The organism is Actinomyces ihuae, from assembly GCF_001457875.1.
Classification (GTDB): domain Bacteria; phylum Actinomycetota; class Actinomycetes; order Actinomycetales; family Actinomycetaceae; genus Pauljensenia; species Pauljensenia radingae_A.
Genome location: NZ_CZPX01000003.1, coordinates 57,672 through 170,888, shown reverse-complemented (window position 1 = coordinate 170,888; position 113,217 = coordinate 57,672). Strand labels below are relative to the sequence as shown.

The window sequence follows — 113,217 nt, the reverse complement described above, 5'->3', positions numbered from 1 at the left end:
CGAGAACTGCCCGAAGAGAAGAGCCGTCAGCCTTGCGTTCTGCTGCAAAGCGCGCCAACTGCAGGCACGCTGAAATGCCGTCCTTGTCGCGCACATACCCCGGATCGACGCAGTATCCCAAAGCTTCTTCATAGCCGAAGACCAGGTTCGGTACGCGGGAAATCCACTTGAAACCGGTCAGTGTGACACGGTGTGTCACGCCGTGCGTCTGCGCGATGCGCGACAGCAGACGTGAGGACACAATCGAGTTGGCAACGGTCGGGTTGCCCTCGCCGCCACGTGCCTGCGTGACTGCCCGCAGTCCCAGCAGTGCGCCTACCTGATCTCCGGTCAACTGCCTCCAGCCACCCTCGATGGAGGGATCGGGAAGCGCGGCGCTGCAGCGGTCAGCATCTGGATCGTTCGCCAGGATGATGTCGGCATTAACGTCGCGCGCCAGCTGCATCGCCAGGTCCAGTGCCCCCGGCTCTTCAGGATTGGGGAAACGCACGGTCGGGAAATCCGGATCAGGATCCTGCTGCTGGGCAACGACGTGAACATCGGAAAAGCCGCGCCGGCGCAGTGCTTCACTCATCGTTGCTCCGCCCACACCGTGCATGGAGGTCACGACGATGCGTAGCTGCGCATTTTCTGGCCCGCCCGTCACCAGTGAGGTGACTCGATCCAGATAGGCTTCCACGATTGAGTCGTCGAGTTCATGCCAGCCTGACTGGGCGCGCGGAACGTCACGAACAGAGGTGACGGCCTGGATCGCCTCGAAAATTTCCGCATCGAAAGGCGGGACGATCTGAGAGCCCTGACCAGAATCTGTGACCACGCGCCCACCCAGGTAGACCTTGTAGCCGTTATCTTCGGCCGGGTTGTGCGAGGCCGTCACCATCACTGCCGCATCGGCTTCCAGGTGGCGCAATGCGAACGCTGTCAGGGGCGTGGGCATGGCGAGCGGCAGGACGTAGGCAGTGCCGCCGGCTGCGGTAGCAACCCCCGCCGTATCGAGGGCGAACTGGCGCGACCCATATCGGGCATCGCAGCCGATGACGATCGAAAAGTCAGGGCCCGCATGGCGCTTGAGAACCTCCATGAGGCCGGCTGCAGCGCGAATGACGACAGCGCGGTTCATTCTGTTCGGCCCGCCTCCGAGATGGCCGCGCAGCCCGGCTGTTCCGAATTCGAGGAGGCCCTTGAAACGGTCGGCCAGTTCAATGCGCGCATCCTCGCTAGTGGCGGACTGCTCAAGCAGATCCGTCAGCTCGCGTGCGGTCGCCTCGTCAGGATCGTCGTCAATCCACCGGCGAACAGCTTCAACGTCGATATCCATGTGTGTCACTGTCAGTCCTTCCGCTATCACTCAGCATCAGTTGCGATTGCCTGAACGATATCAGCCAAGAGGCGCGCAATTCTGGGAGCGGCCTCCTGACCGGCTGCGATCACCTCGGCATGCGAGAGGGGTTCAGGTGAGATTCCTGCTGCCAGATTCGTCATGAGTGAGATGCCGAGGATCTCCATGCCGGCTTCGCGCGCCGCTATCGCCTCGAGCGTGGTGGACATGCCCACCAGGTCGCCGCCCAGGATCCCTGCCATCTTCACTTCGGCGGGGGTTTCATAGTGTGGGCCGGGGAACTGGACATACACGCCTTCAGGCAAGGTCGGGTCAATCGTGTGAGCGACAGTGCGCAGACGCTGCGAATACAGGTCGGTCAGGTCGACAAATGTAGCGCCCTCCAGCGGGGAAGCGCCGGTGAGATTGATATGGTCGCGGATCAGAACCGCCTGGCCGGGGCTCCACTGTGGGTTCAGCCCTCCACACCCGTTGGTCAGGACGACGGTGCGAGCTCCTGCGGCCGCTGCCGTCCTCATCCCGTGGGCAACCGCTCGCACTCCTTTGCCTTCGTAGTAGTGCGTTCGTGAACCCAGGACGAGGGCGACTGTGTCAGATCCGTGCACCCGAATTGAGCGCATGACGGGAACGTGGCCAGCCACTGCGGGAGCAAAGAAGCCCGGCACTTCTGCTGCAGGGATTTCGCTGATTGTTTCACCGATCAGGTCGGCTGCTCCGCCCCATCCTGATCCCAGCACGAGCGCAATGTCGTGGTGGTCGATGCCGGAGCGGCGCGCAATGGTGTCCGCTGCGTGCCGCGCAAGTTCACCAGGTGTGGGGTCGGCAGAGTCGTCGCAGGTGCCGTGAGTGTGAACGTCAGATCGGGTCATGAGGATAACGCTACAACGAGGACCTATTATTTTTCTGTAAACAATCGGGCAACGTCGCTGACATGCCGATCACACCAAGGAGAGGTTGATGGAAAGTCAGGAAAACCATCCCCACAAACGCACCTATATGCGCGGCCCCGTTATGCTGCGAGGAAACCAGATACCGAAGGAAACCTCGGAAACGCGCTTGCTGCGGCCACAGAAAGACACTGACTGGGTGCATGAAGACCCGTGGCGCGTGCTGAGGATCCAGGCGGAGTTCGTTGAAGGGTTCGGAGCGCTGAGCGAGCTGGGGCCGGCTGTGTCGGTCTTCGGTTCGGCACGCACGCAGGAAGACGATCCGTATTGGGAATACGCGCAGATGATTGGCCGACTGCTGGTCGAATCGGGATATGCCGTCATCACCGGCGGTGGTCCGGGGGCGATGGCGGCGGCGAACAAAGGTGCTTTTGAAGCGGGCGGGGCTTCCGTCGGCCTGGGCATTGAGCTGCCGATGGAGCAGGCAATGAACCAGTGGGTGAACATGGGGATCAACTTCCGCTACTTCTTCGCCCGTAAGACCATGTTCGTGAAGTATTCGTGTGGATTCATCGTCATGCCCGGTGGTTTTGGCACGATGGATGAACTGTTCGAAGCGGTCACGCTGGTGCAGACCGGCAAGGTCCAGGCATTTCCGTTGGTCTTGATCGGGTCAGACTACTGGGGTGGGCTGGTCGAGTGGGTACGTTCCACAATGGTGACTCACGGTGCGATTTCGCCCGGTGACCCGGACCTGTTCACGCTCGTTGACGATCCGCGTGAAGCTGTCGCCATCATTCGTGAACGCACGAAAGAGTGATTTTTCAGCGTAATTTCGCCTGTGCGCATCCCATTTTGCGGCAGTCACGGTAGAATGGATGTGTCCACTGCCAAGCGCAGATTGCGTGTCGGCAGCAGTGAAAACCATACCAAGGAGCGTGAGACATGGCAGCCATGAAACCTCGGACTGGTGACGGTCCCCTCGAGGCCACCAAAGAAGGGCGCGGCATTGTGATGCGTATTCCCAGTGAAGGTGGCGGGCGGCTGGTCATCGAGCTCACGCCTGAGGAGGCGAAAGACCTCTCCGAGGCACTGTCACAGGCTGTGTGACGTGTAGCTGGACCAAGGGGTCTCATCGTGCGGCAGACGCATGGTGAGACCCTTCGTTTATGTCCGGTCAGGCTTTGACAGCAACCAGGACGCCGTCACCGACCGGAAGCAGCGAGGTGACGAAATCCTCCGTTTCACCCATCACGCGAATCACTTCACGCATGACAACGGTTTCCTCGTCACGGCGGGCCGGATCTGCGACTCGGTCATGCCACAATGCGTGTACCACCGCCGCTGTGCCGCCTGGGCGGAGGATGCGCAGCGCATGGTCGAGGTATTCGGGCGTTTCCTTCACGTCAGCGTCAATGACGATCATGTCGTAGGCACCGGCTGCCATGCGGGGCAGTACATCAAGCGCCCTGCCAGAGATCAGGCGTGTGTGGCCGGAACCCCGGCCGGCCGATTCAAATGCGCGGCGGGCATGACGATGGAATTCAGGTTCCACGTCAATTGTGGTGAGCACACCGTTGGTCGGAATCCCCTCAAGCATCCACAGGCCTGACACACCTGCACCCGTGCCGATTTCCAGGACAGCTTTCGCTCCGGTGCACGAGGCAAGCATCCGCAGCGTTGCGCCGACACCTGTTGAAATAGGCTCAGCTCCCAGCTCGATGGCAACGTCGCGCGCGCGCCGAATGGTCTCAGATTCGCTGACGTATTCTTCTGAAAAAACCCAGGTTTGCGCTTTATCTGATGTCACGACGTCCTCCCACACCCACATGAATCATTCACGTTGTCCTCAAGCCTACCTTGATTGAACGGCGGCTGGTGATTTCACGTGCCGCGCTATCCGAGGCGCCCTCCCTGTGCAGGTGTCACGTTCAGGTGCATTCCGGCCAGTCCGCGCTTGCGCTGTCCCAGCAGCGCGCCCACCGTTTTCAAGACGGTTGCTGCGTCACCTTCGCCACTCAGGACGATGGGGGAGCCGGAGTCGCCGCCCTCGCGCAAGTGAATGTCGAGCGGAATCTGGGCCAGGAGCGGCACGTCGTATCCGAGTTGTGCACTCAGGCGTGCCGATACGGATTCGCCGCCGCCGGTGCCGAACACTTCGAGGCGCGACCCGTCCGGCTGGACCAGGTAGGACATGTTCTCGATGACGCCGAGGACGTGCTGCTGGGTCTGCGCTGCGATGGAGCCGGCACGTTCCGCAACCTCTGCCGCCGCAACCTGCGGAGTGGTGACGACCAGGATTTCAGAGGTTGGCAGCAGTTGTGCGATGGAGATTGCCACATCACCGGTGCCGGGAGGCATATCGATGAGCAGAACGTCCAGGTCACCCCAGAATACGTCCGCGAGGAACTGCTGGAGTGCGCGGTGTAGCATCGGTCCGCGCCACACGACAGCCTGGCCGTCCGGAACAAACATGCCGATTGAGACAACCTTGACGCCGCCGGCACCGATCGGCGGAATGATCATGCCGTCCAGAACCTGCGGCTCATGAACCACGCCCATCATGCGCGGAATGGAGAAGCCATAAATGTCAGCGTCGAGGACGCCAACTTTCAGGCCGGCGGACGCCATTGCTCCGGCCAGGTTCGCCGTCATGGACGACTTGCCAACCCCGCCCTTGCCGGATGTGACCGCAATGATGCGGGTGAGTGAATCGGGCTTGTTGAAGAGGATCTCGCGTTCGGCCTTCCCGCCGTTGAGCTTTTCACGTAAAGCTTTCTTTTGCTCGTCATTCATGACGCCCATCGTGACCTCGACGGTTTCGATACCGTCAACGGCACCCACCGCAGCCTTGATGTCGCGCGTGATCGTCTCGTGGAGGGGACAGCCCGCAGTGGTCAGCAGGACACCGATATGAGCGGTGGTCCCGTCGATACGGACCTCGTCAATCATGTTGAGGTCGGTGACCGGGCGGTGCAGTTCCGGATCCATCACCGTTTCAAGAGCGGAGTGGACAGCGTGTTCAATGGACGTTTCAGACATGTAATCCATCGTACTTGGCCGACACAAACTCGCCAGGTGGGTCACGCCACACGGGGACGGATAATGCTAGGCGTCCTTCTGCCCAGCCAGTTCGGCGCGGACCTGTTGGGTCACTTCCTGGCGGACTTCGTCCTCCAGTTCGGCGCGGATCCGGGCGCGTAGGGACGCCTCGTCGGTTCCGTTGCCTTCCTGGAGTTCGTCGAGCATGTCACGAAGTTCGGAGCGTACGAAGTCGCGGGTGGCCATATCCTGCAGGCTCAAACGCAAACCGGCGATCTCGCGCGTGAGGTATTCCGTGTCCGTCAGGTTGCGTTCGGCGCGCTGCCGGTCCTGCTCGGCCTGTACGCGGTCACGATCGTCCTGACGGTTCTGCGCCAGCAGGATCAGAGGTGCCGAGTACGATGCCTGCAGTGACAGCATCAGCGTCAGTGCGGTGAAACCAAGTTCTGCCTTGTCGAATTGGAGCCTGTCGGGCGCCAGAGTGTTCCAGCCGATCCACAGGGCGACGAACACCGTCAGATAGACGATGAACTGCGGGGTGCCGGAAAAACGCGCGAGGCGTTCGGCTGCGCGCCCCATTCCTTCCGATTCGAGGTTGATGCGCGGGAGCCTGCGGCGGCGGTCAGCGGGTGTGTCCAAACGGTCAGCCATCGATGCTCCTTGCCATCAACTTGTCGGTCACGTCATCATCAAAGTCACGCCAGTCGGTCGGCAGCAACGCGTCCAGGACGTCATCAACGGAGACAGCGCCCAGAAGAACGTCGTCCTCGTCGGTGACGGGCACCAGAGACAGGTTGTACGTTGCCATCAGACGAGTGACTGTCGCGATGTGAACGGTGGGGGAGACGGCCTCAATGTCATCATCGAGGATCGTTCCCAGCAGTGTTTGGGGTGGTTCACGCAGCGCGCGCTGGATGTGCACAACCCCCAGGAACGAGCCGGTCGGTGTTTCCTGGGGTGGGCGCGTGACACACACGATGGATGCCAGCGATGCGGGCAGGTCAGTGCGCCGCACAGCGGCCAGCATCTGCGCCACGGTTGCGTCAGGGCCGAGGATGACGGGCTCGGTGGTCATCAGCGAGCCGGCCGTTGATTCGGCATAGGTCAGCAGCCTTCGCACGTCCTGTGCTTCTTCGGGACCCATCCGAGCCAGCAGGGATTGCGCAATCGGATCAGGCAGCTCAGAGATCAGGTCGGCCGCGTCGTCAGGCTGCATTTCGTCGAGGATGTCGGCGGCGCGTCCAGTCTCCAATGCGGACACGATTTGCACGCGGTCATCATCACCGAGTTCTTCGAGCACGTCGGCCAGTCGGTGTTCAGGCAGTTCCTGAGCGACCGCGAGCTGGCGGTCAGCGGGCAGGTCATGCAGGAAGTCCGCCAGGTCAGCTGCCTTCATGTCCTCGGTGTATTGGATGAGTGCGGTGGCGGTCTGGTCGGAGTCGGCAATGAAGAGTCCGGTGGTTTGTGGAATATCGACGGTCAGGGTTTCGCCTCCGCGGCGGAATCCCAACGTGTTGAGGCGCTGACGCTGGACGTGCAGTTTGGTGAGCACCCAGTCACGAGGGCGACGCTGCTCCATCGCCACGTCGAGGATTTTAGCTTCGCCGCTGCCATCGTTCATTGTGATGATGCGATCGAAGAGCTGGGAAATGACGAGTGCTTCAGCTGGCCGCTGATTGAAGCGGCGCAGATTCAGCAGGCCCGTGATGATAACAGCTCCGGATTCGATGGAGGTGACGCGAGTGAAAGGCAGGAAGATCCTGCGACGCGGTCCGACCTCGATGACGAAGCCGATGACGTTCGCCGGGGTCTTGAGTCGCATGGCCACGACGACGTCATGGATGGTGCCAACTTTTTCACCCAACGGGTCAAAAACGCCTGTGCCGGCAAGCTTGGCGACGAAGATGCGGCGACGTCCGGGCGTCACGGTGGTTGGAGCAGCAGTATTCACACAATCAGTCTAGGCTGAATTCATACGCGTCAGGTGATGTGAGGTTTCACGAGGCGCAGGAAAACTTTATGGTGTGATGTGAAAGAGGATTAAAAATGGCACGCCGCCACGGTTCGGCGCTCCTTGCGCCAACAATGCCATCCGGTACAGAGGTTGGCTCATACAAGACCTATATGGAAGCGTCAGATGCGGTTGACTATCTGAGTGATCAGGGATTCGATGTTCAGTTCATCACGATTGTCGGCACGGACCTGCACATGGTGGAGCGTGTGACCGGCAAGCTGACGACCGGGAAGGTCGCTGCGTCGGGCGCTGCGTCGGGCGCATTGTGGGGCGCGTTCATTGGACTGCTGATGTCCTTTTCACTCCAAAGCAACATGTTGCCGTTCATGCTGCTGTCGCTGGGTGGTGGCGCACTGATCGGTGTCATCATGTCGGTGCTGTTCTACGCGCTGACAGGGTCGCGTCGAGATTTCACGTCGCATTCACAGACCGTAGCCTCACGCTACGCGGTGCTGGCAGCGGCGCAGATTGAAGAGGCCTACAAGTTGCTGCAAAATACGCGTGGCAACCTGATCCAGCCGATCCGTCAGCGCAGGCAGCGCCCGGAACCGACTGGTCCGACTGAGTACGGCTCACGTGCTGATGAACAGCCACGTTTCGGTGTACGCCTGGAAGAAGGACAGCGCGAGCAAGACCAGGAACAGGCGGACGAGGCTCCACGGAATGAATCGGTCGACCCGTGGGCGGCGCCCAGCAAAGAAGGCGGGGACACCGCTCAGCAGTAGCCCCCGCCTTCGTGCGAACGGTCAGCGGTTACTTGCCGCTGGCCTGCACCTCGGCAATCCACGCTTCGACATCGTCGATGGTGCGGGGAATGTCCTCGGAAATGCGGGTCACTGAACCATCAGCGTTGACCTGCACGTCATCTTCAATACGCACGCCGATTCCGCGCAGCTCCTCGGGAACAGCGAGGTCGTCGGCACGGAAGTACAGTCCCGGCTCAATGGTGAAGGTCATACCTGGCTCCAGCAGCGCATCCTGATACAGCTCGCGACGAGCCTGCGCGCAGTCATGCACGTCGAGACCCAGGTGGTGAGACGTGCCGTGCGGCATCCACCGGCGGTGCTGCTGGCCTTCACTGGACAGTGACTCCTTCGCGCTGACCGGCAGAATGCCCCACTGCTCGAGGCGATCCGCCAGTACCTCCATCGCCGCGTCATGAATATCGCGGAAACGGGTGTTCGGTTGCCCTGCACGCTTCAAGGCTGCTTCACACGCATCGAGCACAGCCTGGTAGACCTTCTTCTGCGGTTCGGTGAAGATGCCGTTGACAGGCAGTGTCCGGGTGATGTCGGCGGTGTAGAGGGAGTCGACTTCGATGCCGGCGTCGACCAGAACCAGGTCGCCCTCGCGAACGGGACCGTCATTGTCAATCCAGTGCAGAGTGTTTGCGTGATTACCGGAAGCGGCGATTGTTTCATAGCCCAGGCCGTTGCCCTCCTCGCGGGCGACAGCACCGAATGCACCTTCAATGACGCGCTCCCCACGGCGGTGTCCGACGGCGCGAGGCAGGCTGCGGATAATGTCATCAAAACCCTGTTTGGTGACCTCAACCGCGTGGCGCAGTTCCGACAGCTCGTATTCATCCTTCTTGAGGCGGATCTCAGACAGATGCTCCTGGAGCTTCTCATCATCGGGCAGTGCGTCCCCGCCGACGGGTAGCCCCGCCTGCTGGCGCACCTCGTTAACCATTGCTTCCACGTTCGCGTCAACGCCGGGCACGATGCGCAGCTGAACCTGGCCGGCATCTTTAGCCAGCGCGTCGCGCAGCGTGTCGATATGCGCGCACCTGAGGCCGGTCATTGCTTCCATCTCAGCGATCGACGGGCGTGCTCCCACCCAGAATTCGCCGTAGCGTGAATCAGCGTAGAACTCCTCTGAGGATCGTGAGGCGCGCGGCTTGAAGTACAGGACAGCTTCATGGGTAGCGCCCGACGCGTCACCCTCGTCAATGGGGTCGAGGACGAGGACGGTGTCAGGCTCTTTTTCCCCACCCAGGCCGGACAGGTGCGCGAACGCTGAATGTGCACGGAAACGGTAGTCGCAGTCATTGGAACGTACCTTGTAGGTGCCGGCTGGAATAACCAGGCGCTGTCCGGCAAAGGGTGCCCCGGCAAGTTGGTGCCGGGCTGCCAGGTAGTCCGCTGCTCCGCCTTGTTCGGGCAGGTCACTGGGACGAGGACCCCAGTTCGAGCCGATGAAAGCGCGGAACGCCTCTGAGGTGGGACGGCGCGAGCGCGTATTGCCGCGGTCAGCCATCGTTTGATCAGTTGATTGTTCAGTTTCGGTTTCGTTCTCACTCATGCTTCTATGTTCTCACTTTCAGCGATCAATGCTGCGCTGAGCCCTCCAGTTTTCCTTAGCGCGCGTGTGCCGATACGGTACATACATGATCCGCATTGACCCGCATACTCACTCGGCCTGCTCGGATGGGACGGACACTCCCGCTCAACTCATGATGGCTGCATCCCGCGTGGGCCTGGACGTGGTGGGGCTGACTGATCACGACACGACCGCCGGGTGGGAGGACGCGGCGGCGATGGTGGAGCGCACCGGGGTGGCGCTCATGCGTGGCATTGAAATGTCCACAGCGTCGAACGGGATCAGTGCTCACGTGCTGGCGTACATGCCTGACCCCTCGTTCCCTGAGCTGGTTGAGACGATGCGGCGCTCGCGGGAATCGCGCGAGGAACGGGCACGCAAGATTGTGCAGAACCTGTCGGCAGACTTTCCGATCACGTGGGACGCTGTCGTTGCGCAGACGCGGGGCGAGAACGTGCCGGTGGGGCGCCCTCACATTGCTGACGCATTGGTCGAGGCAGGTGTGTTCCCTGATCGCGGGGCTGCATTTGACGGAGCCCTGCATCCCTCGTTGAAGTACTACGTGCACTACTGGGCTCCTGACCCGGTTGATACCGTTCGTCTGATTCGTCGCGCGGGCGGTGTCCCCGTTCTGGCACATCCGAGGGCGAGGGCGAGGCAGCGAATCCTGAGCGAAGACGTCATTGCTGACATGGCAGAAGCCGGTTTATTCGGTCTGGAACGTGACCACCGCGACCACGACGCTGCTGCTCGTGAGGAAGTGGAGCGCATCGCGGATCGGCTGGGACTGCATGTGACAGGATCGTCGGACTATCACGGCCACGGAAAGCCGAACCAGCTTGGAGAAAATCTGACATCAGAGTATGTTTATCGGGCAGTGGAAGAACAAGCCAGCCTGGAGGTCGTACGCCCGTGAACGTCGCTGAGATCCTCAATATCGGTTTGCTCGCCACGACGTTTACGAAGCTGTTTGTCATCATGGACCCGATTGGGACGGTCCCGGTGTTTTTGTCGCTCACGGGGCGCTATTCGGTGGCCGACAAGAGGCGCGCCGCAGTGCAGGCCACGGTCACCTCGCTGGGTGTGATCCTGCTGTTCGCTGCGATCGGACAGTACATTTTGCAGTTCCTGGAGATTTCCACTGAATCGCTGCAACTGTCGGGCGGTTTCCTGTTGTTCCTGGTGGCGATGGAGTTGCTGACGGAAAAAGACCAAGACGAACCTGACACCGGGGATCACAATGTCAACGTCGCGCTGGTTCCGCTGGGCACGCCCCTCCTGGCCGGTCCGGGCGCAATCGTTGCCGTCATGGTGGCGGTGACGAATTCCGGTAAGACGATCTCCGGGTGGGTGGCAGTTGCCCTGGCTGTCGTGCTGATGCACGTGGTGATTTGGCTGACGATGCGTTTTTCCGTTGAGCTGGCCAAATTCCTGGGCCAGGGTGGCATCATGATCCTGACGAAGATCGCCGGTTTGCTGCTGGCGGCGATTGCCACACAGATGGTGATGACAGCGATCTTCACTTTTGTGCGTCATGCGGGGTTGTAGCAACGCTCTGTTTGAGCACCGATCAGTCGTCATCTTCGTCCTCGTCGTCTTCAGCGCAAACTGATTGCAGCATCTCGTCGGTGCCGTAGTAATACTGCAACTGCTGGGAGAGCATCTGCATGACTGGCTGATCGGGGTGGTCGTGCTGCCACTGGCGGGCGTACGTACACAGTAGTTTCAATACCGGCTGAGGCGAGTCATCCTCCAAGCTCCACTTGTCCCGTTCAATGCGCTCAACTGCCAGACGGATTGCCTCGCAAGGACGCGGCTGGTCCTTGCTTAGAGCCAGCATCATCCACCGCTCGTTGACGCCCCAGCGATTCGCATAGTCCCACGCCCGTTCCCTGTCACCTTCAGCCAGCGCAAGGTCAATGGGTATGTCTGCGTCCGTCCAGGGCTGCTGCGCAATCCACTCGATGACTTGTTGGAGGACACGGGAGCGCTTATGCGCTTGTTCGCCGCATGTAAGCAAAAGATTCTGGAACCCGACACTTGGCGTCGAGGTGAAAGCGGTTCGTGCGATGGCAAGTGCGGTGCGTATGCGTTTGGCTGCCAGGCAGCACAGCACCGCCTCGCGAAGGGGAATGAGGAACGGCGAGTAACCTTGGGTCGCGTCGGTGCTGATGGCGTGTGCCTGATGGGCGCGCGCCACGACGTCAGCGGCCAGATCCGGCCGGTCGATGGCCTGTAGATCGTTAAAGAACATGCTGTAAGCGAAGCGATCGCCCTGCGTCGCGCACATGCGCAGCAGGGGAATGTCATCCTGGCACAGTGCCAAGTCGCGTAAGAGAGAGTTCTCGGCGCTTTCGACCTGGATTTTCTCATGTCTGCATTCGATCAGGTAGTCGCGATAGGCAGCCGTCGCTTCCTCGCCCAGGATAGGGATGATGTCTCTAGCTGAGGCTTCCCGCCATTCGTAATTCTCGACGAAATAGTGGGCTGTTTTACGGCCGGCTTCCTTTTCGAGCATCGTGGCCATCCATATCCAGACCAGCATCACTTCGAAAATCGTCTGCAGGTGATCGGCCCATTCACGAGCGTCGTCGTGTGGATCGTCGAAGACCAGTCGTTTGAAATCGGCAAGTGCGTTGTGGCAGATCTGTTCCAGCCCGTCGGTTAATCCAACGGTGATCAGCATCTTCATCTGCAGACCGAGTGACACTATCTCGTGTCTGTTTGCAGCGAGGTCGACCCAGGAGGGTTTCCCGTAGCAGAGAAAGATCCGGCTATACGTCTGCTGTACGAGCGCCGCAGACTGCTCGGGGGACCCAAAATTGAAACTCCACGCTGTGGCGAAGAGCTGGCCGACAGGAGGAAGTGCGGCCGCCATTTTGGAGTAATGCTGGAGGAGTTGCTGGTCGACTGATTGGATAAGCTTTTCGGCCAGCTCTGACGTGTCAAGGAGTTCTCGAGGCAGTGAAGGCGTTCCAGAATCTACTGGTTGGCCGTGTTCGAGTAGAACCAGAGCAAGCGCGCATTGATGTTTGCAGAAGTGTCCGGCCTTGCCATGCGGGCAGCTGCACGCCCCATCCAGGGGTCCGTCATCTTCCCACAGCAGATCAACGTCGTACAGTGAGGTGCCTCGTACAGAGGCGTTGGCCCCGTGCTCTTCTATATGTACATCCATCACGAAAGGCATATAGGGGCGTGCACGGTCGAAAACCTTATCGCCTGCGCGGGCCCGAATATCCTCAACGCTGAAGGGGAACTCATCCATAACCGAAGTATGACAGCACCCGTGTGCATCTGGAGCCTGTCGGATTTCAGAGATCGACTATTGCCACCCCCATCCAAACTGTGTTACTGTATTAATACAGTGATACAGATGGAGGGAGGGAGACATGCAAATGAGCGGAGATTCTCGGCCAATCTGGATCCAACTGGTCGAAGAGTTTACGCAGCGTATTGTTTCCGGCCAGTGGAAGCCCGGAGAAAAAGTACCGAGCGTCAGAGAACTGGCCGCAGAATTCACCGTCAATCCGAACACCGTCCAACGAGCACTCACCCGTGCTGACGAGGACGGCCTGACACAATCGAATCGCACTGCCGGACGCTTTGTGACAGACGACCAGGACGTGATCAAGCAGCATCGCGACTACCTTGCACACCAGATAACAGCTGAATTCATCGCACAGATGAAAGCACTTGGATGTGACAAGAACACGATCACTGAGCTGATCAATTCCCAGTGGAATACGTATGGACCTGACACAGTCGCCCTCGGCAATGAACAGAAACACGCAAAGGATCCTCATGACAACGCACGCAATTGAGGTTGCGCACCTGACGAAAAAATACGGACAATGGCCGGCGCTCAACGATATATCTTTCGCCATTGAGCCCGGGCAGATCGTTGGCCTGATGGGGGACAACGGGTCTGGGAAAACGACACTTCTGAAAATCCTGGCAGGAATACTGTCCGGTTACGAGGGGAACGTCGCCATCCACGGCCATGCGCCCGGCCCGCAGTCCAAAGCCATCACCTCCTACCTGCCGGACGAATCGGCGCTGCCAACCAGCCTGACAGCCGATGAGGCGATCAGCATGTACGCCGACTTCTTCGACGACTTCGACCGCGCTCAGGCTTCTGAGATGATCGATTTCTTCGAACTGCCACACAACAAACGCTTCCGAGAGATGTCAAAAGGTATGCGCGAAAAGGCGCAAGTGGCACTCACCATGTCCAGACGGGCAAAAGTCCACCTGCTCGATGAGCCGATATCAGGGGTTGACCCGGCGGCGCGCGACATTATTATGCGCGGCGTGCTCACAGGTTTTGACCCCGACGCCCTCATGATCCTGTCCACACACCTGATCCGCGACATCGAGCCGATCATTGACTACGCAATCTTCATGCGCCAGGGGAAGATCCTGCTGGCGGGACACGTTGATGATCTGCGAGAAGAACACGGCACGGACCTCGACACTCTGTTTAGAAAGGTGTATGCACGATGATCTGGACAATTATCCGCTATGACGCGAAAGCAACGTGGCGCCAGCTGTGCGTCATGCCTGTCGTGGCAGCATTGCTGCTGGGCACAGCAATCGGCGCAGATGCGCTGAAAATTCCAGTGTTGAAGCAAACTTCCCTGGTACTCGCAGTGGTGGCAATCGGCGGGCTGCTTGCAGTGCAGGCGCTGATATGCATCCTCAACTACTGGACATCAATGTATGGGCGACAGGGCTCATTCACGCAGACCATTCCGGTGCGCACATCAACACTTTTGAGTGGAAAACTCCTGTACGCACTTATCGTCGGCGTGCTGTCACTGATCGTGACCGCCGTGTTCACGCTGCTTGCCGTCCTGTATTACGTCGGCGCCGAACCTGCGCGCTACGTCATTGACCAGATTCTTCAGCAGGCGTGGACCAATGCGGTCATACTGGTAATCGCAAGCGTGCTCCTCCAGTTAGTCTGCTCACTGGTGATCGTATGGTCGGTGATCACAATCAGTTCTGACGAAAAGCTCTGGTCGCTCAGATGGGGCGCACCGGTCCTCGGCCTGTTCTGCACATACGTTGTTTATGAAGTCGGAGCCGCGCTGTTCATGCTGTTCATTCCGATCGGAGTGCGTATGGAAGATCCCGGGGCAGGTGACATCGTCATGGAAGGAATGTGGCCCAGCTTCGTCAAACTGGTGCAGTATGACGTAGCATCGCCTGAGGTGTTGGGGCTTGGATACGTCCTGTGGGCGGTTGTTCTGGCAGTGGTGCTGCTTGTCCTCGCGCGGCGTCACGCGGATCGGCGCACATCCGTTCGGTAGTGGATTGCCAGGCAGCCCGCCTCCCTCGTCTGCTTGTCGAGGGAGGCGGGCCTGTGAGAAAGTATGAAGGTCAGTGTAGCGTGGATGTGGAGGTACCAATGTCGGACCCGGTGCGACCTGTTGGTGGCCAGGTGGAGCCGAATCGTCGGCCAGGGACGGTGTGGGCGCTGCTCATCCTCACGTTGATCTATTGCATCTTCAGCACTGTCAGAGCTATCAAGGACGCCCTCACAGCGTGGCCGCAGATGACAGACAATGGTGAGGATCTCACGATGGTTGCAGTGGTTATCGACCTTGTCATTATCGGCCTGAGTGTCCTGCTGCTGCTCGGTGCACTCCTCGTCACCATGCGAATGGCCCGGATCCTGATGCTGGTTGCAGGGATCATGACGATCGGATGGGAGCTGCTGTCCGTTTTCAGCTACGCCGTTTTGCTGCAGGAGTATCACCTTGGTCGATGGGCGATCAAACTGGGCCAGCTTGGAATCGTGATTGTCATCGTAGTGCTGACGCTGGTTCCACCCACGGCGCGCTGGTTTGCAGCCAGGTTCCCGCAGCGCAGGATATAGGCGTTCGAGGGTGGATGCGCGCCCTCGCCATGCCTGAGAAAGGGATGGTCCAGCCAGTCCCGCTAAGACAACTCTGACACAGATGCCCAAGGCCGATTCGTCAGCCTTGGGCATCTGTATGCGTGAAACTTCAGGTGGTGCCGACTTACTCAGCAGCCTCGGAACCACTGGAACGGCGGCGTACACGGCGGCGAGTGCCCTGAGTGCCCTCACCCTTGGCAGATCCAGAGTCGCTCTTGCGGCGACGCACACGCGTACGTTGACGACGCGGTGTCTCCTCAGATCCACCGTCCTGCGACGCTGCGCCCTTACGGCGGCCAGAGGAGCGACGCCCACCACCTCGACGCCCGGATCCTCGACCCGAACCACGCCCTGATCCGCGTCTCGGACCGTGATGCCCGCGACCGGTTTCTCCCAAATCCTCCACCTTTTCGGCTTGCAGACCCGCGCGCGTGCGCTGTGAACGCGGCAAACGGTCGGTGACATCGGTCGGGATATCCAAATCCGTGTACAAGTGATCCGACGTGTGGTACGTCTCAAGGGGGTCTGGCACGCCCAGCCCCAACGCTTTCGAGATCAGTGACCAGCGCGGCACATCATCCCAGTCCACGAACGTGACAGCGGTGCCGGATGCGCCTGCACGGCCGGTGCGTCCAATGCGATGCAGGTAGATTTTCTCGTCTTCAGGGCACTGGTAGTTGACCACATGTGTCACGTCGTCAACGTCGATGCCGCGTGCCGCCACGTCGGTGGCCACCAGCACGTCGATCTTGCCGTTACGGAATGCCCGCATTGCCCGCTCGCGCGCACCCTGACCCAGGTCACCGTGCAGCGAACCAACAGCAAAACCGCGATGCGTCAGATCCTCGCCCAGGCGCGCTGCCGTCCTCTTGGTGCGGCAGAAAATAATGGTGCGGCCTCGCCCTCGTGCCTGCAGAATACGGCTGATGACTTCCACCTTGTTCATCGCGTGCACGCGGTAAATGACCTGCTTGACTGTGCGCACCGTGGCGCCCTGATCCTCCGGATCCTGCGCACGGATGTGGGTCGGCTGGGACATGAAGCGGCGAGCCAGCGCCACTACCGGGCCAGGCATCGTCGCTGAGAACAGCATCGTGTGGCGCGTAGCCGGAACGCGTGCCAGCAAAGTTTCCACATCGGGCAAAAAGCCCAGATCCAGCATCTCGTCGGCTTCGTCAAGGACCACTGTCTTCACGCCGTTGAGCTTGAGCACGCGCCGCTTGAGCAGGTCGATCAGACGACCGGGAGTTCCCACAACGACGTCAGTGCCGCGTTCCAGCGAATCGATCTGCGGCTCGAACGCTACGCCACCATAAATCTCCGTGATGCGCACACCCAGTTTCGATCCGGCGACGCGCAGATCACCCGCCACCTGCTTGGACAGCTCGCGCGTGGGGAGCACAACCAGTGCCTGCGGGCAGTCAGGATTAAGCAGATCCGCATACGCCGGGCTCGCGGGCGCCACCAGCTCCTGAAGCAGTGGGATCCCAAAACCCAGCGTCTTGCCGGTACCGGTTTTCGCCTGGCCGATGATGTCATGCCCGTCCAGCGCCACCGGCAAGGTGAGTGCCTGAATCGGGAACGGGTGGGTAATGGAACGCTCCTCCAACGCCTGCACGATCGGCTCGCACACGCCGAAATCTGCGAATGAGCGTTCATCGAGGTGCGACGTGGAGCCGTCCTCGTCAGTGATGTCCGGGACTGCTTCGCCGGCGTGAGCGTCGAATGTTCCGTCGGCAATGTCACCCAGGCGCACCACCCCGGCTGAGTAGGTCACTGACGAGGGTGACTCGTCCTGAGGCTGCGCTTCGTTATCTGTCAAGGAATCAGTCACGATCCTGCTATCTCCATCTTCGGGACGTTGCCCGAGGTCAGGTGTGAATGCGATGCACTCACACACGAGGGGAAGCCGATCGCGCATTATCACTGGGCACATACACGCCTCATGTCGGGCGCCGTTGAATGTGCACGGACGCGGCAAAGATTTCACCAAGGTGAAAGCTCCGCGGTTCAGTCGGTATCTGACGGTGTCGTGTTGAGTCAAAGCGACCGGTCAACCGTATGTTCGTCTCCATGATATCCGTGTCGGCCGTATGAATGTGCAGGCGGTGAGGGTTATCACGTCCCACGGCTGTGATCGCGCTAGGCTGGAGCCATGCAACGTGTCTACGAAACTCCTTCACACGCCACCAGTGAAGCGCTCGGTTTTTTCGCGTACGGCGCGCTGGCGGCCATGACCCGTCTGGCCAAGGACGGTGACCAGGCGCCCACCATCGACGCCCATATCGCTCACATGGAAATGGCGGATCGCGCGTTCCAGTTCTTCACACAGATGGGAGTCTGGGCGCGTCACCGCGGGCTGGATCTGGCCGAGCTTGCCGACGAGTATTCAGGCATGTTTGACGACATTGACATGCGCACCCGGCCCAGTCAGTGGTGGGAACGCTCCGTCAAAACATACGTCACGCTGGGTATCCTGAGTGATCTGATGCGCGAAGTCGCCGTGTGCCACAAGCTGTTTGATGACGTGTCGGAGTCGTGGGATCTGGGTCAGGGCGCGTGGGTGGAAGAACACCTCGCGCCGCTGACTGCGCAGGACGGGCAGCTGGCCGCACGGTTGTCCTTGTGGGCCAGGCGCGTGGCGGGCGAGGTGCTCGGTCTGGCTCGTGCCACGCTGTTCACGCATCCGAATCTGGCGAAAGACGGCGACACGGCTGATGCCATTTCCGCCGAGGTCACCCGGCGTCACGGTGAGCGCATGGAGCGCATTAACCTCAAGCCCTGAGGTGGTTCATCTCTAGCTGACGGCGAAGCCCACTCGGCGAGGCTGTTCTGAGGCGATCGACACGTATGCCAGGGATGCTGCCGGTACGATGATGCGCTGTCCCCGACGGTCAGACAGGTCGAGGGCGGTCGAGTCTGCGGCTGTCTGCTTGACGAGGGCGACCAGGTCTTCCTCGTCCATGTCCACGTCAAGTTGAAGTTCGCGGGCAGCGCCTTGCACTCCGATTGCTATTTTCATGTGAAACTCCCTTTCGAGCCGGCCATATCCTGGTTCTCACCCTAGCAACGCTGCACCTCACGTACCGGATCGAACGCAAATGCACGTGCAGGATGTCACTATTAGGACATGGACATCACCACGACTCCGATTATCGCGCGTGAACAGCCAGTTCACGTTGCTGTTCCTCAGCTGGATCAGTATCAACGCGCAGTATGCGATGCGGTTGCCGCCGGGCAGCATGCTGTGGTGCGCTCCATGCCTGGATCGGGGCGGACGACGTGCGCACTGGCTGTTGTCCAACAGGCTGTGAACAGGTCAGACAACGTGATGATGCTCGTGCCGGATCGCAACCGGGCGGACTGGCTTCAACCCCGTGTGGAAGCGCTCGCACCGCACACTGTTCGCCCCGTGCGAACGCCGGCCGGCTGCGCCTATCAGGTTGTCTCCACGTGGCGCACCGTGCGCGCGGATCCACTCGGTCCCGTTCAACTGGTCACCGGAGCGGCAGAAGATCAACTCATAGCGGACCTGATGACGCGTCCCGGCATTAACTGGCCGGAATTCCTGCCTGAACAGATGCGTGACATGGCGGCCTTCCGCATGGAAGTACGCAACCTTTTCGCTCGCGCCGGTGAAGCAGGTATCAGCGGTGAGGAACTGGAACGAATTGGACGTGAGCGCGGTGCAGACGAGTGGGTGGCGTGCGGGCAGCTTCTGCAGGTGTACGAGGGGGGCCCCGACTTCGCTGTGGAAACGCGCGGCACAATGCTGGCTGACATGTCGCGCATACAGCGTGTGGCGGCTCAGGTGATCGATGGGTGGGATCGTGATGCCGCGCGCGTGGGGGTGAGCGCAGATGCGCCCATACCTGATGTGATCGTGGTGGATGATCTGCAGGACTGCACTCCCTCAACCGTCGAACTGCTCAGCGCGTGTGCGCGCAGTGGCACCAGGATCGTGGCATTTGCCGCTCCCGATGTTGCCGTGGCGTCCTACCGTGGAGGCGAACCCCACCTGGATGCGCGCCTGTCGCGCCGCCTGGGCGTTCCCCTGATGCAGCTGGGTGCCAACCGCCGCGGCACACCCGTACTGCGTCACATGGTCTACGACGCAGTTGAACGAATCGGCGTGCAGGCCTCGGCTGCGCACCGATTGGCAGAAGCTCAGGCATTGGGCGTGTCGGATGGGCAGGCAGACGATACGCCGGCGACAGGTGATGTGCATCTGCACGTCGTCGCAACCGATGCTCAGATGGGGGCGCAGTGCGCGCGGGCCGTGCGCCATGCTTTTCTGCATGAGGGGATGGACTGGACGGACCAGGTCATCATCGCGCGCTCCAGCAGCATCGTTGAACAGGTCAGGCGTCAGCTGATGCAAGGCTCAGTCCCCGTTGCTGGTGGTCAGCGCGCCTTCACATTCTCCGCAGAGCCAGCAACCCGGATTCTGCTTGAGCTGATCTGTGCCGATCCGGAAGATCCGGAGGATTTGCTCACGCACCTGATCGACTCGCCCTACATCCAGGTCGATCCTCTTGACGTGTCGCGAGTTCTGCGAGCGCTGAACCGGCAGTGCCGGGACGAAGGTGCAGGCAGTGCAGATGATGGCGACGACACTGATGCCCGCGTCCAGGAGGTGAGCATCGCTGATCTCATCGCTTCGCCGCAGATCCTCAACACGCTCAGTGATGACGACGACGCAGCGCAGGAGGCCGTGTCGCGCATCAGGGGTGAACTGCTCACAGCTCACCTGATGTGGAAAGCGGCCCAAGATGCCGCACAACTGACACCCGGCGTGGCACTGTGGCGCCTGTGGAACAGCAGCAGCGAACTGGGTGAGGAGCACTCAGTGGCGACCCGATGGCGCAATGGCGCCATTGCTGGAGGCACGGATGCCGCATGGTACGACGATCAGCTCGACGCGGTCCTGGCACTGTTCAAAGTTGCCGATGTCTACGAGCAGCGTGAGCCAGGCGCACGGGCAGGAGCTTTCGCGCAGCAGCTGCTCGGTGATGACGTACCAACCGATACGATCGCGCAGGCAGGGATTCGTCCTCGGGGAATCGAAGTACTGACACCGGCAGCCGCGATGGGGCGCGAATGGAAGCTCGTGCACATCGTGGGCGTGCAGGACGGTCAGTGGCCCAACATGACGGTGCGTGACCGAGTGCTGCGTTCCGACCTGATCGGGCAGGCTGACCCTGATCCCTCCACGCGGTTGGCGCGCCACCAGATCATGGAAGATGAACGCCGTCTGTTCGCCGCCGCTTTGTCCAGAGCTACGCGACGCGTGCAGGTTTATGCCGTGCTGAATGAGGACGAAGCTCCCTCGTCGTTCGTGGACCTGATTGCGCGATACAGTCACGCACCGCGCACCGAAGATGGAGACTGGATCGTTGAACGCGTACCTGCGCCCCTGAACATGGCTGGTCACGTCGCGCACCTGCGCCATCTTGCAGCTCAGGGTGGAAAAGAAAGCGAACAGGCCATTGAACTGCTTGCGGTGCTGGCACGCAGCGGTGTCAGCTATGCGAACCCGCGCTACTGGATGGGGACAGGCGGGGTGACGACCTCTGAGGTTACCGGCTCGAAAACGGTGCGCCTGTCACCCTCGAAAATCCAGGACATCCGCGATTGCCCGCTCAAATGGTTCTTCACGTCGATCGGCGCTGACCAGGCGCCGGGTGCCGCCCAGGAATTGGGCTCCCTCATCCATGCCATTGCTCAGCGTCACCCGCATGGACCACTCGATGTCATGATGAGCGAGTTGCGCGCCGCATATGACCTGCTGGACTTCGATGCGAACACACTGGCAGGACGCCAGCAGATCGCGCAGGCTGAACACATCATCGAGAACCTTGCCGCATATATGGAGGGAGTGCCCGGTCCGGTAGAGGTCGAACAATCCATTCACGCCACTATCGGTGATGTCATCGTGAGCGGGCGCATTGACCGGATTGAGCATGTGGACGGGAAGATACGCGTGGCGGACCTGAAAACAGGCAAGAGTGCCGTATCAAAGACCGCGGCTCAGGAACATCCTCAGCTCGCGTCCTACCAGGTGGCGCTGACAGTCGCAGGATATGAAATGACTGGAGCCCGCCTGGTGTACCTCGGAAAGAAAAACGTCGCGACGCGCGAACAGTCAGCAATGGACTCCGAACAGTTCACTCAATGGTGCGACCAGATGAAGCAGTGGGGACAGATGGCGCGCGGCCCACACTATCCGGCAACACCGTCAGAAGATGCATGCCGTTTTTGCCGTTTCGCTCAGAGTTGCCCTGCCAAAGATGGAGGACGGAGGACACTGCCATGACAACGCAGACGCTGACCCATCCTGAGATGACAGCCCGACGAATCGCGGAACTGACGGGCCTGCCGGTTCCCACCGCCGAACAACAACGCGTCATTGAAGCTGACATGGAGCCGCTCCTCGTTGTTGCCGGCGCTGGGTCAGGCAAGACCGAGACCATGTCGATGCGAGTGCTGCACATGGTCGCCGCGCGAGGACTATCCCCCGACCAGATCCTCGGATTGACCTTCTCACGCAAAGCAGCCGCTGAACTCGGTCAGCGGCTTCGAGCGCGCCTGAGCACACTGAGCCAGCACTGCGACGGCATCATCACCACTGAGGATCCGGTATGTATGACATACCACTCCTTCGCACAGCAAATCGTCCACGACCACGGGATGCGTCTGGGTATCGACCCGAACCAGCGTCTGATCGGACAGGCAGGCGCAGTCCAGATGATGACCGACATCGTTGAGATGTGGCCACACGATCTGGGAAGCGACAAGAGCGTATCCAGCCTTGTGGACAGCGCACTGGGTCTTGCCGGCCAAATCGCTGAACACGCAATGAGCATTGATGAGATGCGCGTATTCCTCGACGAATTCGGAACGGCGCTGCGGGAAATTGGCAAGCCGACCGGCGTACTCAAGAGCATGGTGGACACCAACGACCTGCGGCTGCGCCTCCTTGACCTGATCGACGCCTTCTCTGAACGCAAACGCAGTGAACGAGTCGTCGACTTTTCCGACCTGCTGATCTTGGCCAACCGGCTCGCCCACAGCGCGCCCGCTGTGCGCGACCAATTGAGAGCCGACTATCACGCCGTGTTTCTGGACGAATTTCAGGACACCTCCGTCATCCAGATGAAGTTTCTGGCGGCACTGTTCCACGATCACCCAGTGACAGCGGTAGGGGATCCCAACCAGTCCATCTACTCGTGGCGTGGTGCCTCAGCCGGATCGCTGAAATCATTCCTGGACCGCTTCTGTTCGGATACGCCTCACGTCGAGCAAACACAGTACCTCTCGACAGCGTTCCGAAACGACCGCATGATTCTCGATGTCGCCAACCACGTGTCCAGGCCGCTGCGTGAGGATTCCGACATACCGCAGCTCAAAACGCTCGAACAAACACTGACTGCTGACTTGGAGCGCGCGCGACGCGAAGCGGCTCCCGTTGCTGAACAGCAGCGCCTCGAACAGGCGGTTCAGGCTGCGCGCGAGCGCGCCCATGACGGAGTTGTGGACGTCGCCTTCGAGACCAGCACCCAAGACCAGGCCGAAACAGCGGCCCGCTTCCTCGTGAAGCACCGCCAGCGCCGAGGCTCCAGATGGTCAAGCGCGGCGGTGCTGTGCAGGCGAACCTCCGATTTTATTGCAGTGGAAAAAACACTTCGAGCACATGACATTCCTACCCAGGTAATTGGTTTAGGAGGACTGCTTCAACAACCTGCGGTCGCAGATGTGCGGGCAGCATTGCGATTGAGTGTTGACGTGAGCGATTCGCCTGCAGCACTGCGGCTGGTGACGAACCTCGACCTGGGAGCCTCGGATCTGCAGGTGCTCGGCAAGTGGGCCAGGGCACGAAATACGCGTACGCCGGGAGACCATCCCCTGACCTACCTTCTCGACGCTCTCGATACGCCTCCGCCCGTGCACTGGCGCGGCGATGATGCTTCTCCTGCGATCTCTGCAGCAGCAGTGGCGCGCGTCGAGGTCCTGTCCAGCAAACTGCGTGCCATCCGTGAATGGTCCGGGCATCCGGTGACAGATCAGGTGGAACGTGCCATCTCGATACTGGGAGTGGCAACCGATGCTATTGCCGACCCCATGCCCAACGACGGACGCGAAGCGCTGGATACGTTCGTGGATGTGGCCCGAAACTTTGAGAAAGATGCCCCTGATCCGTCGATGCGCGCATTCCTTGCGTGGCTGGATGTGGCCGAACAGGAAGAACGTGGCCTTGCCGGGCCGCACACCGACCCGGATCCCGATGCGGTGCAGATTCTCACCATCCACGGGGCGAAAGGTCTGGAATGGGACAGTGTGGTTGTCTACGGACTGGGGGATGGGATTTTCCCTTCTCACCGCTCGAACTCAGTGACGTGGCGCGATGACCCGCCCGGAGCGAGCGGATGGTTGGAGCGAAGCAGCGAGATTCCCTACCCGTTGCGAGGCGATGCCGACTACCTACCGGCCTTGACGATCGGTGAAGGGGAGGGGCGAACACCTCAGTCAGCGTTCAACAACTGGATTTCGCAGACCTATCGGCCTGAAATGGGCTGCCAGACGGAGCGCGAAGAGCGCCGTCTCGCATACGTCGCATTGACCAGGGCACGCCATCACATGCTGCTGACCGGTGCATGGGTGGCATCGTCAGCGAAATTGCACTTTCCCTCGCGCTATCTGATGGAACCACTTGAAGCTGGGCTGACGGCTGCTGACCCTGAACGTGCGATCGCGCCTCAACCTGAACCTGAAGAAGTCGCACAGCTCCTGGCCGCGCAAGACTCACCGCTCTTTCCGGCACCTCCTGACGTATCGCGCCAACGCATGACGCAGGTGGCTCACGCAGTGCAGGATGCGATGACACGGCATAGCGGTGAGGCGACCGATGGTGACACGCATCTGGCGCGCACCCCGCACCCGCTGGCCGCCGATACGCGCGTCCTTCTCGACGAGCATCTGCTGCGCAAACACGACGATGCGCTTGTTGTGCCACTGAGCCGCATTCCGGCAACCTCGGTGACACGACTGCTGAGCAGTCCAGATGAGTATGCGCGCGACTTGCGTCGGCCCATACCGCGCGAACCCAGCGACGCCGCGACCCTGGGGACACTGTTCCACTCATGGGTCGAACGCCAGCTGCGCATGGTCTCAGGTGAACTGTGGGATGAGCACATTCCCGGCGAAGAGACGCTTAGCTCGGCGCAACACAGGCGCTTTGACGCAATGAAAGGCATTTTCAACACCCTCCCCATTGTCAATACAGGAAAGCCGATCGCGGTAGAAGAACCCTTTTCGGTGCGGATCGGCTCCTTGAGTATTCCCGGCCGCTTCGACGCTGTGTTCGAAGATGCCGACGGCCGGACAGTGATCATCGACTGGAAAACAGGTCGCGCCCCGACGCGCAATCCAAGCGGAGCGCTCACCGCGCAGGCGCATCTGACTCAGTTGCGCCTCTACACCGCCGCATGGGCGCAGCGAAGCGGAACAGACCCGGACGACATTCATGCCCGCATCGTCTACCTGGGTGGTAATCCTTCCGTTCCAGCAGATCAGCGCATGTATTCCAGGGAAGCTCTGGACGCAATCGTGCGCGAATATGACTCACCGATCAACGACCTGGAAACCGCGTTGCAGGCAGTGTTCACGCAGTCGCCAGCATAGAGCGCGCCTGCGCGTCGCTTCAGGAAAACTGTGGGGGAGTGCGAGTCGGATCACCATCGGCATGCCGGTCAATGACGGACTCCACCTCGTCCATCGACACCGGCTCCGTCACGTTCTCAGGCGAAGCAGTCCAGGTTGGCGCGACGGGCTCTGCGGCAGGCTCAGGTTCATCCGCGGGGGCATTCTCATCCTTGGGTTCAGGCGCGAGCTCATGCTCCGTCAGCAGGTCATCGCCCACGTCGAGCGACACATCCGTCAACATCTGCGACGCGTCGCGAACGATCTCCTTGTCCTCGGCATGAAGCCCGTGAGACAGCCAGCGCACGATTGCCAATTCAGACAGCAACTGAGCGCGCGTCACCAGGTGCAAGTCCGTCGCCATCCTCGTCATCGAATACGACGACTGGAACGTTTCAAGGAAACCATCAGACGCCTGAGACAAAATCCACGCCACGTCGATCGCCGGATCACCCACGTGCGCAGAGGAAAAACCACTGATGGACAGCACGATCCCATCTGCGACCTTCACCGACTGCACATGCAGATCGCCGTGAACAGGGCACGGGCGGAAACGCCACAAAGCGTCATCATCTAAGGCAGCTCGCCAGCGGCGCACAAGATTCGCAGGAACCGTCACAGCTGCCAATACTTCCTGGAGGACAGCACGGTGGCGGTCACGGCACTCAGAGGCCGAATACTGCGGAACATTCACATCCGAATACGTTGAGACAGGCAGGTTATGCAAGCTGGCGATTGATCGGGCCAGCGAGGCCGGCAAAATACCCGACTGATCGAAGTCCTCATCACCCATGAAACGGCCCGCAAGATCCTGATGCACCATCACCGACACGCCCTCGCGGGTGCGGGCAATACCAGCAGGACGCGGCACATCAAAACCGACCTCACCCGTATCGTGAGCAGACGCCAGACGGGCAAGGACCGCCCACTGTGCCCTCAAATCCACACCGCCCACATCTTCATGCGGACACACCACGGTCCAGCGGTTCCCCTGATCATCGACAATGCCGGTCATGGAGACAACCTCGTCACTGAATTGAGGCTCACGTAAAGCCGCAACAGAAAGGCCGGGTACCGCCGCGGTCGCCAACGCAGCCAATTCAAGAGGTGTTCGTGGTGTACTCACCCTCTTACGGTACATGGCCTGTCCACACTTCGAGCCGCTTCATTAATGGTGTTTCACGCCCCGTTTGGGAAAAACTGCAGGTCACTGGCGCACCGAACGCTCACCGGTACCCAAACCCCCACCCGAAGTTATCCACAGTTCAGTAGAAAGGGTTCCCATCAGGATGCTACTTTGCTACGTTCGGTGACAGTAATCACAAGGACAGCCCACTGCAACGCGAAAGGAACGGCACGATGGCGAGCACGCCCGATACAGCCACACAGCTGCGCAGCGCACTCGCATCCCGCGGCATCGACCCTTTCGCGCACACCCAACGCGCCCGGCAGCTGGCCGAGGAAACCGTCACGCAGATGCTCGGGCCGCTCACCCCCGACGAAATCCACGAGCACACAGAAAACCTGCTGGCCGAGGTTATCGGCTTTGGCCCCCTCCAGCGGTATCTGGACGATCCAGAGGTTGAAGAAGTGTGGATCAACGACCCCTCGCGCATCTTCATCGCGCGAAACGGCCAACCCGAGCTGACCACATTGATCCTGTCCGACCAGCAGGTGCGAGACCTCGTGGAACGAATGCTGCACCATTCGGGCCGGCGCCTTGACCTGTCAGCACCCTTCGTGGATGCAATGCTGGCCGGCGGGGAACGCCTGCACGTCGTGATCCCTCCCGTGACCGGCCAGCACTGGTCAGTCAACATTCGCAAACACATTCAACGTGCCCGCTCGCTGCGCGACCTCGTCAATGTGGCCATGCTGCCCGAGTATGTTGCTGAATTCCTTTCCGCCGCCGTGGACAGTGGCTTATCCATCGTCGTGTCGGGCGCCACCCAGGCAGGAAAGACAACACTCCTGCGCGCACTATGCGGAGAAATCCCGGGCGCGCGCCGCGTCATCAGTTGTGAAGAAGTTTTCGAACTCGCATTGCCGGCTCGCGACTGCATTGCGATGCAGACACGCCCCAGCTCGATGGAAGGCACAGGCGAAATCACGCTGCGTGACCTGGTGCGTGAATCACTGCGAATGCGCCCCGAAACGCTCATCGTCGGAGAGGTGCGCGGTCCAGAAGCGCTCGACCTGCTGCTCGCACTCAACGCGGGTGTTCCAGGAATGGCGACCGTGCATGCCAACTCGGCCCGCGAAGCACTGTCGAAACTGTCCATGCTCCCCTTGCTCGCCGGCGAAAACGTCACCCCTCAGTTCGTTGTCCCCACGCTTGCGCACAGCGTTGACATCGTGTGCCACGTTGAACGCAACCACGACGGCACACGCGTTGTGTCCGAGGTGCTCGCCGTGCCCGGACGAGTCGAGGAGATGCGCATCGAATCAGCAGATCTGTGGTGCTATGACGGTGCCACGTGGGTGCGAGGCCGAGGCGCACTTGACGCGCATGAACGCTTCGCTCTGGCCCACCATGATCTGAGTGCCCTGCTGACGGGTGGGCCGTCATGAGCGCCACATTGATCGGAATCGTCCTGGGGATCGGTGTGGACTGCATCCTCCTGGCCTTCGTCGGCACACCTCAATTGCCGAGGTGGTCACCGAACTGGTGGCAGGCGTGGAACGACATCCTGATCAGGTCCGGAATTTCCTCCCTGACCCGCAGCACGCACGTCCTGGTCACGCTGGCGATCATGAGTGGTGTCTTCCTGGGCGTGCTGGCCTACACACGCACATGGACCGTGGCCATCGTGGTCGCACTGATGATCGCACCCGTTCCCACCATGGTGATCGTGGGTCGCGCTGCGCGCGTGACCAGGCAGACTCGAGCGGCGTGGCCCGATGTGGTGGATCAACTGGTGGCAGGTATCCGATCGGGTGCTTCCCTGCCCGAACTGCTCATCGACTGCGGTGAGCGCGGACCGCGAATCTTGCGTCCCTATTTCCTCACGTTCAGTACGGAGTACCGCGCTGACGGCAGATTCGACCATGCGCTGACGGGACTGAAAAACCGGCTCGCCGATCCGGTGGCAGACCGCATTATCGAAGCGTTACGCCTGGCACGCGATGTCGGCGGATCAGACCTGGCGGTCCTGCTGCGAGACCTGGGAGTCATGCTGCGTGAAGATGCACGCATCCGCGGAGAACTCGAAGCGCGCCAGTCATGGACAGTTAACGCAGCCAGGCTGGGAGTGGCAGCCCCGTGGATCGTGCTGGTGTTGATCTCCGCACAGGCCCAGGCCGCCAGCGCGTTTTCCACTCCACAAGGCGTGGTGATCCTCAGTGTGGGGGCACTGGTCTCGGTCGTCGCGTACTTCGTGATGAAGCAGATCGGCAAACTGGAAACGGAACGGCGGACCCTGCGATGAATGGGATGACGTGGGCGGCTGTCGCGATAGGGATGACTCTGGGTATTGGAATATGGCAGCTGGCGATTGCCATCCGTGCCCGCAACAATCTGCTCGCCGTGCGCGTGTGGAGCCAGCGCTCGGACACCACGTGGCCTTCCGATATGCCGGGCAGTCGGGTACGTTCACTGGCGGCGCAGTGGCTCGCACGCGTAATGGACGCAATTGGCTCCACATCCACCAGCGTTGTTCGCCGCCTGGAACTGCTCGGCTCGGGCAGGGAGCTCGCCACTTTTCGCCTGCACCAGTTCATTGCGGCAACCTGCTTGATGCTCCTGGCCGCAGTTGCGATCATCCCGCTGATTCACCGCACCCCCGCAGGAATCATGTCACTCATATGTGCTCTGGCGGTGGGTGCATTGACGGGGGCCGCACTGTGGGACCAGCTCCTGAGTGTGCAGGCCAGGCGTCGACAGCGTCAACTGGACAGTAGTGTCCCTGACGCCTCTGAGCTGCTCGCACTGGCAATCGGTGCCGGTGAATCGGTGCCGGCAGCCTTGTCGCGTGTGGCGGGAATCTCCCAGTCGCACTTGGCCCGCGAACTGAACCACACGGTCACTCAGATACGGATGGGCCGTGCCACCACGCGGGCACTGACCGACCTTGCCGCCCGCAATGATTCACCCAACTTGTCACGACTGTGTCAGACCCTTGTTACCGCCATCGAACGCGGAGCGCCACTGGCTCAGACCCTGCACGACCAGGCGCGCGACATTCGCGAAGTAACTCGGCAACGACTCATGGAACAAGGTGGCAGGAAAGAGATCGCCATGCTGTTCCCGATCGTCTTCCTGATCCTGCCCATCACTGTCCTGTTCGCACTGTACCCCGGGCTGCTTGCCCTCCAGATCGGACCGTGACATGCATATCCCAATACCACACCACCACCGCACCGACAGAAAAGAGAGAAACCCGATGCACACCTTCTTCCTATGGATCGCAACACTGACAGACAGGTTCATCCACCTGCCGACACAGCCTGACGAGGGAGACCGCGGCGACGTACCCGGATGGGTCCTCATCACGCTCATGACCGTCGCCCTCGTCATCGGAATATGGGCGATCGCCGGTCCGCAACTGCAAAACATGCTGGAACAGGCATTGTCTTCCGTCAACTTCGGGTAAGGCCACCATGACAACGCAGGAGCGGACGCATTGGAGCGAAGAAGGCTCAGAGGTGGTTGCACACGCCATGATGCAGGCACTGGTCGTCATCGTCTTCCTGATCCTCCTGCAAACCGCGTTCGCCCTGCACACCCGTAACCTGGCGATCTCTGCCGCCAGTGAGGGAGCACGCCGAGGAGCCCTGGTCGGCGCGGTCGACGCAGATGCCATCCAGCGAACCGGCGACCTGCTCGATGATTCTTTGGGGCAGGGACGCCCCCGTGACATTTCGACATCCCACCACCAGTGGCAGGGGCAGGACGCCCTCGTCGTGACAGTACGTACAACGATGCCTGTGTTCCTCACGTGGGGCCCACCCAACTGGCTCACCGTGCACGGACGCTCACTGGTGGAAGACGGTGAGCCGACCGCCCAGGCAGAAGGAACCGAACCGTGAGGGACACCAGGGCCGCGCGAGACATACGTGAAGACGGGAACGCCATCGTCGAATTCATCATGATGATGGTCGTGCTGGTCATCCCCGCGCTGTACATCGTTGTCACCCTTGCATCAGTGCAGGCGGCGGCGTTCGCAAGTGAATCATCCTCCCGTGAAGCCGCACGGCTTCTGTCGGCGGATCCGCAGCGCACTGAATTTGCATCACAGCAGGCGCACATCATCTTCGCAGATTTTGGGCTGCCCGCTCCAGAATCAGTCACGACGCGCTGCGACCCGTCATGTTCCACCAGCGGCGCCCTTCTGACGGTCACGGTCTCCACAACTGTTCCGCTGCCCTTGATCCCATCGTGGATCGGCGCTCGCGGAGTTTTCCCCGTCTCCTCGACGACGCAGGCAGTCATCGAGGGGGTGCGCATTGAATAGGAACCGATACCGGAGTGCTGCGCATCAGCCGCACAGTGAGGACGGCCGGATCACTGTTTTGCTCATCGGGCTGGTCACAGTGGCGTTGCTGGCCGTAGCAGTCGGCGTGGTTGTCACGTCCGTTCACCTTCAACAACGTGCGCTCCTGAGCTGCGCTGATCGAATCTCTGCAGCAGGCGCAGCAGTACTGTCTGCGGAGAACTACTACGGCGAAGGTGGCGCCGAACTCGCAGCGCCATCTGAAAGCGGGGCGAGGCAGGAAGCCTTCAGAACCCTGGAGCGCCTGTTAACGACCACGTGCGCAGTGGGGCAGGGCGTAGACATAACGGATCTGACGGTCGGAGAAAACGTCATTCAGGTCACTGTGCGCACTCAGGCCACATTGCCGTTGCTGCCGCCCGTTCTGCAAGGCGTTGCCGCGCCCACCATGACGCAGTCCTCATCGGCGCGCACCGTCTGAACATTCAGGCGCCGCAGCAGTGTGAGATCCGCTGCGGCGCCTGTCAGATTACTCGTGATGAGTCAATCAGATGACACCCATCGCCAGCATGGCGTCAGCCACCTTCAGGTAGCCAGCCAGGTTCGCGCCAGTCTGGTAATCAGCTTCCGCGCCGTACTCATTGGCAGCACTCAAGCAGTTGTCATGAATGGTCGCCATGATCTCGTGGAGACGGTTGTCGGCATGCTCAAAGGTCCATGGATGACGAGCAGCGTTCTGCTCCATCTCCAGAGCTGAGGTCGCCACGCCACCAGCGTTCGATGCCTTTCCAGGAGCAAACAGGACACGGTTATCGTGGAACAGGTCGGTCGCCTCCGGAGTGGTCGGCATGTTCGCACCCTCAGCAACAAGATGCACACCGTTGTCAATGAGCTGGCGTGCGTTCGCCTCGTCCAGTTCATTTTGCGTCGCGCACGGAAGTGCCACATCACAGGCAACCTCCCACGGCTTTGCACCTTCAACGAACTTTGCGGAAGGACGCCGATCGGCGTACTCCTTGATGCGGCCGCGCTCGACCTCTTTGATCTGTTGGAGCAGTTCGAAGTCGATGCCGTCCTCGTCCAGCACGTAACCGGACGAATCGGAAGCGGTTACCACGTGAGCGCCGAGCTGTTGTGCCTTCTGGATGGCGTACAGTGCGACGTTTCCGGAACCGGACACAGTCACGCACTTGGAGTCGAGGGATTCGCCCTGCGCCTTGAGCATCTCGTCGGTGAAGTACACCAGGCCGTAACCCGTTGCCTCGGTGCGCACCTCGGAGCCTCCCCAGGTGATGCCCTTGCCGGTCAGCACACCCGCGTCGTAACGGTTCGTGATGCGCTTGTACTGTCCGAACAGGTAGCCGATTTCGCGCCCGCCCACACCGATGTCGCCCGCGGGGACGTCGGTGTTTTCACCGATGTGGCGGTACAGCTCAGTCATGAAGGACTGGCAGAAACGCATGATCTCGCCGTCTGACTTGCCCTTGGGGTCGAAGTCGGAACCGCCCTTGCCGCCGCCGATTCCCAGGCCGGTCAGGGAGTTCTTGAAGATCTGTTCGAAGCCGAGGAACTTGATGATCGACAGGTTGACGGAGGGGTGGAAACGCAGGCCACCCTTGTAGGGGCCAAGCGCCGAGTTGAACTCAACGCGGTAGCCGCGATTGACGCGCACGTTGTTGTCATCATCTACCCACGGAACGCGGAACATGATCTGGCGTTCAGGTTCGCACAGGCGCGTGATGATGGAGTAACGGTCATCGTCAGGACGGCTGCCTTCGAGGCGTCCCAGTGACAGGAACACTTCGTAGACGGCTTGCAGGAACTCCGGTTCTGACGGGTTGCGCTCCTGGAGCGCGTGGAACTGTGACTGCAGGGAATCGCTTAAGCGAGAAAGATCTAAATCGGTCATGGAAAAATTGTGGCAGACGCGGAAGACTTTGCCGACTACCTTTCCATTATTTGGTTATTTTTACTTCAAGGTATTCCCATATCGGTGCCGAGGGTGCACAATAAGGACGTCTTTTACCCCTGAGGTGCCGTGCGTGTGGGTAGGGGTTTTCTTATGCGATGAACGAGGGAGTCGCGCGCCAACATGCGGTTTTCCAGTCGCCATTGAAAAATCGAGCGGCCTCCTGCCACGCGCCGCAAAGTAAAGAAGTGGTCAAATAAACGTTAGTGTGACATGAAACGTTGAGGCATCGCACGGTCGGCCGCTTATTGGCGGTGGGTCAGATGTATAACAGCAGGGGAGTCCTGATCGCTGCCCTCGATCGTTTACAGTGGGAGGGTGACCATCGAGTTTTCTGAAGAAATACCAGCACTGCGCACCACTATGGAGAATATTCTGGCTGTCTCCCAGCCGGATAAGCTGCGATCCACGATTGCTGACTTGTCCAGGCAGGCGGCCGCACCTGACCTGTGGGATGACGTGGAACATGCGCAGGAAGTGACCACTGCACTGTCGCATGCGCAAAATGAACTCGAACGCCTCACCACCATGGAAGAGCGTATTGACGACCTCGAAGCGATGGTGGAGCTGGCAGGTGAAGATTCCGATGAGTCGGGCGATCTGCTGGATGAAGCGGAAAATGATCTGCAGGCAATCCGTGATGACCTGTCATCGTTGGAAATCCGCACATTGCTGGATGGTGAATACGACGAGCGCAACGCCGTGGTCACCATTCGTTCAGGTGCCGGCGGTGTGGATGCCGCCGACTTTGCCGAAATCCTCATGCGGATGTACCTGCGCTGGGCGGAGCGCCACGGCTATCCCACTAAAGTGATGGATACCTCGTACGCGGAAGAAGCCGGAATTAAGTCCGCTACCTTCGAGGTGCAGGCACCCTACGCGTATGGCACCTTGTCAGTGGAGGCCGGTACGCACCGTCTCGTGCGCATCAGCCCGTTCGACAATCAGGGCCGACGCCAGACATCTTTTGCCGCCGTCGAGGTGATCCCGCTGATTGAGTCAACGGACCACATTGATATTCCTGAGTCGGATCTGAAAGTTGACGTCTTCCGCTCGTCGGGGCCTGGTGGCCAGTCCGTGAACACGACGGATTCGGCTGTCCGTATGACCCACGTGCCGACCGGCATTGTTGTGTCGATGCAGGATGAGAAGTCTCAGATCCAGAACCGCGCGGCAGCCCTGCGTGTGTTGCAGTCACGTCTGCTGGTGTTGCGTCACGAGGAAGAGCAGGCCAAGAAGAAGGAACTGGCTGGCGACGTGAAAGCCTCGTGGGGTGACCAGATGCGCTCCTATGTCCTGCAGCCCTATCAGATGGTCAAGGATCTGCGCACCGAGTTCGAATCAGGGAACCCGCAGGACGTGTTCGACGGCGGTATTGACGATTTCATTAACGCAGGGATCCGCTGGCGCAAGAACCAGCAGAACGAAGCTGAATCGGCCTGATGCGAGGTGGTGACGCGCGCAGAATGCGCGCGTCCGCGTGTCGCACGCCGGCCATGAGGGCGAATGCCCATAGTCTGACAATGATCTGTTGTCTGATGAAAACGGCGTTCTGTTCATGATTCGATTTGACCACGTCACCATGGTGTACAAGCCGGGTGCGCGCCCCGCCCTCGACGATGTGTCCCTTGAGGTTGAGCGCGAAGAATTTGTCTTCCTGGTGGGCAAATCAGGTTCCGGCAAATCGACGTTCCTGCAGCTGGTGATGCGAGAAAATATCGCCACTTCGGGGCATGTGTGGGTTTTGGGGCACGATGTTGGTGAACTGACACGCTGGGCCGTGCCGAAACTGCGCCGCCAGATTGGAACGGTCTTCCAGGACTTCCGGCTGCTCGAATCCAAGACCGTGTATGAGAACGTCGCCCTGGCCATGCAGGTCATCGGAAAACCCAAGCACGCGATCCAGACGGCTGTACCGGACGTGCTGGAACTGGTGGGACTGTCCGGTAAGGAAAAACGCCTGCCTCACGAACTGTCCGGCGGTGAGGAACAGCGCGTGGCGATCGCGCGCGCAATGGTGAATCGGCCGTCCCTGTTGCTGGCTGACGAGCCGACCGGCAACCTTGACCCGGATACGTCGCTGGGCATCATGCGCCTGCTTGACCGCATTAACCGCAACGGCACCACTGTTGTGATGGCCACGCACGACGCCGACATCGTCAACCAGATGCGTAAACGCGTCATCGAGCTTCAGGACGGCACAGTGGTGCGCGATCAGTCCCGTGGTGTCTACGGAGCAGCAAGGTGATCGAGGGATGAAACTACGCTTTATCTTTTCCGAGGTCGGCAAAGGCCTGACCCGTAATCGCGCGATGTCGGTGGCCGTCATCATCGTCACCTTCGTGTCACTGCTGTTCGTCGGCGTGGCCGGCCTGGCGCAGATGCAGGTCAACCGCATGAAGTCCGACTGGTACGACAAGATCGAAGTGTCGATCTACATGTGCGCACAGGGCGATGAGATCCCCTCGTGTAACGCCGAGGAAGCCACCGGCGACCAGATTGACGCGGTGCGTACCAAGCTGACGTCCGGTGAGCTGGCCCCACTGATCAAGGACGTGTACGAAGAATCGAAGGAAGAAGCGTTCGAGAACTTCCAGAAAATCATGGGGGAGAACCCGATTACGCAGTGGACCACGGTGGACATGATGCCGATTTCGTTCCGCGTGCGCCTGGTTGACCCTCAGCAGTATTCGATCATCAAGGAAGAATTCTCCGGCACTCCCGGCGTGGCGCAGGTCAAGGATCAGCGCGAAATTGTGGAGCCGCTCTTCTCCGTGATCGACAAAGCCAAGCTGATGTCACTGGGGCTGGCCGGCGTCATGATTGTGGCGGCCATCTTGCTGATCACAACGACGATCCGCCTGTCCGCGATGAGCAGGGAACGTGAGACGTCGATTATGCGACTTGTCGGTGCGTCCTCGCTGTTCATTCAGGCTCCCTTCATGATCGAGGGTGCTCTGGCCGCTCTGACTGGCGCGCTGCTCGCTGTTGGGTCGCTCTTCCTGGGTGTGAAGTTCGTGATCGGCGGGTGGATCGCTCCGGCGTTCAAGTGGACAAGCTTTGTCGGCATGCGCGAAGTGTGGATTATGACTCCGGTGCTGGTTGTGGCAGCGCTGCTGCTGGCGGTAGTCGCGTCGGCGTTCTCGCTGGCAAAGTATACGAAGGTTTAAAGCGAGGGTGCGATGAGTCAGGTTCGTCAGGTTCGAGGGCGCCGCCGCCGTGCCGCCCTCGCTGTGGGAACAACGGTTGCGTTTATCAGTGCTCTAGGCATCGCCGGCCGCGCTGATGGCGACGCGTTGGCAGCCCCAGCGCAGGCCGCGCCATCACCTGCAGTGCTGATGCCCGCAGCTGACGGTGATGATGATCGCGACTCGGTGGCTCGCAAGCAGGCGGACTCGGCTCAGCATATTGATGAGCTGACCAGTCAGCTTGAGGGAATTGATTCGTCACTGGCGCAGGTGTATGTGGATCTGGAACGTCTCAACGGTCAGATCCCGGGGGCTGAAGCTCAGTTGAAGTCAGCGCAGCAGGCGTTCGAGGCGGCTGACCGCCAGCACCAGTTGGCGCTTGACCAGCTCGACAGTGCTGAAGCTGAGCAGAGCCGTATCGCTCGGGAAATTGATGAAGCTGAAAAGCAGCAAGACGAAGCCAACCAGGCGATCGGTGCCCTCGCCCGTGAAATGTATCGCGGCGACATGTCCAGCCCAGAACTGCTGGCTCTGACCTCGCAGGGGACGGGAGAAATCGGGGATCGTGCAGCTGCGGCTGACACGTTGACGCGTTCGCACACCCGTGCGCTCAATGAGGCTCTGGCGTTGAAGGCTCGCCAGGAAAACCAGGCGCAGCGTCAGGAAGCTGTCACGGAGCGGATCGCAAACCTTGAACAGACAGCACGCCAGGCATCCGAGCAGGCGCGCACCTCCAAGGAAGAAGCCGATAAACATCTGAGCGAATTGACGGCGATGAAGTCGGATCGCGATCAGAAGAAGAAAGAATGGGAGAGCCAGAAGAAGACGGCTCAGAGCCAGTTGACCAAGTGGCAGGAAGAATTTGACGCGATGAGTGCCAAACTTGCTGAGATCGATGCCGCTAACCGCGCCGCAGCAGCTCAGCAGGCAGCCACGTCAGGCAACTTCGCGCCTGCTGGATCCATGTTCACCTCTCCGCTGCATATTCCGCTGCAGATCACTTCTCCCTTTGGGTGGCGTCACCACCCGATTCTGGGTGTGGACAGGTATCACAACGGAACTGACTTTGCTGCTCCGTGTGGTTCTCCCCAGTATCCGATTGCTCCGGGGACGGTGGTGGCTGCTCAGCAGGAGACGGCCGGCGGCAACGTGCTGTACATCAACCACGGCATGATTAACGGTCATTCGTGGGTTTCTGCGCACGTGCACCTGTCGAGTTTCGCTGTGCCGGTGGGTGCTCACGTGGACCGTTCGACCGTTGTGGGATATACCGGTGCGACGGGGTATGCGACCGGATGTCACCTGCACCTGTCGTTGATGCAGGACGGTGTGGACGTTGATCCGACCGATTTCCTGTAGAATGGGTGGCTGCTGAGTGAGCGGTGCTGGAGGGTACCCTCGTCAATCCTGGGAGGAGGGGACATGCCGAAGGACTGGAAGAAACCGAAACTGAGCGAGGCGCAGAAGCGCAAGGAAGATTCTGACGCGAAGAAGATGATTGCACGCAACAAGAAGGCGCTGCATGACTATTCGATAGATGAGTCGTTTGAGGCCGGTCTTGTCCTGTCCGGGACCGAGGTCAAGGCGCTGCGGATGGGACGCGCGTCGCTGGTTGATGCGTGGGTGGAAGCGCGCGATGGGGAAGCGTGGCTCTATCAGGCGAATATTCCCATGTATTCGCAGGGTTCCTGGAACAATCACACGCCGACCCGTAAGCGCAAGCTCCTGCTGCATCGTGATGAGATTGCACGTCTGGAACAGCGCAGCCAGGCCAAAGGTATGACGATTGTGCCGTTGGAACTGTATTTTGTGCGCGGGCGCGTCAAGGTTGAGATTGCGCTTGCCCAGGGCAAGCAGGAGTGGGACAAGCGTCAGGCGTTGCGCGAGGCTCAGGATAAGCGTGAGGCGGAGCGTGCGATGCGGCGCTACGTGAAGCAGGCTCGTCACTGACGAGGGTGGCCGGCCTTGCTGGTTTCAACTGGATATTGAAAGTGTACCGACTGCTCGCTATACTTTGATGTCCGGCGCTGGTGACGCTGCGAAAGTGGCACAGCGACGGGTTTGTGAATTACATAGGGGATGATCGGTTTCGACGGTGGTCGTCAATCGAGGGGAAGCGGGTCGAGGACGCATGCTCATCTCGTCAACGATGCGTGCAAACCAATAGGTGCCGAACAGAATCGCACCGACTACGTTCTCGCCGCCTGATATTGCGGCTTGAGAGCCTTTAGTCCGTCAGCCCGGGTGATGCTCCCAGCCCGGATCCTGGCGTCGTTTCGGGAGCCACTGGATGGGCGCCTTGTCAGTGGGCGGTCGTCAACACTTAGCTGACTAAGCTTGCCTCATCTGGTTTGTCAGTAGAGGCGGGTCGAAAATCTTTTGGCAAACTGCACCCGGAGAAGACCTCGGGGGCGGCTGTCGGACGGGGGTTCGATTCCCCCCATCTCCACTTTTGCCCCGCTGCCTCGTTGAGGTGGCGGGGTTTTTCGTTGCAATAGTGCGGAATACTCCCTATCCGTAGTTGTGTGGTTGTTTGTGGTTTATAGTGGTGTTTGTTGGTTTCGTGTTGCACGTGGGTTGCACGACAAGTTGCACGCCAGACTTCGTGCAACAGTGAGGAGAGGGTCGTGGGCAAGCGTCGAGGATTTGGAAACATTCGCAAACTGCCGTCCGGCAGGTTCCAAGCGTCCTACCGTGGCCCCGATGGTGAGCGGCACAACGCGCCGATCACTTTTGAGCGCAAGCGTCAGGCTGAGCAGTGGCTCGCCACAGTGCAGGCCAGTATCGCTACCGGCACGTGGCAGAGCGAGGAAGAGCAGAAGCAGGAACGCGTGTCACGGCTGGAGGCTGAGCAGGCCGCAGCGTTGACGTTCACCGACTGGTCGGAGCGCTGGCTCGCGTCGTTGGAGAGTATTGGCAGGGCTGAAAAGACTATCCAGACATACACGTACAGGGTCAGGCAGCTCAGGGAGGTGTTCGGGAGCACTCCCATAGTGCTCATCACGCCTGACAGTGTGCAGGACTGGTACGACCAGTCGATGCGAGTGCGCGGCCAAGGCGTGACGCGGCCCTTGTACATGACGCTCTCGTCGTGCCTGGGAGCAGCAGTCAAGGCTGGGAAGCTCACACAATCGCCGTGCCGCGTGCAGGGAGGGCAGCAGCACAAGCCAGTCGCAGACCCACAGCGTCAAGTGGCAACACCAGCAGAGGTGCTGGCGTGCGCCGACGCGATGCCACCAAGCCTGAGGTTGACTGTCCTGTTGGCTGCGTGGTGCGCGCTCAGGGAGGGTGAGATCATTGGGCTCAGGCGCAAAGACTTCATGCTGACCAGCTCGCCTGTGGTGCGTGTGGAGCGGCAAATACAGTACCTTGCGGGTCGTGGCCCTGTGGTGGTGCCTCCGAAGAGTGAGACAGGCAGACGCGCAATCAGCATCCCAGCGTCACTCGTGCCGGTCATACAGGCGCACCTGGACGAGTGGGCAGCACCAAGCGCGGGCGGGCTGGTGTTCCACAGGGAGGGCGACCTGAGTATGCCTGTGCATCCGAATACGCTCAGAGGAGCGTGGAACCGGGCGCGCGCGTCAGCAGGGATACCGTGGTTCAAGTTCCACGACCTGCGCCACACTGGACTGACCATTTACGCGCAACAAGGCGCAACGCTCGCTGAACTCCTGCACCGTGGCGGCCATAGTGATGTGGAGGTGGCTTTGAGGTATCAGCACGCGACCGCAGAACGCGACCAAGCACTTACCACCATGATGAATAGCCAGATCATCGTGTGAAACCGCGCGCATAAGAGAATCGCGTGCCTGCGTGAGGAAAGGATGGTTGAAAAGTTGGATGAGTGGGCGGATCCCGCTTGACACATACATATGTAGCTATGTATAATAGGGGTATGGAAGGAGGAAAAAGAAATGGAGCTAGCCGGAATTGCCGGAATCCTCTTCGGGATCGCAGCGATCATCAACGCTACAGCATCCCTCATCCGAGCCATTAAAGCCCGAGACAAACGGAGGAAACGGTAAAAGGATCGGCTCCCGAAAGTAAACGACGTACCTTCGAGAGCCATCCAGCTCCATTTCACCACACGAGGAATGAAAAACAAAACATACCCATACGTCCTGCTGGCTTACATACTGGCAGCACTCGCATTCATCGGCGGACACCAAGCCCTAGCAATTGCAGGCGCTGTGCTCGCAACCATCGGCGCGCTGATCGCCGCGATAGCTCTTGTTGTGCGCGCAAGGAAAAACAGTGCCTAAACGCTACCTATCACGCTCGGAGTTCGCTCAACGTATCGGCGTCAAAACAGGCACCCTAGCGCGCTACAAAATCCCTGAACCCGATGTCATCATCGGATCAGGGCCACGCCCAACCTTCGGATGGCTACCCGAAACAATCGACCAATGGAACCGGAACCGGCCAGGCCGAGGCAACCGCACCAGAACCAAATAGAAGAACAAGACGCTGCCCACCGGGGCACAGGCCTCTTTGAGGGGGTGGCCTGTTTCGTTTCGGGAGGGAGCACTCTGACTCTTTAATTATGATTAGTAGTCGACGTAGTATGAGGCGTTTGTTGTTGGGTGACTATAAGCCACTCATTATCCGTTCAGTACTCATGAGGAGGGAGCATCATGACCGCAAAGGACAATAGCCGCGCCGATGAGCCAAACGGACAGATGCTTATTTATCAGAGTTCCGAGGGTACCAAAAGTATCACGGTCAGACTCGAAGGCGAGACAGTTTGGCTCACGCAACAGCAGATGGCAGACCTTTTCCAAAGCTCAAGGTCTAACATCGTTGAGCACATCGGGAACATCTATGCCGAGGGCGAACTCGATGAGGAGACAACCTGTCGGGATTTCCGACAGGTTCGCCGTGAGGGAAGCCGTAGCGTAGAAAGGTCACTACCTCACTACAACCTCGACATGATTATTTCCTTGGGCTACCGGGTCAAATCAAAGACTGCTACGCAGTTTAGGCGGTGGGCGACCGAGAAGCTGAAAGAATACCTCGTCAAGGGTTTCACCCTGGATGATGAGCGACTCAAGGGTCTTGGTGGCGGATCATACTGGCGTGAGCTTCTCGAACGGATCCGCGATATCCGCTCGTCTGAGAAAGTCATGTACCGGCAAGTACTAGACCTGTACGCTACGAGTGTCGACTACGATCCTAAGAGCTCGGAATCGATCGCTTTTTTCAAGATGGTTCAGAACAAGTTACATTACGCCGCGCATGGGCACACAGCGGCGGAAATCGTTCACGAGCGCGCCGATGCCTCCAAACCATTCATGGGATTGACGACTTTCAAAGGCAGCCAACCCACACTTGCAGAAACGAAGGTTGCCAAGAACTACCTGACAGAAGATGAACTAAAGGTGCTCAATCGCCTCGTATCCGGTTATTTCGATTTTGCCGAAGTCCAGGCTATGAATCACCGTCCGATGCATATGAGCGACTATGTCGAGCATCTTGACAAAGTTCTAATGGCAACTGGACAGCAGCAGCTTCAAGGAGCCGGAAGAGTCAGTCACCAGAACGCGATTGACAAGGCAACCGCTGAATACCGTAAATATCAAGTCCAGACACAGTCAGCAGTCGAGAGCGACTATCTCGAAACCATCAAAGGAATCGAATCGAAAGCCAAAAAGGCCGTTCAATGACCGTGCTGGCCTCGTCAGTGCCCCAGCCAAGACGCGGAGCATGAACCGACCTCCGCTAGGACACACAAAAAAAGAACAGCGCCACCCGCCGGGAAATGTCATCCCGTGGGTGGCGCTACTCTACGTGCGTGCCGTGTGTTACTTGTTCATGTCGGGGTGTAGTTTCCGCACCGTCTCATCAACCTCGGTAAACCGCTTTTTAGTTTCACTGGCGAGGTCCCTGACTTCCTGCTTCGTCTCATTCACCCTCGAGTGCAGCAGCTCCCGGTCGCGCGTCGCGTTCTCGGTCGCAGACCGCAGGTCCTGACGGATGCCCAGTACGCGTTCTTCGCTTTGCTGGTCGCGCTGGTGCTGCTCGTGCTGGGCTTCCCGCGCTTGCCTGTCCTGATCCGACAGCGAGGCTTTGATCTCGCTGAGCTGCTGTATAACTTGGCCTGAGAACTCGTGAAACTCACCGGACAAGCGGTCTAAATCGTCTCTGAGGTTCATGTCGTGATTATTCGCCACCTGCTCGTGCGTAGCGTCTGCCGTGTGTGCGATGCCGGTGAGGCGGTCCTCGAATTTGCGTGTGATGACCTTGACGATGGCTGTGATACCACCGAGTAGGGCGACGATGAGGGCGATCAGTCCGGCTCCGACTTCTGGGGCTGACAGGGCGACAGCGACCGTGTCCGGCATGGCTGTCATGCTCATACGCGACCACCTGGCCTGTCGTCCTGGGCGAGGTGTTTGGGCCGGTATGGTGCGCTGTCTGCGTTTTCGCCGCCGGGTGTGACCCTGCCTACCCAGTCGATCACACCAATCTGTTTGAGGATCGTGAACGCTGCACTAGCCGCGCCGATCACGACACCGGCTTGCGTGCAGAAGATGCGCCATGACGCGGGGTAAGCGCCCGCAGCCCACACGAGCACCCCGAGCAGAATCCCCGCCACCAGCACAATCAGACGACGCCTGTTTGCCGTCCACTCAGGGCGGTCGAAAACCGCCTGCACCAGCGGCCAAAGAAAACCGACCAAGCCACACGATATTAACGGATCCAGATTCAACCCGAGCATGTTCATTTCCTCCCTAGCTGACGATTGATTGCACGCTGCATGGCGCGCACAGAGTCGGCACCGATATACCCGTCCACGCTCACCTTGTAGTACTGCTGCAGCCCACGGGCGAAAGCCGGTCCCGCGATCCCGTCAGGTGTGACGCCGAATGCGCGCTGTAGCTTGATAATCAGCTGGCTGCCCTGGGCGCTCTCTCCCTCCCACTGCCAGCCACTGCCAGCCCACGCGCAGGCCGGGAAATACTGCATGTTCGGCGCATACTGACTGGAGATAATCCCGTCGATCGGCGTGCCATTAATACGCTGCAAGGCGCGCGTCGTACTCTCGCCCCACCAGCCGTCAACAGCCAAAATCCCAGCCGGCACCACCGGACGCGCCGCACCCGAATAATTGGGACGGATCACGGCAATAATCACGGAGTGATCGCGTACACGACGCTTGACGCGCCCGCCATCAGTATTGCCCTCAATGGTCTGCATCTTGTAGGAGTAGGGGATCTCGCAAAAGCCCACGTGGTCAGCCACGCCATCGGAATCCCAGTCGAAGCAGACAATGTCCCCAGCCCGCGCCTGAGTGACACCAACCAGCCAGCCGCGTCGGCGCGCCTCAACGATCATGTACGGCACGTACGCGTAGTCGAAGTCCGTAATCCCGTTTGCGCGCAGGCAGTATGTTATGAACATTGCGCAGTAGGGGACACCGCTCGTCCCGTAGTAGTCGCCGTGGCTGGCAGCGAATGCCCGCCCGTACTTCGTGCCCTCCAGAGGGTCACCAAAACGCCAGTATCCGACCTCGCCGGACGCGGTGGCGAGAACCTGTAGTGCGGTTGCCATCAGTATTCCACCTCCACGATTTCGGCCGTGTCGTCCGGCGTGCTGGTCGCCGTGTCACCGTGCTGCATCAGCGCGTCGTATTCTTTTTCGTCTGGCTGCACCGTTTTCCCCTCTCTGCTTTTTGGGCATGATGAAAGCCCGGTCACGTTACTGTGCCGGGCTCAGTAATGCGTGTGTTTATGGGATGTTCGCCAATACGAGCTGTTCTCTGGCTTCCCTCTCCTGCCGCTCCACGGCAGCGGTTTCCACCGCGTCGCACATGGCCGCGATCAGCGCGTCGAAAATACCCCCGGCCTGCACGTATTCCACTGCGAGGCGCGCGGCCTCACGCTCGGAGCGGGCAACCGCTTCACGGCGCTCTTGCTCCATGCGGACGGACTCCTGCAGCCCGGCGAGGACTTCCTCACTCACCGTGTTCAGCGTCAAATCAGCCATCACAGCCCCCTCTATTTCTTGACTGGCATGTACACGCACGACAGGGGCACGAACATCCCGGGGCTGCTGTCAATTGCGGTGAATCCTTGCACGGCGATCACACCCGCACCGCTCATGTACAGCTCGGACGCCTGCCCACGGCTCGTGACACTACTGCCGATAAACTGCGTGCCCACCGGGCGTAATGCGGCGTCCGGCAGGGTCACGAGGCTGCTCAAATACCCACCGACACGCCGTTCGACGGCTCCGCTGATGATGACGAGGTCACCCCACCTGCGGTACCTCGGCGTGTGCCCCGACACAGCGCTCCACCCTGATGACACGGTGAGCGGCCGCCAATCCGTACTCACAATCTCGTCAGGCATTTTCGGGATCTCCGGCAGATCAGGACCACGAAGCGCGCCCATAATGATCGCCCGCCGGTTCCACACCATGACCATCACACGCCTACCGGCTGGCGGCATGACCAGCGCGTCCACAGCCCCGGCCAGAGGCTCCGTCATGCCGTCCAGGCGTACTTGCAGCGGGTTCGTTGCCGTGACTGTTGCCCACTGAAACGAGGGCGTGAGATCCACGCGCGCGGACAGGCGCGCGATCGTCGATACCAAATAATCCAAGCCGATCACAGGTCCACAACCTCCCTAATCGTCGTCTTCGCCAGCGCTGTCGGCTCCAAGCTCATGCCCCATTTCTGCACCACGGCGCGCGCTCTCACGCCCTGCGAACTGAATTCAACCGCGCTGTTGGGTTCGATCGGGACCGGCAAATGCTGAAACTCGATCGACGCTGACGGCGTGGAACGGTCGATGAGGCGGCGGTTCGCCAAATCATCCAAGACCTGCTGCGTGGCTGCTTCCACGCCTGTCTCCACGTACGTGACCCACCGGCCCCTGCGAGCGTAGCTGAAAGGCGAATCAGGACTGGTGTTCGTGGCTGTAGCTGTGCGCGCGGGCTTGTCGCCCTCAGCCTGACCCACCATGACCACGCGGTTGGGCACGCCTGTCAAATCCTGATCCCTGCTCCACGACGGCAGGTGAATACTCGCGCTGCCCTCACTGAACGTCCACGTGACTGGTCTTTGCGCTGGTTTCACGTACGGCTCCACGCGGAAAACCCCGCTACCGTCCACCCACAACGACCAGTAATTAATCGAATCGAGTAGATCGTTGATGATCGTCAGGACAGGCGTGCCTGCGTCCCACACCATCATGCCCGTCGTCCTGTCCGCGCTGTGCGTGATACTCACACGGTCCTCACCGGCACCGGTGATGAGCTGCTGCACCGCGTCGGTGACGAGCGCACCCTCACGCAGACTGTACGGCCTGTCCACGCAGTCCTCGTCCAACACCGTCAGCTTGGACAGGAGGTCCACGTTCCACGACCTCCCACTACCCGACACGGTGACTGTCGGCGCGGACAAGAGCCACACGCCCAAAGGCAGCGTCTCGCCGGTAGACAGCGTGTATGACAGCCTGACGCGATCGGACAGCCAGTCTATTTTCTGCCCCGTGTCACGCAGGGCGAGCTGGCCAGATCCCCTGAGCCGCGTCGTACTCGTGAACTCGATGCTGCCGCCCGTCACGCCGTCCAGCGTGCCGACCAGGCGGTCACGCCGCGTGAGCAGGTCAGCGTGAATGCTGGCTTGCCGGTGAGTGGTCCACGCGCTCATTGTTCGACCTCCACCAGCTCACACGAGATGTCCCAGCACACGCCGCCCGTACCCCGTTTCAAAGTCGGTGACCCCATTGCCGCGTAGATGCGCACGCCGTCAGGATTCCGGTAGCACACCGGGCCCGGCGTCAATGCGACCCTGTCCACGTCACGAGGCGAACAGTTCGTGTCATCACCGGGGATCAGGCGCGCCGCAAGCTGCCACGACCGGTCCACGCCCGTCCCGTCGACCATTACGCGCATCGTCCTACCCGCGAACCGGTACGTCTCCCTGCCCGGCAGGGAGGGCGTGAAGCTGACTTCCGGGTTGTACGGGAGGCGGATCGCGTCCGCGTAGCCCGCTCCCGCACCGATCCACATGGCCCCACTGTCCGCCTCAGCGTCCACCACGACGGTGCTGGAGGATGGGAGCGCGCTGGTAGCCGTCACACGGTACCGGGTGGTCCCGGTGCTCAGGCACTCACTATCCGTCACAGTTGCCTGTACTGGCAGGCCGTCCGCAACTAGCTCCCACGTGCTCCCGCCGTCCACCGAGCGTTCCACCGTGTTGCTCACCGTCTCGGGCTCGCCTGCCGGGTTCATGATCTGCACACTCATCATCCCCGACTGCTCATCCCACGACGTGGACACCACCGGCACTGGTGGTTGAGCGTATTTCACCTGCACAGTCACAGTCGCAGTGTCAGACCACAAGCCGCTCTCAGACCTGGCCTGCACGGTGACACGGTATGAGTGGCCGTCCAGCACGGTGCGACGCACCGCGTAGCGCGACACAGAACCCTGCACCACAGCAGTATCCAGCACGCTCCCGTCAGCCGTGTCGGTCACGGTGATGCGCGCACCAGCCTGCCCGGAGCCCTGCTCCTGCAAATACGACCACTCCACGCTCAGCTTGGACCGGTCAAAAACCCCAGCCCCCGGCGCAGTGACACTCACAGCAGGACGATTCTCCACCGTGAACCCGCTGACCGCGCTCCACGGGGACGCGCCGGCCTCCATGCCCGGCTTGTACGATCCCCACGACCGGGCCTGCCACTCCACACGGCCAGCACCAGACAACGCCAGCCGATACGACTGGCCGCTGCTCTTCGTAATGCTCGTGGTATTCCACGACCCCCCAGCCTGCCTATACCTGATCTGGTAGTAGGACTGCGTGGACGCGTCAGCAGGATTATGACGCCACGACAATCGCGCCGCCTCGTCCTCCAGTGGCACAGTCACACCCGACGGGGACAAATCCTGCGGTGCGTACGGCCTCGCCAAGATAGCCACAGTGTTCGACGGCGCGGACCGCGAGGACTCCAATTTCAGCCCGGCGGTCACAGTATTACGCGGCGCGTTCGCAGTCCACGCAGACACCGTGTACACGTGCGCGCCAGTCGCAGACGGCGACACGTGCGTCCACTCACGCACATCACCCGCAGCGTCACCCACCTTGACGCCGTTATCGTAGACAGTGAAACCCGTGAAATAGCCCGCATAATCCGGCACGCTCCACGACACGGTAATATCACTGCCGGTCTTCACCGCCCGCACACCCGTTGGCGGCAACGGGCGAGTGTTCACCGGACCAGCCCACACAATCGGCGACCAGCCCGCATCGTTATACGCCTGCACGTCATATTCCGTGTGCTCGCCAACCGGCGCGTTCACGTCATCCCACGTTTTCACGTGCCACGGGACGCGCGCCACGTACTCCCAGCGCTTCTCACTGAGCTTCCACCGGCGGATCGACACACCATCCCACGGGTACAGCCCGTCCCTACCCGTATAGTCAGTCGACCACGACACTCTCGTGAGCCCGTCACGCTGCCACGCAGCCAAAGGATCACGAGGCGGGCGGGGCGGCTCGTACCCGCGAGCGCCCACCACGTGAGACCGCGACACACTCGGGGTGCCACCATTCCACACCGGGCCCGTCGACGCACTAAAAGTCACCGTCTGCTGGCGCGTACTCGTCGGGATCGTCACCTCACGACGCGCGATCTCCTTACTCGTCCACCCATCAACAGGCGACGAAAACGAATACCCCTGCGACCCAGAAATCCTGCCGCCCATGCGCAGCGTGTCACTGAAATTGTGCCCGTACCCGGCAGCCCGAATGTAATACACGACCGTCAGCGTCACACTCTGAGTACGAGGACCCACCGACCCTGGCGAACTGAGCACGTCAATACCCAGCTGCAAATACCCGGACGTGCCACCCCACACAACAGCCACTTATGCCACCCCAATCGCATCCCTGACCGCAGGCCGCAACCCACGATCAAAAAACTCAGCCACATCCGCATACCGCCGCAAATCATCAGCACGGAACGACACATTCACCACATACGAATCACCGCCAGCAGCCAGTGCAGGCTGCCCGGCTCCAAACGCTGCAGCACTGACCGACAAACCCGGATTAATCGGAGACTCCAACTGCTTGCGCGCGTCCTCCAGCACTCCGAAAGCAGCACGCTTCGCCATCCACGCATTGTCTTGAATGCCTTGGGCGAAGGCTTTACCGATGGACTGACCGGAATACAACACCCAGCCCTTACCGGAGAAGGGGCCTTCCTTAGCGGGGGAGAACGGGAACAGGTTACGCACCTTGGACAGCGCGCCGCTCACCCAGCTGGTCACATTTCCCCACGCGGATTTAATACCGCCTAGGAAGCCGCTCACGATCGACGCGCCACTATTCCACAGCATGGAGCCAACATTGCCCAACCCTTGTAGCACTTTGCCGGGAATGCCAGCCGCCGTAGAAATAATCGACCCGAACATGGAGACAATACCCCTGATCAGAGACGTGATAATCTGCACGCCTGCTGAGAGAATCTGCGGCAGGTTCTGAATGAGTGCCGTGACGATCGAGATAATGATCTGCGGGACCATTGCAATCAACTGCGGCAACGCGTTCGTCAAACCGGTAATCAGGCCGACAATGATTTGTATTGCCGCGTCAATGATCGCTGGCAGGTTCTGAGCCAGAACCATGACGATGGTAGTGATGATCTGCGGGATCATCGCCGCTAATTGCGGTATCGCCTGCACCAACCCGTCAATCAGACTCATCAATATTTGCAGGCCGCTTTCAATGATCATCGGCAGCATGGACACGATCGAACTAATGATCCCCGTGATGACCTGCAAGATAGCCGGGATAATGATCGGAATCGCCTGCACAATCCCCTGAATGAGTGATTGCAGCAGCGTGATCCCTGCCTGCAGCAGCTGCGGCAGCAGCGTCGTGATCGTTGTCATGATCGTCGTGATCACTTGCGGCAGCATGGCGGCAAGCTGAGGCAAAGCCTGCACAATACCGTCAATCAGACCAGTCAGGATCTGCACGCCGGTATTCCACAATTGTGGCAACGCGGTTGTCAGAGCCATGGCGATCTGCGTGATAATCTGCGGCACTGCAGTGGCTAGTTGTGGTAGCGCGGAAAGCAAACCATCCGCCAACCCCTGCAAGATCGACATGCCAGCCGTGACAAAATCCCCCATGTTCGAGGTGAGAGCGTTGACCAGGCCGCCGATCAGGTCACCAGCAGCGCCCACCAGCAGCCCAATATTCGACGCCAAGCCATCCGCGAGCGAGGCCAACAGTTCCACGCCAGCAGCCACCATTCCGGGCAGTTCCGCGCCAATACCGCTCACCAGAGTGGCGATCATCTGCGCCGCCATGCTTAGCAGCTGCGGGGCAGCGCCTGCCAGCCCGCTCACCAGCGTGGTGATCATCTGCCCGGCCGCCTGCACGAGGCCGGGAAGCGCTGCCACTATTGCCTGACCGACCGCCAGCACCAGCTCCACACCGGCATTGAAGAACTGCGGGATCGTCGTAGTCATAGCCGTGGTGGCCTGTGCGAGCATGCCGGGAATCTTCCCAGTAATATCCGCAATAACCGTGGTGAGTTCCCCACCCGCCTGCGAGGCGAACGCGCCGATACCAGCAATCAAACCAGCGAAAATAGCGCCGAAAGCGAAAAGCTTCAGGAAGCGGCCGGGGCTGAAAAACGAAGCCATCGACGAAAACAGGCCGCTGGTAGCGCCCTGCAATGCTCCGCCCACTTTCCCCATTCCTGACTGCACGGCAGGAGCCAAAGGAGCCAGAGCAGAGGACACTTGAGGAGCAACCTGCCTGAACGCCCCGCTCACGCGGCCAAGCGGCCCACGCAGCGAAGACACAACACTATCGACCTTCGAGCTCAGCGAGGTTGTCGCGGCCTCGAAACCGATGGAGAGGGTCGCACCGCCACGCATCACCGCGTTCTTGACCGGCACCCACGCGTCAGCCAGCTTGGACGATAATCCTCCAGTGTGCTGTGCGAGCCCGCCGATAGCCTGACTGATCCGACTCTTCGCAGTGCTCACACCACTCGACAGGTTGATGCTGCCGAGCTCTTTATTAATCCCACTGCCAAGCCCGCTCAACGCGGACGTGTCAAAGCCTTTAGGCACGCGTAGGGAAGACAGGGCGCTACCAATGGACGGCAAAGCATTTTTCAGCGTGGACGCGTGCTTTTTGACCGCACTGAAAGAGGCTCCCACACGCTTCGGTAAGCTATCAAAAACACTGAAACTGCCTTTAAGACCATCAACCTGACTGATCAGGCCCGAAATAAACTCCCACTTGGAGCCCACGGCGATAGCACCAGCCAGCAGGCCGAACCCAGCGGCCATTTCACCCAGACGATCCTGCAAGCTCTTGCCAGTGGTGTCCGCGTCTTTCACCGCGCTGATGAAAGTGGCGACCTTATCGTGAGCCTTACCGATTTCCCTACCGAAACCGTTAATAACCTTGACGATGTCCTCGTACCCGATGGCGTCAATGATTTTGGCTTTACCACGAGCAAGCGCTGTTTTGACGTTCTGTAGCGCGGTCGAGATGCCAGCGGTCGCGTCAATCGCCTGCTGCGAGAAAGACGCATACCCCGCCAGCCCGTTCTCATTCAGGTCAAGAAGCGCCTTGTTGAAGTCATCAAAAGTGACCTCACCGGACTTCATGGCCTCATACAAGTCCATCGAATTGTGACCGACACCGAGAATAGACTGCGAGAGCTGATCCATCTGTCCAGGCATCGCCGTGACCATACTTCGCCACGCTTGCATGTCGACCTTGCCGACCGCAAGCATCTGCGAATACTGCTCCAGCGCGTTCGTCTGGATATCCATGCTCTTGCCGCCCGCCAACACAGCGTTATTCAACGCGAGCGACAAGTCCGTGGCCTCCGACAAGCTACGCGTGAGCGGTGCGAACTTCTGGGTCACACCCGCCAAAGCGTCAACACTGGTGGGTAGGCCGATGAGTTTGTCACTCATCTTCTCAATCGCCGCGCGCGCCTCCGCTGCCGAGTACCCCATGTTCTTCATCTGCTTAGGGAACTGCGACAGGATGTCAGCGCGCTTAATGCCAGCATTCAAACCAGCAGCAAGCGTCCCACCCACAGCGGCGAAAGCCACCGCAGCAGTCTTACCCACAGCGCGGAACGCCCCGCCGATCTTACTGTCAATCGTGCTCGCCCACGCGTCAGCATGGGGAGTAACCTTCAGGCCACTCAGCTCTTTATTGAGCGCCTGGCGGAAGCCGCGAAACGACGGCGCAACGTTAATCCAAGCGGTCCCTAGTTCAACGCCACTAGCCATCGTTCGCGGCCTCCTTTACTTTCTGTAATTCCATATCGAAACGGTCCATGCTCACCGACACGGTTTCACGCTTCTTGTCGTACTCGTCGACACCTGGGCGCGGAATCGGGCGAGGCTTGTTCCTGTTCTTCTGCCCGTCTTGTGAGCGCTGCCAGTTCGCAACCGCCAACTGATCTACCCCAGCGGCCAACAACTGATTCCCCAAAAGACCCCACTGCCAATCCGTAGCGAGCCTGCGGTGTGTCCAGGATTCAGGCTGGCGGATCATCACCACAGCCCAGTCGGCAGCCCTCCGCATCGGAAGCGAGCACCAATCGTCCACGTTGAAGAATCGTTTGAAGTCTGCGGAAAGCTCGCAGGGTGCTACTTGGCTGATTCCTGCGAGCGTGAGGAGTTTGGGGCTGCCGCAGTCATCACATCGGTCAAAAGGCTTACGACCGTGTCGATCGGCACGCGGCCCTTAGCGTCACGCAGCTTCTCGATCACTTCGTCGTGCTTGTCGCCCAGGACGCGACGGATCAGGCTCACCGCTTTCAGAGGGTTGCCGTCCTGCACGTCCGCCATGTCTGCCAGCAGCTCGTAATCGTCGAAAACGTCCGTGTCGATGGTGACTTGGATTCCTGCTGCTGTGATTTTCTTTTTCGCCACAATAAGCCCCTTTTGGTTGTTTTGGCGGCCCCTGCTGGTAACTTCCCTGTGCCTCACCGGTTTTTTCCGATGGTTGGGTGGGAACGTGCAGGGGCCAGAAACGCTCCCACCCAAGTCCTACCTACTTAGCGGACGAAATGTACTCGTACGCCGTGTTGCCTTCCGCGTCGGGAGCAGCGTGCATGGTGACCTCGTATCCGATCGGGTCACCGTCCTTGTACACAACGTCGCCCACCTCGGTGATCGTGCCGGACGGCACGACGATTCGCTTCATGCGGCCACCAGTCAGGAGAATCTCGAAGACCCACACGCGCGGTGAGAGTTCCAGATCATTATGCTTAACCGAAATCTCGCCACCCGAAGCGGCAGTGACATTCGCTTCCCCATAGACCTCTTTGAGCACATCAGGATCCATCGCCTGAATGAACGTCCATGCGAAAGTCTCATCGCGCGAGGTGCGAATAGTCAGGACAGTCGCCCCGCCCCACGCTTTCACGCCCTCAGAGTCAGCCTCGACCGCGTTGGTCAGCCCCTCCTCGGACACGTAGCCAAGCTTGACGAACTTCGCGTCCAGCTCGCTTGTCGTGCCGGTGGGTGCCGTCGTGCCGATCGGTGCCGCGTTGAGAGCACCGCTCACCAGCGGCTTGCCAGCAGAAACCAGCTGCGTATTATTTCCCGCCATTTTTCGTATTCCTTTCAGGAGTTCATGAGAATGAGATTGAGAGTGAGTTGGTAGCGTGCCGCGCGCGAAAGCGGGTCCGGAAAGTTGTACAAACTGGAAACCGTGCTCGACGCGACACTTTTTTCGAGAGGGAGAACAGACGTGAATAGTGCGGCTAGCTGGTCGGCAAGGATCATGGCTTGCGCCCGGCTCCCCGCCCACGCCTGAACCGCCAACAGTGGGTGATCCATGTGCAGGCCACGCACACCGCCCACCCGCTCCACCGTGATGAACCGGTCAGGACGCTTCTCCGGCACGTCCCCGTAAGCACGCGCCTTGGTCTGGCCGGTAACGGTCTTACGGTTGAGGAAACTGATAACGAACACTTCAGGAGACACGACACTCACCCGCAGCTTTCAACAGCGTGTTATTCAGGTAGTTGTCGCGCCTGGACTTATACGTCGTGGCCCTGACAGCACCGTGGGGCCGGTCTGTCCAGATCACTGACCCCACATAGCCGTCACCAGCCGCACTCGCGATCCTGCTGGTCGTGTCCTCCACAAGCGGCTGAGTGGTGGCAGCGAGGTTATCGAACTTAATGAACAGTTTGACTTTCCCCACGGCTCACCCCTCCACTGTCTGAACACGAACAGGCATATTCCACCTGCCGGGAGTGTTCGCCAGCGTGTACGGCTTCGGGTCACCAACAACAGTGAATTCCTCACCGCGCACCCTGACGCGTTTATTGCGCAAGCTCCCAGTGAAAGACTTCGGAAAATGCAAGACATACGTGACGAGGTCGCCCTCACCACGCAAGTGTCCGTCCGCATCTTCCAGCCGTCCCGGTGCAACCAGAACGTCTTCAACTGCCTGTTCCGCTCCCCACTGGTTGACCGGCATTCCCAGCTCGTCCACGCCAGCAGATTCCCGGGAAAGGACCGTGACTGTTTCACCTGTGATCATGAGAATCACCTGCCAGCAGGTCCACCTCGAACGCCCTGCCGACACCAACACCGAGGCTCTTGCGCTCGGCTTTCGTCAGGTACAGGTCGCCTTGGGGGTTGGAGTAGGAGAACTGCTGCGAGTATGGTCCTGCGGTGGTCATCATGCTGGACACGTCTCCTCCGGGAATGCTGTCGCTGCCCATTGCTCGGCGCACAACCTGGCAGGAAACGCGTTTCAGCGTGGACTCAGGCAGCTCACGCCACCGTCTGGTGGTGGTGCGGATCAGGTCGGCAGCATCGAGGAGCAGGACCTTGGCTCGTGCCTGCTCCTGTTCGGACAGGCCACGCCACCGCGCCTCCAGATCAGCAACCGTTGCAAACGCTTCTTCGCCCTGCTCCTCCATGCTTATCCCTCTTTCTTAGCTCGACGCGCCGCCGTTTTGCGGGCGGGAACCGGTTTCTCCGGCACGAAATCACTGCCCAGAGTTTTTGCCGTCTCCTCGTCCACGTCCACCAGCACGCCGGTCACGCGATCACGCAGCCTCACCGGAACCGGCCTTCTCGGTCACGATTGCGAAACGCTCGGTGAACGCGTACCAGCCGTACACAATCTCCAAGCGCAGAGCGATCTGGTTCCTGCGCTTCAGGTCACCCTGACCATCAGGGTCACCGAAGCGGATCAGCTCGATCGGCAGCTCACGCTGCACACCCCAACGAATGCCGTTCTGGAAATCACCGAGAATCGCGCGAACCTTAGTGTCCTTAGCTTCAGGCACACCGGAAACCGTGTTGCCCTGGGCGACATTCACGCCCATGAAGCTTGTGACGTTGGTTCCGAATCCGAGCTGCGGGTAACGCAACTGAGAGGTCTCACCAGCACCATCCTTGACCTTGAGGCTGGCGAGCTTCCACGCGAACTTGGGGTCCATTGCCACGCCATTCACGCCCCACGAGGGAGCAGCATTGATGAGGAGGCCCGCTGCCGCACGGAAATCATCATCCGCATCAGCCTTATCGCCTTGAACCTTTTTCGTGGTCGCCGTGATGTAGTTGCTCCACGAGGAGACAGCGTTACCGGTCAAGGGGTTGATGCGGTGGAAAATACCGAGGTCGAGCGCCCTGGACAGTGCGACCTGACCAGCGTCAGCCAGCTCGCTGATTACGCCCAGCTGATAGTCCTCATCAGCCCACTGGACCTCCTCGTTGAATCGCAGGGTGACCTGCGCCTTGTGCGGTGCCACGCTCACAGAAGTGAACCCGCCACCAGTCGAATTCTTCTCCGCGCCCTCTTCCACGAACTCGGCCTTCGGGAAATCATTGAACACAATGACGTCCTGCGAGCCGAAACGCATGGGGGAGCGGGTGGACAGTTGTGCGACGAGGCTGGTCGAGCGAGCCTCCTTCACCATGCCGTCAGCGATTTCGCGCGGCATAAGAACCTTAGCGTCGGTTGTAGAAAAAACAGCCATGACTGGCTCCTTCCTGATTTTTAGTCGCGGCCAAACAATTCGCGCACGAGCCGCTGACCATTAGAAACTGAAGATGATGGTTGGTCGCCTTGGCCTCGCACGACTGGCGCGACAGGGCGACTAGAGATGACTTCTTTGAGAGACTGTGCGTGAGCCTTAATGTCGTCGAGCGTGGAACCACGCAAAACGCTTACCGGGACCCCGGTTTCTTTCGCGACGTCATGTTTCCACTGTTCGATCTGGTCACGCTCCTTGAACTCACTGACCTTAGCTTCAGCCTCTTCAAGCTTGGCCTGCAGGCCGCTCAGCTTGCCTGCCTGCTCTTTGAGCTGGTCGTAGTCAGCGAACTTCCTGCGCTCTCTCACCAGGCGGTTTTCAATGATCCGGTCGAGGTCTTCCTGACTGGTGACCGGCTTGAATCCGCCTGTGTTTTCTGCCCCGTTGGCACCAGTGTTGATGCTTGCGGTTGAATCAGACATGGTCTGTTCCTTTCTTCCCGTTTATGGCTCGTCAGCCTTGTTTGATCCAGCCAATGTTCTCCGGGCTGTTTACGGAGCGCCACAAGTGGGCATAACAAAACCCCGCATGGCAAAGACCAATGCGGGGCAAAATGGGCGAAAGGTTCGCTTCTTACCTACTTGCGGAAGTAAATCTCTTGAAGCTCCAGAAACTCTTCTTCCAAGTAGTCACGTGGGCCGCCAAACTTCTTAAATAGTTCATACAGCTCATCTGACAACTTCGTATCATGGTTGCACAGGACATCTGAAGCTGCCTGACATGCTGCTGAGCCATCAACCTCATACAATGCCTGAAGCTCTCTTGAATCAGGGTCATTTTGGCCTCTGACAGAGTCAACCAGAGCAAAAAGCCCTGACGCAAGTTTGGCAAAATCGTCCATAACGCTAATCTACCATTATTCCAACCCTCTGTAGGCGGTAGTTACGCGCGTGATGCCTTTCTTTACAGAAAATGCAACATATATAGTTTCCCCGTTCCAAGTGCCTACATACAGATTTCGTTTTCCCTCGCTTAATTGTCCTTTACGTAAAACGGCTCGGATTGCTTGAGCTATTTCGTTTTCAGTCCAATCCTCCGGAAATTCCGTTTTATCGTTGAGCCATCCATACCCGTACTCGTGTCCGCCCTGATTATTAAGGTCACCGTAGAGGATATGATTCCATTCTTTAGCCCGCAGCAATGGGAGATCTTCGGGCCAATCGTCAGGCGGCTCTGTAGGTACTGCGGGAGGGAGCCTGTGACGAGGGGTTTCAGGAATCGCCATGTCATCAAGTCGCGATCGAGCCCTGCGTCGAAGCTCGACCATCTGAGAAACTTGCATGGTGCCATCTTTCGATGCACCCTTAATTGCTTTAGCCGGACGCTCTTTGCCAGAGCGACGCGTTTCAATGCTGTCTTTAAAAGTATTCTGGAATTTATGCCTCATAACCATAACAACATGGTTTGCGTTATTGGGATCAAGTCCCTCATCCTCAGCAATTATCCGCGCCGCCTTGTACTGCGCATACAGCGTGTCCGGGTCGTAGCCGGTGATGTGAGCGCTTGTGGCTTCAAACGATGGGACGATCTCGCAGTCGCAGTCATTGTGGAAGGTGCCTTCGACGAAGCCGGCTGTCTCTTTCGTGCGGTACACGAAGCCTCTGGATGCGAGCATGGCGCACCACGCGCACGTGCGGGAGCCGCGAGGAACCCTGGCGTAGCGCGGTTTGGCCGGATCGAGCTCAACGTTCCTGGCCACAGTGTCGCGGCCAGAATACTTAACCCAGGCTTGCACGCACCCCTCCAGTACGCGCCGCACCTGCACAGGGTCATCACCCCACAGCCCGCCTGCAGCCCACCGCACGGTCTCCACAATGGCCTCACGCTTCACGCCACTACTGAGCACGGTCTCGTAAGGTGGCAGGCCTGCGACTTTGCCACGCAGGTTCTCGTACCACTCAGCAGCAGCAACAGCCGCAATATCCCCATAGGTTGCTGCCAGCTGGGGCAGGAAGTCGAGCAGCGCGTCACGCACTACAGTGGGCTGTGTCAGGTCGAGCAGTGCGAAAAACTTGCGCAGGTCGCGTTGTGCCAGGCGAACGATCTTGCGTGTCTGCTTCGAGTAGCCGGACAAGTTTTCGCGTGTCGCCACTGCTCGTCACCCCTCGGATGCTTCAGGGTCTGCCTCGTCTGGCAGCTTGGCGAGACGGTCGAGCACGCCTCCGGCCGCGCTGCGTGTCAGCTCGGTTTTCATCTGCTTGATCTCTGTATTCGTGAACCCTGCCCTGCGCATTCCAACGGTCGTGCCAGCAGCGTCGGGAATAGCCTGCGCAATCTTCACAATGAAATCGGATGCGGCCTGCGGGGACACGTACCGTGCGGGAGTCCAGTTCACGTCAAGCTTCCACGAATCCGCAGGCGGAACGTCCAGGTTGTCACGCACCATCACGATGTCCTCAGCGACTCTGCGCAACGCGGGGCGGAAAATGCCCCACTGATACTCAGCCTCATCACTCAGGGAGTATTCGGCGGCTTGCATGGCTTCAGCCGACGCTGGGTTGTCCCCGAAAATACCCACGCTACTCATCGGCAGGTTCACAGCCGCGCACATGTTCTGCGCCAACTGCCGGTACATTGACAGGTGCGGGTCCATGCTCATCTGCGGGAACTGCCCCACAGTCGGAGCCGAGCCTTCCTCGTTCAGTGTGAGGTTCAGGATGCGTCCCATTGTGGCTGTCCACCTGTCCACGCCCTCGAACGCGTCAGGGTCAGTGCCAACCGCCCACCGCTGCGGGCTGGAGAAGAACTCCGCCGACGTTTCCGTGCGAACCAGCGTACGGATCGCAGCGTCGGTCAGGTAGCGTACTTCACGAGTGATACGCGACCGGCCAAAACGCCTGCCAAGCTGCGGGTCATACACCAAAGGCTCCACCAGTACGCGCCCCGTCCTGTTCGCCATCCGCGCCATGCGCCACACGCCACTCTCACGCGACGCCTGCACAATCGAATCAGGAAAATACAGGACAAACCCAGTCGGAACCGAAGTGAAAACATACTTCACGTCTGTTGGCTCGCTGCGCGTGCTGGTCACTGCGAGCGCCGCGCGCAGCACGCGCGTCCTGGTGTCGAAAATGCCGGTTGTCCATCTGGCTGAGCGTGCCTGCACCATTACTTCGGGCTCGCCGGCCTGCGTGTCGCCGGGCAGGATGGTGAGGAAGGAGCAGGCTTGTTTGTAGGCTGCGCTGATTCCCATTGCGAGTTCGGATGTGAACGCTGAGCGTTCTAGTGTTTCGCCTAGGTCGAATGGGTCGAGGGAGCCGTCGAGTGTGAAGCCTTCGAATTTGTGTTTGCGTGCGAGCATGCTGACGGCTTTTTGTGGCCAGCCCAGGGCGACGCGCACCTGCCGCATCTGCGGAGGAATACTGATCCCCAAATCCTGAAAAGCCCTGTGTCCGTCGTAGTACGCGTCGAGGAGATCATTCTTGAATGCCTTGGACTGGATCTGGTTCCACATGGCGGTGAGCATGGCCTGCTCGCTGCCTGTCAGTTCCTCAAACACCGGTGCGCTCATAGGATGATCACTCCTTTCCCGCCTGTCACTGCTTTCGGTCTGCGTCTGGTGGTTCTGGCTGCCCAGTGCGCCAGTGTGACCGCGTCCATCCCGGCTGCCGTCGCTCCTTCGGGCGCTGCCCACCCGAAGCCGCCCGCGTTGCCGATCTTCCTGCGCACGATCACACCCACCTCGCTCGCCAGCTCATCATCTTTCAAGTGCGAAACCGTGCCGTCTTTGATTGCCGCGTCCATCATCGAATGCGCACTGATCACGTCGTTCACTGTGGGCGTCCAGATCACGCGGGACGGGACACCGTTAGCTCTGAGCCGGTCGATGAGGTCTGCCGCGCCGCTCTTCCCATCGACAACGATCTGCGCCCACCTGTCCTGGTACTCCAACAGGTAGTCCACGATCCACTGCACGCCGTCGCCCATGGTGCGCACACCCTGACGGGTAGCAAGCTCGACGTGAACCTGCTGCGACCTGCCGCGCTCCCTGCCAGCCCTGGCCACACCCACCGTTGCGCCGTCAATACTGAACCTGACGGCCGCGCACCACTTCAACCCGGCTGGGACAGCGGCCGCAGGGATTTCCAGTTCACCCCACCGGCCTGCGTTGATCGCAGTCTGGACGTTTTTACCGTCCCACAGTCCGAGGGCTTCGCGCCGGAAATTATCCACCGACCCGAGCAGCTTCTTCATACGCAACACAGCTGTTTTGCTCGTGCGGTGCGGAAAAGACGGGTTGGCTTTCGCTATCTGACCCCAGTCCAGCTTGCTGCCCTGCCACAACGCTGGGTCAGTCCCATCGTCCGCGCCGAACTCCACATACAGCGTGTCCTTGTCACCGCCTAGCGCGTCGGCGCGCCTGGCCTCGAACACTTCACCCGGATCCTTCGGCCTGGGCGGGGTTCCCATCAGCAGTACGAGCCCGTTTGGTGCCGCGTTCGTCGCAGGAACCATGTCGCTCATGGCGTTCTCGGTCAGGATTTGCGCCTCGTCAAGCACCAGCATGTCGACCTTCGCGAAGCCTCGACCGAACCCGGATTCGCGCGCGCCAAACAGGATTCGTGATCCGTTCTTGAACAGGACGGCCTGCTCGCCGTTCGCCGCACGCACCGCACTCACATATGCGGCCACTTTAGGTTTGCGGCTCATTGACCGCATCGACTGGAACGTCTCATTCGCCGTCCTCGTCCTGTGCGCCGTCCAAATCACCGTCAAACCAGCCTGCAACATGCACAAGGCGAACGCTATCCACCCAACCGTGTAGGTTTTGCCCGTCTGGCGTGGGATGCTCATGACCACGCCGCCCACGCCAGCCGCATACAAGCCGCCCCGACGCTTCGCCAAAATCAAACTGCCCAAACCGTCCTGCCACGTATCAAACGTGACACCCAGCCGTTCGCACTGCGCCCTGACAGCAGAAAACCCAGTGGACTTAATCCCACTGGGCACATGCAGTTCTTTAGCCGCTTCAGATAGTAGAGGGGTCGAACTCCTCGTCACGTGTGTCAATACGACCCCCAGCCTCCGCGTTGTCTTGAGTGTCGATCGCCTTAATCTCCCGAGCAATATCCATCAGCCGCTTCGTCAATGCCGCCAAGTCCCTTGCTGGCGTATCGGGATTTTCAACCGCCCTAGCAACACGGTCACGCATCGCGACCAGCAGTTCACGCGTGGAACCATCCGACGCGGCCTGAGTCACCGACAGTTTCCGCTTAGATCGGCGTTTACGCTTGGGCGGCTCAATGTCCATGCCGCCTACTACTTTCATGCCAGACACAAACACCACCACCCTTGTTGCTTATGTGAATCGTCTGCCTGTCACGCGAATAAACCGCTGCCGCGAATAAAACTCAACACTGACACCATCAACCACACGCCGACTGCCAGCCTGCTCACCAGCCTCCACGAACACATGAACACCATTTCCCGACACGGAACGCTCAACAAACACAACCGGTAAACTCACCGACTCGATAAAGCTGCGTGCCTGCTCGTCCGTCACATGATCTAAATCAAAACACGCCAACCCGCCGCCCAGCATGATGCCAAACCCATCACCCGCGCCACACTGAACATCCGCATACGTGCTCCACGTGTCCGGACGGGTTGACGAAGCCGGACACCCACCAGGCATGATCGGCCTTTTACCATCGCACCGCACCCACGACGTGCGTGACGTCATAAGCGCAGGAAAAGTGGCGCGAGATGCCGCCTTACGGCACCTGTCCCAACAGAACCGCTTCGGCCTGCCAGTCGCCTTCACTTTGAGCGGTTTCCCGCACCACTCACACCTGCGTTCCATGCCACTATTCTACCACGAAACACCCGTTCACCTGCAGTTTGTCCGGAAACTCAAAAAGCCGGACACCACAAACACGACGACCATGCGGAAACCAAGAAAACAACCCAACCAGCCTGAAAGGCGCTCACACAGCCCGCCAGACACGCTCACGGGGATATTCCGCGGGAAGGTGGAAAAACGTCGGGGAGATATTTCGCTATACGCCTTGGGGAGCGCCGGGCGCACCCCAGGGGGCATCCCCCCGGTCTCAACCACAAACAACCCCTACGTTAACACTCGCCACCGCGCCGCGAGCGGCCTTTCACCACTGCGAACTGCGAACAGAACTTTCAATGCGAATTCTCTTCGCTCGAACCCTGCGCGCCCGGCTCGACTTCGCAACACGCCCAGCGCCTTTCGATTGATTACAACGACGACAAAGCACTTGAACGTTCTCGATCGTGTCTTTGCCGCCCAGCGCGTGAGGAACAATATGATCAGCCTCGGCGCTCACTGGTGTGCGACCGTGAGCATAGTCGAGGACCGCGTGGCAGCGTGGGCAGTGTGTGATTCCTGCTGCTTGGGCTTGTCGTTTGGCTTGCGCTGCGACGCGCTTCCACTTGGATGTGCCGGTGCGTGATGTAACCATACTGCGTTTCACAGCCCCGCTAATGGTTTTTGGGCGCACTGCGTCCCGATTTCATCTTTCACTTTATCAAACAATCAGGCATTTGAATAGTTTTCATGCGCGTGTTGACGGCGGCGAGCGGGTAGGTTTTCGGCCGCCCCGCCCTAGGTTCAACGATGCTCCTATGCACCCACAGGTCGATCTGGTTGTCTGTGAGGGTGGGCCAGATAATCTTGAGATCCTGCCGCGTCACATACACGTCTAGGCTGGTGACGTGCTGGAGCCTGACTCTGACAGCCTCGCCTTGGGTGAGATAGAGGCGGTCGCACGTGTTGCACCACGACTGGTCCGTCAGGCCCCTGCGCGTGGGGTACCGGAAGATCCGGCCACCGCACTCACACGTGCCGACCAGCGTGGGCGCATGGCCAGTGAGCCGCGCCACGTGATTGTGGATCATGTGAATCTCAGTCAGCACCGCATCCACATCCGCATAGTGGTCTGCTGCCCAGGGAATGTCACGCTGCAAATCAGCAATCGGACTGTTCGTGGTGTGTGTGCCGCGCTCACTGGCAATCGCACGAGCATACGAGGCGAGGATTTCCAAGGCTCCAACGTGCGTCCTGATACCCGGCCACCCATCATCAGTCTGATCAATCCTGTGGTCTAGCCCGAAGGGCAGGCCGTCATGCCTGGCGCACCTGGCAGGCGTGATCTTTGCTGATCTGGCTCCGTACACGATGGTGGACCGCGCGGTGAGCAGCGGGAGCCATGCGGCTATGTCGGATAGCTCGCCTATGGCTTTGCTGGTTTTGCGCCTGGTTGCTGTTGTTGTCGCGTCCACCGTCGCGTTCCTTTCGAGTTGGTTTTAATTCTTGCAGGTTGATCTGTGTTTTTCGGCTATCAATAGATGATCTTGTATTCACCAATAAATCTCTCGAATGCTTTTGCGAGGCTTGTAAAAACTTCCTGCATAGCTACGATTTCCATATCCCCGCCGGCTTTTAGCTCGAAACAAACGCTGTCCCCAGCGTTTTCATATGGGATGAGCTCGATGCAAAATGAGTCGGCGAATCTTATGGCTACTCGCAGTCTGGAACTATCGCCGCACGCCGGGTAGTCCTCCAGTTCAAACAGGACTTGCGCTGCCCCATTGTTCTGTGGGTAAAGATCGAACAGTGCGGCCTGCTTGCCTTCTGTTTCAAAGTACTGTTCGCTTGTTCCGCCGAGGTCTTCGATTTTAAACATGTCTATTCCGTTCGTTGCGATTGCTGGTTCTTGGATTTCTTGTGGAGAGATTTCACAGGTCTGTGTCCGGCCTACTGCCCGTCAGCAGTGCGACCAGGTCATTGAGCGTCATGAGCACCCACTGTGAACCGGGGTCCGTGACTGCGCGCCGCTTCGCCACGACGATCCCCGCGAGCGCGTCATCATTCCCCATCTCGGTGTGCGCCTCACTGGTCCATTGGGCGGGCAAGAGGCGGCCTCCGTAGTCTTTGGTTTCGATGGTGATGCGCCTGCCCATGTGCCGCACTCCCGTGATGTCGCCTGTGTCGCGCGCTCCGGTGCGCACTTTCCGGTCGATCCGGTCGTCTACCTGCTGGGCGAGGTAGTTGGCGATGGTGCGTTCGAAGCGTGCTCCTGCTTGGCGTGCGCTCCTGTTGGTGCGTGTCACTGGTGGTGTCCTTTCGTGTTGATAATGTCGCGTCCTATTTCAGCGAGCAGTCTGGTCACGCTCGCCCCCTCGGTGTGGATGCTCGCTTCGACGTGGTGATCACTGCCGGGGGTGAGCTGGTCGAGCGTGGCGGCTTTCGTGGTGAGCACCTTGTGGATGATGGGGTCGAGCGTGCCGGGGGCGATCAGTGTGGTGATGGTGACGGGGCTGGCTTGTGTGATGCGGTGGATGCGGTCTTCGGCTTGGGTGACGAGGGCGGGTGTCCATTCGGTTTCCACGAAGAGGGCGTCCTGGGCGCGCGTGAGGGTGAGGCCGACTCCCGCTGCGGTGATTTGTGCGATGAGCACGTCTATCTTGCCCGCCTGAAAGGCGGTCACGGTGGCGTCGCGTTCGGCCTTGCTGGTTGCCCCGTAGTAGGTGCGCACTGTGGCGTGCGGCAGCGTGTGGGTGAGTTTGTCGGCTAGTTGGTGGATGACTTCTGTGTGGATGCACCATACGATGAGCGGGCGGCCAGTCCCCTCAACGTGTGTGGTGATCCAGTCTGCGGCTGGGTCGATTTTGAGCATCCCGGTAGCGTGCCGCATCTGTGAGACAAACTCTTTCGCATGGTCTTGCAATTCGGCTTGCGTGTAGCCTTTGCGCTTGAGTTTTGCCGCCACGTCGCTGAATGCTTTGGCGCGTTGCGTGTCGGGAATGTCGACGAGCTGCGTGTAGCGCGTTTTGGGCGGCAGGTCGGACAGGACGCCTTTTTTGGTGCGCCTGCTCCACACGTGGTCGTTGAGCCTGCGGTGGAGGTCTGGCATGCGCTCGGGGATGGGTTCTGGCGTGCCCCAGTAGTTTTCCCGCGTGTAATACGTTTTGAAATTGGCGGGAAAATAGCTGGTTTTGTCGAGCATGGTGAGCAGTGGGAGCACGTCGAGCGGGCTGGAGACAATGGGCGTACCAGTCAGGCAAACAGTTTTTCTGGCTTTCCGGGCGAGGTGGAGCATGGTGCGAGTGCGTTTGGCTCGCACGTTTTTCGCCCGGTGCGCCTCGTCGTAAATGAGGAGGCCGGGCTGCCAGGCCGCTAGGAGGCGGGCGAGTGGTGTGCGGCTGGTGGCGAGCGTGTCACTGGTGATCACAATCCCACCGGCGGGCAGGCGGCGTGGTGTGCGCGTGCTGCTGGTGATGGTGGTGATTGTGCTGGCTGGCGTGTGCTCTGCGATGCCGCTTCGCCGTGTTTCGTTTTCCCAGTTACTAATAAGGCTGGGAGGGCAGATAATAAGAATTCGGCGCGGTTTTATTATTGCCGCAATTAAAAGAGCTTGGATTGTTTTTCCGAGGCCGGGTTCGTCGGCAATTAATGTGTGGTTTTGGAATGCTGCTCGCACCGCGCCGATTGTTTGATATGTGTATGGCTGCGGGGTAAACCAGTTATTTGAATTCAGCGGGTGTTTTTTATCTTCGACCTCCACGCTGCCGGTCGGTGTTGCCATGATCATATCACGCTGCGCGGCGGCGGGCTGGTGGCTGGGTTGGGAAGCGGGATGCGAGTGGCGGTTTGTTTTTGGGGACGGGTCACTCGTCCGCGGGCCACTCGTCCCCGTACCCACCCCCTGTAAGGGGGTGGGGTGGTGGGGGGACGACTCACGACCCATCCCGGGACGGGTCGGGGACGGGTGGGGACGGGTCGTTTTGTCCTGCAGATCCGCCTGTGGATAACTCATTCCTGACCCCCATCGACAACGTGGAGGCGTGCCCTTCCACCGACCGGGATGCCGTCGCTTTCAGCCCTGTAAGCGTGTGCTGAGCGTAGTAATCGTGAATTCCTTGGACCCTCTTTTTCAATTAGATAATTCTTTTCGAGAAGGTAATTGACCGCTCCAAGTATTGTTTCATTTTTTGCTTTTCCTCCGTCTTCTCGGTAGATTTTTTTGAGTTCGGTTATTGAAATTGGTGTCTTGTATCTTTCGATTATTCGGGAGAGTTTTTCCATGAGGTGAATGGGGCGGAATTCTTTTATGCTCGTGTTTTCTTGGGTGGTGTCTGGTGGGTTGATGGTGGTGATGATTTTGTTGGGGTTGGTGCTGTCGATGGTGATGCGGGCTGCTTCCTGGGTGCGGTCTGAGGGGCGGTAGGTGCCGGATTTTGGTCGGATGCTGCCTGGCCTGTCTTTGGCGACGCGTAGTGTGATGGTGCCTTTCATTCCTCGCCCGAGGGGGTGGATGACTTCTGCGAGGTATGAGGCTCCGTCGATGGCGGCCATTTTGGTTTGGCCGCCGATGGCGAAGCGCCCTCTCGTGTCGGTGTTTTTGGTGACGTGGTCGATGAGGATGACGGCTGCGCCGGTGTGTCGTGCGATGGTGCGTGGGATGTGGCGGTGCCATCGGGCGATGTCGTCGTTGTCTTTGCTGGCTGCGCCTTCTTGTGTGAGTGCGTCTGTGACGCCGTCGATGATGGCGAGTGTGTATGTGTGTGTGAGGAGTGTGCGGAATGCGTGTTGTTCGCGCGTGGTGTAGGGGGATTGTTCTGGCCTGATGTAGGTGAGGCCGTTTTGGATTTGTTTGGTGGTGCAGCCCATGAGGGTGAGGCGTTCGATGATTTGGCCTGCGTCGCTTTCGTAGTCGATGTAGGCGACGTTGTTCCCGGCTTGGAGTTGGCGGGCGGTTTCGGTTTGGATGATGAGGCTTTTGCCTGATTCTGATTCGCCGTGGATGTCGTGGACGAGGCCGGGGTAGAGGAGGGCTACGTTGTCGGTGCGTGTGAAGAGCGTGGGGACTGGGGGGGTGTAGGTGCCGTCGAGGTATGGGGTGAGGTTGGTGGGTTGCCAGGTGGGCGGCAGGTCGTCCTCGTCGCCCTCGCTGTTTTCGTGTTGTGGCGTGGTGTCTGGATTCGTGTCCGCTTTATCGTCTTTGTTGTCGTGTTCCTCGCTTGGTGTGAGTGGTGTGAGGGGCAGGTCGATAATGATGTCGCCCTCGTGGTCGTGTGTGCCGTAGCCGTCGCGGGCGAGTTGGCGCGCAGCGGCTTGGTAGTCGCCACCATGGTTGAGGAGCGCGTAGGCGGCGAATTTGGTGTAGGGGGTTTCTGGCAGGAATTCTGTGCTGGTGGTGAACACGTAGAGCCTGTCCCTGTCGGTGTTGTGCCCGGTGGTGGCGGATATGCCAGTTTTTTTGCCTGGCCTGCGCCAATAGGTTGTGCGGCCCTGGGTGAACACTGCGGTCCAGCCGTGGGGCGTGAGAATATCACTCCACGTGGTGGTGTTTTCGTAGTGGTCGCCTGGCCTGTCGCCCTCACGGTCAGTCGTGGTGGCGGGTGGCGTGGTGTGTTCGGCGGGGTGGTATTCGTTGAGGGTGGCTGTGATGATCGCGTAGAGGTCTTCGACCTGCTCGCTGGTGAGTGTGGGGATCGACTGCGGTCCGCCGGTGATGCGTTTCCAGGGGATGCCGGTGTGGTGGTATTGGCCGGGTGTTGGGCTGGTGACGCTGTACCCGCCTTCCCCACGTGTTTCTGCGAGGACTTCCCGCTTATTGTTCATGGCGAGTTTGCGGTTGGGCTCAGATGGCTCACTGGTGCGGATGTAGAAGTGCATTCCCCCTGATGGCGTATTTTCGCTCCACCCGGTGAGGATGGTTTGCCACAGGCCGCTGAGGCCGCTGCCTTGCATGTTGGTGGCGAGCTCGCCGAGTTTGCCCATGGCGCGGCCTTCGAGTTCGATCATGGTGAGGTTGCCGGACACTGCCCCGCAGATGACGGCAATACCGTGCTGCTCGCCGGTAAACCATTGGTCGGCCTGCGTGAGTGTGGCGCGGTGGTGCGTGTAGGGTTTCCACGCGACGGCTGGCCGCTTATCGCCCTTGTCTGTGGCGGGCAGGATGGGGATGATACTGATGCCATTAGCGAGGCATTCGTGTGCGTGGGCGAGGATCGGGTTCATTGGTGTGGTTCCGTGAAGAGTGCAGGCTGATCTGGGGTTGGGTCTGGGTCGGGTGTTTCGCGCTCGATGAGCGTGACAGTCCACTTGGGTGGTGAGACGAGTTGGTGGCCGACGTCGAGGAGCAGGTCACGGTCGTGGACGGCTGTTCCTTGCCACGTCCAGACTGGGCTGGAGGGGAAATTCTTCGTGTGAATGCGGAGCATGTCATCTTCCTTAATGTCCTGCTTGGTGATGGGCTGCCACATGGGGCGTGCTCCTTTCCTTGTTTGGCTTGACTGTGTGGTTTGGTGCCCGCCCGCGCCTTGCACGCGGTGTGGCTGCTGGCCGGGCTGCTAGTGGGTTATTTGATGGTGTTGCGGATGATGGCGACCATGCTCTGGTCGATTTGGAGGGCGCTTGCGATTGCCTGGTCGTCGAGGCCTGCCTGAATCAGCGTGGTGATCTGCTCACCCTGACTGGCCGCCTGCCCCGCCGAAGCGGCTGGTGCTGGTGTTGGTGCTGGTGGCGCGGCTTGTTCCTGCAATGCCTTGTCCATCCCAGCCACGTCGCCCTTAGCGATCTGGTAGGAGAACATCTTCTCGTGGTACGAGGAGCGGCCATCCCTGCCGAACTGCTTTTTCTCTTCCAGGAAGGTCGCGGTGAACGTGTTGCCCAGTGCGAGGGCTTCACTGGCTTTCGTAGAACCGTAGGTGCGCATCGCGTCCAGGAGGGCGCGCTTCTTATTGCCCCACGCTGGAATGTAAACGGCGCGCTGCCCGTCATCGTCCGCGTCCACCTGTTCACTGGTTTGGATGGTGATGACGAACTGCATTTTCGGGCTGCCGTCTTCGAATTCGGCTGGCTTGCCGGTCGTGTAGTCGGTGGTCTGCCTGTAGTCCAGATCGGTGATGGTGCCGGTCACTGTTTTGCCCGGCATGTCGTCCTTACTGAACGCGCTTTTGCTGCCGGTTTTCAGGCCCTCGTCAATAAGCGTGTAGTCAATCATGATGCTTTCTCCTTCTTGTTGTTGGTTGGCAGGTCGATGGTGATTCCACCGACCGTTTGGTGTGGTGGCTGCCAGTCGGGGTAGCGGCTGCACGAATAACAGTCGTCCATCCTGGGCAGGCCACTGATCCACTGGTCCACGCCCGCGTTCCCGGTGAGGCTGCGTAGCGTGGTGATCTGCGTGGCGAACCGGTTGGCACGCTCGAGCGCGCTGACGGCTGCCTGCTGGTCGTATGGGGCGGTCCACCAGTAGTGGTCGCTCCACTTGTTGGATGTGCGGGGCAGGAAGCAGATCGCGACCGTGCTGATCGGTATGCCTGCCTGGTTCCACCCGTGTGCGTACAGGTGTGCTTGCGTCTGGTACACGGCGGGTGGCCCGTCGTGCCGGTACTTGCGCAAGGAGGTGGTGGACACGTTTTTCCAGTCGATGACCATGCCCGCCTCAAGGTCGACGAGGTCGGTGCTGCCTGTGATGGGCGTGCCCGCGATGGTGCCGACCGTGATTTTCTGCTCGGTTAGATACCGCTGCAGTGCGTCTGGACTGGCGTATTCTGGCCTGTCCCACTCAGCCCTGTTGAACGCGTCTTCAAGCCACAAGTGCATCGCCGTGCCCACTGTGGTTACCCACGGGACGCCCGCGTCGTGCTGCTCCCACCCGGCGAGGCGTGCTGCCAGGCAGTGATCGCACGGGGTGCCGATCTCACTGGGTCCGATCGTTTTCTGCAAGGACCGGGGGTGGTGCGTGATCGCGTGCACGATCACCTGTTCGGCGTCGGCTTGCGCCTGCTCGGGAGTGACGCCTGTGGGCTGGCTCCACGAGGGCAGGCGGCCTGTGATGGGTGCCTTGCTCATTTGATGGTGACTCCTGGCGTGCTCACCGTGTAAAAGCCGTCCTGTTCAAGGACGATTGTGGGGATCATGCGTTTGACGGCCGCAATGTCGATGGTGGGCTTGTAGTACTCGGGGTTCCGCGTGGCCGGGTAGGCGGCTGCGAGTTTCTTAGTGTCAAGCCTGCGAGCGCCCGCCCTCACGGTGATCGTGTATCCGTCTTCCTCACGCGTTTCACCTTCGGGAATGAGCGTGCGCACGTGGTCTTCCAACTGGTGCTTCTCGTCGGTCAGCTGGCTGATTTGCTTGTTGATTGTTTGGATTCGGCTGGCGGTTTGGGCGAGCGTCATGGTGGTCATTTCAGGTTCCTTACTGCGTTTGCGATGTCGCGGATTTCTTCTTTGAATTTGGCGAATTCGTCGTCTGTGTCAGCTATCTGCTCGTAAATGTTTGTGATGTGCTCGTGCGTGTATTCGTCGAGTGTTTCGCGTAGGTTTTTGACGGCTGCTTCGACAGTCGCCATTTTCTGTAGCACGAGGTCGATCTGGTAGTTCACTTTTCGGCCTCCTCTGCCTGCCGGTACCCGATGAGGTTGATTATTTTTCCTGTTTCGTTTTCTGCTGCCCAGATGTAGGCAATCGCGTTCTTATATATCGTTTGCAGCTCCGCGTCGTCGCGCGGGATGTTGAGTGCGAGTATTTTCCGCGCTTCGACTAGATGCTTGTACGAGTTGCTGCTGGCATCTAAGTGTTTCTTCTCGTTGTCTCCGATCATTCGGTTTTCTCCTGTTCGTAGCTTTCGGTTTTTCCTGCGTGGATGACTGTCCAGGGTGGGACGCCTGGGTATTTGTATTTGTCGATTTGTTCGGGGTTGGTGAAGTCTTCGTCTCCGTGTATTCCGGCGAAATGCTGAGTGCAGGTGTCCCACCCGTAGTAGTGCTTTTGCCACACGTGGCCTTGGGGGTTGATGATGACTGTGCCGATGGGCGCTGTCTGGAAGTCCTCAGTGGTTTTGAGCGTGTCGCCTACGCGGGTTTGCTTGCGTGCGGGCGGCTGCGTGTAGAGGCGGATGCCACTGTCGATGATCGCCCCAAGTGAAAAATCCAGCGGGTCTTGCCCGTCGTGGAGTTCTGTGAATCTCATGATGTTTGGGGTGCTGGTGACCTTGTATTTCGCGCCGTACTGGTCCCACACGTAATAGTTCCCGTCTGTGGCTTGTGGGATGTTGAGGCTGTCCCACGTGGGGAGCGGGACGCGCGCTTCCTCACTGAAAATAAGATCAGTCATCTGTCCTGCCCTTCCTTGATTTGTTTGAGTGGTGCGATGCTGAGGATGCAGTAGCCGGGCTGAAGTCCTTGAGGGAATAGGTTTGAGTCCAGTACGTGCGTGATCTTGTAGATCGGCAGATCGTAGGGCTTGATGATTGCGTTTCCGCCACTGTCGATTGGCCGGAAAATGATGGTGTCGCCGGTCTGGTAGTCACGGTCGTTGAATCGGAGTTCGCTGGTTTTCTGTCCCGTGTAGATCCGCTCGAACCACTTTTCGTCGATTTTGAGTATGTGTCGCATGATGCGTGTCGTCCTTTCTGCTGGGCGGCGAGCACGCGGAATGTGATCGCCGTGGTGGTGTCGTAGAGGGGGAGGCAGAACTGCACCTGCCAGTCCTCGCCGGCTTCTTGTTCTGCTTTGTGGAGCGCTGGCATGACGGCCATGTCGAGCCGCCTGTAGAAAATGTGACGGTCAGGCGTAGGGACTGTGATCTGGAAGGTCCTGAACGTGATGGTGCGACCACTTTCGCGTAAGTGCGTGCGCCTCTCCCTGAAAATGCTGTTGAGGCAGTGCTCGTGGATGAGCGCTGTGTGTGGGCTGATTGGATTCCCACAGTCGTAGCAGGCCGCTTGTCGCTCTCCTTCGCGGGCAGGAAGACGGGGTTTGCGTGGGTGTTTTGCGTGCCGGATGAGCTTTTTACTGCGCGTTTTCTTTTGAGCGTTTTTCCACGCTTTCTGCACGATTTCGCACACTTCCATCTGGCATTCGCAGAGGCGCTCGAATTGGATGCGATAGGATGGCCGCGTCCGGTCGTATTCGCGTGCGAGGACCATGTGCCATTGCAGTAGGTCGCGAGGAATAGCGATGGTGAGATCGACGATGCCCACCGCATCGTAATCACTCACTGCTGGCCTCCTGTGTTTCTGCCATGTCGACTAGCCATGCGGCCACGGTGAGCATTTGCGATGGTGCGAGTGGAATGTCGATGACTTCCCACATGGGGAGAGTGGCGCTCTGGCTTGCCCACACGACAAGGCCGTTACTGAAGATGTCGGGCGCGATAGCTACGCCGTCGCCCTTGATCGAGAGACTGGTATCTGCTTCCATCACTTGTTGCCCTCCTTCATGAGCAGGAAAGTCATGCTCGAGCAGGCGTTTTGCGCGCTGTTAATGTGCCGCTGGAGCGACTGCCACTGTTTCGCGACCTCCGGCATGCCGGAGGGGATGTGTGCCCAGCCGATTGCTCTGGCGGCTGTGAGTAGTGCGTCGGACGTGCGCCTCATGCGTTTCTCGAGCGTGTCAGCAGTTTTGTCCTGCTCGTCCTCCTGGCTACAGAAATTGAGGTCGGGGTGTAGGTCGGGGTACAGGTCGAGTTCGCATGACGCTATTCCGATGAGTCGGCTTATGAGAATGTCGTGGACCAGGGCTGCGTGCTCGCACACGATGGCGAAAGCGCGGAAAATCTCGTAGGTCTCCGAGTCGTTGATCGCCTTAAAGTCCCGCGCCTCCAGTAATTGGGAGATAGCCGGGTCGAGGTCTTCTATCTGCTTGTAGAATTCCTGAAAGTCCCGGGGTTTGATGGGTTTCATTTCCTGTCCTTCTTTTTTGGTGTGGTTTTTGTGATGGTGACTGGGTGGTCGAGGCCGTCGGTGAGGTCGGCTTTTGTGATCCGCATGTAGCCCGGTGGTGTGACGTTCGGTGTTTCCCATGACTGTTCGCATCCTCGCCACGCGGTGCGGTGCGCCCTGCCGGGTGGGGTCTGGACCTCGATATAACCCATCACTCCTCCTTGTCGCTGGTGAATGTGCCGACCGCGAGCAGCAGGGCGAGGAATGCCCACATGTAGGCTGCTGCTGCCTGCACCTGCGTGTTATCCATGCGTGCGAGCGCGAGGAGCGCGGTGATCGCGATAATGGCGTGGAGTACCGCTGCAATGCGGACAGTCCACAAACGCGGGTGGGTGCTGGTATGATTAGTCATAGCTGGTATGCCTTTCTTGGTGTATCTAGGTCCTCTCGCATTGCCGTGCGAGGGGACTTTTTTTACGCGTATGGTGTGATCCATTGGTTGAGTTCCTTGCCTCTGATGCGGACGCGCTTCCCGGCTTTCACTGCTGGGAGGCGTTTTTCGTCGATCGCGGTCTGGACTGTCCAGCGGCCTACTCCCAGCCGCTTGCATACGGCAGTGATGCTGTAGTACTGGCTGGGTGTGAACGCCTCGCGCGGGTCGGCTGGCAGTTCTTGACTAGTCATGACACGGCCCTTTCAGCGTCTTCGAGGAGTTTCTTGTCCCAGTCCTTGAGGTAGTGGTCAATGAAATACAGCTGGCCTTTGCCCGTGACTTTCGTGGTTTTCGTGATGCGCACCGTTCCGTCAGGCTGCGAATGCGTGGACTCCTTGATCTCAAACAGGTCAAGGTCGCGGCTTTTCTGGGTTGGCATGTTCCAGTCGCAGCCCTGGCGGCGTGACAGGTAGCCTCTGGCGCGCAGGTCCTTGAACAGGCGGTTCTGGCCGACTTTCATCCCGTTGTTGTTCAGGATTTTTGCGAGCTGACCGACGAGGATACTGGTTTCGGCGGTTGCGACCGTGTCAGCAAAGAGGACTTTCGGCGCGTCCTTTTCGGCTTGGGCTTCGAGTTCCTTGCGCCGCGCCTGCTCCCGCTTCAGGGTTTGTGCGAGCTGAATGATCGTGTCAGGGTCAGTGAGGGCTTCCTCGATCTTGTCTGGTGTGAGGTAGCCGCCATGCTTGCGGATCGCAGGAAGAACGTCGTCGACTACCCATGCCTCGAATTTTTCGGCGGTTGGGAGTTTGGAGTTGAAGACGAGCCTGTAGAGGTCACCTTCAGTAATGAAGCGGGCTTCTTGCGTGCGTCCAAGCGAATCAACGATGGGGTAGCGTTTCACGACCCCACGGCAATGACGCGCCAGAGCATCTTTCGTGTTCGTGTATCCGAGTGCGACCGCTACATCCTTGCCGCAGAAAAGCGGCCTGCCGTCCTCTGTCGTCACAGTGCGAACACTGGTACCCTCATAAGTGAAGGGAACTATCTGGTTCATTGTGTTTTCCTTTCTGATTCGCTTCCTGGACTGCTGCTGACAGTTCAGGAAGCTTTTTTGTTGTGTTTCTCTGTAGCTGATCGATTTCTAGAACTACTAGTAGCCTCATAGACGGTAGACATATCTGGCAAAAAAAGAGCGTCAACTGGGATGTCCAGGTTTTTGCAGATCGATTTGGCTATGTCGCCTCCTGTCCTCTTCCGCTCTCCTGTCGCTAGATGCCCAATAAGTGCTTTGGAGCACCCAACCTTTTTGGCGAGCTGTCTATAGCTCATTTCGCGAAATCGAAGGAACTGGCGGAATGTTTCCTTGCTGACTAGTTCCACGATGAGGTCCCGTTCTGGTTGTGTGGTGATCATTTCTGATGGCTCCTACTGTAGACGGTTTATCTATCGACTGGGTAGCTGATAGATAAAGTGTAGACGGTTCCGTCTACAATGGCAACTAATTAAACTTAGGGTTTTGGCGGCGTACCGGTCTTACATTCATGTAGTTTGTAGACGGTGCGTCTACTCTTATAGTTGTAGAAGGCACCGATTTTTAGGAACCTACCCCTATGAGCACATATGCAGTCGAACCGTGGCAAACAGCCATGAGCCAGGCGGGAGTATCTTCGATAAACCAGCTGGCACGTAAGGCTGGCCTGTCCGTTGAGACAGTCAGGCGTATTGTGCAGGGAACGAGAAAAGCACCCCAAGAAGCAACTATCCGCAGGCTTGCCAAGGCTTTGCATAAAGGGCCATCCGAAGTCGGGAAATGGGTCGGCTTGAGCTTGCAGGAGGACGAAGCGCCTTACACTCCTCCCAAAGAAGCGTCGCTGCTTACCCTCCGTGAGCGCGCAGCGGTTGACGAGATGATCAAACTGCTTGCACTTAATCGAATGGGAGCCACGCAAACAACAGAGCCTGTAACAATGCCGTATTTGCTTCCTCGGGAGGTTTACGGTGGGACACCACCGCCTGACCCTGACGATTACGGCGTGTACGCGCAGCGAGGCGACGTAGAAGCCGAACAAGAAGCCTCCCAAGAACTCCCATAACCACACTCACAACCAACGGAAGGCCCGCAATGGATTTCGGAGACGCACTGACAGCACTGTCAGACAAAGTAAACAAGCAATGGGAATCGATCGAAACAGAAGAAGGCACCAAGAACGCTTTCATCATGCCGTTCATCTCCACAGTCCTCGGATATGACGTTTTTGACCCCACCGAAGTCATTCCAGAATTCACCGCCGATGTCGGAGTGAAAAAAGGCGAAAAGATCGACTACGCCATCCGCAACAGTGGTGATGTTCAAATCCTGATCGAATGTAAGAAGTGCTCAGGTGCCCTGACGCTTGAACACGCTTCCCAGCTGTACAGGTATTTCGCCGTCACTACAGCGAGGATCGCGGTATTGACCAACGGGCGCGTCTATAACTTCTACACGGACCTTGACTCGCCCAACAAGATGGATTCTCGCCCCTTCCTCGTCCTTGACCTAGCAGACTTGGATGAAACAGTCCTACCAGAGCTGAAAAAACTCACCAAAGCGAATTTCGACCTCACATCGGTCATGGATGCTGCAGAAGAATTGAAATACCTTGGCGCGATCCGTCGAGCTGTCGCAGCAGAATTTAAAGAAGTGTCAGAAGAATTCGCCAGGTATTTCATTGCAAAAGTCTACGAAGGACGAATCACTCAGAGTGTCGTCGAGAAATTCAAACCACTCGTTGACAAAGCTCTTCGTCAATTCCTCAGCGAACGCGTCAATGATCGCCTGAAGACAGCGCTAGGAGCCAGCGAAACCCCCGTTATCACACCGACAGCCCCTCTGCCGGAACCGGCAGTTATCGATTCTGCAGAAGAAGGCGAGCCGGTAGAAGATTCCGAGATCGTGACAACTGAAGAGGAACTTGCGGCTTATCGCGTCGTTAAAGCTATCGCGTGCGCGGAACTCTCACCTGACCGGATCACTTACCGCGATCAAAAAACCTATTTCTCAGTCCTGGCAGACAATAACAACCGTAGGCCAATCGTTCGATGCTACTTCAATTCCAAGGCGAGAAAGAATCTAGTGTTCGTCGCAGAGGATAGGTCGCTTACCAAATACGAACTGGGCACCATTGAAGATATTTACCTGTACGTTGATCAGATTCGAGAAGCCGCTAAACGATACCAGTAGGCTGGTGTCATAGCATATCCCTGGACCGGTCACAGGGTCTCCAACTGCACGTGCCTGCAGTTACGATCGTGCGCGTGAGTGTTCCATCGTGGGATCAGGTTGTGCGAGAAGCATCGCGTGAGAAGGTCACGCTGCGCCGCTCACGCCTGCACGGTGCGCGCGGACTATGGGTACCAGCCCAGCGCACCATCTGGGTGGACAGTCGCCTGCCGGACCATTACGCTGCGCCGACGTTGGCGCACGAACTGATCCACGCGCGCAGGGGAGACGGCGAATGTGGGCCTGCCTCTTCCGCTGAGCGTTATATTGATCAGCGTGTCGCACGCCGGTGGATCAATCGAGATGTTTACGCTGTTCTAGAGGATATGTACGCGGGCGACGCGTGGAGTATTGCAAGTGAACTTGACTTACCGCGTTGGCTGGTAGTCGCGTTTCAGGACTATTTAGGGAACATAAGGTGACCGCATGGAACGCTCATTAGAAAACGGCTCACATGCATTCAATAACGCTTTAGGTTCCCAGATCCGCGCTGAAGCGGCCGCGCATAATTTCTCAATTTCTCGTTTGGCCGATCTTATCGGAATGCATCGCACTACGCTTAATCGCTATATCAGCGGCGAGCGTGATATCCCGGCAAAACTCATTTACTCGGCTTCGACGGTTCTCAGCGTTTCACCCGCGGAACTTGTTGAGCGCGCGTCCAGGAGAATGGCACAGTCGCACGCTGGTTGCACGCGCCACCACATGTAAGCCTGTTTGTGCTGGTCACGTGTGGTGTCAGTGCTGTCTCCCCCCATCTCCACTATTAGGACGTTCATTTTGGTACAAAGTGAACGTCCTATTTTTTATGCCATAAGACGTGACGTTTCGCCTTGTCGGGGCAGCTTTATTGCTTTCGGAAGTCTTCTTGGTTAGGTATTTGACTTATCGTTGGCTTGGCACAGTTTGTCAGATTTCTAGAGGCCGGAAGGCTCCGAGAAGCAAGCTACAAAAAATATGTCTATCCGCCAAAAGTGTGCTAGTCGCTAAAAGCTTTGGGGTTTCACAGAATAGATCTATAATTTAGAGCAGCCGTAGAGTAACTGCCCGAAGCCAGACCTTCTAAATTAAGCAATAAAAGTTGTCATGTTTTTTGCAGACATTCATTCCAAATCACCGTTGATGGATGATTTGATTACCAAAAAATCACGTATGCATAAGAATTTCAATAGCTAAAATGTATTTAATGAACGTCTAGCTAATGTGTTTTATCTGTTTAGCTATATTCCTGTAGCTGTCACCACCTACCTGAGCTCAACGGGCTGGTTTTCTGGATGACGTAGTGGTACTTTGAGGGGAATAGATTTAACTAGCACACTGGACAGGAAGGTCTAATGCGCAACTTCAAGGACAAGCCCGGTTTTCTTGAAACGTTCGCCGGCAGAGCGCTGCTTAAACCAGCTCATCTTCTTACAGAACTACTGATCCTAACCTTGGTCTGCGCTTTGGGCTTCACGCTATCGAGCCCGTCTATGGCTCATGCCGAGGATCTACAGAGTAGCTCCCGGGATGACGAACAAAGCGCCAGTCCGACGCCGGTAAGCACTCCAGAAGTTGTAACTGATACCCAGTCTGGCGATGGTCTAGAGATCGGACCGGAGACTGTCGATCAACCCGTGCGTCAATCAACTTTACCGGCACCGACCATTCGCAAGGTCTTTTACGACGCCACAACTATTTCCGGCGCTAATGTACAACGAAAAAGAGTTGGTGGAAAGGTTAAAAGGTCGACTGTATATGTGACCCTAAAAGGTAAGGATGGCAACGAAAAAGCCACTGTTTCTGTTACCCCTAAAAGTGGAACAGCTTGGACGGTAAGTCTACCTAACGGCGTTAAAGTTGCACCAGGTGATACCGTCACTGCCTATCAAACTTTGGATGGCGCTACATCTGGTGTGGTGACCGCAAATGCTGAGCCATCCATGGCATTCTCGAATAAAGACAAGATCAAAATGCCGGTAGGAGAAATCTGGATTGAACACCCGGACGCTAACCTTGTAAATAATGATGAGCAAGCAGAAGCTATTGAAATGCTGAAGAAAGCTAATCCGGACATTGCGAACGACTTTAACCTTGACAAAATTAAATTCTCTATCGATTACACGGACCATGCCTACTATGAAGTGACCTATACAGATGGATCAACCTCCGGAAAAATTGAAGCTCCGGACGTAATAATCAAACAGGTAACGGAAACATCTGTGGCTCCGATAATAGGAAAAGTCCAGGTGACAGACGGGCAGATTATCGTTACATTTGCTAAAGAAGTTGCCCAAGGAACAAAATTTAGTTTTGTCAAACAATTTACCGATGGAGAGGACAGGAATTTTTCCCAAAATGGAAGCTGTATAGTGGACAAATCTAACTCACAAGAGATGTCTCAAGCAGTAACCGTTGACGGCAAAAAAGTTACTTTCCCAATCACGGATAAGGTTAACGATTTAAAACTCGGAACAGAGTTCGGTATCGTTGTCAAAGAGCCACATAAATTCCGTTCTTGCGCGAAGTCTGAGCCGGTAATAACAACCCCCGACAAAGTCGCCGTGAGAGATCCTCACAAATTAACGGATGCCGATAAACAAGCCATCGATAAAGCTATTCGAGATGCCAATACGGTAAATGGCGTATCTAAGCTTCCCGATGGAACTGGATTTTTAACCGATCCTGCGTTTATCGAGTTTGATAAAGACGGAAACGTTACAATAATCAGTCCTAATGATGTGGAAACTGATTGGGATAATGACGGCAATCCGATATATGTAAAAAATCCTGATGGAACCTATAAAGTAAATGATGGATCCAAAGTCACTAAAATCCCTGCCAAAGATCTGGTAAAAAATATCGCTCCGAAATCTCCTGCGATTGCGGTAGATACGGATAAGGGTGAGGTAACTATTACCCCGCCAGTCTATGAAAACCCGGGTGATGATACCGACTTGGCGTCCTACACCGTCACCTATAAGGATGCTTCAGGAGCGGAAAGAACCGTCACTGCAACTCGAACCGTAGACGAAACTTCCGGTAAGACCACGTGGACATCAGATGGTGCAACGGTTGATGCGAACACCGGTGTGATTACTCTGAAAGTTGAAGACATCGAAGTTGGTGGAACTGTCACGGCAAAAGCAAAAGATAATGGCGGATTAATTCCCACTGAAGAACAGCCGCTTGAATCAGAACCGGCCAGCGAGACACTCGAAACTGCCACTGTTAGCTATGATCGTAACGGCGGAGTCGGCGATATGGATGGCAAGACTTTAAACAAGGGCAGTAAGTACACGGTGTTGCCTAATGGTTTTACTGCTCCGGATGACTCCCAGGAATTTAAGGCTTGGGAAGTTGATGGTCAGGAAGTGGCGCCGGGCACTGAGATTACTGTTAATGGTGACACGGTCGTGAAGGCTGTGTGGAAGAAGGTCCAGGTTTCTGTTAGCTACGACGGTAATGGTGGTAGCGGCAGTATGGATGGTGCGACTGTGGATAAGGGCAGTAAGTACACGGTGTTGCCTAATGGTTTTACTGCTCCGGATGACTCCCAGGAATTTAAGGCTTGGGAAGTTGATGGTCAGGAAGTGGCGCCGGGCACTGAGATTACTGTTAATGGTGACACGGTCGTGAAGGCTGTGTGGAAGAAGGTCCAGGTTTCTGTTAGCTACGACGGTAATGGTGGTAGCGGCAGTATGGATGGTGCGACTGTGGATAAGGGCAGTAAGTACACGGTGTTGCCTAATGGTTTTACTGCTCCGGATGACTCCCAGGAATTTAAGGCTTGGGAAGTTGATGGTCAGGAAGTGGCGCCGGGCACTGAGATTACTGTTAATGGTGACACGGTCGTGAAGGCTGTGTGGAAGAAGGTCCAGGTTTCTGTTAGCTACGACGGTAATGGTGGTAGCGGCAGTATGGATGGTGCGACTGTGGATAAGGGCAGTAAGTACACGGTGTTGCCTAATGGTTTTACTGCTCCGGATGACTCCCAGGAATTTAAGGCTTGGGAAGTTGATGGTCAGGAAGTGGCGCCGGGCACTGAGATTACTGTTAATGGTGACACGGTCGTGAAGGCTGTGTGGAAGAAGGTCCAGGTTTCTGTTAGCTACGACGGTAATGGTGGTAGCGGCAGTATGGATGGTGCGACTGTGGATAAGGGCAGTAAGTACACGGTGTTGCCTAATGGTTTTACTGCTCCGGATGACTCCCAGGAATTTAAGGCTTGGGAAGTTGATGGTCAGGAAGTGGCGCCGGGCACTGAGATTACTGTTAATGGTGACACGGTCGTGAAGGCTGTGTGGAAGAAGGTCCAGGTTTCTGTTAGCTACGACGGTAATGGTGGTAGCGGCAGTATGGATGGTGCGACTGTGGATAAGGGCAGTAAGTACACGGTGTTGCCTAATGGTTTTACTGCTCCGGATGACTCCCAGGAATTTAAGGCTTGGGAAGTTGATGGTCAGGAAGTGGCGCCGGGCACCGAGATTACTGTTAATGGTGACACGGTCGTGAAGGCTGTGTGGAAGAAGGTCCAGGTTGATAACCCGAATGGTGGGAGCAACAAGAACGGCGATGACGCCGTTAAAGCGTCTGAATCTCGCAAGTCTGGAAAGCTCTCGAAAACTGGATATGCTGGGATGCCGTATCAAGTCGCAGCGATGATTCTTGCAGCCGGCGGATTACTGATTGCTGCTGGTAGGAAGAAAGTCAGAAAGGACTAAAACTGAGAAGTTAAAGTAGCGTAAGCCGCCCATATGAGCAGTGAATATGGGCGGCTTCGCTATTTTCAAGGAACTTGTAAATATCGAAGTAAGGAACTGCTTCTGCTCTCTGCAAAGCAAAATTTCCCAAGGTTCTTGTAGTAAGAGATTGCTTCGTGAGCTTAATTAACCACCGTCACTCGTGGTTTGGGGATCATACCCGAATTATGAGTATTAATGCGTTGTTATTGGGGTTTGATGAGGGGTATGAAGCTTTGAATTATTGTTCGACGAGCACTTGTGATCGACCGGTTTGGGGTGCCTGGCAGTTAAATCACGTACTGACATTACCTCTAAAACGCAAGCTGACTTGTTTATAAAACTGCTGCTAGAAGGATATTTTATTACGGAACTCGTGATAATTAAAACCTCTCTTGTCACTAAAACGGCCTGATGCTGGGAAGTTCGAGTACCTAAAGCGCAAGTTGCAGGCGAGATATATGGGCCAGATCCTTATCGATGGGATCTGCATTCCCTATAACTGGTGTAAATCAGACTGGGTTTGTGAGAGGGCATGCTATACCTAGCAAGGTTTTTCTATAGCTATCAGTGCTTATGACCAGGAGACCAGGGAGCGGTCGGTGAAGATATGCTTTGATATCCTTGCTGGCGGTGCCTCGTCGAAGCCGGCAGCTATTCGTGTTGTGGAAGGAAAGATGGGAATCAAAGTATCCACGTTGCGCAACTGGATGAGAAAGGCTGAGCAGGCCGAGGCACTGGAAGTAGCAGCCAGTGAGGCGGATAAAGATGCCGAACTTAACAAGCTACGCGAGGAAAATGCCCGGCTTAAGGAAGCCGACGAGATCTTGAAGCTGACGTCAGCTTTTTTGCCCAGACGGAGCTCGACCGCACTCAAGTGATTGTGAATTTTCTGCATATTCACCGGCACTTGTATTCCATCGAGCGGATGTGCCACGTGTTCAACGAGCACGAATACGACATTTCGCCAGCAACCTACTACCGTTACATCAGCCGGGTTGACCCCCACACAGGCCGAACTCGAGGAAGCGTATGCTGCCCACAAGCTGTACACGCTGTGGGTGAAGGCGAGGCGCATCTATGTGGCAGGCGCAAAACGCTGGAAAGCAGCCCTGCGCGCTGGATGGCGGATTGGCCGTGACCAGGTACAACGACTGATGAACATCCTGGGAATCAAGCGTGCGCCGGAAGAAGTCGCACCGCACCCCGACCAGTGGCGGGCGCCGGATTTCACCTACGTTTCTACCTTGCAGGGGGGATATGCGTCAGTTCTGTTGAGGACGTGTGCACCAGAGAAATCCTTGCAGTCGTCGACACCCAGACGGATAACAGTCTGGTCGCATGTGCCTTGAGGCAGGCGTTGGCCACACGGAAGTGTCAGGACTCGTTCTTTAAGTCTGCTGGGGTCATACATCACTCCGATGCAGGTAGTCTGTATACCTTGACTGATCTGCGCGACCTGCTGCAACGCCACGGGATGGATGGCTCAATCGGTACCGTTGGGGATGCCTACGACGATGGGCTGATGGAGTCAGCCATTGGGCTGCACAAGTCCGAGCTGATTGACGTTGAAGTTGCTGCCTGGGCCAACAGGCAAGAAGGGAGACCGCGGCTATCGGATGGGGCCACCGGTGCAATACCGACAGGTTGTATTCATCGATTGGGGACATCCCACCCGGTGAGAGATACGCCAACCATTTTCAACATGCAGCCTTCAAGGCTGCCTAACACGCCGCTCTCAAAACTCAGGCCAATTCAGTATGCGCCTGGATTCCCTCCGTTTAGTGAAGCGTTTCGAGTGACCAGAGTGTTTTGCACCCTCGTATCTATACGTATAGAATGCGTCTCGCATAAATCAATGGTGAACCTGTGAAACAGGGGAGGGCAGATGCCGCACATCAAGCATCGCAATCAAATAGCCGATCAACACTTCGAAAGTACCCACGGACGCAAATCTTTCTGGTCCGCAATCGTGTCAATCTGGTTGGGCACGACGATGGAATACGTCGACTTCGCACTGTATGGAATGGCAGCAGGCCTGGTCTTCAGCGATGTCTTCTTCCCTGAACAAACCAAGATCATCGCATTGCTCTCCGCGTTCATCACCTACGCGGTCGGCTTCCTGGCCCGCCCCGTGGGCGCATTCGTGCTGGGACGGCTCGGTGATCGCGTCGGCAGGAAGAAAATCCTTGTCTTCACCGTCGCCCTCATGGGTATCGCAACCTCGGGAATCGGCCTTCTGCCCACATACGCCACCATCGGAATCTGGGCGCCGATCCTGCTCGCCCTGCTGCGCATCTGCCAGGGATTCGGTGCAGGTGCCGAACTTTCCGGCGGCGCAGTCATGCTGGCCGAATATGCACCCACCCGCCACCGCGGCCTGGTCGCCTCACTGATCGGTGTCGGCTCCAACAGCGGCACGCTGCTCGCCTCGATCGTGTGGCTGCTGGTCCTGCTGCTGCCGCACGAACAGGTCATTTCCTGGGGATGGCGAATCCCGTTCCTGTGCTCTGTGCTGGTCGCAGCATTCGCACTGTTCCTTCGCCGCTCGATGGATGAAAGCCCCGTCTTCAAGACCTATCAGGAGAAGAAAGCACGCGAACTGGCCGACCTCGACAAGGCGGAAAACGAGCCCGCTAAGTCGACCTTCGGGTGGAAAGCCTTCCTGGTCATGCTGGGTCTGCGCATCGGTGAAAACGGCCCGTCTTACATGGCTCAGGGATTCCTGGTCGGCTACACCGTCAACGCGCTGGGCATGAACAAGTCCGTCCCCACGACCGCAGTGCTGATTGCGTCGATCCTCGGTTTTGCTGTCATCCCACTGTCTGGCTGGTTGTCCGACAGGTTCGGACGACGCATCACCTATCGCGTCTTCTGCGCCCTGCTCGTCATCTACGGCGTGCCCGCATTCTTCCTCATGGAATCGCGCGACGCCCTCGTTGTCGGAGCAGTCATCGTGGTCGGCATGTGTCTGGGTTCCCTCGGAATCTTCGGCGTGCAGGCTGCCTACGGCGTCGAACTGTTCGGCGTCGGCCACCGCTACTCAACAATGGCGATTGCCAAGGAACTGGGATCCATCCTGTCAGGCGGAACCGCTCCGATGGTCGCGTCAGCACTGCTGGCTGCGACCGGCTCGTGGATCCCGCTGGCCATCTACTTCATGGTCACCGCTGGAATCGGCTTCATCACCACGTTCTTCGCACCGGAGACTCGAGGCCGCGACCTCACACTGATCGAAGATGCCATCTAGGCCACGATGCTAAAGTGAAGGATAGAAAATCGCCTTCATGCACGATGCCGGTTTTCTGTCTTTGTTTTAGCGCGACGAGGACGCCCCGACCCCAAGCAGACATCGATATGGCGAAAAGAGCTACTCAGAACGACGTTGCCAAGCTGGCGGGCACGTCAACAGCAGTCGTGAGCTACGTGATCAACAACGGTTCGCGCCCCGTTGCTCCCGAAACCCGCAAACGTGTGCTGGAAGCGATTAAGCAGACCGGCTACCGTCCGAACAACGCGGCCAGGGCACTGCTGACAGGCAAAGGCACCACTTTCGGAGTGGTTGTCCCTGACCTGGCGAACCCGTTCCTGGCACACATGCTCCAAAGCATCGAAGACGAGTTCTACGATCATGGGTATTCGCTGCTGGTCGCTGATTCACACGACTGCCTCAAGCGAGAAGAAGACATCATCGAGACTATGATGAGCCAGCAGGTCGCTGGCCTGGTGTGGTACTCGGTTGATCAGCCGCCGCCTGCTCACCTGCTGAAAGACTTCGCGCGGCCGGTGGTATTCGCCAATGCGTGCACTCCGACAGACACTGGCGAAGTTGCAGGGCAGCGTATCAGCGTCCTGGAAGACGAACGAGGAAGCGCCGCAGATCTGACGCGCGAACTCAAGAAACGCGGCTGCAGGACCATCGGGCACCTGGGCGGGCCGCGCGGACGCATCAACTCCGCCGAACGCAGCCGAGGCTGGTTCGACGCCCTCGACGACGGTTCAGACGGCAATCCCGAAGATCACCCCCACCACCTGAGTGCCCCCTACACGTACGGGGGTGGGTGGCAGATGGCCGAACACTTTGTGAACCTGGGCTGTGACGGGGTGGTCGTGTCCAATGAGATGCAGGCAGTAGGGCTCATGGCGCGCCTGGCATCACTGGGCGTGCGTATCCCCGACGACATCAGTGTGGTGGCCATGCACATCACTGCGCATGCCGAATACTGTGTGCCGGCACTGTCGGGAATCCACGTGGATATGGCTGATCTGTCAGCTCAGATCGCCACCTCGTTGCTGGGGTCAGGCGCGGCCGCCACCATCGTTCCGACAACATACTTCGTAGAGCGGGCCAGCTGTTAGCCCGCTCCTCACTCTCACTTCACGAAAGTTTCAGGTTTTATTGATGCCACTCATCATTGACTGCGACCCCGGCAACGGCATTCCAGGTGCGAACGTCGACGACGCGCTGGCACTGTGCTTAGCGTGGTCCAGCCCCCAGCTGGATCTGGCGTCGGTGTGGACGGTCTTTGGAAACGTCAGCGCCGCGGAAGGCGCGCAGGCGGCGCATCGGTTGGCGCAGGCATTCGGTGTGAGCACCCCGATCCTCACAGGATGCGACGTTCCCCTCGACACATATGTGTCACGCGGAGCCTGGCGGGACAAGATGGAAACGCCCCGTCGCGCGCCTGACGTTGCGCGCCTGTGGCAAGGGGAGGAATACCCCGCGCAAGGGGAGTCGGCACAGCAGGATGCGTCTGATCCGTGCGAGTCCGTGCAGGAAGTGGCGGCACGGCTGGCTCACGATGTCATGTCGCACGTACACGGCGGCCCGGTCACAATCGCTGCCCTCGGGCCGCTGACCGACATTGGAGCACTGATCCGGTTCGAGCCGGAAGCTGCCCGCCATGTGGCAGAGATCCGCATGATGGGCGGATGCCAGGGGTACGACGACCTTGTCGACACGAACTTTGCGATCGACCCGCTGGCGGCCTCCATCGTGTTCGCCTCTGGAATCGACCTGACAGTTGTGCCACTCGATGTCACGCGCACGACGCAGCTTTCGCGCGAGCGGTGGGAACAGGTCAGGCAACGTGCCGGCGACCTGCCCGAGCAGCGTGAGCGGGCCGAAGCCATAGATGCATGGCTGAGTCCGTGGATCGAATACAGCACGCGCACGCGGCCGGTGGACGGCATGTGGGTACACGACATGGTGGTCATCGCCCAGATGCTGTGCCCGGAGGTTGTCGAGGAGGAGGCAGGCCGCTTTATGCTGGCACGCGACCCCAGGGGCAAACTGCTGGAGGCCTGCGATGGGGGATCGGGCGAGGGCACCTGCGGCGACGAGGAATTCCTTGCCAAGCCAAGACAGGTAAACATGGTGACCGCTGTTGATAACGACAGGCTGTTGACGCTGTGGACGAACGTCGTCCTCGGCGTGTAGAGCCATTGCGCGTGGCTTCTCACTGGCACAACTCGGTATGATATTTTCAGGCGTAACGAAAGTGGAGCCCGACGAATCGGACCCCACTTTCGTGTTACCTCCGGTTAGTGCTTCCTGCGGCGTACGAGCGCCGCACCACCAGCCAGTGCGAACAGTGCCGCAATTCCGGCTCCTGTTGCGTTCGAACCAGTGGCTGCCAGTCCGGGCTTGCCAGTCGAGCTGATCGAGTACTTACCGTTAGCACCCTCAGCGTCGGGGATGGCGCATTCGACCTTCGGCTCTTCCGGTCGTGGCTTCACCATGAGTTTCGCAGTCTTGGTGACCGTGGCACCATTTTGGTCGGTAGCCGTGAACTCAATCTGATACTCGCCAGCCTTGTTGGCGTCAAACTTCGAGTCTGGATTGGCCAGTGTCTTACCTCCGGTTGCCTTGGAAACCATGGAGGACAGGTCGATCTGGTCGCCTTCCCAGATCTCCAGATCCTTCAGCTCCAGTGTCGGCGCGGGCTTCACTTCCGCGATGCGCTTCTTGACGATCAAGTTCGCGGTCTCTTTGGTCTCAACGCCGTCGGCATTGGTAACGGTGACTTCAACCGGATATGTGCCAGCGACAGCTGAATTGAACTCGGCGTTCAAATCAGGAACCGGGGTACTGTCGGTCCCCTCTTTGGTGATCATGTCCGCAAGTTTGAAGGGCTCACCCTCCCAAATCGTAACGTCCTTAACGGCAAGCTTCGCCGGGGGATTCTTCACTGTCAGGCGAGCAGTCTTCGTGACGCTGGTAGTCCCATCCTCGCTGGTGACCGTGTAGGTCAGGTCGTAGGTTCCAGGCTTGTTCACGTCGTACTTCGAATTCGGGTCGAGCGTAACGTTCCCGCCAGCGGAGTTCGTGACGAGGGTGTCGAAGTCCCCACCGAACTCAATGGTCTTATCAGCAACCTCAAGAGTCGGGTTAATGACCAGGTTTGCCGTAGCAGTATTGCTCTTCACACCAAATTCATCGGTGACCGTGAAGGTCAGCGGGAAAGTACCAGCCTTGCTGGAGTTAGCCGGGGCGCCCTCAATCTTGACGTCATCTTTCAGGTCGCGGCCCTTGTAGTCGGTGGCAGACACGAGCAACGACTGGGGATCGAGCGTGTCACCGACGGTAATCGCCAGGTCTTTCGCTACGACCTTCGGAGCGATGGCCCACTGCGCCCTTAGCCTGACGATTCCACCTGTGATGTGGAGGTTTTTGGTGTCAGTGGTTAAAGTATCGACTTCGTCGAACTGATAAGGGTTTTGTCTGGTGAATGTCTTGTCCTCATTATTGAGATTGAGCGTGGGATCCAGCTTGCTCGTTCCGGACCAGCCTCGGCCAGCTTCTGCCATGGCCACCAGATCTGAGGGCCGATGTTGAGCACCAAGCCTGGGATCAGCAGCGTTCGGACGATGAGCGTGTCTTTGAGCACGCCGTACGCGACGATGAACGCCAGCTGGATCATGAACATCAACGGGATGACGACGAGCGCGGAGAACGTCGCGGCGAGCACGGTGCCTGCCGACGTAATGGCGCCGCCTGTCACCGTCAGCGCCTTGAGGATTCCTGGGCGTGTTCCGATGTGATGGGCCTCCTCGCGGGCACGCGTCATGAGGAAGATTGTGTAGTCGATGCCAAGCGCAACCAGGAATAAGAAGCCACACAGTGCTACGGATGGGTCGGCGCCGGGGAACTTCAGCACGTGGTTGCACGCAAGCGAGGCTGTACCCAGGGCAGTGCCGAAGGAGATCACTGTTGCGGCGATGAGGATGGTGGGGAGCAACAATGCGCGCAGCAGGATGGCCAGAATCACCCACACAACGACGAGCGCGAGGGGGATGATGACGCGCAGGTCACGTTCGCCAGTCAGGTTGGTGTCGATGTCCGTGGCGGTAATGCCGCCGACGAGCACGGAGTCTAAGAGCGCATGCAGTTCGTCACGAATCTTTGCAACAGTCGACTCGGCTTCCCTCGAATCTGAAGCGTCGCTGAGGGTGGCGTGGATGTAGACGCGGCCGTCGAGGACGGCCATGGCATCGTCGATGTTTTCCTGGGAAGAATAATCTGCGCAGGTGATCCAGCCCCTGCATCGAAGTGTTCGTCAAGAAGTCTTTGGCCTTACTGACCCGGATTCGCTTCGCTCCAGCCGCGAGAAAGCTGCCTCGATTGATGCGGGGGCGTTGGTTGGAAAGCTCCGTGCTGCGTTGCTGGAGCAATATATCGATCCGAAAACCACGCAGGCTTAACACGCGCTCAACGTGCTGTGTGTTCGAATCGTGTTCTGCCTGTTCGCTGAGGATGCGGGACTGTTCGAGAAGGACGCGTTCTACCGGTATCTGTCCTCTTTCGATGCACAGCAGCTGCGTTCGGCTCTCCTCGAGTTGTTTAAGGTGCTCGATACGCCGGTTCCTGACCGCGATCCGTACCTGTCGGATCGTCTGCGGGCTTTCCCCTATGTCAACGGTGGTCTGTTCAAGGGGAACGTGGAAATACCGAATTTCACTGAATCGATCCGCTCCCTTCTGCTGAACGAGGTGGCGCAGGATACAGATTGGTCGCAGATTTCACCGACCATTTTCGGTGGGGTTTTTGAATCGACCTTGAACCCTGAAACTCGTCGTTTCGGCAGTATGCACTATACCAGTCCGGAAAACATCCACGAGGTCATTGATCCTCTGTTCCTTGACGATCTTCGCAGCGAGCTCGACACGTTTCTGACTGCAGATGGGCTTACTGAGCGTCAACAAGACAACCGGCTGCGCATGTTCCACGAGAAACTGGGTTCGTTAACTTTCTTTGAAGGTTTCAACCCGACTTGGATACAAAATCGCAGCACAGTCGCGCTGGGGGCGTGAGTGGTTCAAATGGGAGGTCGTTGGTTCAGTTCCGAGAGAATGAAGTATTAGGTTGAAGATTTGCTGTGTGGAAGGGTGCGGCCAACCAGGAGCGTTTACGACGCGCACGCGGCCGACGTTCTGGGCGAGTCGATAGACCCGGCCAGTGTCGAGATTTATGACCAGTCGTTCAACCCGCTAAACCAGGTCTCGGTGGACGACGTGACAGATTTTCTCAGCGCCGAGACTGATAAGAACAGGGACGAAGCGATCAAGGGAGGTCCGCTGCAGAAATCAGAGGAGCACACCGCGAGGCTGCTGAAGTCCCACGTTAAGGCGGTGCTCGTGGGCACGGACAAGGCCGACTACGAGGTAGAGGTTAAGTTCGCCGGCGGGAACGTGTGACAGCTCTATTTCTTTAGGGACGGCGTTAAACCAGAAATCGCTTAACAGCAAGTTGAATCGGCCTAGTCAGTTCTATAAACTCTGGATCGGATCCTAACCCAGTTCGGCTGGGCACCTTGAAAACTAAGGAGACGATTTGTCAGATCCAGCGGCTCTTGAAACCTCTTCAGGTATCGATCAACAGGGCATTGATCTCGTCCCACCAAATCGTCGGCACGGAAAAGCCATCGACTTATTCTTCCTCTGGGCCGGTACAACCACGAACATCTTCACCGTCTCTTACGGCGCGCTGCTGGTGATTCTTTTCGGCCTCAGTTTCTGGCAGGCTATCGCGGCGATCGTCATCGGCAACCTAATCGCCTACCCGTTGCTGGCGCTGGCCTCGTTGCAGGGCCCCAAGACCGGCACGACCAACATGACGATCAGCCGCTCTAGCCTGGGTCCTCGAGGCGGACGAGCAAATGGCCTGTTCTCGTGGCTGATGCTGCTCGGCTTCGAAGCTGCCGGTCTGGTGCTCGTTTATTACGCGATTGCCGCGCTACTAGGCATTTTCGGCGTCGATATCTCGGGCGTTACGCAGGTCGTGCTCATCGTGGTGCTCGGCCTTATCCAAATGCTGCTGCCGCTGATCGGCTACAACTTCCTGATGGCAGCGCAGAAATTCGCCACAATCATTTTCGCCTGCGCGTTCGTAATCCTGGCAGTGCTGATCCTGCCCAAGGTAAACATCGCGACGGGCGAGGTAGGCGCCGACATCAACGCGATGATCAGCGCGATCAGTCTAGTAGTGGTCTCCGGCGGCCTGAGTTGGGCATGCTCCGGCTCGAACTTCTCACGATATTTGCGCGAAGAAACCAGCCCGTTATCGGTTAGCACCTGGGCCGCGCTGGGCGGTTTCGTGCCGTACCTCTTGCTGCAGAGCCTAGGCGCCGCCATGGCTACGGTCGCAGTCGGCCCCGACGTTGACCTCTCCGACCCGCTAGCCGTTCCCGCGATCTTGCCTGCGGGGTTCTCTGTGCCGTTTCTGCTTCTAGTGGGCTTCGGCCTGATGGTACAAAACGGCACCAACCTTTATTCGTCGTCACTTAACCTGCAGACCGCCGGCATCCCGGCAAAGCGCCCGATGGTTGTCGTCACTGACTCGATAATTTGCATCTTGATCACTATCTTCGCGGTCGCCCAGTCGTCGTTCTACGCGCTGCTGAGCGCCTTCGTCGGTTCGCTGAGCGTCTGGCTAGCACCTTGGATCACGATCTATCTCGTCGATTGGGTTATGAGACGCGGCAATTACGATCTGGCTGGCTTGATGAACGACAAGGGCGGGGTCTACTGGGGTGTCGGGGGCGTGAAGCTGCCCGGATTCGTCTCGCTGATTGCCGGAATGATCGGTTCCGCGCTATTTGCCAACACCGGATATTTCATCGGCCCGATTGCAGCTGCGATCTCGCCGCAACACCCGGAATATGCCCCTGACTTGGCGATTCCCGCCGGGATAGTGGTCAGCGGCCTCCTGTTCATAGCACTCACAATCACCAATAAGAAGAAGAATTTAGGGATCGCGTGACCGCGCGCCCGCAAAGCTAAGGAGTAGAAATGCCTAACCGGCACGTAATGGATGTGGCCTACGGCAGGGCACATGCTGACAAAATCATCGAAAACGGCAAGCTGGTTAATGTCCTAACTGGCGAAATCTATCCAGCAGACGTGGCCATCGCGGACGGCCGTGTGGCTGCCGTCGGCGACGTGTCTGCGCAGAAGGGCCCCGATACCGAGATCATCGACGCCGAGGGCCGCTACCTGACCCCGGGTCTGATCGACGGCCACATGCACATCGAGTGCTCGAAGCTCTCTGTGACGATGCTCGCCGACATGGTCGCACGTTATGGCACCACCTCGGTCATCTCCGGACTCGATCAGGTGTTGGTCGCCGCAGGCATTGACGGCGTGAAGGAGTTCCTGGCGGAGGCCGCCGACTCGTCGGTACACGTCTGGTGGGGAGCACCGGCTAAGGCGCCCTACACCATCCCCGAGTCCAACGTCGGTTATGCGTTCAAGGCCGAGGACCACAAGATAGCCCAGGAGATGCCCGAGTGCGTCGGCCTGTGGGAGACGGTTCAGGAGATGGTTGAGGACGGTGACGAGGACGTTCTGGCCGCGATGGACATTGCGGAGAAGAACCGACTGCACGCCTTCGGCTGCGCGCCTCTGGTGGACGCCCGCAGGGTGGCTGGATACGCCTCTTCCGGGGTTGTCCTATGTCACGAGTCATACTCGCCTGAGGAAGAGCTGGAGAAGATGCGCAACGGCATCGACATCATCATCAGGGAGTCTACCGCGGCCCCGATGCTGCGCGAGAACATCAAGCTGGTCACCGAGATGGGCGCCCCGAGCGACCGTGTCGGTTTCTGCACCGACGACATAACCTCGAGCGATGTGCTTGGCCGTGGCCATCTCGACTACGTGGTTCGCCTGGCCATCGAGTGCGGCGTGACCCCGATGCAGGCAATTCAGATGGGCTCGATCAACACCGCCCGCATGTACAAGCTCGATCACAAGATCGGCTCGATCGCACCCGGCCGCTTCGCCGACATCCTGTTCGTGGACGACCTGAATGACTTCCGACCCGCACGCGTGATGACCGCTGGCCGCATCGTCGCCGAGAACGGCAAGTCGGTCGTAGCTCCGGTGGCGCCCGAGCGCACCTCGGTTGTCGCCGACACCTTCAAGCTGAAGGAAGTGGACGCAAGCCGCATCAAGGTCGAGGCCGAGGGCTCCAAGGCAGTCGTTCAGGCGATAGTGCTCAGCAAGGACGTGGCCTTCCGCCGTCCCGGCGCGGAGATCGAGCTGGACATCGTCGACGGCGTGGTTCAGCCCTGCATCGAAAAGGACGCAATCATGGTTGCCGTCGCCGAGCGCTACGGCAAGACCGACAACCTGCCGGTTGCCTTCATCAACGGTTTCGGTATCAAGAAGGGTGCGATCGCGACCTCCAACTCGCCAGATGACAACAACGTCGTGGTGGCCGGAACCAATGCGGCAGACATGGCCCTCGCCATCAACGAGGTGACTAGGCTTGGAGGTGGCCAGGTGGCTGTTGCCGATGGCGACGTCATCGGCAGGCTGCCACTGCCGGTAGCCGGCATCGTAGCTGACATTCCAGCTGAGGAGATGGCCGCTGCCGAACAGGAGATGGATCGCATCGCCCGCGATGAGTTGGGCAGCGACCTGCCGTCGCCATTCGGCCAGCTGTTGTTCCTGTCGATCACCGCAATCCCGGAGTGGGCGATCACCGATCTGGGCCTGATCGACTGCGTCAAGTTCGTCGTCACCGATCCCGTAATTTCCAGCAACTAGGAGTCAAAGTGAAGATTTCACCCTTCGTTCAGAAACTGCCCAAGGTAGAGCTGCACCTACACATCGAGGGCACGCTCGAGCCGGAGCTGAAGTTCAAGCTCGCCGAGCGCAATGGCATCAAGCTCGCCGAGGAAACCCCCGAGCAGGTTCGCGAATCATACGATTTCGACGATCTGGCGTCCTTCCTGGCTGCGTACTACGACGGCATGAACGTGCTGCTGACCGCCGAGGATTTTTACGACCTAGCCATGGCATACCTGAGCAAGGCAGCCGAGCAGAACGTGCGCTACGTGGAAATGTTCTTCGACCCCCAGGCGCACACCTGCCGTGGCGTCTCGTTCCACACCGTCATCCATGGCCTGCACCGCGCTCAGGTCGAGGCCGAGAAGAAGTTGGGCATCAAGTCGGCTCTGATCATGTGCTTCCTGCGCGACTTCCAGGCCGAGTACGCGATGGCCACGCTGACCCAGGCCCTGGATTACAAGCACTGGATCATCGGCGTCGGGCTGGACTCCGACGAGACTGGCAACGCGCCTGAGAAGTTCGCCGAGGTCTTCGCTCGCGCTCGTGAGGAGGGCTTCCTGCTGACTATGCACGCCGACGTCGACATTAAGAACTCGATCGAGCACATCCGCCAGCTGATCGAGGAGATCAAGGTTGACCGCATCGACCACGGCACTAACGTCAGCGAGAACCCCGACTATGTGCAGTATCTGGTGGACAACAAGATCGGCCTGACCAGCTGCCCGATTTCCAACACCTGGGTTTCGGACGGCTCCAAGACTCAGCTGATCAAGCAGTTATCTGACAAGGGAATTAAGATCTGCATCAATTCCGACGACCCTGCATATTTCGGCGGCTACATCGGCGAGAATCTGCAGCTAGTTGCCGATGAGTTGGACGCAGACGAGGACTTCCTCAAGCAACTCTGCCTGAATGCGGTGGATATTTCGTGGGCCACCCCGACGCTCAAGCATCAGCTGCGGGAAGAGATTGCCGCCTGCTAAACCTTTCCAGCAACATAATTGGAGCCTTGGCTCCATGAAGCTGCTCCTCCGCACTTCGACTCGGAGGGGCAGCTTTTATCTTTAGACGCCGCTTTCTGGCGAGGGATCCTTCAGCAGATCCTTCTCCCAGGCTGCCTTCTTCACACTTTCTAGGTCGACCGGGTCCTCGATATGTTTCTCAGCAGCCGCAATGATTCGCTTCTGCTGCTTGACAACGAAGCGCTTGATGTTTTTGGTCGGCGACGCTATAAACCGATTCGAGAACCTGCAGCAGCGAGATCACTACTAGGGGTTCGTCGGAACCATTGCGACGTATCTCGCCGCAGAAGTCGTCAATTATCTCCTCGAGTTCCCTCGCGACCGCCCAGACCAGTAGCCTGCCGTTCTCGTCGCGCTTAACCTGCGGGTAGATCGGGTTCTCAACCAGGTCTCGAAGGCTGGTTTAGCACTGCCCGGTGGTGCGGAAGACCGTAGTCGGATCGTTGACGCCGGAACTCAAGGCTCGTACGCCGATATCGAGCACCTGGCGCAGCTCAGCGTTGATGCCATGTTTTTCGACGGGGACGCCGAACATGCGCGACGCGGTCTCGCAGTACAGATCCTTGCCTTGTTCAAACGCTGCCAGGGTTCATGCTTCTCCGGCGAGCCAGGCGATGACACGGGCTTCAATCGCGAAGTAGTCAGCGACGATGAACCGGCATCCGGCGTTGGGGATGAACGTGGCACGGATCAACTGGCTCAGGGTGTCTGGCACGGAGTCGTAGAGCAGTTCGAGCGCGTCGAGGTCAGGCAGATAGTTACGCGGTAGGTTCTGCACCTGGACGAGGCGTCCGGCGAACCTACCGGCGTGCCCCGCGCCGTAGAACTGGATGAGGCCGCGTGCCCGACCGCCCGCTTCTGCGCGTTGACTTTAAGGAGTATTCAAGGGGGTGTGGCCGGCCAAACTGCTTTAGTGCATGTTGCGCGCAATCTTTGTCCTACTCTCTCGATATCCTTATGAAAGTGGCCCGTTGCGGCGTTTAAACTGGTTAGTGGTATCGGGAGTTTATTGTGGGTAGTGAGGCTCAAAGACAAGAGCTACATCGGACTACCTGGCGTATTGCTAATGATCTACGCGGGTCGGTAGATGGCTGGGATTTCAAACAGTACGTGCTCGGCATGCTGTTTTACCGCTTCATTTCCGAACGTTTTGTTCAACACGTGAACCGGCTGGAGCGCGAGACGGATCCCGATTTTGACTACGTTCAACTTCCCGATGATCTAGCCGAGTATGGTCGCGATAGTTCGGTTGCAGAACTAGGCTTTTTTATTCGCCCTTCCGAACTTTTTGAGAACGTGCGCAAGAACGCGGCTTCTGACCCGGATTTGAATGAGCGGCTTGAGCAGGTTTTTCGCAATATTGAGGGTTCAGCTGTTGGCTCCCAGTCAGAGGGCGACATTAAAGGCTTGTTCGATGACTTGGATGTGAACAGCGCGAAGCTTGGTAATACCGTGGCGGCTCGTAATGCGAAGCTGGTGCGGATTTTGAATGAGATTGGGAATCTACCACTTGGTGATTTCAGCTCTCACTCGATTGACATGTTTGGGGATGCTTACGAGTTCTTGATGACAATGTACGCATCTTCAGCAGGCAAGTCGGGTGGCGAGTTCTTCACCCCGCAGGACGTTTCTGAACTGCTTGCGCGCCTAACTTTGGTGGGTAAAACCAAGGTGAACGGCGTGTATGATCCAGCGTGCGGCAGCGGCAACTTTCTGACGGAAACCTACATTGAGCTGCGGCGCTTGGAGAACGTCGTTATAGGCGAGCTGCTTCGTAACCAGACGATGCTCGACTTCGAGGAGGTTGGAGACAGTCCGGTCAAAGTGTCGCTGCACCAGTTTTACGGGATTGAGATCAACGACTTCGCGGTGTCTGTTGCGCGCACGGCCCTGTGGATTGCGGAGCTGCAGGCAAACATTGAATCCGAGACGATCATTTTGCGTGAGATCGACGACCTCCCGTTGCGAGATTCGGCTTCCATTCACGAAGGCAATGCGCTGACGATGGACTGGCAGAGCGTTCTGCCTGCTCAGCAATGCAGCTTCGTTATGGGGAATCCGCCTTTCATCGGCTACTCGAATATATCTGCTCAGCAGCGAGCAGATATGGAGCTGGTCTTTGACGGCATGAAGCAGCACGGTTTGCTGGATTATGTCGCTGGTTGGTACCGCAAAGCGGCGGACTACATGGAGGGGACGTCTATCGAAGCTGCGTTTGTCTCCACGAATTCGATCTGTCAGGGTCAGCAGGTGGCGCCATTGTGGCGACCGCTCTTCGAACGCGGAATCACCATCAACTTTGCGCATCGATCATTTGTGTGGGGTAACGAGGCGAGTGATCAGGCGCACGTCCATGTCGTCATCGTCGGCTTCAGCTATGTTGCGCGGAAAAACAAGGTGCTTTTTGACGTTCAGGAAATTGATGAGGGCGTCTCACGATCGGTTGACAATATCAATGGGTATCTTGTTGACGCTGCGAATGTCTTTATCGGACGACGTAGCAAGCCGCTGTGCGACGTGCCTCCCATGAGTGCTGGAGGAAAACCCACTGAGAATGGAAACCTCCTGATGTGGGAGCATGAAAAAGACAAGCTGCTGAAAGTTGAACCGGCGGCTGAAAAATGGATACGCCGCTTCTCGATGGGTGAAGAATTCATCAAAGGTAAGAAACGATATTGTTTGTGGCTTGTTGATTGCACGCCGCAGGAATTGCGCTCAATGCCGCATGTTCTTGAACGAGTACGCAAAGTAAAAGAATTTAGAGAAAATTCGACAAAGGCCGCCACTCGGAAGAAGGCGGAAACTCCGTGGCTCTTTGATGAAGTGAGACCGCCGAAGGGAGACCGATTCATTGGTGTGCCTCCGGTTTCGTCGGAGCGTCGAAAGTATATACCGGTCGGATTCGTGAGCAATGGAATGATTCCCGGGAATCAGCTGTACTTTGTCGCCGATGCATCAATCTATGATTTCGGCATTTTTACCTCTCAATTCCACAATGCCTGGATGCGAACAGTGGCAGGTCGTCTTGAAATGCGCTACCGCTACGCCAATACCATCGTGTACAACAATTTTGTGTGGCCGCAGGCTAATGATGCGCAGCGTGCACTCGTTGAGCAAAAGGCGCAGGCGGTTCTTGATGCGCGGGATCAATACCAGGGCGCAGCATTGGCTGACCTGTACGATCCAGACAATGCGTGGCTGTACCCGGCGCTGACCCGCGCCCATCACGAACTTGATGCAGCGGTTGAAGCTGCGTATGGTGTGGACTTTGACGGTGACGAGCGGAAGATCGTCGCGCACTTGTTCGACCTGTACGCACAGGCGACTGCGTAGGTGATCGCGGGCCCACGCACTGGCCCAGCGCTCGCTCCGTTATCCGTAGGCCATCCGAACACATCATCAGCTGCAAGCGAACCCGAGATGGAAGGAGCAAGCTGTGGACATTATCCTTTCAGCCGCACTGGTATTCGTGTCGACATCAATCGACTACCTGTTCATTTTGACTATCCTGTTCGCCACCCAGGGAAAACAGCACCGCAAATCAGTTTATTTCGGGCAGTACCTTGGCACCGGAATCCTCGTGGCAGTCAGCCTTGTTGCGGCTTGGTTTCTCAACTTCATCCCACAAGAATGGATGATCGGTCTGCTGGGCCTCATTCCGATCGCACTTGGCATACGAGCGGTTCTGGTCGATGAGGACGTGGACGAGGATGAGATAGAAGAACAACTGAGCAAGAAAGGCTCGACAATCCTCGCTTTCGCCGGTCTCACACTCGCAATGGGCGGAGACAACGTCGGAATCTACGTCCCCTATTTCACGGGAAAAACCGTCATCCAGATTCTGATTATCGTTGCAGTCTTCGCTCTGGGGATTCAGGGGCTATGCGTGCTGTCGCAGCGCCTGGCTTCCGTACCGGCTATCGGCGAGACCGTCGAAAAATACGAGAGAATCATTGTACCGATCGTATTCATCGGACTTGGCATCTACATCCTCGTTGAAAACGGGACCTTCGCGTACCTATGGACCCTCAACGCGTTACCCCCCATAATTCCTAGCACGATCTGACCTCAGCCGATAAGTCTTCACCTGGCGAGCAAGACGACAACACTATTGATTCGATAGTGGCGTCTTCTCAGACGAGACCGTGCGGTGAGGTGTGCGCGGATGGCGACGATAGAAACAGCCAGCGAACACGGCAGCAGTCCCTCTTGCCTTCTTACAGGAGCCACTTGGGTGGCTTTGTTCACGCTGCGCAGAACACGTGCGGTAGCCGCTTTTTCTGTATCACTGAAGCGTTCTCGATTGTGTTCCGCAATGTTACTGCCCAGACAAGCTGTGGCACTCCAGCAGGAATGCCGCCGTCAGTCAACCAGAAGGATCACACACCCCAGCGAAACAGCCGCGATCAATGCACTGAGGATCACGCCGAGCACAAGCGCACGCCCGCCTGACTGAATCACGTTCCGCAGGTTCACACCCGCACCCATCGCGCCCATCGCCACTGTCAGCAACAACGTGGCCATCGTGCCGCCCAGGGTGCTGAAAACGCTGCTCGCAGCGGGTACGCCTGTAAACAGGGAGGCCACGACGACGGCGATGAGGAATCCGACGACGAACCCTGGAACCAGAGGCGGGCGCGTGCTCGAGCTTGCCTTGTGCGCATGCTCATGGCGCACTTCCACCACGCGGCGCTCCACAATGCCCACCACTGCGACCACGACTGCCAGGCATACCACGCGGCCAAGCTTGGCGGCCGTTGCCAGGTCAGAAACGGAAGGGTCGTAAATATTCGCAGCCGCGACAACTTGGCCGACCTCGTGAATGGAAGCCCCCAGCCACACGGCGGCCTGCGTGGGCGTCAGGTTCAGCGCGTGGGCAGCCGTCGGCAAAGCGACGAGGGCGACTGTTCCGAAAACCGTTACACATGCAATGGCGGTGGCCACGGCATCATCGGCGTCCTCGTGACTGCGCGCAGAAACAACGGGGGAGATGCCGGCAACTGCGGAGGCTCCACAGATTGCGGTGCCCGATGTTGTCAGAATGCCGGTCGCATGGCTGACATGCATGAAGTAGGTCAGCAGATACCCCGCCACCATTGTCACCGCGACGGCACAGATGATCGTGGCAATCGTTCCGGCCCCCAGAGCCGCGATGGCGGGTAGTGAGAGGCGGAAGCCCAGCAGCACCACTCCGGCGCGCAGAACAGTCTTGGCTGAAAAGGCAATGCCCGGCTCGCAGATCGATGGAATCAGTTTCGTGTTGCGCACGGCAACACCGAGAAGGATCGCCACCAGCATCGAAGACAGCAACGGCACGAACAGGTTGATCAGCCAGGCAATACCTGCGACTGCACAGGCGTATAGCACGCCAGGCAGCAGGCGCGTGAAGTGAGTCCAAAAATTCACCATCCACGTATATCACACGCCCTGCAGAGAATGACGGAGCTTTTTTCGCTGAGCCCTTGCGACGTACCATTGGGGCATTGGAGTACACGCGAAGCGGAGAACGCAATGGAGAATACGGCCCAGATGCCATACGATGATGAGCCTGCTCAAGGTCGCCCGGAGACCAGGAAATCCTTGCGAGACTTTTTTACTCGCGCAAGACCCGCTTCGTCTTACGTGCGTTGGAAGTGATAGTTGTCGTAGCTGCAGTGTGCGTGCTGATCTCGACATTTTTTATTTCAGTTCTGCAAATACGTGGCACATCGATGGAGCCGACGTTTATCCAGCGGACGAAGCGGCCGAAGAACCCATTGCCACATATGGAAATGCTGCAGACGGCAACCTCGTCATCGAAGCCTCCAATACGACTGGAATATTCCGCGATCTCACGCAGATTCCGGACGGAGATGCCCTTTGCTTTACAGACGTCACTGGAGCGGTCTACAGCTACCACGTCCTGACAGTGGAAACGATTGAGAACGACGATGTCAGCGCTCTGCGTGAGCGCAGTGACGAATGGGACCTCACGCTGGCGGCGCCATCGTTTTCTGGTCAGCAGAAAACCCTTCTGCGTTGCGCAGCCGATTCTTAAAATGCCTCAGTAACTGACACAAATCGGATATTTGGCCCTGCTATCATCGAGGCTTGTATTGCGAGGACGCCGAGCGGACAGATATTCTGCGGGCAGACATGCTGCAAGCACCCCGCACGTTCACCGAAGGAAGAGTGCCATGGAAATTTCGCCGTTTGTTCGCAACCTGCCCAAAGTCGAGCTGCACCTGCATATCGAGGGCACGCTCGAACCCGAACTCAAGTTCGCACTGGCCGAGCGCAACGGAATCACCCTGAAAGAATCCACGCCGGACGAAGTGAGGCAGTCCTACGCCTTTACCGACCTGGCCTCATTCCTCGCCTCCTACTACGACGGCATGAACGTGCTGCGCACCAGTGAAGACTTCTACGACCTCGCCCTGGCATACCTGACAAAAGCCGCCGAACAGAACGTGCGTTACGTGGAAATGTTCTTCGACCCGCAGGCGCATACCTGCCGCGGCATCGACTTCCACACCGTCATCAGCGGGCTGCACCGCGCCCAGCTCGAAGCAGAGTCCACCCTGGGCATCCAATCCGCGCTCATCATGTGCTTCCTGCGCGACTTCCAGGCCGAATACGCGATGGCAACACTGCTCGAAGCCCTGCCATACAAGGACTGGATCATCGGCGTGGGGCTGGACTCAGATGAAACGGGAAATGCGCCAGACAAGTTCACCGAGGTGTTCGCCCGCGCGCGTCGCGAAGGCTTCCTGCTCACCATGCACGCCGACGTGGATATCGCCCACTCCATTGATCACATCCGCCAGCTTATCGACACCATCAAGGTTGACCGCATCGACCACGGAACGAACGTTATCGAAGACCCGGAACTCGTGCAGTATCTGGTGGACAGCAACATCGGCCTGACATGCTGCCCTGTGTCGAATACGTGGGTATCCGACGGCTCCAAAGTCCCGCTGATCAAGGAACTGGCCGACAGGGGCGTCAAGGTCACTGTCAACTCAGATGACCCCGCCTACTTCGGCGGCTACATTGCGGAAAACTTCCAGCTCCTGGCTAACGAGTCCGAGGTCGACCACGCGTTCCTCGCCCAGCTCAGCCTCAACGCAGTAGACATTTCGTGGGCTGCGCCCAGTCTTAAAGAAAAGCTGCGCGCACAGATCAACGCCGCACTGCAGTAATCATTGGTGCCCCGTGAGTGGTGGCGCCGCCCTCGTCAATGAGGAACGAGGGTGAGCGGGCCACAGCACACGGCACAAGCTGAACCGAGCGCGGGCAGATTTTGTCATTATGACTGGTGAGGGTGAATAATAATCGCTGAGCACGTGACATCACGTGCCCCGCAAGATTCGCAGCGAGGCTGGAGGCTACTGAGCATTCGCTGCATAGTGGTCACCGGATCGCAGTGAACCTTCGCGCCTGGAAACAGCCTAAATGTGAGGGTACATGTTGACCACAAAACCAGAGCAGCGTAACTACAAGGTTGCGGCGCTCGTCGGACTGATTGCCGGCCTCTTCTCCGCCATCGTGAAATTCGGCTGGGAAGTTCCGTTCCCACCACGCACACCTGAACGCAATGCAACCAATCCTCCGCAATCCACACTCGAAATGCTCGGAATGTCACCCGACATGTCCCACACGTCGGTGATCTATAACGGCAACGAGCTTCCGATCTACTCCTTCATCATTCACTTCTCGTTCGCGATCTTCTTCGCACTGCTGTACTGCCTGCTCGCTGAGGTCTGCAAGCAGGTCACTCTGTGGCAGGGCGCAGCATTCGGCATCGTCGTGTACATCGTTTTCCATGTCATTTTGATGCCCGCCATCGGCATTGTGCCCGCCCCGTGGGAGCAGCCCTTCGCTGAGCACTTCTCAGAGTTCTTCGGGCACATCGTGTGGATGTGGTCCATTGAAATCGTGCGCCGCGATCTGCGTAACCGCATCACGCACCAGCCGGATCCTGAACTGGAGACTGTTGCCGCAAAATAACGCTCGCGAGGGGCGAGGTGATGCTCGAGCGGCTTGCGCCGGTAGCGGCAGTGCTTCCGGACAGGCACGTGACCTGATAAACGTGGGGCCCGCAGTCTACTGACTGCAGGCCCCACGACACTTTCAGCAGGCACACGCCCGGTCGAACCTCAACGGGCCACCCGGCGCGACCTTATTGGGAAAGTGAGAAGTGAACTCACTCGCCCTTGTCGCCGCTAAGTGCGTCCTTTGCGCGATCGGCCAGAGCGCGAGCGCCAGCAGCGGCATCCTCGGCAGCTCCCTTGATCTTTTCGGAGGCGTTTTCCAGAACGTCCTTGGCCTTGCCTTCGGCGTTCTGAACCTTGCCTTCAGCCTCGAGATCCTTGTCGCCGCTGACATCTCCAGCAGTTTCCTTGACCTTACCGGCAGCCTTGTCGAAAGTGTTCTCCAGATCTGACATAGCGAACCTCCTTTGTTATGTGAATTGGTACACGTTTACTTTCTCATTACCAGGCCTCGTGCGCAAGAGAAAAGAGGCAGATTCTCCCATGCGCGTAATTTCGAGGTCGAATTGCGATATGAACGCTCACATCTGCGCCATTTCGTGAGACACTACTGATACGGGAACGCTCGACCTGCACCGTGCACCATCCGGTATTGTGCCTCGCGCGTTCCTGATTTCATGCACAATGCGTCGCGTCATCTGTTCACAGAAAGGACTGTGGTTGTGATAGCGCATCACTCTGTTCGACCTCCCTCGATGATGGATGTGGCGGCAGCGGCAGGGGTGTCGCATCAGACCGTCTCCCGAGTCCTCAATGCCAGTGCAAAAGTCGCACCAGATACGCGTCAGCGGGTTCTCGATGCCATTGAACGATTGGGATACCGCCGCAATTCTGTGGCTCGCGCACTCGTGACACGCCGCTCCGGAACCCTCGGCCTGATCACCACCACATCAACGCATTACGGCCCGACGTCCATGCTGGTGTCCATTGAGCTCGCCGCCAGCCGGGCCGGCTATTTCCTCGCCGTGGCGCCGATTGATTCGTGTACACCTGACACGCTGGGCGACGCGATCGACCATATGCTCGGCCTGGCAGTTGAAGGCATCGTTATTTTGGCTCCCATCGAAGACATTGCGGAGGATCTGGGAACGATCCGCGTGTCTGTCCCCGTGGTGGCAGTGACGTCGGCCAGTACAGCAGAATCTCTGGGCGTCGTGCCGGTCGCGGTGGATCAGTATGAGGGGGCACGCCTGGCTGTTGAGCATCTGGTCAGCCACGGGCACACGGCGATTACCCACCTGGCAGGCCCGTCCGACTGGTTCGAAGCTCAGGGGCGCGAAAAGGCTTATTGTGACGTGATGGCTCGCCACGGGCTAACGCCCTGTGTCTATTCCACGCGAGGGTGGGAAGCGTCCGTCGGATTCGAGGTTGGCACAGCGATCGCGAACGGCACCTTACCCACCGCTATTTTTGCGGCAAATGACCCGCTTGCGCTGGGCCTGATCAACGCGTTCACCAGTGCGGGCATAACGGTGCCGGGTGACGTGTCGGTGGTCGGGTTCGATGATGAGCCGGGCGCACGCTACTTCATGCCACCGCTGACCACGGTGCGTCAGGATTTTCGCGGGCTGGGAGAGGCGGTTGTCACCGTCATGATGCACGCGTTGGAAGGCCGGGCCCCAGATGCGCCCACGCTGCTCACTCCTGAGTTGGTCGTGCGCGCCTCCACCGCCGCCCCGCCTCTTTCTGCGCATTGACGAGGGGGACGAGGCGCACTTCGTCGCGTGGCATCTGGAAAATTGATTGCGTGAAAACGGTTCCATTCCTGGACACAGTGTGTTAACGTTAACCTCACTGGATCAAACAAAGCAGAAACGGCGTGGTGGCATGCTGGAGAGGACATCGAAGCCGATGTCTGATCAACGCATGATCAGGTGGGCGAGTCACCCTCGGCGCTCACACTACGACCGAGACGAATGCTGATGTGGAGGACTCAATGGACGTGCGAAACCCGGACACGTGGAGCGCTGAACTGACCAGCCGTGTAGCCAAGACGCGTGCCCTCGTCGCTGAACTTCATGCGGAACTGCCCAAATGGGGGCTGATCGTGTGGACGGCAGGAAACGTGTCGCAGCGAATCAGAGGAGAAGCCGAAGACGGCTCCCAGGACCTGCTCGTCATCAAGCCGTCGGGAGTGTCCTATGACGAGCTGGACGCCGACGCGATGGTGGTGTGTGACCTGGAAGGAAACCTGATCCTGGGTGAAGGATCCCCCTCGTCCGATACGGCAGCTCACGCCTATGTCTACCGGCACATGCCTGAAGTAGGCGGCGTCGTGCATACCCATTCCACCTACGCGACCGCGTGGGCAGCGCGCGGCGAAGAAATACCGTGCGTGCTGACCATGATGGGCGACGAATTCGGCGGCCCCGTTCCTGTTGGTCCGTTCGCATTGATCGGAGATGACTCCATCGGGCGCGGAATTGTGGATACCTTGAAGGATTCTCGCAGCCCGGCAGTGCTGATGCAGAACCACGGGCCCTTCACGATCGGCAAAGATGGGCGCGCCGCAGTCAAAGCCGCAGCGATGGTTGAAGAAGTGGCGCGAACCGTCCACATTGCCAGACAGCTGGGCGAGCCGATTTCGATCCCTCAGGACAAAATCGACAGTCTCTACGCGCGCTATCAAAACGTGTATGGGCAGCACAGCAAGTAGCAAGGTCGGCGAGCCACACGCGCAGACACTGACCACAACACCACGAAACTAAGGAACAATACTCATGACGAGTTTCTATGACTCACGCGAAGTCTGGTTCTTCACCGGAAGCCAGGACCTTTATGGAGAAGACACCCTCAAGCAGGTAGCCGACCAGTCGCAACAGGTCGTGACGCTGCTGAACGAATCCGGGCTGATGCCTGCACCAATTGTGTGGAAGCCGGTGCTCAAGGATTCCGACTCGATTCGTCGCGCCATGCTGGACGCCTCCGGTGATGACTCGGTGCTCGGTGTCATCACGTGGATGCACACGTTCTCACCGGCAAAAATGTGGATCCGCGGCCTCGAAGTCCTCACGAAGCCAATGCTGCATCTGGCCACCCAGGCCGACGTGGAGATCCCCTGGGACAGCATCGACATGGACTTCATGAACCTCAACCAGGCAGCTCACGGAGACCGTGAATACGGCTACATCCTGGCGCGCCTGGGCGTCGCACGCACCACCGTCGTGGGCCACGCATCCAACCCGAACGTCGCTCGAAAAGTCTCACGCTGGATCCGTGCCGCAGCAGGGTGGGCTGCCGCTCACGAGCTGCGCGTTGTGCGCTTCGGTGACAACATGCGCAACGTCGCGGTGACCGAAGGGGATAAGACCGAGGCTGAGCGCCGACTGGGAGTATCTGTGAACACGTGGGGAGTCAACGATCTTGTCGAAGCAGTGGAAGCGGTCAGTGACGCTGACATCGACACCCTCCTTGACGAGTACGACGAACTGTATGACATCGCACCTGAACTGAAGAAAGACGGTGAACGCCACGACTCATTGCGGTATGCCGCCCGTCAGGAAATTGCGATGCGCTCATTCCTTGAAGCGCGCGGAGCCTGCGCATTTACCACGAACTTCGAAGACCTTGGAGCCCTTCGGCAGCTGCCCGGTCTGGCCGTGCAACGCCTGACAGCCGACGGGTATGGATTCGGTGCCGAGGGCGACTGGAAAACAGCTGTTCTTGTGCGCATCGCCAAAGTGATGGGTGAAGGTCTGCCGGGCGGTGCCTCCCTGATGGAGGACTACACCTATAACCTTGTCCAAGGCGAAGAAATGATCCTGGGTGCGCACATGCTGGAAGTGTGTCCGTCGTTGACTCAGTCGCGCCCGCGCCTCGAAATACACCCACTCAGCATCGGGGATCGTGAAGACCCGGTGCGCCTCGTGTTCAATGCTGATGCGCGGCCAGGAGTCGTGGTGTCACTGGCCGATATGCGTGACCGCTTCCGCCTCACTGCCAATGCTGTTGACGTCATCGAGCCGCCGCATGACATGCCGAAGTTGCCGGTTGCCCGGGCAATGTGGAAGCCGAAGCCTGACCTGTACACTTCGGTTGAAGCATGGCTCACTGCCGGCGGAGCGCACCACACGGCGATGTCCACGCAGATTGACGTCGAGACGTGGCAGATGTTCGCTGTTATGGCTCAGATGGAGTTGCTTGTCATCGACGAGGACACGACGGCACGTTCCTTCGCCGATCACGTGCGCTGGAATCAGGTCTATTACCGACTGGCGGCAGGCCTCTAAAGCGCGCTGCCGGGGCACCCTCTGCAGGTTTACGCCGAGTGACGAGGGTGCCCGGACGAGTGCTTGAGGGTGCCAAAACGCCTCCGCTTCGCCGTTTAAAAGCCAAAAGCGGCGCAAAAAACTGAGATTCGCCACGAAAATCGCCAAAAAGTGGTGTTGAACCTGACAAAAGGCCGTTGGACTGTTTAGGGTTTTCTCAGTGGTCATGTCCAGTGACCCCCAATGAACTGCAAGAGGAGATATATACATGTCTGTCAACCGTACCGAACTGGTTGCCGCCATTGCTGAGCGCGCCAACCTCACCAAGGTCCAAGCCGATGCCGCACTGGCAGCATTCCAGGACGTTCTGATCGACTCACTGTCCAAGGGTGAGCCGGTCAAGGTCACCGGCCTCATGTCAGTGGAGCGCGTTGAGCGCGCCGCCCGCACCGGCCGCAACCCCCGCACGGGTGAAGAAATCCAGATCCCCGCTGGCTACGGCGTGAAGATCTCGGCCGGTTCGACCCTGAAGAAGGCTGTTTCGAACAAGTGAAGATGATGCCACGTTGACGGTGGCATGATCGGCAACACTGTTGCCACTTCATACGAGTGTGGGGCAGGTATCGCACGCGATACCTGCCCCACACTCGTCTCAGCGTCTGTCGCTGTGCTGTTGGCGCCCTATTCGTCTGCGCGCCGCGCAGCATCTCCCGGCCGCACCGGCACGATTGAGGCGCGTGATCCGGCATCAGGATATGCGCGCCTGTAATTCTCCAGCCAGGCGTTCGCGAAATCGTCAACACCGCTGCGCTCCACGAGCGCCCACACTGACCCGCCAAAGCCGGCACCGAACGCCGACGCAGCCGGCGCACCCAGTTCGCGAGCACGGCGCTGCAGATCATTCGTCTGAGGAACCTGATTGCCCAGATTCTCATCCGCATTGCGATGCGACGCATCAGCGGCAGCACCAAACGCATCGATATCGCCAACATCCAGCGCATCGAGTGCCTGCGGCACCAAAACGGTCGATTCACGGATGAACGCATCCAGTCGCGTGAGCAGGTCCGGCTCGTCAGCAAGTATGCGGCGCATCTGCTCCACCGCATCTCCGGAGGACGCCAACGCATCAGCCAGGCTGGCATCTGCGCGCCCGGTCGCCTTGTTCCACTGCGTCACAATTGCCGCAATTCGAGCCGACAGCGCGTTGTACGAATCGCGCGCACTGCCCGTCTTTTCCGCCAGGACACCGCTGACCGCCACGACGAACGTCCACGTGTCGTCGAGTGTCACCGAACGGTGCTCCTGGATCGGGCAAAACGAAAACTCAGTGAGCTGACCGTCGTGGCAACACATCATGGCGGTGTGATCCTGCGAGCCACCGAAGGTGCCCACGCCACGCACACCCTCCAACGACCCGAACGATAAACCGTTCTCGCAGCACGAGTAGTATCCGGCCTCATCGGCGCGCGAGTGAATGTTCGCCTTCCACTCCTCACGCTCACGCAGATCGTTGTGATCAATCAAAGCCAGCGCCGACGCCACGACCAGCGCAGACGACGAACTCATTCCGGAGGCCAACGGCAAATCGGAATCAAAGCTCAGGTGCGCAGGTTTGAGCTGGCCGAAATTGAGTGTCAGGCGATCCACCACCGCCTGAACGTAGTGACCCCAGTGGCCGGCAGGAAGAGTGCTCGCCGCACCTGCACCAACCTCAACGCGATCCGGCAGTGCGGTCGTCTGAGCTGAAATGCCACCGTCTGGCGAGTCCCCCTCGTCCAACGTGACGCGAATGCCGCGATCGACTGCCGCGACGATGGAATGGCCACCGGCGTAATCCGTGTGCTTGCCGAACACTTCCAGTCGGCCGGGAACAAACCAGGAAGTCACAGGCGGACCTCGTGATTCTCCAGCGCTGCCGCCACCGAGGCGATATCGCCGCGATTCGACATATCCAGTACGCCCTCATCACAGCGGATCACCGCGTAAGAATCACCATCGGCAATGGCTTGACGTACAGCATCGGTGATCTCATACTCACCGCGAGCAGACGGCTTGATCGTGCGGGCTGCCTCGAAGATGGCCGGCGAACACTTCCAGCAGTTCATCGAAATCAACGCACCCTCACCCAGGCGCTCAATCGTGGCGGCATCGGGCTTTTCCACCAGCTCATCGAGGTTGCCGTCCGCATCGGCCGTGGCCAGCGCGAAAGCCGCAATACGGTCGGCTGCAATGTTCGAACGCTCCACCATTGCCTCGCGCGTGAAACCGGCAAGACCCGACCCGTCGACCTGTGCGAGCTGGAGCAGAGCATCAACGGGATAGAAATTATCCGAGTTGAGCACCAGGATCGGCTCACCGGCCGCGAAATCCTCAGCAGAGAGCACCGCGTTCGCCGTGCCGAGGGGTTTGTCCTGGATCGCGTAGCTGACGGTGATGCGCTGTTTGTCCACCGAATCGTAGTAGTCGCGAATCATGTCGTGCTCAGGGCCGATCACCAGGCAAATATCAGTGAAACCGGCGTCGGCTAGGGCGCTCATGACGTGGTCGAGGAAAGGACGCCCCACCGAAATCATGGCTTTGACACCGGAATCAGCTGCGCGCTTTTGCTCAGCCGACAGCTGCGTGTCCCCAGAATCTTTCCGCATGCGCGAGCCGAGACCGCGCGCCAAAATAACCGCCTTGTGATGTGCCTGTGCCATGTCATCCTCCTGTGGACGTCGAGGCGTGATCAAACCTTCCAGCAAAGTGCCGGTTCCAGTCTAGTGGGATCACAGAAGGTAGCGCAGGACTGCCTCGGCAATGATGCGTGGAAAAACGAAGGTGGGCAAGATTCATTGAAGTGTCAAGACGAGGAGGGTAGACTGTGTCACTCACTGACAATGATGGAACGACCGCAGGGCGGCCATCGAATTGACGAGGGCGTCCCTGCAGTGTCTGTCCGTTCAATTCAAGAGGACATGATGTCACGAATTCATTTCGGTACAGGTGGCTGGCGCGCGATTATCGGCGACGAATTCACACGCCACAACGTTCGCCTCCTGTGTGCAGCGCTGGCAAGCCGCATTAAAGACGAAAACAACGCAGAAAAAGGCCTGGTCATCGGCTACGACAGGCGATTCCTGTCGGATCTGGCCGCCACGTGGGCAGCAGAAGTATTTGCCGGTGAAGGAATCACCTGCCAGGTCATCCGCATCACGCAGGCCCCCACACCCATGATCATGTGGACGGTCAAGAACCAGGGACTGCCCTACGGCATGGCGATCACCGCCTCCCACAACCCCGCCATCTACAACGGCATCAAGGTCTTTACCGAGGGCGGCAAGGATGCCAACGAAGATGTCACCGCTGACATCGAACGCCGCATGGAAGCCATTGAAGGCGCAGGGGAAGAACAGATCCCCTCGGTCACCTACCAGGCTGGGCTGGACAGTGGCGCCATCACTGAAATTAACCCCTTCAACGGATATATCGACTCGATTTGCGAACAGATCGATATGCAGGCGATCCGTGAAGCGAACCTGCATATCGCCCTCGACCCTATGTATGGCGTCTCGCGCACCTCGCTGCAGACGATTCTGATGACCGCGCGCTGCGAAGTGGACACGATCCATGACCGCCACGACACACTGTTCGGCGGACGCATGCCGGCGCCGACGAAAGCCACGCTGGACGCTCTGACACAGTACGTGCTGGACAACAACTGTGCGCTGGGACTGGCTACCGACGGCGACGCCGACCGTATCGGCGTAATCGATGACCAGGGTGAATTCCTGCACCCGAACCAGCTGCTCGTCCTGCTGTACTACTACCTGCTCAAATACAAGGGATGGAAAGGCCCGGTGGTGCGTAACGTCGCCACAACCTCGCTGCTGGACGAAGTGGCCGCAAAGTTCGGTGAGACCTGCTACGAGGTGCCCGTCGGATTCAAATGGGTGTCCTCGAAGATGCTGGAAACAGATGCGATCCTGGGCGGCGAATCCTCCGGCGGCATTACCGTGCGTGGACACATCCACGGCAAGGACGGCATCTATGCGGCTGCACTGCTGGTCGAGATGATCGCCGTGATCGGCAAGCCCATGAGCCAGATCTACCACGAAATCACCGGACAGTTCCCGCCGCACTACATGGCGGAAACCGACTTTGCATTCGCACCCGAACGCAAGCTCGAAATCCTCAAGACACTGATGGAAGACAAGAAACTGCCTGAATTCACCAGGCCAGTTGAGTCAGTGTCCTACAAGGACGGCTGCAAGGTCTACTTCGACCAGGGGTGGATCATCGCTCGCTTCTCCGGCACCGAGCCGCTGCTGCGTATCTTCTGCGAGATGCCGACCAGGGAAGAAGCCGAAGCCACGTGCGAGCAGCTGCGTGAATTCCTCCACCTGTGACATTCGAACCACGTCACGGCCCCGGGCCCATTGGCACAGGCCGGGACGTGGGCGAACTTCTACAATGAGGGGTGACCCATTCGTCAGGGCGTTGCGTCGCCCTCGTCAATGACACACAACTACGAAGGAGTTGGAATGCTGATCCACGTCGCCTCGAGCGAGGAAGAAATCGGATCCCTGGGTGCAGACCTGATCGAAAAACTGTACGCAGACAAGCCCACCGCAGTGCTGGGCACTGCGACAGGATCATCACCCGTGCCGCTGTACCGCGAACTCGTCGCGCGTCACCAGACGGGCACACTCTCATTCGCCAAGGGACAGTTCTTCCAGCTCGATGAGTACGTCGGAGTTCCGCGCGAACACCCGCAGTCCTACTGGCGTTTCCTGTGCGAGAACATCGTCGACCACATCGACCTGCCCAAAGGCGGCCTCAATGTACCTGACGAACGCGACGGCAACACCCTGGATGAAGCCGCTGCAGCATACGATGCGCGGATCCGCGAAGCAGGAGGCGTTGACCTGCAGATCCTGGGAATCGGATCAGACGGACACATCGGATTCAACGAGCCCGGCGGATCCCTCTCATCACGCACTCACTCGGGCGCACTGTCACGCCAGACCCGTCAGGACAACGCACGTTTCTTCGACGGCGACTTGGAGCAGGTGCCCACCCACTGCATCACGCAGGGACTGGGAACGATTATGGAGGCCCGTCAGCTGCTTATGATCGCCACAGGTGAAAACAAGGCCGAGGCTGTGAAGGAACTGATCGAAGGCGGCGTGTCAGCGCGCTGGCCTGCCACCATTATCCAGTTCCACCCCGCAGTGACTGTGCTGCTGGACGAAGCGGCAGCCTCTCAGTTGGAGATGGTGGAACTGTACGAAGCGGAGTGGGCATCGCGCCACTGACCTGCTTCACAGCTGCCGTACCATGATCGCGGCGGCGAGACTTTTCACACTCAGGCTCTCGGCCCGAATCAGGTCGAGGGCCTGAGCCGTCCCACTTACAATGAAGGTATGTGTGACGTCGAAGCAGTGGCCGAAACAGTGACAGACCCAGGCGAACCCGTAAGCCCGGCAGATCCTGGCAGTCCTGCCGGCGGTGGTGCAGGTCCGTCGACCAGCACCGGCCTGTTGGAACGCACCGAGGTCAAAGAGAAGGAAAAAGACCCCGGTGATGGCGATCGGTTCGCACACTTTGTGCGAAAGGACCGCGTATCCTCCTCGCTGATTACCGGACAGCCGGTGGTGGCACTGTGCGGGAAAGTGTGGATCCCCTCGCGTGAGGCCTCACAGTACCCGGTGTGCCCGACCTGCAGGAAGCTGCGCGATCAAATGGGCAAGAACGGCGGAAACTGGCCATTTTCAAACGGAGGGCGGGGCGGTTCCGGCAAGTGAAAGACCAGGGACATTCCTCCGCTTCACCATCGGTTTCCGCGGCGGCCCAACTTCCACCTGCTTTCCCGGCTCGCGCCGCGTGGGGCACCGCTGGAAGTCTGCGTGCCTGGCAGGCAGCCGCACTCGAGCAGTACCTGAACGCCCAACCTCGGGACTTTCTTGCTGTCGCCACACCCGGAGCCGGAAAAACGACATTCGCGCTGCGCGTAGCGGTCGAACTGATGGGCGCAGGTGTCGTCTCGAAAATCACCGTGGTCTGCCCGACCGAACACCTGAAAACCCAGTGGGCCGACGCGGCGGCGCGCGTCGGTATCCACATTGATCCTGCTTTCTCAAACTCCCAGGGACGTGCAGGCTCGCATTTCGACGGCGTGGCGGTGACCTACGCTCAGGTCGCTGCAAACCCGCACGTCCACTCCTCACGTACCCGTGCATTTCGCACGCTGGTGATCTTGGATGAAATCCACCACGCCGGCGACGCGCTGTCATGGGGTGACGGCATCGGGGTCGCATTCGGGGAAGCAACCAGGCGCCTGTCCCTGACCGGCACCCCCTTCCGCTCGGACTCCTCTCCCATCCCGTTTGTGCGATACGTCGAGGGGAGTGACGGTATCCGCCGCTCGCAGGCCGACTTCACCTACGGGTACGGAGATGCGCTGCATGACGGTGTCGTGCGACCGGTCCTGTTCATGTCCTATTCCGGTGACATGGCATGGCGCACCAGCGCCGGCGATGAGTACCACGCCCGACTGGGGGAGCATTCCACCAAGGACATCATGAAGCAGGCATGGCGCACCGCCTTGGATCCGAAAGGGGAGTGGATCTCCGCTGTCCTGCAGGCAGCCGATCAGCGCCTGTCACAGGTGCGGCGCGCAATTCCCGACGCTGGCGGACTGGTGATCGCCTCCGACCAGTCGGCGGCACGCGCCTACGCGCAGCGCCTGCGCGCCATCACAGGAAAGCCGGCCACTGTCGTGCTCTCCGATGATGCGGACGCCTCCGATCGTATCGATCACTTCCGCGAATCCACTGACCGATGGATGGTTGCTGTGCGCATGGTGTCTGAGGGGGTAGACGTGCCGCGACTGTCAGTCGGCGTGTACGCCACAAACACCTCGACCTCGCTGTTCTTCGCGCAGGCTGTCGGCCGTTTTGTTCGAGCCAGACGACGAGGCGAAACATCCACCGTCTTTATCCCTTCCGTAGTGCCGCTGCTGGATCTGGCAGGGCAGATGGAAGTGGAACGCGACCACGCCCTCGACAAACCGCATCACGGCCCTGATGACCCAACCGTGATGGACACCAGTGCGGAAGACCTGCTGATGGCACAGGCCAACAAGGTGGAAAATGCGAGTTCGGAACTGACCGGAACGTTCGAAGCACTCGGCGGGGATGCCGAGTTCGACGCAGTCTTGTTCGAAGGATCGTCGTGGGGATCAGGCGCTGAGGTCGGATCGATCGAGGAGCAGGAATACCTGGGGATTCCCGGTCTGCTCGATGCCGACCAGGTGACGACGCTGCTCAAAGCCAGGCAGGCGGAGCAGATCAAGACCCAGCGCCGTCAGAGCGATGCGAAGAACCTGCGCGACGCAAATGCAGGGATCTCGGATCACCGGGCACGCGCCGCGAAACGCAAGGAGCTGTCGCGTCTGGTCGGCCAGTGGTCGCGGCGCTCAGGCGATTCACATGCACTGATTCATTCACAACTGCGTCAGCGTTGCGGCGGACCGGAGGTCGCGCGGGCAACCACCGCGCAGATTGACGCACGTATCGCTCTTTTGAGAGGCTGGTTCGTAGGGCGCGCATAAAGGTGCCCAGCGCTTTGGGACGACCCGGATGCGGTGATCACGTGGGGACGGCCCCAATTGAAAGGGGCTGCATCATGCATTGGCTCGTTCTTGTTCTCTCCGGCGTTTTTGAGGCAGTGTGGGCGACCGCGCTGTCCAAGTCTGAAGGGTTCACCAAGGTGGTGCCCATCATCGTGTTTATCCTCGGAGCAGCGATCTCGATGGGCGGCCTGGGGTGGGCGCTCAAAGAAATCCCCGTGGGCACCGGCTACGCGGTGTGGGTCGGGATTGGTGCAGGCACGACTGCGCTGTGGGCAATGCTCAGCGGTGCAGAACCCGTGCGCGTGGTCCGCATCCTGTTACTGTGCGGAATCATCGCGTGCGTCATCG

General features: G+C 58.7%; 119 protein-coding genes, 1 other RNA gene and 1 pseudogene (2 of these 121 running past the window's edge). 57 read left to right on the top strand and 64 right to left on the bottom strand.

All coding sequences use genetic code 11. The features are described from left to right. Both BN3002_RS00835 and BN3002_RS00830 read right to left on the bottom strand, forming a co-directional pair. Nucleotides 1-1,318, bottom strand: the 5' portion of a protein-coding gene (locus BN3002_RS00835; RefSeq protein WP_058236165.1) for a phospho-sugar mutase. It extends 380 nt beyond the left edge of the window; the window shows 1,318 of its 1,698 coding nt (coding positions 1-1,318); it begins with the start codon at nt 1,316-1,318; its stop codon lies off the left edge, out of view. Between the two features lie 26 nt (nt 1,319-1,344). After that, nucleotides 1,345-2,208, bottom strand: a complete 864-nt coding sequence (locus BN3002_RS00830) for a purine-nucleoside phosphorylase (protein ID WP_058236164.1) — start codon at nt 2,206-2,208, stop codon at nt 1,345-1,347. 88 nt (nt 2,209-2,296) lie between these two features. On the opposite strand from BN3002_RS00830, the gene BN3002_RS00825 reads away from it, so the two are divergent. After that, entirely contained in the window at nt 2,297-3,046 is a 750-nt protein-coding gene (locus BN3002_RS00825) for an LOG family protein (protein WP_058236163.1), read from the top strand. A gap of 125 nt (nt 3,047-3,171) precedes the next feature. Beyond that, nucleotides 3,172-3,336 carry a DUF3117 domain-containing protein gene (locus BN3002_RS10685; protein WP_070725565.1) on the top strand — a complete coding sequence of 55 codons (165 nt, stop codon included), beginning with the start codon at nt 3,172-3,174 and terminating at the stop codon, nt 3,334-3,336. A 67-nt stretch (nt 3,337-3,403) separates the two neighbouring features. Here BN3002_RS10685 and BN3002_RS00820 read toward each other — a convergent pair whose 3' ends face one another. The 4 genes from BN3002_RS00820 to BN3002_RS00805 all read right to left on the bottom strand — a co-directional run bounded on the left by BN3002_RS00820 (nt 3,404) and on the right by BN3002_RS00805 (nt 7,219). After that, nucleotides 3,404-4,057, bottom strand: a complete 654-nt coding sequence (locus BN3002_RS00820; RefSeq protein WP_058236162.1) for an O-methyltransferase — start codon at nt 4,055-4,057, stop codon at nt 3,404-3,406. 65 nt (nt 4,058-4,122) lie between these two features. Beyond that, entirely contained in the window at nt 4,123-5,268 is a 1,146-nt protein-coding gene (locus tag BN3002_RS00815) for an Mrp/NBP35 family ATP-binding protein (RefSeq protein WP_058236238.1), read from the bottom strand. Nucleotides 5,269-5,334: 66 nt separating this feature from the next. Further along, nucleotides 5,335-5,919 carry a DUF1003 domain-containing protein gene (locus BN3002_RS00810; RefSeq protein ID WP_058236161.1) on the bottom strand — a complete coding sequence of 195 codons (585 nt, stop codon included), beginning with the start codon at nt 5,917-5,919 and terminating at the stop codon, nt 5,335-5,337. Further along, nucleotides 5,912-7,219 (bottom strand): magnesium transporter MgtE N-terminal domain-containing protein, encoded by a 1,308-nt coding sequence (locus BN3002_RS00805; RefSeq protein ID WP_058236160.1) that lies wholly within the window; start codon nt 7,217-7,219, stop codon nt 5,912-5,914. Before BN3002_RS00805 ends, BN3002_RS00810 begins: the two co-directional genes overlap by 8 nt. A gap of 95 nt (nt 7,220-7,314) precedes the next feature. Between BN3002_RS00805 and BN3002_RS00800 the strand changes: the two genes are divergently transcribed. Next, nucleotides 7,315-8,007 (top strand): YflT domain-containing protein, encoded by a 693-nt coding sequence (locus BN3002_RS00800; protein WP_058236159.1) that lies wholly within the window; start codon nt 7,315-7,317, stop codon nt 8,005-8,007. Nucleotides 8,008-8,035: 28 nt separating this feature from the next. On the opposite strand, the gene BN3002_RS00795 is transcribed toward BN3002_RS00800, so the two are convergent. Beyond that, nucleotides 8,036-9,586, bottom strand: coding sequence for an aminopeptidase P family protein (locus BN3002_RS00795; protein WP_058236158.1), 1,551 nt, complete (start codon nt 9,584-9,586; stop codon nt 8,036-8,038). Between the two features lie 85 nt (nt 9,587-9,671). On the opposite strand from BN3002_RS00795, the gene BN3002_RS00790 reads away from it, so the two are divergent. After that, nucleotides 9,672-10,520, top strand: coding sequence for a PHP domain-containing protein (locus tag BN3002_RS00790; protein WP_058236157.1), 849 nt, complete (start codon nt 9,672-9,674; stop codon nt 10,518-10,520). Beyond that, nucleotides 10,517-11,152, top strand: coding sequence for a MarC family protein (locus tag BN3002_RS00785; protein ID WP_058236156.1), 636 nt, complete (start codon nt 10,517-10,519; stop codon nt 11,150-11,152). Before BN3002_RS00790 ends, BN3002_RS00785 begins: the two co-directional genes overlap by 4 nt. A 22-nt stretch (nt 11,153-11,174) precedes the next feature. Here the strand turns inward: BN3002_RS00785 and BN3002_RS00780 are convergent, their stop codons facing one another. Beyond that, on the bottom strand, nt 11,175-12,869 hold the full coding sequence (locus BN3002_RS00780; RefSeq protein ID WP_058236155.1) for an SWIM zinc finger family protein: 1,695 nt from the start codon (nt 12,867-12,869) through the stop codon (nt 11,175-11,177). 130 nt (nt 12,870-12,999) lie between these two features. Between BN3002_RS00780 and BN3002_RS00775 the strand changes: the two genes are divergently transcribed. The 4 genes from BN3002_RS00775 (at nt 13,000) to BN3002_RS00760 (ending at nt 15,485) form a co-directional block, all read left to right on the top strand. Further along, nucleotides 13,000-13,425 carry a GntR family transcriptional regulator gene (locus BN3002_RS00775; RefSeq protein ID WP_117394354.1) on the top strand — a complete coding sequence of 142 codons (426 nt, stop codon included), beginning with the start codon at nt 13,000-13,002 and terminating at the stop codon, nt 13,423-13,425. Further along, nucleotides 13,406-14,107 (top strand): ABC transporter ATP-binding protein, encoded by a 702-nt coding sequence (locus BN3002_RS00770; protein ID WP_117394352.1) that lies wholly within the window; start codon nt 13,406-13,408, stop codon nt 14,105-14,107. The genes BN3002_RS00775 and BN3002_RS00770 overlap by 20 nt, the downstream gene beginning before the upstream one ends. Next, nucleotides 14,104-14,916 (top strand): hypothetical protein, encoded by an 813-nt coding sequence (locus BN3002_RS00765; protein ID WP_058236152.1) that lies wholly within the window; start codon nt 14,104-14,106, stop codon nt 14,914-14,916. The genes BN3002_RS00770 and BN3002_RS00765 overlap by 4 nt, the downstream gene beginning before the upstream one ends. A 98-nt stretch (nt 14,917-15,014) precedes the next feature. Further along, a complete protein-coding gene (locus BN3002_RS00760; protein ID WP_058236151.1) occupies nt 15,015-15,485 on the top strand; it encodes a hypothetical protein in 471 nt (156 codons plus the stop codon). A gap of 145 nt (nt 15,486-15,630) precedes the next feature. Here BN3002_RS00760 and BN3002_RS00755 read toward each other — a convergent pair whose 3' ends face one another. Continuing rightward, on the bottom strand, nt 15,631-17,427 hold the full coding sequence (locus BN3002_RS00755; RefSeq protein WP_082628464.1) for a DEAD/DEAH box helicase: 1,797 nt from the start codon (nt 17,425-17,427) through the stop codon (nt 15,631-15,633). A gap of 234 nt (nt 17,428-17,661) precedes the next feature. Here BN3002_RS00755 and BN3002_RS00750 point away from each other — a divergent pair, with 234 nt between their 5' ends. Further along, nucleotides 17,662-18,291 carry a ferritin-like fold-containing protein gene (locus BN3002_RS00750; protein WP_058236150.1) on the top strand — a complete coding sequence of 210 codons (630 nt, stop codon included), beginning with the start codon at nt 17,662-17,664 and terminating at the stop codon, nt 18,289-18,291. Nucleotides 18,292-18,303: 12 nt separating this feature from the next. Here the strand turns inward: BN3002_RS00750 and BN3002_RS00745 are convergent, their stop codons facing one another. Next, on the bottom strand, nt 18,304-18,528 hold the full coding sequence (locus tag BN3002_RS00745) for a DUF3107 domain-containing protein (RefSeq protein WP_058236149.1): 225 nt from the start codon (nt 18,526-18,528) through the stop codon (nt 18,304-18,306). A gap of 108 nt (nt 18,529-18,636) precedes the next feature. Here BN3002_RS00745 and BN3002_RS00740 point away from each other — a divergent pair, with 108 nt between their 5' ends. Together BN3002_RS00740 and BN3002_RS00735 are read left to right on the top strand one after the other, a co-directional pair. Continuing rightward, entirely contained in the window at nt 18,637-21,822 is a 3,186-nt protein-coding gene (locus BN3002_RS00740; protein WP_058236148.1) for a PD-(D/E)XK nuclease family protein, read from the top strand. Further along, on the top strand, nt 21,819-25,187 hold the full coding sequence (locus BN3002_RS00735; protein ID WP_058236147.1) for an ATP-dependent helicase: 3,369 nt from the start codon (nt 21,819-21,821) through the stop codon (nt 25,185-25,187). The genes BN3002_RS00740 and BN3002_RS00735 overlap by 4 nt, the downstream gene beginning before the upstream one ends. Nucleotides 25,188-25,206: 19 nt before the next feature. Here BN3002_RS00735 and BN3002_RS00730 read toward each other — a convergent pair whose 3' ends face one another. After that, complete coding sequence (locus BN3002_RS00730; RefSeq protein WP_227469144.1) at nt 25,207-26,331, bottom strand: phosphotransferase; 1,125 nt, start codon at nt 26,329-26,331, stop codon at nt 25,207-25,209. 233 nt (nt 26,332-26,564) lie between these two features. Here BN3002_RS00730 and BN3002_RS00725 point away from each other — a divergent pair, with 233 nt between their 5' ends. From BN3002_RS00725 to BN3002_RS00695, 7 genes are read left to right on the top strand one after another with little or no spacing between them, the layout of a single operon-like run. Further along, the gene (locus BN3002_RS00725) at nt 26,565-27,776 is read left to right on the top strand and encodes a TadA family conjugal transfer-associated ATPase (protein WP_058236146.1); all 1,212 of its coding nucleotides are present in this window, start codon (nt 26,565-26,567) and stop codon (nt 27,774-27,776) included. Then, on the top strand, nt 27,773-28,633 hold the full coding sequence (locus BN3002_RS00720) for a type II secretion system F family protein (RefSeq protein ID WP_058236145.1): 861 nt from the start codon (nt 27,773-27,775) through the stop codon (nt 28,631-28,633). The genes BN3002_RS00725 and BN3002_RS00720 overlap by 4 nt, the downstream gene beginning before the upstream one ends. Continuing rightward, nucleotides 28,630-29,532, top strand: a complete 903-nt coding sequence (locus BN3002_RS00715; RefSeq protein ID WP_070725559.1) for a type II secretion system F family protein — start codon at nt 28,630-28,632, stop codon at nt 29,530-29,532. The genes BN3002_RS00720 and BN3002_RS00715 overlap by 4 nt, the downstream gene beginning before the upstream one ends. A 55-nt stretch (nt 29,533-29,587) precedes the next feature. Continuing rightward, on the top strand, nt 29,588-29,797 hold the full coding sequence (locus BN3002_RS00710; RefSeq protein ID WP_227469142.1) for a hypothetical protein: 210 nt from the start codon (nt 29,588-29,590) through the stop codon (nt 29,795-29,797). 7 nt (nt 29,798-29,804) lie between these two features. Continuing rightward, nucleotides 29,805-30,233, top strand: coding sequence for a TadE family protein (locus tag BN3002_RS00705; protein WP_058236143.1), 429 nt, complete (start codon nt 29,805-29,807; stop codon nt 30,231-30,233). Then, a complete protein-coding gene (locus BN3002_RS00700; protein WP_058236142.1) occupies nt 30,230-30,658 on the top strand; it encodes a hypothetical protein in 429 nt (142 codons plus the stop codon). Before BN3002_RS00705 ends, BN3002_RS00700 begins: the two co-directional genes overlap by 4 nt. Continuing rightward, entirely contained in the window at nt 30,651-31,118 is a 468-nt protein-coding gene (locus BN3002_RS00695; protein ID WP_141757258.1) for a hypothetical protein, read from the top strand. The genes BN3002_RS00700 and BN3002_RS00695 overlap by 8 nt, the downstream gene beginning before the upstream one ends. Nucleotides 31,119-31,184: 66 nt before the next feature. Here BN3002_RS00695 and gdhA read toward each other — a convergent pair whose 3' ends face one another. After that, complete coding sequence (gdhA, locus tag BN3002_RS00690) at nt 31,185-32,546, bottom strand: NADP-specific glutamate dehydrogenase (RefSeq protein ID WP_058236140.1); 1,362 nt, start codon at nt 32,544-32,546, stop codon at nt 31,185-31,187. Nucleotides 32,547-32,924: 378 nt separating this feature from the next. Here gdhA and prfB point away from each other — a divergent pair, with 378 nt between their 5' ends. The 9 genes from prfB to BN3002_RS00655 all read left to right on the top strand — a co-directional run bounded on the left by prfB (nt 32,925) and on the right by BN3002_RS00655 (nt 41,457). Beyond that, entirely contained in the window at nt 32,925-34,049 is a 1,125-nt protein-coding gene (prfB, locus tag BN3002_RS00685; protein WP_058236139.1) for a peptide chain release factor 2, read from the top strand. Between the two features lie 115 nt (nt 34,050-34,164). Further along, complete coding sequence (gene ftsE, locus BN3002_RS00680) at nt 34,165-34,854, top strand: cell division ATP-binding protein FtsE (protein ID WP_058236236.1); 690 nt, start codon at nt 34,165-34,167, stop codon at nt 34,852-34,854. 7 nt (nt 34,855-34,861) lie between these two features. Next, a complete protein-coding gene (gene ftsX, locus BN3002_RS00675) occupies nt 34,862-35,776 on the top strand; it encodes a permease-like cell division protein FtsX (RefSeq protein ID WP_058236138.1) in 915 nt (304 codons plus the stop codon). Between the two features lie 12 nt (nt 35,777-35,788). Continuing rightward, nucleotides 35,789-37,153 carry a peptidoglycan DD-metalloendopeptidase family protein gene (locus tag BN3002_RS00670; RefSeq protein ID WP_058236137.1) on the top strand — a complete coding sequence of 455 codons (1,365 nt, stop codon included), beginning with the start codon at nt 35,789-35,791 and terminating at the stop codon, nt 37,151-37,153. Nucleotides 37,154-37,216: 63 nt separating this feature from the next. Then, nucleotides 37,217-37,744 carry an SsrA-binding protein SmpB gene (smpB, locus tag BN3002_RS00665; RefSeq protein WP_058236136.1) on the top strand — a complete coding sequence of 176 codons (528 nt, stop codon included), beginning with the start codon at nt 37,217-37,219 and terminating at the stop codon, nt 37,742-37,744. A 125-nt stretch (nt 37,745-37,869) separates the two neighbouring features. Next, nucleotides 37,870-38,246, top strand: a transfer-messenger RNA (tmRNA) gene (gene ssrA / locus BN3002_RS10680). A 175-nt stretch (nt 38,247-38,421) separates the two neighbouring features. After that, nucleotides 38,422-39,576 carry a tyrosine-type recombinase/integrase gene (locus tag BN3002_RS00660; protein ID WP_058236135.1) on the top strand — a complete coding sequence of 385 codons (1,155 nt, stop codon included), beginning with the start codon at nt 38,422-38,424 and terminating at the stop codon, nt 39,574-39,576. 312 nt (nt 39,577-39,888) lie between these two features. After that, a complete protein-coding gene (locus BN3002_RS11070; protein WP_157843494.1) occupies nt 39,889-40,056 on the top strand; it encodes a hypothetical protein in 168 nt (55 codons plus the stop codon). 372 nt (nt 40,057-40,428) lie between these two features. After that, entirely contained in the window at nt 40,429-41,457 is a 1,029-nt protein-coding gene (locus BN3002_RS00655; protein ID WP_058236134.1) for a virulence RhuM family protein, read from the top strand. A gap of 138 nt (nt 41,458-41,595) precedes the next feature. Here the strand turns inward: BN3002_RS00655 and BN3002_RS00650 are convergent, their stop codons facing one another. The 44 genes from BN3002_RS00650 to BN3002_RS00435 all read right to left on the bottom strand — a co-directional run bounded on the left by BN3002_RS00650 (nt 41,596) and on the right by BN3002_RS00435 (nt 72,990). Next, nucleotides 41,596-42,150, bottom strand: a complete 555-nt coding sequence (locus BN3002_RS00650) for a DUF2746 domain-containing protein (protein WP_058236133.1) — start codon at nt 42,148-42,150, stop codon at nt 41,596-41,598. Continuing rightward, nucleotides 42,147-42,512, bottom strand: coding sequence for a hypothetical protein (locus BN3002_RS00645; RefSeq protein ID WP_058236132.1), 366 nt, complete (start codon nt 42,510-42,512; stop codon nt 42,147-42,149). The genes BN3002_RS00650 and BN3002_RS00645 overlap by 4 nt, the downstream gene beginning before the upstream one ends. A gap of 2 nt (nt 42,513-42,514) precedes the next feature. After that, the gene (locus tag BN3002_RS00640; protein ID WP_058236131.1) at nt 42,515-43,345 is read right to left on the bottom strand and encodes a CHAP domain-containing protein; all 831 of its coding nucleotides are present in this window, start codon (nt 43,343-43,345) and stop codon (nt 42,515-42,517) included. 177 nt (nt 43,346-43,522) lie between these two features. After that, nucleotides 43,523-43,780 (bottom strand): hypothetical protein, encoded by a 258-nt coding sequence (locus BN3002_RS00635; RefSeq protein ID WP_058236130.1) that lies wholly within the window; start codon nt 43,778-43,780, stop codon nt 43,523-43,525. 11 nt (nt 43,781-43,791) lie between these two features. Next, complete coding sequence (locus tag BN3002_RS00630) at nt 43,792-44,406, bottom strand: hypothetical protein (protein ID WP_058236129.1); 615 nt, start codon at nt 44,404-44,406, stop codon at nt 43,792-43,794. Further along, on the bottom strand, nt 44,403-45,449 hold the full coding sequence (locus tag BN3002_RS00625; protein ID WP_058236128.1) for a hypothetical protein: 1,047 nt from the start codon (nt 45,447-45,449) through the stop codon (nt 44,403-44,405). The genes BN3002_RS00630 and BN3002_RS00625 overlap by 4 nt, the downstream gene beginning before the upstream one ends. Next, nucleotides 45,446-47,671, bottom strand: coding sequence for a fibronectin type III domain-containing protein (locus BN3002_RS00620; RefSeq protein ID WP_058236127.1), 2,226 nt, complete (start codon nt 47,669-47,671; stop codon nt 45,446-45,448). Before BN3002_RS00620 ends, BN3002_RS00625 begins: the two co-directional genes overlap by 4 nt. Continuing rightward, nucleotides 47,672-51,082, bottom strand: a complete 3,411-nt coding sequence (locus BN3002_RS00615) for a tape measure protein (protein ID WP_058236126.1) — start codon at nt 51,080-51,082, stop codon at nt 47,672-47,674. After that, the gene (locus BN3002_RS00610) at nt 51,075-51,404 is read right to left on the bottom strand and encodes a DUF5361 domain-containing protein (protein WP_154955678.1); all 330 of its coding nucleotides are present in this window, start codon (nt 51,402-51,404) and stop codon (nt 51,075-51,077) included. The genes BN3002_RS00615 and BN3002_RS00610 overlap by 8 nt, the downstream gene beginning before the upstream one ends. Nucleotides 51,405-51,445: 41 nt before the next feature. Beyond that, nucleotides 51,446-51,730, bottom strand: a complete 285-nt coding sequence (locus BN3002_RS00605; RefSeq protein WP_058236124.1) for a hypothetical protein — start codon at nt 51,728-51,730, stop codon at nt 51,446-51,448. Nucleotides 51,731-51,851: 121 nt separating this feature from the next. Continuing rightward, nucleotides 51,852-52,412 (bottom strand): phage tail tube protein, encoded by a 561-nt coding sequence (locus BN3002_RS00600; protein ID WP_058236123.1) that lies wholly within the window; start codon nt 52,410-52,412, stop codon nt 51,852-51,854. Between the two features lie 14 nt (nt 52,413-52,426). Beyond that, nucleotides 52,427-52,789 (bottom strand): hypothetical protein, encoded by a 363-nt coding sequence (locus BN3002_RS00595; RefSeq protein WP_154955677.1) that lies wholly within the window; start codon nt 52,787-52,789, stop codon nt 52,427-52,429. Beyond that, nucleotides 52,779-53,012, bottom strand: a complete 234-nt coding sequence (locus BN3002_RS00590) for a hypothetical protein (protein ID WP_058236121.1) — start codon at nt 53,010-53,012, stop codon at nt 52,779-52,781. The genes BN3002_RS00595 and BN3002_RS00590 overlap by 11 nt, the downstream gene beginning before the upstream one ends. A 3-nt stretch (nt 53,013-53,015) precedes the next feature. After that, on the bottom strand, nt 53,016-53,354 hold the full coding sequence (locus BN3002_RS00585; RefSeq protein ID WP_058236120.1) for a hypothetical protein: 339 nt from the start codon (nt 53,352-53,354) through the stop codon (nt 53,016-53,018). After that, complete coding sequence (locus tag BN3002_RS00580; protein ID WP_058236119.1) at nt 53,341-53,739, bottom strand: Gp19/Gp15/Gp42 family protein; 399 nt, start codon at nt 53,737-53,739, stop codon at nt 53,341-53,343. The genes BN3002_RS00585 and BN3002_RS00580 overlap by 14 nt, the downstream gene beginning before the upstream one ends. A gap of 2 nt (nt 53,740-53,741) precedes the next feature. Then, the gene (locus tag BN3002_RS11065) at nt 53,742-53,882 is read right to left on the bottom strand and encodes a DUF7302 family protein (RefSeq protein WP_157843493.1); all 141 of its coding nucleotides are present in this window, start codon (nt 53,880-53,882) and stop codon (nt 53,742-53,744) included. Beyond that, nucleotides 53,869-54,804: a phage major capsid family protein gene (locus BN3002_RS00575; RefSeq protein WP_058236118.1), complete on the bottom strand. Its 936-nt coding sequence runs from the start codon at nt 54,802-54,804 to the stop codon at nt 53,869-53,871. Before BN3002_RS00575 ends, BN3002_RS11065 begins: the two co-directional genes overlap by 14 nt. A gap of 20 nt (nt 54,805-54,824) precedes the next feature. Next, nucleotides 54,825-55,283: a hypothetical protein gene (locus BN3002_RS00570; RefSeq protein WP_058236117.1), complete on the bottom strand. Its 459-nt coding sequence runs from the start codon at nt 55,281-55,283 to the stop codon at nt 54,825-54,827. Between the two features lie 155 nt (nt 55,284-55,438). Next, nucleotides 55,439-55,702 carry a hypothetical protein gene (locus BN3002_RS00565; RefSeq protein ID WP_058236116.1) on the bottom strand — a complete coding sequence of 88 codons (264 nt, stop codon included), beginning with the start codon at nt 55,700-55,702 and terminating at the stop codon, nt 55,439-55,441. 15 nt (nt 55,703-55,717) lie between these two features. Continuing rightward, on the bottom strand, nt 55,718-56,953 hold the full coding sequence (locus BN3002_RS00560; RefSeq protein WP_058236115.1) for a VG15 protein: 1,236 nt from the start codon (nt 56,951-56,953) through the stop codon (nt 55,718-55,720). A gap of 6 nt (nt 56,954-56,959) precedes the next feature. Then, nucleotides 56,960-58,372, bottom strand: a complete 1,413-nt coding sequence (locus BN3002_RS00555; protein ID WP_058236114.1) for a phage portal protein — start codon at nt 58,370-58,372, stop codon at nt 56,960-56,962. Then, nucleotides 58,369-59,862: a terminase large subunit domain-containing protein gene (locus BN3002_RS00550; RefSeq protein WP_074026131.1), complete on the bottom strand. Its 1,494-nt coding sequence runs from the start codon at nt 59,860-59,862 to the stop codon at nt 58,369-58,371. Before BN3002_RS00550 ends, BN3002_RS00555 begins: the two co-directional genes overlap by 4 nt. Further along, nucleotides 59,831-60,139, bottom strand: coding sequence for a hypothetical protein (locus BN3002_RS00545; protein WP_257525351.1), 309 nt, complete (start codon nt 60,137-60,139; stop codon nt 59,831-59,833). Before BN3002_RS00545 ends, BN3002_RS00550 begins: the two co-directional genes overlap by 32 nt. A 21-nt stretch (nt 60,140-60,160) precedes the next feature. Then, nucleotides 60,161-60,496, bottom strand: coding sequence for a hypothetical protein (locus tag BN3002_RS00540; protein ID WP_157843492.1), 336 nt, complete (start codon nt 60,494-60,496; stop codon nt 60,161-60,163). A gap of 469 nt (nt 60,497-60,965) precedes the next feature. Further along, nucleotides 60,966-61,292 carry an HNH endonuclease gene (locus BN3002_RS11460; protein ID WP_074026129.1) on the bottom strand — a complete coding sequence of 109 codons (327 nt, stop codon included), beginning with the start codon at nt 61,290-61,292 and terminating at the stop codon, nt 60,966-60,968. 58 nt (nt 61,293-61,350) lie between these two features. Beyond that, nucleotides 61,351-62,112, bottom strand: coding sequence for a hypothetical protein (locus tag BN3002_RS00535; RefSeq protein WP_058236112.1), 762 nt, complete (start codon nt 62,110-62,112; stop codon nt 61,351-61,353). Between the two features lie 59 nt (nt 62,113-62,171). Further along, the gene (locus BN3002_RS00530; protein ID WP_058236111.1) at nt 62,172-62,516 is read right to left on the bottom strand and encodes a hypothetical protein; all 345 of its coding nucleotides are present in this window, start codon (nt 62,514-62,516) and stop codon (nt 62,172-62,174) included. Nucleotides 62,517-62,568: 52 nt separating this feature from the next. Continuing rightward, nucleotides 62,569-62,943 carry a hypothetical protein gene (locus BN3002_RS00525; protein WP_058236110.1) on the bottom strand — a complete coding sequence of 125 codons (375 nt, stop codon included), beginning with the start codon at nt 62,941-62,943 and terminating at the stop codon, nt 62,569-62,571. After that, on the bottom strand, nt 62,940-64,418 hold the full coding sequence (locus BN3002_RS00520; RefSeq protein ID WP_257525350.1) for a DEAD/DEAH box helicase: 1,479 nt from the start codon (nt 64,416-64,418) through the stop codon (nt 62,940-62,942). Before BN3002_RS00520 ends, BN3002_RS00525 begins: the two co-directional genes overlap by 4 nt. Before the next feature lie 227 nt (nt 64,419-64,645). After that, nucleotides 64,646-66,856 (bottom strand): hypothetical protein, encoded by a 2,211-nt coding sequence (locus BN3002_RS00515; RefSeq protein ID WP_058236108.1) that lies wholly within the window; start codon nt 66,854-66,856, stop codon nt 64,646-64,648. Then, nucleotides 66,853-67,101 (bottom strand): hypothetical protein, encoded by a 249-nt coding sequence (locus tag BN3002_RS00510; protein WP_058236107.1) that lies wholly within the window; start codon nt 67,099-67,101, stop codon nt 66,853-66,855. The genes BN3002_RS00515 and BN3002_RS00510 overlap by 4 nt, the downstream gene beginning before the upstream one ends. A 95-nt stretch (nt 67,102-67,196) precedes the next feature. Continuing rightward, nucleotides 67,197-67,841: a hypothetical protein gene (locus BN3002_RS00505; RefSeq protein ID WP_058236106.1), complete on the bottom strand. Its 645-nt coding sequence runs from the start codon at nt 67,839-67,841 to the stop codon at nt 67,197-67,199. After that, nucleotides 67,838-68,692 (bottom strand): hypothetical protein, encoded by an 855-nt coding sequence (locus tag BN3002_RS00500; RefSeq protein ID WP_058236105.1) that lies wholly within the window; start codon nt 68,690-68,692, stop codon nt 67,838-67,840. The genes BN3002_RS00505 and BN3002_RS00500 overlap by 4 nt, the downstream gene beginning before the upstream one ends. After that, nucleotides 68,689-69,027 carry a hypothetical protein gene (locus tag BN3002_RS00495; protein WP_058236104.1) on the bottom strand — a complete coding sequence of 113 codons (339 nt, stop codon included), beginning with the start codon at nt 69,025-69,027 and terminating at the stop codon, nt 68,689-68,691. The genes BN3002_RS00500 and BN3002_RS00495 overlap by 4 nt, the downstream gene beginning before the upstream one ends. Continuing rightward, nucleotides 69,024-69,224, bottom strand: coding sequence for a hypothetical protein (locus tag BN3002_RS00490; RefSeq protein ID WP_058236103.1), 201 nt, complete (start codon nt 69,222-69,224; stop codon nt 69,024-69,026). Before BN3002_RS00490 ends, BN3002_RS00495 begins: the two co-directional genes overlap by 4 nt. Beyond that, nucleotides 69,221-69,442, bottom strand: coding sequence for a hypothetical protein (locus BN3002_RS00485; RefSeq protein WP_058236102.1), 222 nt, complete (start codon nt 69,440-69,442; stop codon nt 69,221-69,223). Before BN3002_RS00485 ends, BN3002_RS00490 begins: the two co-directional genes overlap by 4 nt. Beyond that, nucleotides 69,439-69,954, bottom strand: coding sequence for a hypothetical protein (locus BN3002_RS00480; protein WP_058236101.1), 516 nt, complete (start codon nt 69,952-69,954; stop codon nt 69,439-69,441). Before BN3002_RS00480 ends, BN3002_RS00485 begins: the two co-directional genes overlap by 4 nt. Then, nucleotides 69,951-70,235 carry a DUF3850 domain-containing protein gene (locus BN3002_RS00475; RefSeq protein ID WP_058236100.1) on the bottom strand — a complete coding sequence of 95 codons (285 nt, stop codon included), beginning with the start codon at nt 70,233-70,235 and terminating at the stop codon, nt 69,951-69,953. The genes BN3002_RS00480 and BN3002_RS00475 overlap by 4 nt, the downstream gene beginning before the upstream one ends. 597 nt (nt 70,236-70,832) lie before the next feature. After that, nucleotides 70,833-71,045: a hypothetical protein gene (locus BN3002_RS00460; RefSeq protein ID WP_154955676.1), complete on the bottom strand. Its 213-nt coding sequence runs from the start codon at nt 71,043-71,045 to the stop codon at nt 70,833-70,835. Further along, entirely contained in the window at nt 71,042-71,524 is a 483-nt protein-coding gene (locus BN3002_RS00455) for a hypothetical protein (protein WP_058236096.1), read from the bottom strand. Before BN3002_RS00455 ends, BN3002_RS00460 begins: the two co-directional genes overlap by 4 nt. Further along, on the bottom strand, nt 71,521-71,715 hold the full coding sequence (locus tag BN3002_RS00450) for a hypothetical protein (RefSeq protein ID WP_058236095.1): 195 nt from the start codon (nt 71,713-71,715) through the stop codon (nt 71,521-71,523). The genes BN3002_RS00455 and BN3002_RS00450 overlap by 4 nt, the downstream gene beginning before the upstream one ends. Continuing rightward, nucleotides 71,715-71,915: a hypothetical protein gene (locus BN3002_RS00445; RefSeq protein WP_058236094.1), complete on the bottom strand. Its 201-nt coding sequence runs from the start codon at nt 71,913-71,915 to the stop codon at nt 71,715-71,717. Before BN3002_RS00445 ends, BN3002_RS00450 begins: the two co-directional genes overlap by 1 nt. Before the next feature lie 62 nt (nt 71,916-71,977). Next, nucleotides 71,978-72,187, bottom strand: coding sequence for a helix-turn-helix domain-containing protein (locus BN3002_RS00440; protein WP_058236093.1), 210 nt, complete (start codon nt 72,185-72,187; stop codon nt 71,978-71,980). Continuing rightward, nucleotides 72,184-72,990: a phage antirepressor KilAC domain-containing protein gene (locus tag BN3002_RS00435; RefSeq protein WP_058236092.1), complete on the bottom strand. Its 807-nt coding sequence runs from the start codon at nt 72,988-72,990 to the stop codon at nt 72,184-72,186. Before BN3002_RS00435 ends, BN3002_RS00440 begins: the two co-directional genes overlap by 4 nt. Before the next feature lie 556 nt (nt 72,991-73,546). Between BN3002_RS00435 and BN3002_RS00425 the strand changes: the two genes are divergently transcribed. From BN3002_RS00425 to BN3002_RS00385, 9 genes are all read left to right on the top strand, one after another. Next, nucleotides 73,547-74,029 carry a helix-turn-helix domain-containing protein gene (locus tag BN3002_RS00425; RefSeq protein WP_058236090.1) on the top strand — a complete coding sequence of 161 codons (483 nt, stop codon included), beginning with the start codon at nt 73,547-73,549 and terminating at the stop codon, nt 74,027-74,029. Nucleotides 74,030-74,058: 29 nt separating this feature from the next. After that, complete coding sequence (locus BN3002_RS00420; RefSeq protein WP_058236089.1) at nt 74,059-75,156, top strand: type I restriction endonuclease; 1,098 nt, start codon at nt 74,059-74,061, stop codon at nt 75,154-75,156. A 74-nt stretch (nt 75,157-75,230) separates the two neighbouring features. Next, on the top strand, nt 75,231-75,617 hold the full coding sequence (locus BN3002_RS00415) for a hypothetical protein (RefSeq protein WP_154955675.1): 387 nt from the start codon (nt 75,231-75,233) through the stop codon (nt 75,615-75,617). Nucleotides 75,618-75,621: 4 nt separating this feature from the next. Beyond that, nucleotides 75,622-75,906: a helix-turn-helix domain-containing protein gene (locus BN3002_RS10665; protein WP_074026128.1), complete on the top strand. Its 285-nt coding sequence runs from the start codon at nt 75,622-75,624 to the stop codon at nt 75,904-75,906. Nucleotides 75,907-76,529: 623 nt separating this feature from the next. Further along, a complete protein-coding gene (locus tag BN3002_RS00410) occupies nt 76,530-79,898 on the top strand; it encodes a hypothetical protein (RefSeq protein WP_257525349.1) in 3,369 nt (1,122 codons plus the stop codon). 620 nt (nt 79,899-80,518) lie between these two features. Next, nucleotides 80,519-80,797 carry a hypothetical protein gene (locus BN3002_RS00405; RefSeq protein ID WP_117394351.1) on the top strand — a complete coding sequence of 93 codons (279 nt, stop codon included), beginning with the start codon at nt 80,519-80,521 and terminating at the stop codon, nt 80,795-80,797. 1,007 nt (nt 80,798-81,804) lie between these two features. Then, nucleotides 81,805-83,166 (top strand): MFS transporter, encoded by a 1,362-nt coding sequence (locus tag BN3002_RS00395; protein ID WP_058236085.1) that lies wholly within the window; start codon nt 81,805-81,807, stop codon nt 83,164-83,166. Between the two features lie 107 nt (nt 83,167-83,273). Continuing rightward, on the top strand, nt 83,274-84,275 hold the full coding sequence (locus tag BN3002_RS00390) for a LacI family DNA-binding transcriptional regulator (protein ID WP_058236084.1): 1,002 nt from the start codon (nt 83,274-83,276) through the stop codon (nt 84,273-84,275). A gap of 43 nt (nt 84,276-84,318) precedes the next feature. Beyond that, entirely contained in the window at nt 84,319-85,356 is a 1,038-nt protein-coding gene (locus BN3002_RS00385; protein ID WP_058236083.1) for a nucleoside hydrolase, read from the top strand. 104 nt (nt 85,357-85,460) lie between these two features. On the opposite strand, the gene BN3002_RS00380 is transcribed toward BN3002_RS00385, so the two are convergent. Both BN3002_RS00380 and BN3002_RS00375 read right to left on the bottom strand, forming a co-directional pair. Further along, complete coding sequence (locus BN3002_RS00380) at nt 85,461-86,513, bottom strand: bacterial Ig-like domain-containing protein (RefSeq protein WP_257525375.1); 1,053 nt, start codon at nt 86,511-86,513, stop codon at nt 85,461-85,463. An 89-nt stretch (nt 86,514-86,602) separates the two neighbouring features. Continuing rightward, entirely contained in the window at nt 86,603-87,406 is an 804-nt protein-coding gene (locus BN3002_RS00375) for an MMPL family transporter (RefSeq protein WP_058236081.1), read from the bottom strand. A gap of 40 nt (nt 87,407-87,446) precedes the next feature. Between BN3002_RS00375 and BN3002_RS11055 the strand changes: the two genes are divergently transcribed. The 6 genes from BN3002_RS11055 to add (BN3002_RS00350) all read left to right on the top strand — a co-directional run bounded on the left by BN3002_RS11055 (nt 87,447) and on the right by add (BN3002_RS00350) (nt 92,974). Then, a complete protein-coding gene (locus tag BN3002_RS11055; RefSeq protein ID WP_157843490.1) occupies nt 87,447-87,620 on the top strand; it encodes a hypothetical protein in 174 nt (57 codons plus the stop codon). Nucleotides 87,621-87,632: 12 nt separating this feature from the next. Beyond that, on the top strand, nt 87,633-88,229 hold the full coding sequence (locus BN3002_RS00370) for a type IIL restriction-modification enzyme MmeI (protein ID WP_058236080.1): 597 nt from the start codon (nt 87,633-87,635) through the stop codon (nt 88,227-88,229). Between the two features lie 75 nt (nt 88,230-88,304). After that, nucleotides 88,305-88,613 (top strand): DUF4230 domain-containing protein, encoded by a 309-nt coding sequence (locus BN3002_RS00365; protein ID WP_058236079.1) that lies wholly within the window; start codon nt 88,305-88,307, stop codon nt 88,611-88,613. Nucleotides 88,614-88,749: 136 nt separating this feature from the next. Further along, entirely contained in the window at nt 88,750-90,177 is a 1,428-nt protein-coding gene (locus tag BN3002_RS00360) for a purine-cytosine permease family protein (RefSeq protein WP_058236078.1), read from the top strand. Between the two features lie 29 nt (nt 90,178-90,206). Next, complete coding sequence (locus BN3002_RS00355; RefSeq protein WP_058236077.1) at nt 90,207-91,967, top strand: adenine deaminase C-terminal domain-containing protein; 1,761 nt, start codon at nt 90,207-90,209, stop codon at nt 91,965-91,967. Nucleotides 91,968-91,975: 8 nt separating this feature from the next. Beyond that, on the top strand, nt 91,976-92,974 hold the full coding sequence (add, locus tag BN3002_RS00350; RefSeq protein ID WP_058236076.1) for an adenosine deaminase: 999 nt from the start codon (nt 91,976-91,978) through the stop codon (nt 92,972-92,974). Between the two features lie 178 nt (nt 92,975-93,152). Here add (BN3002_RS00350) and BN3002_RS10985 read toward each other — a convergent pair. Beyond that, nucleotides 93,153-93,548: pseudogene (locus BN3002_RS10985) on the bottom strand (DUF2254 family protein). A gap of 54 nt (nt 93,549-93,602) precedes the next feature. After that, nucleotides 93,603-93,791: a hypothetical protein gene (locus BN3002_RS11535; protein WP_058236075.1), complete on the bottom strand. Its 189-nt coding sequence runs from the start codon at nt 93,789-93,791 to the stop codon at nt 93,603-93,605. A gap of 233 nt (nt 93,792-94,024) precedes the next feature. Between BN3002_RS11535 and BN3002_RS11450 the strand changes: the two genes are divergently transcribed. Beyond that, entirely contained in the window at nt 94,025-96,346 is a 2,322-nt protein-coding gene (locus tag BN3002_RS11450) for a type I restriction-modification system subunit M (protein WP_074026123.1), read from the top strand. A gap of 103 nt (nt 96,347-96,449) precedes the next feature. Continuing rightward, nucleotides 96,450-97,079, top strand: a complete 630-nt coding sequence (locus BN3002_RS00335; RefSeq protein WP_058236073.1) for a CadD family cadmium resistance transporter — start codon at nt 96,450-96,452, stop codon at nt 97,077-97,079. Nucleotides 97,080-97,375: 296 nt separating this feature from the next. On the opposite strand, the gene BN3002_RS00330 is transcribed toward BN3002_RS00335, so the two are convergent. Then, nucleotides 97,376-98,422: a YeiH family protein gene (locus tag BN3002_RS00330; RefSeq protein WP_058236072.1), complete on the bottom strand. Its 1,047-nt coding sequence runs from the start codon at nt 98,420-98,422 to the stop codon at nt 97,376-97,378. Between the two features lie 247 nt (nt 98,423-98,669). Here BN3002_RS00330 and BN3002_RS00325 point away from each other — a divergent pair, with 247 nt between their 5' ends. The 3 genes from BN3002_RS00325 (at nt 98,670) to BN3002_RS00315 (ending at nt 101,002) form a co-directional block, all read left to right on the top strand. Next, nucleotides 98,670-99,050 carry a sortase domain-containing protein gene (locus BN3002_RS00325; protein WP_058236071.1) on the top strand — a complete coding sequence of 127 codons (381 nt, stop codon included), beginning with the start codon at nt 98,670-98,672 and terminating at the stop codon, nt 99,048-99,050. 139 nt (nt 99,051-99,189) lie between these two features. Continuing rightward, the gene (gene add, locus BN3002_RS00320) at nt 99,190-100,194 is read left to right on the top strand and encodes an adenosine deaminase (protein ID WP_058236070.1); all 1,005 of its coding nucleotides are present in this window, start codon (nt 99,190-99,192) and stop codon (nt 100,192-100,194) included. Nucleotides 100,195-100,459: 265 nt separating this feature from the next. Further along, nucleotides 100,460-101,002: a YagU family protein gene (locus BN3002_RS00315; RefSeq protein ID WP_058236069.1), complete on the top strand. Its 543-nt coding sequence runs from the start codon at nt 100,460-100,462 to the stop codon at nt 101,000-101,002. Nucleotides 101,003-101,198: 196 nt separating this feature from the next. Here BN3002_RS00315 and BN3002_RS00310 read toward each other — a convergent pair whose 3' ends face one another. Next, a complete protein-coding gene (locus BN3002_RS00310; RefSeq protein WP_058236068.1) occupies nt 101,199-101,441 on the bottom strand; it encodes a CsbD family protein in 243 nt (80 codons plus the stop codon). 267 nt (nt 101,442-101,708) lie between these two features. On the opposite strand from BN3002_RS00310, the gene BN3002_RS00305 reads away from it, so the two are divergent. The 4 genes from BN3002_RS00305 to BN3002_RS00290 all read left to right on the top strand — a co-directional run bounded on the left by BN3002_RS00305 (nt 101,709) and on the right by BN3002_RS00290 (nt 105,807). Then, the gene (locus BN3002_RS00305; protein WP_257525340.1) at nt 101,709-102,743 is read left to right on the top strand and encodes a LacI family DNA-binding transcriptional regulator; all 1,035 of its coding nucleotides are present in this window, start codon (nt 101,709-101,711) and stop codon (nt 102,741-102,743) included. Between the two features lie 239 nt (nt 102,744-102,982). Then, nucleotides 102,983-103,702 carry an L-ribulose-5-phosphate 4-epimerase gene (locus tag BN3002_RS00300; RefSeq protein ID WP_058236066.1) on the top strand — a complete coding sequence of 240 codons (720 nt, stop codon included), beginning with the start codon at nt 102,983-102,985 and terminating at the stop codon, nt 103,700-103,702. A gap of 64 nt (nt 103,703-103,766) precedes the next feature. Continuing rightward, complete coding sequence (gene araA, locus BN3002_RS00295) at nt 103,767-105,275, top strand: L-arabinose isomerase (protein ID WP_058236065.1); 1,509 nt, start codon at nt 103,767-103,769, stop codon at nt 105,273-105,275. A 247-nt stretch (nt 105,276-105,522) separates the two neighbouring features. Further along, a complete protein-coding gene (locus BN3002_RS00290) occupies nt 105,523-105,807 on the top strand; it encodes an HU family DNA-binding protein (protein WP_058236064.1) in 285 nt (94 codons plus the stop codon). A 128-nt stretch (nt 105,808-105,935) separates the two neighbouring features. On the opposite strand, the gene BN3002_RS00285 is transcribed toward BN3002_RS00290, so the two are convergent. Continuing rightward, complete coding sequence (locus tag BN3002_RS00285; RefSeq protein ID WP_058236063.1) at nt 105,936-107,141, bottom strand: GHMP family kinase ATP-binding protein; 1,206 nt, start codon at nt 107,139-107,141, stop codon at nt 105,936-105,938. Then, complete coding sequence (locus BN3002_RS00280) at nt 107,138-107,953, bottom strand: nucleotidyltransferase family protein (protein ID WP_058236062.1); 816 nt, start codon at nt 107,951-107,953, stop codon at nt 107,138-107,140. Before BN3002_RS00280 ends, BN3002_RS00285 begins: the two co-directional genes overlap by 4 nt. Nucleotides 107,954-108,214: 261 nt before the next feature. On the opposite strand from BN3002_RS00280, the gene BN3002_RS00275 reads away from it, so the two are divergent. The 5 genes from BN3002_RS00275 to BN3002_RS00255 all read left to right on the top strand — a co-directional run. Continuing rightward, nucleotides 108,215-109,642, top strand: coding sequence for a phosphoglucomutase/phosphomannomutase family protein (locus BN3002_RS00275; protein ID WP_058236234.1), 1,428 nt, complete (start codon nt 108,215-108,217; stop codon nt 109,640-109,642). A 135-nt stretch (nt 109,643-109,777) separates the two neighbouring features. After that, nucleotides 109,778-110,551, top strand: a complete 774-nt coding sequence (gene nagB, locus BN3002_RS00270; protein WP_058236061.1) for a glucosamine-6-phosphate deaminase — start codon at nt 109,778-109,780, stop codon at nt 110,549-110,551. Between the two features lie 108 nt (nt 110,552-110,659). Further along, nucleotides 110,660-111,040 carry a DUF3039 domain-containing protein gene (locus BN3002_RS00265; RefSeq protein ID WP_082628455.1) on the top strand — a complete coding sequence of 127 codons (381 nt, stop codon included), beginning with the start codon at nt 110,660-110,662 and terminating at the stop codon, nt 111,038-111,040. Continuing rightward, entirely contained in the window at nt 111,037-112,848 is a 1,812-nt protein-coding gene (locus tag BN3002_RS00260; RefSeq protein ID WP_082628454.1) for a DEAD/DEAH box helicase, read from the top strand. Before BN3002_RS00265 ends, BN3002_RS00260 begins: the two co-directional genes overlap by 4 nt. A 74-nt stretch (nt 112,849-112,922) precedes the next feature. Then, nucleotides 112,923-113,217, top strand: the 5' portion of a protein-coding gene (locus tag BN3002_RS00255; RefSeq protein WP_082628453.1) for a DMT family transporter. The gene runs 92 nt beyond the window's last position; only the first 295 of its 387 coding nucleotides appear in the window; it begins with the start codon at nt 112,923-112,925; its stop codon lies beyond the right edge, outside the window.

Bases quoted from the DNA above. Each gene is read 5' to 3' on its own strand.
- BN3002_RS00740 (WP_058236148.1), top strand. From the start codon at position 18,637: ATGGACATCACCACGACTCCGATTATCGCGCGTGAACAGCCAGTTCAC.
- BN3002_RS00275 (WP_058236234.1), top strand. From the start codon at position 108,215: ATGTCACGAATTCATTTCGGTACAGGTGGCTGGCGCGCGATTATCGGC.
- BN3002_RS00520 (WP_257525350.1), bottom strand. From the start codon at position 64,418: ATGGCAACACCGACCGGCAGCGTGGAGGTCGAAGATAAAAAACACCCG.
- BN3002_RS00820 (WP_058236162.1), bottom strand. From the start codon at position 4,057: ATGTGGGTGTGGGAGGACGTCGTGACATCAGATAAAGCGCAAACCTGG.
- BN3002_RS00480 (WP_058236101.1), bottom strand. From the start codon at position 69,954: ATGACTGATCTTATTTTCAGTGAGGAAGCGCGCGTCCCGCTCCCCACG.
- add (WP_058236070.1), top strand. From the start codon at position 99,190: ATGGAAATTTCGCCGTTTGTTCGCAACCTGCCCAAAGTCGAGCTGCAC.
- BN3002_RS00455 (WP_058236096.1), bottom strand. From the start codon at position 71,524: ATGAAACCCATCAAACCCCGGGACTTTCAGGAATTCTACAAGCAGATA.
- BN3002_RS00715 (WP_070725559.1), top strand. From the start codon at position 28,630: ATGAATGGGATGACGTGGGCGGCTGTCGCGATAGGGATGACTCTGGGT.
- BN3002_RS00765 (WP_058236152.1), top strand. From the start codon at position 14,104: ATGATCTGGACAATTATCCGCTATGACGCGAAAGCAACGTGGCGCCAG.
- BN3002_RS00600 (WP_058236123.1), bottom strand. From the start codon at position 52,412: ATGGCGGGAAATAATACGCAGCTGGTTTCTGCTGGCAAGCCGCTGGTG.
- BN3002_RS00760 (WP_058236151.1), top strand. From the start codon at position 15,015: ATGTCGGACCCGGTGCGACCTGTTGGTGGCCAGGTGGAGCCGAATCGT.
- BN3002_RS00495 (WP_058236104.1), bottom strand. From the start codon at position 69,027: ATGACCACCATGACGCTCGCCCAAACCGCCAGCCGAATCCAAACAATC.
- BN3002_RS00445 (WP_058236094.1), bottom strand. From the start codon at position 71,915: ATGACTAATCATACCAGCACCCACCCGCGTTTGTGGACTGTCCGCATT.
- BN3002_RS00745 (WP_058236149.1), bottom strand. From the start codon at position 18,528: ATGAAAATAGCAATCGGAGTGCAAGGCGCTGCCCGCGAACTTCAACTT.
- ftsX (WP_058236138.1), top strand. From the start codon at position 34,862: ATGAAACTACGCTTTATCTTTTCCGAGGTCGGCAAAGGCCTGACCCGT.
- BN3002_RS00420 (WP_058236089.1), top strand. From the start codon at position 74,059: ATGGATTTCGGAGACGCACTGACAGCACTGTCAGACAAAGTAAACAAG.
- BN3002_RS00735 (WP_058236147.1), top strand. From the start codon at position 21,819: ATGACAACGCAGACGCTGACCCATCCTGAGATGACAGCCCGACGAATC.
- BN3002_RS00830 (WP_058236164.1), bottom strand. From the start codon at position 2,208: ATGACCCGATCTGACGTTCACACTCACGGCACCTGCGACGACTCTGCC.
- BN3002_RS00330 (WP_058236072.1), bottom strand. From the start codon at position 98,422: ATGGTGAATTTTTGGACTCACTTCACGCGCCTGCTGCCTGGCGTGCTA.
- BN3002_RS00555 (WP_058236114.1), bottom strand. From the start codon at position 58,372: ATGAGCGCACCGGTGTTTGAGGAACTGACAGGCAGCGAGCAGGCCATG.
- BN3002_RS00575 (WP_058236118.1), bottom strand. From the start codon at position 54,804: ATGGCTGTTTTTTCTACAACCGACGCTAAGGTTCTTATGCCGCGCGAA.
- BN3002_RS00515 (WP_058236108.1), bottom strand. From the start codon at position 66,856: ATGAACCCGATCCTCGCCCACGCACACGAATGCCTCGCTAATGGCATC.
- BN3002_RS00310 (WP_058236068.1), bottom strand. From the start codon at position 101,441: ATGTCAGATCTGGAGAACACTTTCGACAAGGCTGCCGGTAAGGTCAAG.
- BN3002_RS11460 (WP_074026129.1), bottom strand. From the start codon at position 61,292: ATGGTTACATCACGCACCGGCACATCCAAGTGGAAGCGCGTCGCAGCG.
- BN3002_RS00585 (WP_058236120.1), bottom strand. From the start codon at position 53,354: ATGATCACAGGTGAAACAGTCACGGTCCTTTCCCGGGAATCTGCTGGC.
- BN3002_RS00710 (WP_227469142.1), top strand. From the start codon at position 29,588: ATGCACACCTTCTTCCTATGGATCGCAACACTGACAGACAGGTTCATC.
- BN3002_RS00505 (WP_058236106.1), bottom strand. From the start codon at position 67,841: ATGATTGACTACACGCTTATTGACGAGGGCCTGAAAACCGGCAGCAAA.
- BN3002_RS00580 (WP_058236119.1), bottom strand. From the start codon at position 53,739: ATGGAGGAGCAGGGCGAAGAAGCGTTTGCAACGGTTGCTGATCTGGAG.
- BN3002_RS00705 (WP_058236143.1), top strand. From the start codon at position 29,805: ATGACAACGCAGGAGCGGACGCATTGGAGCGAAGAAGGCTCAGAGGTG.
- BN3002_RS00770 (WP_117394352.1), top strand. From the start codon at position 13,406: ATGACAACGCACGCAATTGAGGTTGCGCACCTGACGAAAAAATACGGA.
- BN3002_RS00475 (WP_058236100.1), bottom strand. From the start codon at position 70,235: ATGCGACACATACTCAAAATCGACGAAAAGTGGTTCGAGCGGATCTAC.
- BN3002_RS00645 (WP_058236132.1), bottom strand. From the start codon at position 42,512: ATGCTCGGGTTGAATCTGGATCCGTTAATATCGTGTGGCTTGGTCGGT.
- BN3002_RS00635 (WP_058236130.1), bottom strand. From the start codon at position 43,780: ATGGCTGATTTGACGCTGAACACGGTGAGTGAGGAAGTCCTCGCCGGG.
- BN3002_RS00750 (WP_058236150.1), top strand. From the start codon at position 17,662: ATGCAACGTGTCTACGAAACTCCTTCACACGCCACCAGTGAAGCGCTC.
- BN3002_RS00530 (WP_058236111.1), bottom strand. From the start codon at position 62,516: ATGTTTAAAATCGAAGACCTCGGCGGAACAAGCGAACAGTACTTTGAA.
- BN3002_RS00390 (WP_058236084.1), top strand. From the start codon at position 83,274: ATGGCGAAAAGAGCTACTCAGAACGACGTTGCCAAGCTGGCGGGCACG.
- BN3002_RS00640 (WP_058236131.1), bottom strand. From the start codon at position 43,345: ATGGCAACCGCACTACAGGTTCTCGCCACCGCGTCCGGCGAGGTCGGA.
- BN3002_RS00395 (WP_058236085.1), top strand. From the start codon at position 81,805: ATGCCGCACATCAAGCATCGCAATCAAATAGCCGATCAACACTTCGAA.
- BN3002_RS00775 (WP_117394354.1), top strand. From the start codon at position 13,000: ATGAGCGGAGATTCTCGGCCAATCTGGATCCAACTGGTCGAAGAGTTT.
- BN3002_RS00410 (WP_257525349.1), top strand. From the start codon at position 76,530: ATGCGCAACTTCAAGGACAAGCCCGGTTTTCTTGAAACGTTCGCCGGC.
- BN3002_RS00755 (WP_082628464.1), bottom strand. From the start codon at position 17,427: ATGCGCGATCGGCTTCCCCTCGTGTGTGAGTGCATCGCATTCACACCT.
- BN3002_RS00815 (WP_058236238.1), bottom strand. From the start codon at position 5,268: ATGTCTGAAACGTCCATTGAACACGCTGTCCACTCCGCTCTTGAAACG.
- BN3002_RS00725 (WP_058236146.1), top strand. From the start codon at position 26,565: ATGGCGAGCACGCCCGATACAGCCACACAGCTGCGCAGCGCACTCGCA.
- nagB (WP_058236061.1), top strand. From the start codon at position 109,778: ATGCTGATCCACGTCGCCTCGAGCGAGGAAGAAATCGGATCCCTGGGT.
- BN3002_RS00440 (WP_058236093.1), bottom strand. From the start codon at position 72,187: ATGACTAGTCAAGAACTGCCAGCCGACCCGCGCGAGGCGTTCACACCC.
- BN3002_RS00795 (WP_058236158.1), bottom strand. From the start codon at position 9,586: ATGAGTGAGAACGAAACCGAAACTGAACAATCAACTGATCAAACGATG.
- BN3002_RS00790 (WP_058236157.1), top strand. From the start codon at position 9,672: ATGATCCGCATTGACCCGCATACTCACTCGGCCTGCTCGGATGGGACG.
- BN3002_RS00655 (WP_058236134.1), top strand. From the start codon at position 40,429: ATGACCGCAAAGGACAATAGCCGCGCCGATGAGCCAAACGGACAGATG.
- BN3002_RS00615 (WP_058236126.1), bottom strand. From the start codon at position 51,082: ATGGCTAGTGGCGTTGAACTAGGGACCGCTTGGATTAACGTTGCGCCG.
- BN3002_RS00565 (WP_058236116.1), bottom strand. From the start codon at position 55,702: ATGGACGATTTTGCCAAACTTGCGTCAGGGCTTTTTGCTCTGGTTGAC.
- BN3002_RS00375 (WP_058236081.1), bottom strand. From the start codon at position 87,406: ATGGCCGTCCTCGACGGCCGCGTCTACATCCACGCCACCCTCAGCGAC.
- BN3002_RS00625 (WP_058236128.1), bottom strand. From the start codon at position 45,449: ATGAGCGCGTGGACCACTCACCGGCAAGCCAGCATTCACGCTGACCTG.
- araA (WP_058236065.1), top strand. From the start codon at position 103,767: ATGACGAGTTTCTATGACTCACGCGAAGTCTGGTTCTTCACCGGAAGC.
- BN3002_RS00435 (WP_058236092.1), bottom strand. From the start codon at position 72,990: ATGAACCAGATAGTTCCCTTCACTTATGAGGGTACCAGTGTTCGCACT.
- BN3002_RS00825 (WP_058236163.1), top strand. From the start codon at position 2,297: ATGGAAAGTCAGGAAAACCATCCCCACAAACGCACCTATATGCGCGGC.
- BN3002_RS00315 (WP_058236069.1), top strand. From the start codon at position 100,460: ATGTTGACCACAAAACCAGAGCAGCGTAACTACAAGGTTGCGGCGCTC.
- BN3002_RS10685 (WP_070725565.1), top strand. From the start codon at position 3,172: ATGGCAGCCATGAAACCTCGGACTGGTGACGGTCCCCTCGAGGCCACC.
- BN3002_RS00385 (WP_058236083.1), top strand. From the start codon at position 84,319: ATGCCACTCATCATTGACTGCGACCCCGGCAACGGCATTCCAGGTGCG.
- BN3002_RS00425 (WP_058236090.1), top strand. From the start codon at position 73,547: ATGAGCACATATGCAGTCGAACCGTGGCAAACAGCCATGAGCCAGGCG.
- BN3002_RS00810 (WP_058236161.1), bottom strand. From the start codon at position 5,919: ATGGCTGACCGTTTGGACACACCCGCTGACCGCCGCCGCAGGCTCCCG.
- BN3002_RS00570 (WP_058236117.1), bottom strand. From the start codon at position 55,283: ATGTCTGATTCAACCGCAAGCATCAACACTGGTGCCAACGGGGCAGAA.
- BN3002_RS00500 (WP_058236105.1), bottom strand. From the start codon at position 68,692: ATGAGCAAGGCACCCATCACAGGCCGCCTGCCCTCGTGGAGCCAGCCC.
- BN3002_RS00650 (WP_058236133.1), bottom strand. From the start codon at position 42,150: ATGAGCATGACAGCCATGCCGGACACGGTCGCTGTCGCCCTGTCAGCC.
- gdhA (WP_058236140.1), bottom strand. From the start codon at position 32,546: ATGACCGATTTAGATCTTTCTCGCTTAAGCGATTCCCTGCAGTCACAG.
- BN3002_RS00720 (WP_058236145.1), top strand. From the start codon at position 27,773: ATGAGCGCCACATTGATCGGAATCGTCCTGGGGATCGGTGTGGACTGC.
- BN3002_RS00265 (WP_082628455.1), top strand. From the start codon at position 110,660: ATGTGTGACGTCGAAGCAGTGGCCGAAACAGTGACAGACCCAGGCGAA.
- BN3002_RS00300 (WP_058236066.1), top strand. From the start codon at position 102,983: ATGGACGTGCGAAACCCGGACACGTGGAGCGCTGAACTGACCAGCCGT.
- BN3002_RS00280 (WP_058236062.1), bottom strand. From the start codon at position 107,953: ATGGCACAGGCACATCACAAGGCGGTTATTTTGGCGCGCGGTCTCGGC.
- smpB (WP_058236136.1), top strand. From the start codon at position 37,217: ATGCCGAAGGACTGGAAGAAACCGAAACTGAGCGAGGCGCAGAAGCGC.
- BN3002_RS00670 (WP_058236137.1), top strand. From the start codon at position 35,789: ATGAGTCAGGTTCGTCAGGTTCGAGGGCGCCGCCGCCGTGCCGCCCTC.
- BN3002_RS00355 (WP_058236077.1), top strand. From the start codon at position 90,207: ATGCCTAACCGGCACGTAATGGATGTGGCCTACGGCAGGGCACATGCT.
- BN3002_RS10665 (WP_074026128.1), top strand. From the start codon at position 75,622: ATGGAACGCTCATTAGAAAACGGCTCACATGCATTCAATAACGCTTTA.
- BN3002_RS00540 (WP_157843492.1), bottom strand. From the start codon at position 60,496: ATGCCTGGTGGGTGTCCGGCTTCGTCAACCCGTCCGGACACGTGGAGC.
- BN3002_RS00450 (WP_058236095.1), bottom strand. From the start codon at position 71,715: ATGGGTTATATCGAGGTCCAGACCCCACCCGGCAGGGCGCACCGCACC.
- ftsE (WP_058236236.1), top strand. From the start codon at position 34,165: ATGATTCGATTTGACCACGTCACCATGGTGTACAAGCCGGGTGCGCGC.
- BN3002_RS00780 (WP_058236155.1), bottom strand. From the start codon at position 12,869: ATGGATGAGTTCCCCTTCAGCGTTGAGGATATTCGGGCCCGCGCAGGC.
- BN3002_RS11070 (WP_157843494.1), top strand. From the start codon at position 39,889: ATGAAAAACAAAACATACCCATACGTCCTGCTGGCTTACATACTGGCA.
- BN3002_RS00485 (WP_058236102.1), bottom strand. From the start codon at position 69,442: ATGATCGGAGACAACGAGAAGAAACACTTAGATGCCAGCAGCAACTCG.
- BN3002_RS00290 (WP_058236064.1), top strand. From the start codon at position 105,523: ATGTCTGTCAACCGTACCGAACTGGTTGCCGCCATTGCTGAGCGCGCC.
- BN3002_RS00800 (WP_058236159.1), top strand. From the start codon at position 7,315: ATGGCACGCCGCCACGGTTCGGCGCTCCTTGCGCCAACAATGCCATCC.
- BN3002_RS00510 (WP_058236107.1), bottom strand. From the start codon at position 67,101: ATGTGGCAGCCCATCACCAAGCAGGACATTAAGGAAGATGACATGCTC.